Genomic DNA, 115343 nt, shown 5'->3' on the forward strand with positions numbered 1-115343 from the left:
GAAAAAGTTTTCTTTTCCTTTTATTGTAGACACTCCTTTCAATTCTTCCCTCCAAATCAGTCCCTGAAATGTATCTAAATAACTGTAGTTCAGAGTTAATAGACATATATTCTGCAGTGAGGTTGAGTGCCACAAGTTCCAAATCAGACATTTTTGGAAGCCTAATTTGCTTACTTGTAGTAATATATTTACAGGTGTTTGTCAATTCTTTTAAAATAATTTTGTAGTTTTGAATAAGATTGTTCATGTATTTAATGACTTGGTAATCAATTAAATATACGATTTTTTAATCAAATGGACAATCTTTTTTTTTTTTAAATTCCTAAATGCACAACAGGTTTTGTTTAATTAGTCCTATCCTTTTCTTCAAAATTTATTTTTGGGGATTTGGATTTAACTTTTTCATTACCAAAATTGTAAGTTAGACTAAATGTGAAATTCCTGTAATCATTATATTGGGTGAAGTTTCTTCTCAAATTGGAATAATCGGCATGTCCATTATTTTTAAGCGTTCTGAAGGCATCACTTAATACAGCACTTATTTGTAATTGCTTGTTAAATAATGATGCTTTTATACCTGGAGAAAATTCTAACATATCTTTTAAATAAACGTTAGCGTAAATAAACGGAAGCCTATGCCAGAAATTAAGCATTATAAATACAGTTTTAGACTGGTTAAGCGCAATGCTATTATCAAATGAATAATAAAAAGAATTTGCAGAGGACTTTTCAAGTTCAAGTGATGTTGGGCTGGTTTTAGTTTTATAGGCGCTCAAATTTGTTGAGAACTCCCAAATTTTAAAAAAAGTGTCGTAATAAGACAATTTTATGCCAGTATTATTTACGTTCAAACTATTTTCCATTATTGAACTGTATACTCCCTCAGACAATCTAGAAATCTGAGTGTAGTCATTTTTAGTATAGTCGTTGTAAACAGATAATGTTAGTTTATTTCTATACGTGTAACCAAGTTCTACATTATCATTGAAAGAAGGTTGTAAGGTGCTGTTACCACTAGAGTATATATAGGGATTGGTATACCATCTGAACGGATTAAGTGAAGAAAAATCTGGTCGGTTAATTCTCTTGGAATATTTTACAGATAGTGAATGGTTTTTATTTGGATTGTATAATAAATAAAAGGTTGGAAAAAATTAGATTAGCTTACTTCATGAAAAAATTGCCAATGCTAGAGATAAATATCTTTCTGATAAGTTGGATGAAGACGATTATAAAGAGATAAAAACACTCACAAAAACACAAATCGAGCAGTTGGAATTGGAGCTTCATAATATTGTTTCAGAAAGTAAAGAACTTGACATCAAGACAAAAATAGAAAACGCGCTCGATTCCATGGAACACATTTCAAACCTTTACCAGCAGGGCGATCTGCTAACAAAAAGAACGATAGGGTGTTTGATATTTCCCAAAAAAGTCGAATTTGATGGAAAAAGTTTTCAAACACCTAAAATGAATATTGTCGCTCAATGTATCTATCAGTATAACAGTGGATTAGAAAATAAAAAAAACCGACATAAGAGAGTAAAAACTTCAAATGTCGGTCTTGTGACCTCGACAGGATTCAAACCTGTAACCTTCTGAGCCGTAATCAGATGCGCTATTCAGTTGCGCCACGAGGCCTCGTTTAAAGGTTTGCAAATATAGACAAATTTTGCTTTCTTTGGAAGATGAAACGTATTTTTTTTCTGTTTTTTATCTTTCTTTTAATTTTTTCCTGTAAAAAAGAAACTTCTCAAATAAGCACTGGTACAGTAACCATCTCACAACGTGTGAATTATTTGGACAATGGGGATGTAGTCGTACTCAACTCGGGGAAATTTAAAAATTCCATACCAAAAAGCAAATTACCGTTTAAAACCGTCATGCTGCTTAATTCAAGCCTGATCGGCTACTTTTCCGAACTTAATTTGGAGGACAAAATTACAGGTGTTTCCAGTCCTGAATACATTTTTTCGGAAAAAATCCATCAGATAATCAATCACGGAAAAATTCTGAATATAGGAAATGAACAGAAATATGATATAGAAAAAATACTGGCCAATAAACCAGATGTTATTTTCACCAACTATGTTCCCAATTTTGCCAACACTTACGATATATTAAAAAAGAACGGGATAGAACTTATTTTTCTGGATGAGTTCCTGGAACAGGATCCGTTGGAAAAATCGAAGTACCTCTTACTGTTTGGTAAATTATTGGGGGCTGAAGAACAGGCTGAAAAAAAATACACTTTGATCCGCGAAAATTATAACAAAATTCAGAACTTAGCATCGCAATCTGCAAATCGTCCGGGCGTGTTGTGCAACGAGATGTACGGCAGCCAGTGGTTCTTGCCGGGAGGCAAGTCCTTCGTGGCCCGCCTGATCAAAGATGCTGGTGCAAGGTATATTATGGCAGATAACGTGGCATCAGTGGCGGTGCCAATGAGTTTTGAAGAAGTTTTTGTTAAAGCAGCCCAGATCAGTTATTGGATCAATATCAGCCCGCACAAGGATAGGAAAGAGCTCTTAACACTCAATCCTAATTATGCTAAGATGGCAGTTTTCAAAACAGGTAAGCTCTTTATGATTAATAATCGCGAAAAAGACCGTGCCAATGATTATTTTGAGTCGGGCGTGGTAAGATGTGACCTGGTGCTAAGAGATTATTTCAAGATCTTCCATCCGGAAAACAAAACATTTGCAGGTCAACCTTTGGTATATATGAAAGAACTTAAATAATGCAGAATCAGGACTATAAAATTGATTTTTTTTCAGGGTTACTTCTCTTTATCGGATTGTTGATTGGCCAATCTTTGGCGTATGCGCTCGGGTTGGGTTTGTCATCGCTGCTTCAGCGGGATATTCAGGATACAGGATGGTTCACCTTGTTGGCTTATACCATTACGATGTTATTGCCGGTTATCTTCTTCGATCTGTTAATTGTAAGATCAAGCGGCAAAAAACTCCGCTTCGATTTATCAACAAAGCCCTTGCGCGTTTACCTGCTGATATTTCCCATGATGTTCGGTATGATGCTGATCGCAGATTATGCCACACAGCTGATTCCTACAACGGGTGGTTGGCTGGGCGAACTTTACAAGATCTACAGCGCACAATTTGCGAAACTTTTGCAGGAGCCGGTGTCTTTGATACTGATGACGGTTATTATCGCCCCGGTTTTAGAAGAGATCCTGTTTCGCGGGATTATTATGCGAGGCATGCTGAATAATAAGGTAAAGCCGGTGGTGGCAATCATTATTTCGGCAGTTATTTTTGGCTTGGCGCACTTCAACCCATGGCAGTTTGTTGGGGCCATGCTGTTGGGTTTGGTATTAGGTTTGGTGTACTACAAAACCAAATCACTGCTCATGTCTATTATGTTGCATGCCTTCAACAACCTGATATCCGCAGTGATGATGTTATATACAGATTCTGAGACTTTTTCTGGTCTGTTCCATATAAAAAGCGAAATATTACTGGTCGTGGGAATTGTTGTTTTCATGATCCCGTTTTATTTTTTCGCTTTGCAGAAGAATATTATTTACAAAGATTAAAGAAGGATTAAAAATGATGGCAACTTTTCCGCCCTCCGTTCCCGCTATTTTTGCCAGGGCTTTCCCTTCGCAAAAAATGAGCTCCACTCAGGTCGGGTTGCGCTTCGCAGAGTTCGGGATTTACCATCAATTCAAATTTTGTCAATAAACCTTATAATAGCCAAACTTAAGCACATTAATAATCATTTATCAATAATAATACATGGAGATTTTAGTAGCCACACATAACCTGCACAAAAAAGAAGAAATCCAGCAAATTTTGGGATCAGATTACGTCGTGACCAGTCTGTCTGACTATAACCTGAATGAGGAAATCGTAGAGGACGGCAACACCTTTCAGGAAAATGCATTAATCAAAGCAAAATACTGCTTCGAGAAAACAGGAAAACCAAGTGTTGGCGATGATAGCGGATTGGTTGTGGAAGCGCTCAACGGCAGGCCGGGGATTTATTCTGCAAGATACGCAGGCAACCATAACTTCAAAAAGAATATTGAGAAAGTACTGGCGGAGATGAAGGATGAACCCAACAGGCGTGCTTACTTTATCACGATGCTGTGCTTCAAAGACCAGGATGGTGAACATTATTTTGAAGGACGCGTTTATGGTAATATAACTCAGGAAGTTTTTGGTGAGGAAGGATTTGGTTATGACCCGATTTTCATACCGGATGACTACAATATGACTTTCGCCGAAATGTTACCAGAAGAGAAAAATAAAATCAGCCACCGCAGCGAAGCCCTGAAAAAATTCCTCGATTATCTCAGTATAAGAGGGGGTGTGCTGTAACTTTTGTAATGTTTTCGTATCTTTACATGGTAATTTTCAATAGAATTTAGAAAATTGAGTACATATCTTACAATACTGGGGTTTAATTCCGCAATTCCCACGATCAATTCTTCGCCTACAGCCCAGTTTCTGGAGATGGAAGAACGGCACTTTCTCATCGATTGTGGCGAAGGTACACAGGTGCAGATGCGCAAAGCCAAAGTCCGCTTCTCAAAAATCAATCATATTTTTATTTCCCACCTTCATGGTGATCACTGTTTTGGCCTGCCTGGTTTGGTGGCCTCTTTTAGGTTATTGGGTCGGAAAACACCTTTGCATATCTATGGTCCCAAGGGGATAAAAAAGATGATGGATACGATTTTTGAAATCACAGAAACTTATAAAGGTTTTGATGTCGTATATCATGAGCTGGATAAAAAAGTATCAGAAAAAATATATGAAGACAAGCGGGTAGAGGTCTTCACTATTCCGCTGAACCACCGGATCTACTGCAATGGCTATCTGTTCCGTGAGAAACCGAAAGAGCGCCACCTCAATATGAAGGAGATTGCCCGGTACAAAGAAATTGAAATCTGCGATTTTCAAAACCTGCGCTCGGGCAAAGATTTTATTTGTGAAGATGAAACTATAATAGAAAACGCTATCCTTACGACAGATCCCAAGCCGTCGGTTTCTTATGCTTTTTGCAGTGACACCAAGTATAAAGAAGATATCATACCAATTATCAGGAATGTGGATGTGCTCTACCACGAGTCGACTTTTCTTAATAATCTAAAGGAGATGGCTGATTACACCGGGCACTCTACAGCCCTAGAGGCTGCCACCATTGCGAAAAAAGCTAACGTAGGCAAGTTGATTCTCGGGCATTTTTCCAACCGCTACAGCGACCTGAGCGTCATGACAGACGAAGCACGGCAGGTCTTTCCCAATACTTTTTTACCCAAAGCCCTGGAAACGGTTAAAATTGGATAAATTTGATTGACTGTTTTCATACAAAACATTTTTATGATTATCGATATTATATGGCTCTCAATGGGGAATCATTCTGTTTGAAGCTATGTTATATCTAAGATTAATGTACTTTTTATTAAAACTTAAAATATCATTTTCGTAAAAATTACTATAAAAATTTTATATTTGTCAAAAATGAAATCGTCATGCAAGAAACTTTTATAGATACCGAAATATTATCATTCCAGGAGTTCCGACACGAGATTATAGAAAGCTACAGACTGGCAAGGATTTCCCGTGAGATGAGTTATTTGGGAAGGCGCGAAGTCCTTACAGGCAAAGCAAAGTTCGGTATTTTTGGTGATGGTAAAGAGTTGCCGCAGCTTACAATGGCGAAGGTTTTTAAAGATGGTGATTTCCGTTCCGGCTACTACAGGGATCAGACTTTTGCTTTGGCAGTTGGTGCATTAACGATAGAAAGTTTTTTTGCACAACTGTATGCAGATACCAGTGTAGAAAGAGAACCAGCATCTGCCGGAAGACAGATGAATGGGCATTACGCCACAAGGAGCCTTAATCCAGATGGGAGTTGGAAAGATCTTACAGCACAGAAAAATATTTCTGCAGATATATCGCCGACTGCCGGCCAGATGCCAAGACTATTGGGATTGGCACAGGCTTCTAATGTTTATAAATCCGTTAAGTTCCCAGGGTCTGAGAAGTTTTCTAAAGATGGTAATGAGATTGCATTCGGTACTATTGGAGATGCTTCTACGGCAGAAGGCCACTTTTGGGAGACACTCAATGCTGCGTGCGCACTACAGGTTCCCATGATTATCTCGATATGGGATGACGGCTATGGTATCTCGGTACCTACCCAAAACCAAAGAGCCAAAACTGATATTGCTGAGATGTTATCCGGTTTTCAGAGAAAAGAAGGGGAAGCTCAGGGCTGTGAGGTAATGCAGGTGAAAGCCTGGGATTATCCCGCACTGATGGATGTGTATGCTACAGCAGAGATGCTTGCGAGAGAACAAAGAGTTCCGGTGGTAATCCACGTTATTGAAGTGACACAACCTCAGGGTCATTCTACATCAGGTTCTCATGAGCGTTATAAAGATGAGAACAGATTGAGATTTGAGTCTGATTTTGACTGTCTTGATAAATTCAAAGAATGGATTGTCGGTTATTCTTTCAAATTTGATGAAGATTCCGAATTACAGACGATTGCGACCAAAGAAGAGCTGGATGAGATAGATGCGGATGCTAAAGTGAAAGTAAAAGAAGGGCAGAAAAAAGCATGGGTCAGATATCAGAAAGCTATAGCGGAAACTAAAAATATATTGGTGCCTTTAGTACAAGCGGTTGCCCAGAGCAATCCTGATGTGACGGCTCACCTGGATAAATTTGGCAGCTTAATCTCAGTCAGTAAAAAAGATATATTCCATCTTGTCAGAAAAACCTTATTAACCGTGAGGGGCGTACAGTCTGAGGCTGTTGCACTGTTGAAGCAGGCCTTCGAAGAAGTGGCAGCAAACGAGACCGAAAACTATTCTTCCCATTTATATTCAGAGTCGCAATGGCGTGCTACCAATGTTCCGGTCATAAAACCTGTTTATTCGGAAAATTCAGCCATCGTTGATGGCAGGGTAGTGATCAGAAACAACTTTGATAAAATATTTTCAAAATATCCGGATGCACTTATATTTGGTGAGGACAGTGGTAATATTGGTGATGTTAATCAGGGGCTTGAAGGGCTTCAGGAAAAGTATGGTGCTGTAAGGATTGCTGATACCGGTATCCGCGAAGCTACGATTCTTGGCCAGGGCATTGGTCTCGCCATGCGTGGGCTCAGGCCAATTGCAGAGATCCAGTATCTTGATTACATTCTCTACTGCCTTCAGGGGATGAGTGATGATCTTGCTACAGTGCAATACAGGACCAAAGGTGGGCAAAAAGCTCCCGTAATTATCCGTACAAGAGGGCACAGGCTAGAGGGCGTTTGGCATTCAGGTTCGCCAATGGCCGGGATTCTTAACCTTGCAAAAGGGATTAATATTCTGGTTCCAAGAAACCTTACTATAGCCGCAGGATTTTATAATACTATGTTGCAAAGTGATGAACCTGCCCTTATAGTAGAATGCCTCAACGGTTACCGTCTCAAAGAAAAACAACCGGACAATATTGGTGAGTTTACAGTGCCTGTTGGGAAAGTAGAGATCACATCCCCGGGAACGGATGTTACACTGGTCACTTACGGTTCCACATGGCGGATTGTTACCGAAGCCGCAGAGCAACTCGCAAAAGTGGGTATTTCTGCAGAAGTCATTGATATACAATCCCTGATACCTTTTGATCTCAGTCATGATATTGTAACCAGCATCAAGAAGACCAACCGTCTGGTAATTATAGATGAAGATGTGGAAGGCGGTACGTCAGCCTTTATCCTGCAACAGGTGCTTGAAAAACAAAAAGCATTCAGGTTCCTGGATTCTGAGCCGTTAACCATCTCAGCAGAAAACCACAGGCCTGCCTATGCCACAGATGGTGACTACTTCAGCAAGCCTTCGGTAGATGATGTAGTAGAAAAAGTTTATAAATTATTTAATGAAATTAATCTGGAGAAATATCCTTCGATTTATTAGATTAGATTAGAACTGAAATAAACCAAACAGACCTTTTGAGGATTCGATCTTCAAAAGGTTATTTTTTTGAAGATCTTCTACAAAGACATCTTCATTATCATAACGGATAAACATATTCTCAAACGTAGATTTCCGGTAGGCATAGCCTTCCATAAAATCCTTATTATCATTCCATTGCTGAAGATCCGTTTCCCTCATCCATTTAATAAAACGAGAATGAGAATCTGAACGGAAAATCCTATTCCTTTTTAACAGTTTGTATCTCATAGTTTTAAGTGTTTATAAACAAATTTAGCAAATTGGTTTGATTTGTATTATAAATTAAATATTAATTCTTACAATTTGTTATATTTTCCTTAATAAATAGAGAAGATGGTTTTGTTTTTTCGCTTACAGAGCGGCTTTTTGTAATGATTAAGAATCTTCGTTTATTAATGAATAGGATTTTCCGCTGCTGTTTTGTAATTTTGGACTGTTTTATTTTTACCTTTATTGATCCATTGCAATTGATGAAAAAATCAATAATATTCATATTACCTGATCTAGAGGCTGGTGGTGCTGAGCGTATTGTCACCACGCTGGCCAACAATCTGCCCAGAGAGCGGTATATACCTTCTATCTTACTTTTGAGGAAAGAGGGTGCTTATCTTGATCTGTTACAGCCTGACGTTGAGATTATTGATATTGCAACGGAAAGGATACGACATTCTCTAAAACCAATCCTGCTGGAAATCAAGCGGCGGAAGCCTGACATTGTATTCACAGGTTTTGGAGAGGTTAATGCTTATTTGGCACTTTTTACAAAACTTTTTCCCTATACCAAGTTTGTTGCCAGGGAAACGAATGTAGTCTCAAAACACGTTACCAGAAGAGAAATAAGGTTTTTTTACAAATTTTATAACGCTTACGACAGAATCATTGCCCAAAGTAATGATATGCAGCAGGATCTTATAAAAAATTTTGGTGTTAAGAAAAAGAAAATCATTAAGATCAATAATCCTGTTGATGTCAGTTTTATTGAAGAAAAACTTAAAGAATCTGTCAGGCCCGCGGCGTTCTCTGTTCAGTATAAAAATGTCGTTGCTATTGGCAATTTGTCAGCCAGAAAAGGTTTTGACAACCTTCTGAAGGTTTTTACCAGGCTAAAGGATCAAAACATTCTGCTGCATATTTTGGGCGACGGCAAAGACAAAGAAATCCTGATCAGGATGAAGGAAATGCTGGGGCTGGATCATGTAATATTTCATGGTAAAAAAAGTAATCCTTACCAGTATCTAAAGTATGCGGATCTGTTCATTCTCTCTTCCCGCTATGAAGGTTTTCCCAATGTCCTTCTGGAGGCTGGGACCTGTGGCGTCTATTCTGTTGCCAATGATTGCCCGGGCGGTATTGATGAGATTATCAAAGATCAGGTGAATGGTGAGATTGCCCCTATAGAAAATTATGATGCTTTTGCCGACAGCATCTTGAGGGCATTAAATAATAATAAAAACAATAACAAGGAACTTATCAAAGAAACAATTAATTCCAGGTTTTCTAAGGAGATTATACTTCAGCAGTATGATCATCTGCTTTGGAATTTGTAAATATCAGAATCACAAATAATGAAAGAAATCTTTAGCGAGAATGGGCAGGGCATTATCTATATGTGGTCTATACCGGTGCATACGGTTGTCATATTGGGAGAAATGCTTTACAGCCATTTTAATAAGGAAAAATTATATGAGACCAGGGACGTCTTGTCAAATATCTATCTTGCGATCCTTAATTATGGTCTAGATTTACTGATGAAAGGCGTTTCTATGGCAGTGATGTTTTTCTTTTACCATCACAGGATTTTTACGTGGGAATTTAACATCTGGTATTTTGTAGCCGTTTTTATATTACAGGATTTTGTGTATTATGTACTGCACTACGTAGATCATCATTCCAGGGCGTTTTGGGCGGTACATATCACGCATCACAGTTCAGACCATTTTAATATCACCACCGGTTTCAGGAGTCCTGTTTTACAACCGTTATACAGATATCTTTACTTTTCGCCATTAGCATTTTTAGGATTTAATCCGTGGCATATTATGGTGGCTTATTCCGTTTTGCAGGTTTATGGGACTTGGGTGCATACACAAACGGTAAAAAGTATGGGCTTTTTGGAATGGTTTATGGTAACACCTTCACACCACAGGGTTCATCATGCCTGCAACATACGCTATCTGGACAGAAATATGGGCATGGCGCTTATCATTTGGGACAGGATTTTTGGTACCTTTGAGAAAGAAGTTCCCGATGTGCCTATTAAATATGGTATTTATCCTAAGATGGAAGATAAAGGGCCTGTGAATCTGGTTTTTTATGAATGGAAAAAGATTGCCAAAGACCTGAGGCAACCCGGCCTTAGCATACGGGACAGGATAATGTATCTGTTTTATGCGCCAGGTTGGCGGCACGACGGCTCCGGCAAAACCGTAAAAGATTATCAGAAAGAGGAATTACAAAGAAGACTGAACAAACAAAATAAATGATGAATATGAAGTCGCCACGATTTAGAAACGCTAATAAAGATGAAGATCTGGCGATAATTTATTACTATTAAAAACAATAAAAATTGATATATGAAAAAAACTTTTTTAAATTTAATAACTGCGTTAGGATTAACTGGTGGCAAAAGATTGGGCAGGAGCGCTTTTTTGGCTGTGTCAGCCATTACGCTAATGTCTTGTAATTCTTCTGTGAAGCCGGGAGATTCCAGGCTTAATGCAAATGTGCCTTACAAAGTAGCGAAAAATTACTTTGTGAAGAATACAGTAGCTGCAGCCTACGGCAATACCAAGATAGAATCTCAGGCTGATTTCGACAAAGTTTTTGGAGCAGCAGCAAGCATGGGTCGAAACGGTAAACCTACACCGATTGATTTTTCTAAAGAGTTTGTAGTGGCTCAGGTTGAGGACACTTCATCCCAGCTTGTAGACCTTAAGCCTATATCTGTTAAGAAAAATGCCAATATCTTAGAGGTTACATACAAGAAATCAGTTGGTGAAAACAGGACTTTTACTTCCAGATCGGCTCTAGTACTAATTATTGATAAAAAGTATGATGGAGACGTTAATTTTGTAGAAGCGCAATAATCAACATCAGTACTGATAAAAAAAAATCCTGTAGTATATTACTTTAGGAATTTTTCTTTTGCCAGCTCAAACACCCTTTTATCAACAGGTAATGGGAAAGGATTTTCGCCTTCCAGAGAAAACCATTCTGTCTTTTCTATACAAGGGTCCAGGATCAGGAGGTCTTCTTCGTTCAGGATTTCGGCAAGGAAATAGATGGTTAAGAGTTGCTCGTTATCCCGGAAACGCGAGACCAGAAAATCGTCCTGGGTGTAAAAATGCTCCTTCACTTCGATTTCCAGATTCAGCTCTTCCTGAAATTCTCTTTTAAGGCATTCTATAACGCTTTCTCCAAATTCTAATCCGCCGCCAGGCAGTTTTACCAGAAAATCCCCGGCATATTCCTCATGCAGAGCCAGTAATTTTTTATCTCTGATACAAAGTGCATACACGCGGACATTAATTTTGTCAATCATATAATTTGTGATTTGTGAAGGCCTAAATTAGTAAAATTATTTTTTCCAGGCATTAATCATTTCCCGCTTTCCGGGAGGGCCTGCCTTTTTCTCTACTTCGAAACCGAGTTCGGTTAAGATTCTGCGAACACTGCCTTTGGATGAATAAGTAGTTAGTAAACCTCCGGGTTTTATTGTGGAAGCTACAATTTCTATAAGTTCTTTTTCCCAAAGATCCGGCTGCACACGTGCGCCAAAACAGTCAAAATAGACAAGATCAATAGGTGGCAGATCTATATCTTTTATATTAAAAAAGTCATTCTGGATTTTATTAAGGAAAAAACCCGGCGCCACTTCAATAGGTTTTTCCCATTGAGTCTTGTGAATTTCCAGTGCCAAATCTTTTAATTTTTGGTCATCAAACAGATCCGAATAAGATAATTCTGCCGCTTCTTCCAAAGAAACCGGATATTTTTCTATACCAAAATAATTCACGGTATGATTTTTATCATTTCGCAAATATTCATCAAATGTTACTAAAACGTTAAGACCTGTACCAAAACCTAACTCAAGAATATTGATATCGCAATCATATTTTAATTCGAATCCATTTTTGATAAATACATGTTCTGCCTCTTGCAAAGCACCGTGCCTGGAGTGGTAAGTTTCCTCAAGATCCTGTATTAATAGGGTTTTGCTGCCATCTCTCGTGGTGATTAATTCTCTTTTCAAATTTAATTTTTGACAAAATTAATCTAAATTTTTATTCTTAGAAAATTATTATATATTTGTAATACCTCAATAAAAATTTAAAAGATGATAATTCAAAAATCTTCAAACCCAAGAATTTCTTCATTTGATCCCACAAGTTTCTCATTCGGGAACACTTTTATAGATCATATGATAATTTGTGAATACAATAACGGAAAATGGGGGGATCTACAGTTGGTTCCTTATGGCCCGATAGGTTTTACCCCTGCGATGATGGGGGTTAACTATGGTCAGGCGTGTTTCGAGGGGATGAAGGCCTACAAGGATAAAGATGGCAAAGTCTTCCTTTTTCGTCCGGAAAAGAACGCTGAACGTATTAACAAATCCGCAAAAAGATTGGCAATTCCTGAGATTCCGAAAGAAATTTTTATGGAAGGATTGAAAACCCTGGTTGATATAGACAGAGACTGGATCCCTCACGGTGAAGGAATGTCTCTATACATTAGGCCATTGTTGTTCGCAACCGAAGAAGCGCTGAAGGCTAGAGTGTCTGAAAAATATCTGTTTGCTATTGTGGCTACACCGGCAAAAAGTTATTATGCAGCACCGGTTTCTGTTAAGATTTCTGATCATTATTCGAGATCGGCTAACGGTGGCGTTGGTTTCGCTAAGGCAGCAGGTAACTACGCTGCATCTTTCTATCCCACACAGCTGGCGATAGAAGAAGGTTATGACCAGATTATCTGGACAGATGACAGCACCCATGAGTATTTTGAAGAAAGTGGCACTATGAATGTCTTCGTGAGAATTAATGACACCATTTACACGCCCAAGACTTCTGAGAAAATCCTGGATGGCGTTACCAGAGACAGTTTTCTACAGTTAGCAAAAAGAAGGAACCTGGAAGTGGTTGTAGGCGACGTCAAAGTTTCAGACGTTATAGCAGCACAGAGAAACGAGACACTCAAAGAAGTGTGGGGCGTAGGAACCGCTGTGGTTACTAGTATTTTTGAAGCCTTGGGTTACAATGATGAGCATTTGCTTTTGCCAAAATTATCCGAAGAGGAGAGTTTTGCGGCCATGCTTAAAAAAGATTTGACAGATATCCAGACCAATCAGGCTGAAGATCCTTTTGGGTGGAGAGTCCTTGTTGAAGAACAGGTTTATGACCTTTAAGAATTAAATATTATATAATGATCGACAAAGCCGGAAATTTTTTCCGGTTTTTGTTTTGATGCCAATTAAGTCTGATAAAATCCTTATTTTCGCAAAAGATTTTCTGATGAAAATATCAGCTAATTATTGAATCATGAAATATATATTAATCTCCATATTATTAGTCTCTGCAGCCTCATGCTCTAAGCAAACTCCGGTCTATCCGCAGAAAGATCAGTTTTTGTCTGAAGATGAGATGACCATTTCCAAAAACAGGTCAAAAGAACTTAACAATCTGGAGAGGGCACAAATTGAAGACTGGATCAAATCTCAGAACACAAAATATTACCCTATGGGCATGAACTATTGGGTGAATATAGAAAATCTCGAAAATCACCACCGCAAAAATAATGGTGAGAAAGTCTCTTACCAGTATTTCATTTATGATTTTGACAGGGTAAAACTATACGACACACCCGTTGAGAATATCAATGTAGAATTAGGGCATTTCAACGAGATGGACGCGGTGGAAGACGCTGTAAGGTATTTGGATAAAGGTCAGGAAGCGGAGTTGCTGATACCTTCTGTTTTAGCTTACGGAACTTATGGCGACAATAAAAAAATATCCAATGACATGCCACTGATTATCAAACTGAAAGCACTATAAAGGAGTTAACTATATATATGAAAAAAATCATTGCACTATCGGTAACATTATTAACATTATTAAATTGTAAAACATTGGAAATAGACAAAGAAACTTACAAAAGCCTGCCAGACGGGCTTTACGGAAATTTGACAACCAGCAAAGGTGATATCCTTGTAAAATTTGAAGACCAAAAATCACCGGTTACTGTGGCTAACTTTGTTGGGCTTGCCGAAGGTAAAATAGAAAACAAAGCAAAGAAAAAAGGTGAACCATTCTATGACGGGACTATCTTTCACCGTGTTATCAAAGATTTTATGATTCAGGGCGGTGATCCAAAAGGTACAGGAATGGGCGATCCGGGTTATAAATTTGATGACGAGAAAAATGATCTTCAGCATACAGGGAAAGGAATTTTATCTATGGCTAATTCTGGGCCGAATACCAATGGGTCTCAATTCTTTATCACAGAGGTAGCAACACCGTGGTTAGACGGCCGTCATACTATTTTTGGTAAAGTTGTAAAAGGCGAAGCGGTAATTGATTCTATTGCTAATGTAGAAAAAGGTCCTCAGGATAAACCAAAGACGGATATTGTCCTTAATAAAGTAGCGATCTTTGGCAAAGGCGACCAATATAAACATTATGATGCTGCCAAAATCTTTAACGAAGGTAAATCAAAAATCCAGGATAATAATAAAGTGTATCTGGCCAAAGCTGAAGAGGAAAAGCAAAGGAAATTAAAAGAATTTGCAGAAAATCAGGAGAAATTGGTTAATGATCTAAAAGCCGGCATGCAGTCTACACCATCAGGGCTTTTTTATAAAATTACAAAAACAACGGCCGGAGCCGCTCCTGTAGCAGGAGATCAGGTATCTGTTCATTATGCAGGTAAACTGGTAAGCGGCGAGGAATTCGACAGTTCTTTTAAAAGAAATGAACCTATCGATATCCCAATTGGAGTAGGACAGGTGATCAAAGGCTGGGACGAAGGCATCCTGTTATTGAAGGAAGGCGAAACTGCTACTTTTCTGATCCCACCAAGTTTAGGCTACGGAGAAAGAGGTGCAGGTGGCGTAATTCCGCCTAATGCATGGTTGATTTTTGATGTAGAGCTTGTTAAGATTAATAAATAATTTTGACACGATAAAAAAAAGGAGCGAAATATATTTCGCTCCTTTTTTATGTGTGGATGTTATGAAATTACTCAACAACAAATTTGGTGTTAAGATCTCCTGTTTTTAGGATATAGATACCTTTAGGTAAATTATTCAGCTTGATAGAATTTCCGTTTTGAAAAGGATTTTCAATAGTCTGTACATTTTGCCCAACCAGGTTATAGATCATTGCTTTTGGGAATTTTTTCAGGTTATCGCCCGTCACATAGATCACATTACCTTTCACGGGATTTGGCGCAATTTTAAGATTTTTTGAAAATGATGCATCATCTACGGCCATCACACTTCCCCATATTTTAGCAATAAATTCAGGATGATCTACAAAAGCATTTCTGTTACCCTGATAAGCCGCAAGAGCATTATTCCTGTCGATCTCTTTCTGGGATACCGGGTCCTGCTGATGCCATTTAAGAAGCATTGATCTGAATGGTTCTGCAAAAACCTTGTCAGTAGAACCGTCATACATTGCATAATTAAAACTGGTGATCTGTGACTGATATCGTGTCGCAAAGTAAAAGTAAATCCTGGCAATGTCACCTTTGAACTCATCAATTGGTTCAAAAACAGTCCCGGAATAGCCATTCATTTTGCTGTTTCCAAGTTTAGATCCGTTTTTTGAGGTTTCGCTAGCGTTGCCCACTTCCCCATATGGAAAATTACCACGTAAACCATTAACTTTACCATCAGTAGGGAGAAGGTGGTGATAATCGCTTCTCATTGGGTATTTTTCATTAAATGTTGATTGTGGGATGGTGTGCTCCCTATTGTAGCATTTTCCTTCTGCACCAACATTACCACACTGTCCGCCCGGGATATTATAATTATAGGGATCTGGTCCTGCTGGGTTTTCGGAATAAATATCTAGCAAGGTATTATCTTTTTCATAATATTTATCACGGTCTGCAGAAGAAAATACTGTCCAGTTATACCCCATATCCTTATGTCCCCGAGCTACAATCTCGCTCAGTTTATTTTTAAGTGCTGTACCTGTCAAATTATCGGTACCATCGTAATAACCGGTTGGTATCTGGGCATTTGTAATCCCAAATAAACCAACACAAATAGTAAAAATATATCTTTTCATTATAAAAATTAAGGACCGCTAAATTATAAATATTTTTACAAATAATAGTTTTTTATAAACGATAATGTATTATTAATGCCGAAAATTAAAATTAAATCAATAATTTTTTAAAATTATTAATTGCCTTAATCAGTAAAATTCATAATCCTACTTTTTTTGGATAGTAATGAATTAACAATGCGCTCTGCCGCTGTATCACAAAAATCCAGGCCGGAATAATCAGGGTTTAATCCACCAATAAATGGTACTGCCATGATGTAAAGACTATCGATGATTGCACCATAATTGTTAAGAGATTGGAAATAATCGTTAATTTCCAGACCATGAACCCGGAGCGAATACTGGTCTTGGAATGAGCGGAAAATAGGATCATCGGTATCTTCTTTTAAGAGTTCTTCGGCATTTTGATTATCTTTGAAATTGAGATAAGCAGTACTGACAAGTTGATCCTCCTTGAGTCCATCAAAATTAAGATCTGCCAAATCCATCGGTTGCTGCCCAATCGCGTCCACAAACATTGGATAATATTTCTCTATGGGTTTTTTATCCGGTGACTGATAATGATAAATGCCACCACCGTCTGTTCCCGGCTCAACATGGCTTTCTTTATCTACCTGTATAAGATCTATAATTCCGGCGTCATAAAGCGCCATGAGTTCTTTATAAGAACCTTGCGGTAACGATGCAATAATAATCGATATCAGGGGTAACAGCGTTTTTCGCAGGCGCAGCATGTCCTCTGCAGAAAAATGCTTAGCAGGATAATTCATCGCATAGCTAAATGCGGCTAACGCTTCTTTCCAGCTTATCGGTTTATGCCTGTCTATTGATTTTTCAGCTTCTTTGTACTCCGCTTCGAAGAGGTCAAAGCTATCCAGTTCTTTTCGGATGCTCAGCATCTTTTCAACAAATGCTTCTATACTAAGGTCTTTTATTTGGTTATAAAAAGCGGGATCTTTCTTTTTCAGAGGCTTTTTAAAATTAATTTCAAAAACATAATCTAAGTCAACAAAACCACCGTGCTGGCGCTTGTACTCGTAGATTTCGGGCAAAGACATTATCCAGTCGTTACTGTACGCTTCACCTTCTGAATGAAAACGCAGCGCAGGCAAAAAACCACCAGTAGAGAAAAGATCGATTCTGAATTTTTCCGATTCAGGATTCAGCTGGTATTTCAAATGATCTTTATCCACATATTCAAAATGACCGTTGAGCCGCGCCAGGGTTTTCACGGCATCTATTGCGGTGAGCGATGTCCCGCGGATCGCAACGGAAAAATTATTTGGCCCAACAAATTTGGATGGCGGATAGGGTGAATCGTACCAGTTTTTAACGGTGCCTTCATTTTTTTTTGGCCAGGTATGGCCTGTGCAGAGAATGATGGTTGAGGCCAAAAATACATTATCATTTTCGGATATAATATGATATAACATCGGTTCTTTTGCTCGTACAATATCTTTTACGGGACAGTTTTTTTTGCAAATCATTTCAACGCCTTTTTCCCTCAACTGATGGATGTACCAGTCAAACTGAAATTCCAGATAATCGCCCAAAAGAAGTCTTGGTATCACCTGATATGGATTGACTGAACCGTCTGATACAAAATCCGGATAATCGCTGGTTGGATGATCTCTTATATAGGTTTCAAAATCAATGGTGAAATTGGGTAATTCGTTGGCGGAAACGTTGGCCACGTGTTCCTTCCCAGAACCGTATTTGCTGTAAGGCATCCCTGTACCGAAGCGGTTACTCTTCTCGAAGACATATATTTTATCCGGTAAAAACGCATGGTCCAGCATGTTTTTAAGTAAAAGAAGTGCTGCCGGACCGCCACCAATCATCGCAATACTGCAGTTATTGTTTTCTCGCATAAAATTGTCAGTTAAACTAGATTAAGAATGTTAATAATTTCAAGTCATTCAAAACACAAACCAAAGCGCACGAATAATGCGGGGAAGGAAAAAAATCATAGCCTTACGTTTTATAAAATAAGGTTAAACCTAAGATTTGAAATAGCCTGCGTGTAAAAAATAATTATCTTTGAGGCCTTAAAATTAATTCACTAAATTGCTATTAGCAACTTTGCAGGCCAATATCCATGAAGATCACGCGATGGCATATAGCCTTTGGAAAAAATAAAAATCTACACATGAAAAAGTTAATCTATATATTATCCATCATTTTTTCTATTACTGCCACGGCACAAAGTGCTAAAGAAATCATTGATAAAAATATAGAAAACTCCGGCGGCCTTACCAATTGGAAACTTCTGAATACTGTACAGATACAGGGCCGAGTAACCCTTGGTGTAAATGACCAGTATCCTATAAAAATCTACCAGCAGCGCCCCAATCTTACAAAAACGGCCATTATAATAGGTGGTAAAGAAACCCCTGTAGAAGGTTACGATGGTAAAAACGGTTATGCCATGAATTATGCGCAGAACAAACTGCAACAGTATAACGATTACGTTCCTGAGAATTTTGATAACGACTTTATAGACTGGGATAATAAAGGTTTTGAAGCTAAGTTTCTTGGTAAAGAAAAAATTGGTGAACAGTATTTTTTTAAGATTGAACTGACGAAGAATGTCAACAAAACGGTTTACTATTTTGATGTCAAAAATTATATGCTTTACCGGGAAATCAAGAAAGATGAAATCCTGACTTATTCTGATTACAGAAGAGTAGGGAATCTGCTGATGGCTTACCGTATAGAATCCTCTTCGCCAAAGAAAGACAGCGATTATGTCATGATGATTAACAAAATCGAAATTAATAAGGAGTTGCCAAAGAACACGTTTAAATTCTAATTTCACTTTTTATGGAAGTTGAAGAAATCCGCCAGTATTGTCTGTCCAAAAAAGCTGTTACCGAAGGTTTGCCTTTTGATTCCGAAACCCTGGTGTTCAAAGTTGGTGGCAAAATGTTCCTGCTGATACCGCTGGAGCACCAGCCTGCAACTTTTTCTGCAAAAGCAGACCCGGAGTGGAGCGAGACCCTACGCGAAGAATTTCCTCAGATTACCGGTGCTTACCACATGAATAAAACCCATTGGAACGCAGTTGTTTGTGATGGTCTCAAAAAAGATTTGATCTTGAAACTGATAGATCATTCTTATGATTTGGTGTTTAAATCATTAACCAAAAAGTTACAGGCAGAGATTTCCAAGTAGGTTTTTTCAGGCATTATCTTTTAACATACCGTTTACTTTACTTCCTTTTGGAATCCGTCTTAGCCTGATAACATTGGCGATATTTATTTTCTCATTTTGAGATAATACTATAATTTGTATATTTAGCATTCAAAAAAAGTATTAGTAAATAAAATGTTATGCTCAAAAAAATAATGGTTTTGTCAATGCTGGGTTGTATGGCACAATTTGGTTTTGCACAAAAAAAATTACCAGTTTATCTGGATGATTCCAAACCCGTAGAACAACGTATAGATGATGCTCTGGCAAAGATGACTTTGGAGGAAAAAATAAATTTAATCCATGCGCAGTCTAAGTTCAGTTCACATGGTGTCCCAAGGCTTGGCATCCCTGAACTTTGGACAGCAGACGGCCCGCACGGCGTACGTTCTGAAGTGCTATGGGACGAGTGGGATCAGGCCGGATGGACCAATGACTCAATTATTGCTTATCCTGCTTTGACGGCGCTTTCTGCGACATGGAACAGGAATATGTCATCTGTCTATGGGAAATCTCTTGGAGAAGAAGCACGATACCGTAAAAAAGATGTTATACTGGGACCCGGTGTTAACATTTACCGTACACCGTTGAACGGCCGTAATTTTGAGTACATGGGCGAAGACCCTTTCCTGACTTCTCAGATGGTTGTCCCTTATATCAAAGGTGTTCAGTCCAATGGTGTTGCAACGAGCGTGAAGCATTTTGCCCTGAACAATCAAGAAACATTCCGCCATACAAGCAACGTAATTTTGGATGACCGGGCATTGTATGAGATTTATCTGCCGCCCTTCAAAGCAGCAGTTCAGGAAGGCGATTCCTGGACGATTATGGGAGCTTATGATCTTTATAAAGGTCAGCATGCCAGCCACAATCAATATTTATTAAATGACATCCTGAAAGGCGAATGGGGATATAAAGGTGTGGTGATCTCGGATTGGGGCGCTGTTTTGGATACCGATCAGGCCATTCATAATGGTTTGGATTTAGAATTTGGATCATGGACCAATGGACTGTCAAAAGGTACCAGTAATGCTTATGATAATTATTATCTGGCAAAACCATACCTTGATTTGATTAAGTCTGGGAAGGTTGGGACCAAAGAACTGGATGACAAAGTAAGGCGGGTTTTGGGGCTGGCTTATAAGACATCCATGAATAGGAATAAACCATTTGGTTCTATTGCTTCAGAAGATCATATGGCAGCCGCTAAACAGATCGCAACAGAAGGCATCGTTCTTCTTCAGAACCAAAAATCAACCCTGCCAATCAATCTTTTAAAAACTAAAAAGATTGCTGTGATAGGAGAGAACGCGATTAAAATGATGACCGTAGGTGGCGGAAGTTCTTCCCTGAAAGTGAAATACGAGACTTTACCTCTGGATGGCATCAAACAACGTTTTGGGAAGCAGGCAGATGTGGTCTATGCAAGAGGGTATGTGGGCGACGTTGGCGGGGATTACAACGGGGTGAAATCCGGGCAGGATCTCAAAGAAACGCGTTCTTCCGCCGAACTGATTGCTGAAGCAGTAAAATTGGCTAAAGAATCTGATTTTGTAGTGTTTGTAGGTGGCCTTAATAAAAGTGATCATCAGGACGCAGAAGGCATGGATAGGGAAAGCTATGGTTTGCCCTACAATCAGGATGCGGTCATCTCTGCACTGGCTAAGGCCAATAAAAATCTTGCCGTTGTTTTGGTTTCCGGTAATGCCGTAGCTATGCCGTGGATCAAAGAAGTGCCGTCGGTTGTTCAATCGTGGTATCTGGGGTCAGAATCAGGGCATGCCATTGCGGCAATTTTGGCTGGCGATGCCAATCCTTCCGGCAAATTGCCTTTTACTTTTCCTGTGAAATTAGAAGATAATTCGGCGCACGCTTTAGGCGAGTATCCGGGGAATAAACAAGAACTGGCCGCCGGAAAAGGTAAAGATTTAAGAGATCCTATTAATATTACTTATAATGAAGGGATTTTTGTAGGCTACCGTTGGCATGATACACAACATATCAAACCTTTATTCAGTTTCGGACATGGATTGAGTTACACAAATTTTCAATATGGAAGTGAAAGCCGATAAATCTGAAATGACTGCCGATGATACAATTACTTTTACAGTCAATGTAAAAAACACAGGTAAAGTGGATGGTGCAGAAGTGGTGCAGCTGTATGTCAGCGACCTTAAATCCTCGTTACCAAGGCCACTGAAAGAACTGAAAGGCTTTGATAAAGTCTTCTTAAAAGCCGGGGAATCCAAAGATGTAACTATTACTATTGATCAATCTGCATTAAGTTTCTTTGATCCGGTGAAACACGATTGGGTTGCAGAACCGGGAGAATTCGAAGTGTTGGTAGGTAGTTCATCTTCTGATATTAGGACAACAGCAAAATTTACTTTAAGATAACTTACAGTTTTAATAAAAAGAAAGGATGGTAATACAATTGCCATCCTTTTTTTTATTTTAAAATTTAAATTCGTCCGTCAGCTTTTTATCTTCGTCTAGCCGGGCTTTCAGTTTTTCCAATCCTTCAAATTGGATCTCGTCATGCAGAAAATCCCTGAATTTTACAGTAATCTCTTTCCCGTAGATGTCCTGATCAAAATCAAGAATATAAACTTCGGTGTGGAGTGACTGGTTTTTATCGTCAATAGTTGGGTTGGTCCCGATACTCAACATCCCTTTGTAAAATTGTTGATCAACAAAAACCTCTACAATATAAGCCCCGTTTTTAGGAAGCAGTTTGTTAACAGGTACCTCGATATTTGCGGTAGGATAACCAATTGTTCTGCCCAATTTTTTACCATGGATCACTTTACCCGTCAGTGGATAATGGTAACCCAGCATTTGGTTAGCTTCTTTAATTTTCCCTTCGGAGAGTGCCTGTCTTATTTTAGTGGAGCTGATATTGAGCTGATTGCTTTTTACAGCCTCCAGCTGGTCAACTCTGAATCCTAAATCACCGGAAAGTGCCTTCAGCAGATTAAAATCACCGCTTTTGTTCTTTCCAAATGTATGATCATAACCAATAATAATATGTTTAACATTCAGTTTTTCCACCAGTATTTTTTCACAAAAATCAGCACCTGAAAGATTTCGGAATTCTTCATCAAAGGTTTTAAGGAAAATGTTCTGTATGCCGCTTTTGTCGAGTAACTCCAGTTTTTCTTCCAGCGTATTCAGCATTTTGACATCATCATCGGGATTCAGAAATTTTCTGGGATGCGGCCAAAAACTGAGGATGGCAGACTCCAGATGTTCTTTTTCTGCAATCTCATTAAGTTGCCTAATGATGGATAAATGCCCGAGATGAACCCCGTCAAACATACCCAAAGATAATGCTAATGGGTTGTGGGAACTGTAATCTGTAAAGTCTCTGATGATTTTCAAACTCTCAATTTTAGGGCAAATATATTTGAATTTTGCCGGAGGTAAAAATACACTTAAAATTAGTGTTGCAAATTGTTAAACAAATATGATAAAAATCTTTTTTTCTTACAATGCTGATTTGCGAAGTTTTATTATCTTTGCGCACAAGTAAAAATTTAGTAATGGCAAACCTAATTAAAGGAAAAATTTCACAAATTATTGGACCGGTGATCGACGTGGTTTTTAATGAAGTTGAAGAATTACCAAAAATATATGACGCTCTAATAATCACTAAGCATAACGGCGAAAAAGTGGTTTTGGAAGTTGAGCAACACATTGGCGAAGATACAGTAAGATGTATTGCAATGGATGCTACAGATGGTCTTCAGAGAGGGCAGGATGTTCAGGTAACTGGGAGACAGATCACAATGCCCGTAGGTGAGGAAGTTAATGGCCGTCTTTTCAACGTGGTTGGAGATGCAATTGACGGAATCCAGAATTTGTCAAAAGAAAACGGTTTGCCAATCCACAGAGAAGCACCAAAATTTGACCAGCTTTCCACTTCGGCAGAAGTACTTTTTACGGGGATCAAAGTTATCGACCTTGTAGAGCCTTATGCCAAAGGTGGTAAAATTGGATTGTTCGGTGGTGCCGGTGTAGGAAAAACAGTATTGATCCAGGAGTTGATCAACAATATCGCAAAAGGCCACGGTGGTCTTTCTGTATTCGCAGGAGTAGGAGAAAGAACCAGAGAAGGGAATGACCTTTTGAGAGAGATGTTGGAATCCGGGATTATCAAATATGGTGATGAGTTTATGCACTCTATGGAAAACGGCGGATGGGATATTTCCAAAGTTGACTTAGAAGTAATGAAGGATTCAAAAGCTGCTTTCGTATTCGGACAGATGAATGAGCCGCCAGGAGCAAGAGCAAGAGTTGCATTGTCTGGTTTGACATTGGCTGAATATTATAGAGATGGCGGTGAATCAGGACAAGGTAGAGATGTATTGTTCTTTGTAGATAACATCTTCCGTTTTACACAGGCTGGTTCTGAGGTATCTGCACTATTGGGTCGTATGCCTTCTGCGGTGGGTTACCAACCAACATTAGCATCAGAAATGGGTGCGATGCAGGAGCGGATTACGTCGACCAAAAATGGATCTATTACATCAGTGCAGGCAGTATACGTACCTGCGGATGACTTAACTGACCCGGCTCCGGCAACTACATTTGCCCACTTGGATGCAACAACTGTATTAGACAGGAAAATTGCTTCATTAGGTATTTACCCGGCAGTAGATCCATTGGCTTCTACATCCAGAATCCTGGCTCCGGAAATCATTGGTGAAGAACATTATAACTGTGCACAGAGAGTCAAAGAGATTCTACAGAGATACAAGGCATTGCAGGATATCATCGCAATCCTTGGTATGGAAGAATTGTCCGAAGAAGATAAACTGGTTGTTTACAGAGCCAGAAAAGTACAGAGATTCTTGTCTCAGCCTTTCCACGTTGCAGAACAGTTTACAGGTATCCCTGGATCTTTGGTCGATATCAAAGATACCATCAAAGGATTTAATATGATCATTGATGGAGAATTGGATCAATATCCTGAAGCTGCATTCAACCTAAAAGGAACTATCGAAGAAGCGATTGAAGCAGGACAAAAAATGTTAGCTGAAAACGCGTAATTGTTAGACACAAGATATCAGATTATAGACATAAGGCTTTAATGTCTGAAATCTGAAGTCTGAAATCTTTAAATCTAAAAGAATGAATATAAAAATTTTAACTCCGGAGAATGTTGTTTTTGAAGGGGAGGTAGAATCAGTTTTGCTTCCAGGTAAAAGCGGCGAATTCCAGATTTTCAAAAATCACGCGGCGATTGTTTCTGCTTTGGTTGGTGGAAAAGTGAAGATTTATACAGATAATGTAAAATCTCCATTTTCAAAATACTTTACTAAAGAGAATGAAGCTAAATCAGCTTTTTCCTATACAATCAAAAGCGGGGTTTTAGAATTTAATAATGATAAAGGCATTATTCTTTGCGAATAACCTCTTGAATATATAAAATAAAAGCGGATCAACAGCAGTTGCATCCGCTTTTTTGTGAATTATAAATAACCGTTTTAGCTCAAAATATACTTAATTTTAACCGCAAAGTCAAAAAACAGCATCTTATAACCAGCACACTATCTGTATGTAAGGATGTCAAAAGATGCAGAATTTAAAATTAATAATAAGAGTAGAGTATTTATCGGGAAAAGAGATTATCTTTAGGTTCTTTTATTTTAATAAAGACTGATTATGATGAACGATGTACAATCGAAAAGGACTTATACAGTTCCTTTAATTACGATTACGCTTTTATTCTTTATGTGGGGTTTCATCACCTGCATGAATGACATCCTTATTCCTTATCTTAAACAACTCTTCAGCCTGACATTCTTTCAGTCTATGCTGGTGCAGTTCTGTTTTTTTGGAGCTTATTTTATAGGTTCATTGATTTATTTTTTAATTTCGACCACTAAAGGCGACCCTATTGATAAAGTCGGTTATAAAAAAGGAATACTCTTCGGGATTTTCCTTGCCGCTTTTGGATGTATTTTATTTTATCCGGCTGCCAGTTTCGCTTCTTATCCACTGTTTTTAGGAGCCTTGTTTATCTTAGGTTTGGGCTTCACAGTATTGCAGATTACCGCTAATGCTTATGTTTCCTTGCTGGGGCCAGAAGATTCAGCCTCCAGCCGCCTCAATATGACGCAGGCTTTCAACGCTTTCGGAACAACTATTGCGCCGGTATTGGGCGGGCATTTGATCTTCGAATTGTTTTCAGCACCAGACGGATCGTTTAGCGCAACAGCTACCAAAATTCCGTATCTTATTTTTGCGGCCATCTTATTATTGGTTGCGGTAATGATTTCACGTGTCAAGTTGCCGGATTTCAAAGTTGAAGGTGAAGAATTGGTAAAAGGCTTTGGGGCATTACAGCACAACCATCTGAAATTTGGTGTATTGGCCATGTTCTGTTATGTTGGTGGGGAAGTGGCCGTCGGCAGTTTTATCATTAGCTTTTTGGAGCAACCTCAGGTTATGAACCTGTCCGAAGTCGTAAGCAAAAACTATCTCTCTTTATATTGGGGCGGCGCTATGATTGGCCGTTTCTTAGGTGCGATATCACTTAACCATTCCATAAGCCAGGGTAAAAAAGCAATCTATATGCTGGGTGCAGCAGCAGCAGTGTTCCTGGTTATTTTCAGTATTGTGGATTTATCATTTGCGCAGATCAGTTTCTTCCTTGTATTTATAGCACTCAATTTTGTGGCCTTTTATATAGGTAAATCTGCTCCTGCAAGAACATTATCCATATTTGCCGGCATCAATGTTTTACTATTAATTTCAGCCATGCTGAACCATGGAGAATTGGCAATGTACAGTATCTTGGGAATCGGGATATTTAACTCGATCATGTTTTCCAATATCTACACATTGGCGATCTCAGGATTAGGAAAATATACCAGCCAGGGTTCATCTTTGGTGGTTATGGCTATTTTGGGTGGTGCAATTGTTCCGATCATCCAGGGTTATCTGGCAGATCAGTTTGGCGTACAGCACTCGTTTGTTATTCCCGTATTCTGTTATATTGTGATTTTGATTTTTGGAGCCTATTGTACCAAATATCTTGGACACGTGAAGCAGGATGCTGATGCCAAATCCGGACATTAATTAATTTTAAAAAAAAAATAACGATGGGTGTAGCAGATCTATTACTAAAAAAGAAAAAGGCTTTGGCCGAGAAAAACCTTAATGATGGTAAAGCCTATATGGAAGCTAATGCCGAAAAAGAAGGTGTTACAACTTTACCAAGCGGCCTGCAATACGAGATTATTACAGAAGGCGATGGTGCAAAACCAAAAGCTAAAGATACGGTGAAGTGTCATTATCACGGTACAACGATAACAGGCGAGGTGTTTGACAGTTCTGTAAAAAGAGGCAAACCGGCATCATTTCCGCTTAACAGAGTTATCTCTGGCTGGACAGAGGCTTTGCAGCTGATGCCTGTAGGAAGCAAATGGAAATTGACTTTACCTCCAAATTTGGCTTACGGTGAAGAACAAATCAGTAAAGAAATTGGGCCCAACAGTACACTCATTTTTGAAGTGGAACTGTTAGGAATCCAATAAAATAAAAAATCCCGAACTAACTGTTCGGGATTTTTATGTTTACAGGCTTAGGATAATGCCGTTGTCCTTAAGCTGTTGTATGGGTCTGGAAAACCAGAAGATTTCAAAATCGTCAAAGTGAGTTTCAAAATCATCCTTCAGTTGTTGTAAGGTGATTTTTCTCTGATTTTGAATTGGGTTTTCATCTAAAATCCGGATCAGCCAATCTGCTTTTTCTTGGTCCAGTTCTATCTTTACGATGTTGGTTTTGAGATGAAAAGTAATCTGTTTGACTTGGCGAGACAATCCTTTTTTTGTTTTGGTCAGATCTTTTGTAATGACATTGCTGTCCATAAAAATAACCTTTGAGCTGCCTTTGAATCCGAAACTGTCTTCTTCTAAAAGGCAGTCATGAATATAATCCGGATGAACGGTTGTCCTTGGAATTTTGAAATCAAACCAGTCCTGCAAAGGGATTTCGAAATTGATCCCATGCATATAATTAAACAATGACTTCTTGAGACCAAAACTAAATTGGCTATGATCGATGCCGGTTTTATCCGTAAAATCTATATCATTGGTGGCAAAGGAAATATCCTGCTTAATAGGAGTGACCCCAAATTCTTCCGGATTAATCCCAACTGGCGCATGTGCTGTCATCGCAAACTGATGCCAGAAGCCACTTTGAAGAATCCCCATTTCAAATAACTGGCGGACCATTTCCAGAGAATCTACCGTTTCCTGAATGGTTTGGGTCGGGTAGCCGTACATCAGATAGGCATGCACCATAATCCCGGCTTCTGTAAAATTTCTTGTTACTTTGGCGACCTGATCCACAGAAACGCCCTTATCAATCAGCTTCAGCAAACGGTCGCTGGCAACTTCTAATCCGCCTGAGACCGCTATGCATCCGGAGAGTTTCAGAAGAAAACACAAATCGCGGGTAAAACTTTTCTCAAACCGAATATTGGTCCACCACGTTACCACCAGATTCCGCTTCAGGATTTCCAGTGCAACTTCTCTCATCAATGCAGGTGGTGCGGCTTCATCCACAAAATGAAATCCTGTCTCTCCGGTGTTGGCTATCAGTTCTTCCATTCTGTCCACCAATATTTTGGCTGACACAGGCTCATAAATTTTGATATAATCCAGTGATATATCACAGAAAGTGCATTTTCCCCAATAGCAACCGTGCGCCATCGTCAGCTTATTCCATCGGCCGTCGCTCCATAAACTGTGCATCGGGTTGGCAACTTCTATAACAGAAATATACTGGTTGAGATGCAAATCAGAGTAGTCTGGCGTCCCTATTTGAGACTGCTTGTAATCATGTCCGGTAGAATTATTTTTATAAACAACCTTGTTATTTTCTAATAAGAATGTCCTTTTATAAAGGCTTTCTCTTTGATTTTCATTGACGGAATCATGCTGAGATTGAGCAATATTTTTAAATAATAATTCGATCGGAAGCTCGCCATCATCCAAAGTGATGAAATCAAAAAATTCAAACACTCTTGTATCTTTTACCTCTCTCAATTCTGTATTGGGGAAACCACCGCCCATTGCCGTCCTGATGTGTGGATACTGTTCTTTGATAAATTGGGCGCAACGGAAAGCCGAATATAAATTACCAGGAAAAGGAACCGAAAAACAGACCATTTTTGGCTGAACAAGGTCAATATTATCTTTCAGAATTTTTAAAGTGAGAGTATCTATATAACTTTCGTCACCGGTTATTTTCTGATAAAGTTCATCAAAAGAATTGGCACTTTTTCCCAGCCTTTCAGCATAGCGGCTAAAGCCAAAATCCGAATCTATATTTTCAACGATATAATCGGAAAGATCCTCCAGATATAAAGTGGCCAGATGCTTCGCCTTGTCCTGTAAACCCATATTGCCAAATGCAAACTCCATATCATCCAGCTGATTGAACCGCGATGCTTCCGGTAGAAAATTCATAGTACAAATTTGCCTGGCCAGTGTGGGATTTTGATTCTGCAGAAAGAGAATCACCTGATCTATGGTCTTGATATAGTCTTCCCTCAACGCAAAAATCCGTTGGGAATTGTCGGAAATGATTTCAAAATCCGGACTGATACCGAAAATATTAATAAGCCCTTCTTTTGAAAAAAGCTGTAAAATAACTTCTATTCCCAGATCTGTCTGATAACTGGATATATCCTTGGTGTTGAGAAACCCCTTGATATAAGCCGTTGCAGGATATGGCGTATTGAGCTGGGTAAAAGGTGGCGTTATAAGGAGAAGATCTTTCAAAAATTATTTTTCGCAAAGATAATACTATTAAAACGTTATCTCAACAAAAGAAAAACTCCAGCATATTATAAAAAATAGGTTGGAGTTCTAGTAGCCTCACCAGGAATCGAACCTGGATCTAAAGTTTAGGAAACTTCTATTCTATCCGTTGAACTATGAGGCCTTAAATTTGGCTTGACAAAATTAGTTAATTTTCGTAAGTCTCAAAAGTTCCATCGGTATAAAAAAAGACAATTCTTCTAATTTCTTTTCGTTGTGCCTTTAAATTGTGACCATTATTTTCTAATCGCTGAGAATCGGATATTTTTTCTTGCGTTTGTCTTTGTACAGTTTTATCAAAATCTCGTGCATTGGAATTTGAAACCGGATCTTTGCCAAAGTTCTCATCGTCCAGCAAAGAAAAAAGATCAGGAAGTGATTTTTTCTCTTTTACTTTTGTTTCTTCATTATTCTTTTCAGTATCTGGTTTTTCAACATCTTTATTGTGGAGCATTTCACCTTTGCCGTTGATCAGCCAGTCCCATTCCAGATCAGGAAAATTGTTCTTGATCTTCATGATAAAGTCCAGAGAAGGCTTGTTTCTCCCGGAGATAATATGAGAGATGCTGGATCGCTGAACTCCAATTTCTTCAGCAAATTCTGCAGGGCTTAACTCTGTATATTCTATTACTTTTGTAATTCTGTCATTAAATTCCATTTCACAAATGTAAAAAATAAATTAGAATATTAAATTACAATTGTAACGCAGATTATTTACTTTTGTAAACCTATTTATATTACGTGTTTCTTATTGGGGATAACGATTCAACTTATTAAGAGACAGTGTTTTATAAGTTAATTTGTAAATAAGTATGCTTACAATTAGAATCTACAGCAGATAGTTGTGGAAAACAGAGTAATCGTAAATAGAGGGTAAAAATAATTCAATACTCCATGATCATAACTCGAATACGAACCATTAACATATACGAGCTCATTAATGCTAATATAAAGCGATATGAATATTAAACTATGATGATGGAACTATAAAACGCTGAAATTGGTACATCACTAAAATAATGTTGAACCGACACAGTACAAAAATCCGCATCGTATATAAGAATATGATGCGGATTTTTAAGTCAAATTTTACCCTGGCTTTTATAAAATAGAAGTTATTATAAGATAGTTGAACGTATAATTTGTTACAAAATGGTAGTTAAATTGAAACATGGATTAAATATGCTGCGGCTTTTTTGCAGGGAAGAGTAGGGAAGCACCAATGCTAATTACCAATATCGAGATGATCACAATCAATGAATGAGAGGTCCCGAAACCGATATCATCCAGATAATGATGGAAGATCATTTTTAGTCCGATAAAGGCTAATAATGCAGCCAGACCAACTTTGAGAAAACGAAATTTATTAACAATACCGGCCAGCAAAAAGAACATAGAACGTAGTCCGATGATTGCAAAAATATTGGAGAAAAACACGATGTAAGGATCCTTAGTGACAGAAAAAATCGCAGGAATACTGTCAACAGCAAAGATAAGATCTGTTAGTTCTATTATAATAAGGACTAGGAAAAGAGGTGTCATCTTCTTTACGCCATCTACAACGGTGAAAAAATGGTTGCCAACAAATTGGTTATGCACCTTAAAGTGCTTTTGTGCAAACTTAACGACGGGATGATGTTGGGGATCAATCTTCTCGTGTTTATTTCTTTCGATAAACATTTTGATACCGGTATACACCAGGAAGGCTCCGAAGATGTACATAATCCAGTCAAATTTCTGAATAAGGGCAGCACCAATAAATATAAAAATAAAACGCATGGCAATGGCTCCAAAAATCCCCCAGAATAAAACCCGATGGTAATTGCTTGGCGCAACACCAAAACCACTAAATATGAGAAGCATTACAAAAATGTTATCCACAGACAATGCATACTCCACAACATAGCCTGTTAAAAACTCCAACCCGAGATTCTTATCATATAACATAATGCTGTATTCCAAATTGCCCGGTACGATCTTGATTGGGTGATGATGTCTCTTGACAATCTCCTGCAAACGCTCCATACTGTCTATACCGTGTATTAGATGGCCATAGTAGGTGAGTAGTATATAAAACCCTAATGCCAGAAGAACCATGAAAACACTCATCAGTCCCGCTTGCTTTAGAGAGACCGAGGCTTTCTTTTTGGTAAAAATCCCAAGATCCAAAACCAGAATCGCCACAATAAAAATTAGAAATCCAATGAGGAATAGAAGTTCGTTGCTCATAACTGTTATTTATTGTCGCAAAAGTAGGGAATTAATTAGAATTTAGCCTTTTACACATTTGTAAAAACTAACAATTTAAAGCTAAAATATTGTTTAGTGAATTGATGAACAGTTCGTGAAATAAGGCTAATTACTCACTTAAAGTAAGATTAAAAATTAGCTTTATATAAAATATTTAAAATACTGGTTTTTAGTTATTTGTATTTTTAAAATAATAATTATTCAATTAACAAAATAATCAACAGACAAACTGTCATCTGAAGGTGTTTAATGTGTTTACAAATGTAATTTGTTTTCAAAAAATATTAATGTTAATTTTGTGAAAGTAAATGAATACAGATATGAGCCTTAATTTCCCTTATGTTAGAAATGTAAACTTCCCAGAACGCTATATTTCTCCGGAAAAACTATCAGAATACTTAGCGAGCAATTACAGCGATTATATAGAACTGATAGGAAGGTCAAGTCTAGGCAGGCCAATTTATATGTTAAGCCTTGGGAAAGGTCGATTAAAGGTGGCTGCATGGTCTCAGATGCACGGCAATGAATCTACGGCAACCCTGGCAATGCTGGATTTACTTGCTATTTTTGAAAATCATCCTGATATAAAAGAAAAGTTGTTTGATCTGATACAACTTGATTTTATCTTTATGTTGAATCCTGATGGTTCCGAAGTCTGGACCAGGCGCAATGCTTATGATATTGACATTAACAGGGATTTCTTACGGACTTCCAGCAAAGAGATGAAAATTCTAAAAAAGCAGATTCTGGAGAACAACTACGATTATCTATTAAATCTTCATGATCAGCGTACCATTTTTACAACCGATGGCGTGCATCCTGCAACGCTTTCTTTTTTGTCGCCATCAGAAAATAAAGACCGGGATATTACAGAAAACAGGAAAAAAAGCATGGCCGTGATTGCCTCTGTATTTTTGCAGATGAAGCAGACGTTGCCCAACCGAATTGCAAAATACACCGATGAGTTTTATCCAACATCCAGCGGTGACAATTTTATGAAAGCAGGAATTCCTACCATATTATTCGAAGGTGGGTTTTATGAGAATGATTTAGAAAGATCCAAAACCCGTGAGTTTTACACAGAAGCGATCTATTATTCTTTAAAAGCTATGTCTGTGCTGCAAGGCGGTACTTTAGGATATGAGACTTATTTTGATATTCCTCAAAACAGAGAATCGCATTTTGATATAATCTACAGAAATGTTAAACTTAACACCGAGTTTGATTGCATTTTGGATATTGCCGTACAGTACAGAGAAATTATGGATGATGATAACCGCCTGACATATGTACCTTATGTCATAGAAGTTGGCGACCTCAATCATAAAAAAGGCTGGCAAGAAATTGACTGTACAGATAAGAAATTTGTTTCTCTTAAAAAATTTCCCAAACTTGATGCTGTTGTCGATTTTACGATTGAAGACAAATAATATAATGTTAGATCTGCAAAATGATAAATCCAGATTGCAGATTTTAATCGCAGGATCTTTATTAATATTAGATATGCTTGAAATTTATAATTAATGATCCTGGAGAATTAAAATTTTATTTTCAGGCTCAATGCTTAAGAAAAATATCTTTTGTTATTATCCAATTTAACATAATATAAATTATAGGACATTTTGAAAATATTATATATCAGCGCCTTATAATGATTAAGGCATTGGTGCTTATCAGGATAATAAAGGTAACCTGACCTATCAGTCACACAAAGCCATTAATTATACCAAAGGTCTCAGGTTTGCACCCTCGGATTGTCAATCATTCAGATAAAAAACAACAGCAGCTAAAAAAGCTGCTGTTATCAAACCCTAAAAAATTTATAATTTATAAAATTATAGTCTGTATAGAATGTGCCGGTGCGGCAAGCTTAGATGATTTGCCCTCAATCCAGAGGTTATAATCTGTATCGGTATCACTCTCATTCATTACGACAACTACCAGTTCGCCATTTTCGTTCAAAAAACTGGTCGACAATAGATAATCTTTGTTGGTGGAACTGCCAACCCGTTGCGCATTTGGTTTTATATATTTTGAGATGTGCCCTATGTAATAATATTCATAGGTATAGTGTAATTCTCCGGTTTTCGTATCGGCAATAACGGGTGCAAAACAGTAGTTGCCAACATGGTTGGGCCCACCTTTCTCATCCAGCAAAATGTTCCAGTCTGTCCATCCGGCAGTACCTTTGTTAAAGTCATTGATCATATTTCGGCCGTACAGTTCTCCTAAACTTACATCGTAAATTTTTGAAAAATCAAATTGTTCTTTGCAACCCTCTGTAAAAATCAGGAATTTATCAGGAAAGGCACGGCGGGTTTCAGAAAGATTATCAAACAGCTGAGATTTGTTATTCCATGTTTCATACCAGTGGTAGCCGATTCCGTGGGCATATTTGGATGTTTCCGGATCCTGCAAAGTGGTGGTAGCTCTCTGGTACAGCAGGTCCCTGTTATGATCCCAAATGATGACCTGTTTGTCTTTGTAGCCATTTTGCCACAAAGTAGGCCCCAGATTATTTTTTAAGAATTTTGCTTCTTCTTCTGCTGTATAGATGCATGATTCCCATTTTTGAGTGGCCATGGCTTCATTTTGAATGGTGAGTCCCCAAACCGGAATTTTTTTCTTCTCATATTCCTGAATAAAACGGATATAATAATTGGCCCATATCTGGTAATATTTGTTCAGTAACCGGCCTCCCTGCAACATACTGTTGTTAGATTTCATCCATGCGGGAGGACTCCAGGGGCTGAAAAAAAATTTGAAATTTTTGGGATCGATCCTCTGTTGCGCCAACTTAATCAACGGAATTTTAAACCGTTCATCATGTTGGATGTCAAAAGATTTGAGTGATGTATCATTATCCTTGATATAAGTATAACTGTCGCTGGAAAAATCGCAGGAGTTCATATTGGTTCTGATCATAGTGTAGCCCAATCCGGTTTTGCCATAATAAGCTTCCAAAAGTTCTTCCTGCTTGTGTTTAGGCAACTTCGCAAAAACCTCTGCAGAAGCATCTGTAATGGCACCGCCAATCCCTATTAATTTTTGATATTTAAAATCCGGATCTACAAAAACGCAGACATCGGTCTCTTTTGGTTGTGGAAAATCCACGAATTTTGCATTAGGCTTCAGGGCAAATTTCTCGTTGTTCTTTTGAGAGGTGATAACCACCCGGCCCTCCTTCATGCCTTTTTTCCAGTAATTCTGGGCATTGGTATTAATAATCATTCCTGTTATTAAGCATGATAATATGATTCTTTTCATTATTGGTTATAGAATGATATTTGGTTATTTAATTAATTTATAAATTCTGACGTAATCAATGAGAAATTTTTGAGGATAAATACCGGAATCAACGCCTTCTTTCCCACACCAGTTTCCGCCAACAGCCTGATTGATGATCAAATAAAAGGGCTGGTCAAATGGCCACGACTCGTAGGTTTTTTCTGTATTGACATAAGTGAAATAATGATGGTTATCCACATACATCTCTATTTTATCAGGACTCCAGTCCGCTCTGTAAATATGAAATTTTTTGGTAGCATCCTTCACAATGATGGTATCGGTCTTTTGGGTTCCTATTATATGGTTGTACTTTTTGGTATGTACAGATCCGTGGATAAAACCCTCGTGATAGCCAACGTGTTCCATAATATCAATTTCGCCATCATCTGGCCATTTTTTTAAATTTTGGCTCAGCATCCATATTGCAGGCCATGTCCCTTTGCCTTTTGGTAATTTTGCACGTACCTCTATACTCCCATATTGGAAAGGAAAAGTATTTTTGGTAACCAATTTGGCAGAAGTATAATCCCGATTTTCCCATTTTTCTTTTCGGGCTTCTATAATAAGATGTCCGTCCTCTACCCTTGCATTATCTGTTCTGTTATTGGTATAAAACTGCAATTCATTGTTTCCAAAACCGTTACCGCCAACTTCGCAGGTCCATTTGGCAGGATCGGGTAAACCTGGTTGGTTAAATTCATCATGCCAAACCAGCTTTTTCCCATTATGATACGTTTTGCAGGACAGCATGGCTAAAGCTGCAATCAGCTGCAAAGTAGTTCTGATACTCATTAAATGTTATTATTAAAACGCAAATGTTGCCACCGACTGTGGTGAAATGGCAGTAGCTGCGCTTTTTCCATTATAACGGATATTAAAGTTTTCGGTTGCGGTTCCTTCGTTAAGGACAATCAAGGCCACCTTACCGGAAGGCGTCAGAAACGCAACAGAACTTAGGTTGCCGGGTTGTGTAGAGGCGATCCTTTGCGAGTTTTGAGGAACAAATTTGGATGCATGTGCTATAATATAATAAGCTACATTTCGGGTAAACATTTCACTTGTATTAATGGTAATAGCCCCTTTGCATTCGGTACAGCCACCATCAGTATGCGGCTGGTAAGCAGCATCATTGGCAACATTCCATTCCAGTGCGTTTTTACTCCAGTTCCTCATCGCTCCTATAATTACATTTTTGGTATGCCAAATAAGATCACCGGAAAAAGAAGATGTAGAGCCTGTCCACTGTTCGGTAAAGTAAAGGTTTTTGTTAGGATAAGCCAAGTGAACATTGCTTAGAACCGAAATATTACCTGCATAAAGATGAAAAGCTGAACCATCCACATATTTAGCGGCATCGGCATCTGCAAGGATATCCATGGGATAATCCGGCCTGTCACAATTGTGATCGTACAAAATAATTTTGGTACTGATATTAGCTGCCTGAAAAGCCGGGCCCAAATGATTTTTAATAAATTCGCCCTGCTGGGCTGACGTCATATACATACTGGGATTGTTACCGGGATGCAAAGGCTCATTCTGAGGCGTGATAGCATCAATAGTAATGCCCTGCGCTTTCATTGCCTGGATGTATTTTACAAAATACTGTGCATAGACACTGTAATATTGAGGCAATAGGCTACCGCCAACACTGCTTGCATTGTCCTTCATCCAAACTGGTGGCGACCATGGGGTGGCTATAATTTTTATGGATGGATTGATGGTTAGGATTTTTTTCAGCATATCTATCAGTGCCTGGTCTTTTGATAAAGAGAACTGAGATAATGTAGGATCTGTCTGTCCTGCAGGCATATCATCATAAGAGAACACGCTGGCATTAAGGTCTGAGGCGCCAATGCTTAGCCTGAGGTAACTCACTGCAATAGAATTGCCATTGGAAGAGAATAAATCCTGCAGTAATTCTTCTTTTTTGGTTGCGGAAAGCTGGCTTCAAACCAAAAATGGGACAAAATGTTCATTTCAATGCGTAATTAATTTATTTTCAATAAGTTAATTTTATCCATATCGAATGGTGGCGTATCTATATTAATACTTTGATATTATAAAAGATCGTATTAAATTTGATGATATTTTATACATGAAGTTACCCCTAGAACTAGAAGACCAAAATGTAAAAGAGGTTCTTTACAATATAAACGATATCAGTATAATAGGGGTCAGTCGACGAAATGGAAAATTTAGCACAGTAATGATACAGTTAATCAGTTGTCATTTTCTTAGAGATCTGCCCCCTACTATCCTAATCTTCTGATTCCATTCTGAAATTAAAATCTCAATAATTACATAACACATCTCACTGCTATTTTATCTCTACTAAAATATCTTTAGAAAAACTTAAGAGTACGCTAAGAAAATTCAAATACTACTTTTATAATCTTTGTTCAAAAGTATATTATGATTAGTTCAACACATTTACATGCTATGGTCATCCATTTTCCCATTGCATTACTTCTTATTGGTTTTTTTAGTGATTTAATTGGTATTATATTTAAGAAAATATTTTTTAATCATACAGCATTTTACTTATTAATTTTGGGTACATTTGGTACAATAATTTCTTATTTTTCGGGTGATTTTGCAGGTGAAGGTATGGAAAGTGGAACATTAGGCAAAGCAATTGAAATGCATGCAGATGCAGCGCTTTTAACAGTATGGCTTGCTATTACCACAGCTATTTTATATACTGTCGTTGATGTATTTAGATTTACTGACAAATGGCTAAAACTCATCCGTTTTCTAGTATTTGCCATTTTAATTGGATGTGTTTCTCGTACCGCTTATTTAGGAGGACAGCTAGTTTACAGTCACGGTGCAGGCGTAGAACTGGCATTACCTAATTTTAATGAAAATGAGAGCAATTCTAATCCAGAATAATTATTTAAAATTATGAGAATTTTACTAGTAGAAGATGAACCTTCAATCTCTGGCTTTTTAAAAGAAGGACTGGAAGAAGAAGGTTTTGCAGTAGATGTTGCTGATAACGGAAGAGTGGGTTTAGAATTAGCCCTAGATTTGGTAAATGAATATGATATTCTATTGCTGGACTGGATGCTTCCTGGTGTAAGTGGAATAGAAATTTGTAGGAATGTTAGAAAAGTAAACAAACGAGTGCCCATTATTTTTTTAACCGCCAAGGATACCGTAGATGATACTGTTTTTGGTTTAGAAACAGGGGCTAATGATTATTTAAAAAAGCCTTTTGCTTTTGAAGAATTACTTGCAAGAATAAGGGTATTGATGCGAAATAGTACAGGTGAACAATCCCAATTTACATTTCGAGATATTGCAATGGATATTGATGCACATCAAGTAACTAAAGACGGAAAAGAAGTTATACTCACCCAAAAAGAATTTGGGTTATTAGAATTATTGCTGCGTAACAAGGGAAAAGTATGTCGCCGTTCCAGGATTATGGAAAAAATATGGGACATTCATTTTGATAAAGACACTGCGGTTATCGATGTTTTCATCAATGGATTACGAAAAAAATTAGATACTGATGGTAAAGAATCTATCATTCAAACTATTAGAGGGGTTGGATATAGAATTAATGATAACGAATGAGGTTAAGTTTCAAAAAAAGAATAGCGACTTATAATTTGATCGCAATTGCCGTCTTGACCGCGATTGCTTTTGTCGTTATTTATGGTGTAGTTTATTATACTTCTTACAAGCATTTAGATGAGGATATTATTACAGAAAAAAACGAAGTTTTTGCTAATTTAGATTGGGACGATGACCAAATCATAATGAATAAAATGCCAGAATGGGAAGAAGCAGAACACAGTCAAATAGAAGTAAATCCTACATTTATACAAATAGTGGATTTGAAAGGGAACACTATTTTCAAATCTATCAATTTACAAGGCAGTCACTTTCTTTTTAACCCCAAAAATAAATCAACGGTCTTTTATAACGCAACGATTAATAATCAAAAAATAAGACAAGGTCAATTTCCTGTATTTAATAATAATCATAAAATAATAGGACAATTAACAATTGGCGTTTCACAGCAAGAATCTTACAATGTTTTACATAACTTATTGATAGTTTTAATTTTAACGTATTGTGCTATTCTATCCATTTTATATTTTATTATGTCTTTTGTGGCTTCCAAAGCTATTGCACCCATACATCAATTGATTGATTCAGCTTCACAAATTGATTATACCAATATTAATTCCCGATTACCATTACCTGAAAATCAAGATGAAATACACCAATTGGCAACTACCATAAATCAACTTTTGAACAGGTTAGAAAATAGTTTTTACCAGCAAAAACAATTTACATCAGATGCTTCTCACGAGATGCAAACCCCTTTGGCTGCAATAAAAGGAATTATAGAAGTACTTCTAAGAAAACCCCGAACTGCCGAACAATATGAAGTAAAAATGCAGGAAGTACTGCATCAAACCAATAGGTTATCACAATTACACAATCAATTGTTGCAACTTGCCCGTTTAGAATCCAGCGTTCTTATTGCGAATAAAGAACCTGTAATTCTGTATACAGCCATTGGAAAAAGTATCAAAAATAACGAATCACTCATCACAAAAAATAGCATACATATCCATAATAATCTTCAGCAAGAAGCTATCGTTTCTGCAGATATTCTTTTATTAGAAATGATTCTCGATAACCTCATTTCTAATGCCATAAAATACAACAAAACAGATGGGAATATTTACATTTCCTGGAATTCTTCTGATCAAATTTTATGCGTAGAAGATGATGGTATTGGAATAGAATCGGATAAATTACCCTTACTATTCAATAGGTTTTATAGAGTTGATGACTCCAGAAATTCTCAAATACCTGGAAACGGAATAGGTCTTTCCATTGTAAAAAGATTGTGTGAAGTACAAAACATCGCCCTTACCGTAAATAGCGTCAAAGATCAGGGCACCTCATTCTGTTTACAATTTATTTCCTAAAAAACTTTAGTTGATTTTAAGAATTCACTTAGAAAACTAAAAGATAGCCAGTGTTACCTTTGTGGTATAAATAATCTTAAAATCAATTAAATTATGAAAACGCAAACCATCACCCTTGCATTACTTCTTGTATTATTAAGTTTTACTTCTTGTAAAAAAAATGAAAAATCAACGTCAGAAGCATCTATTAAAAAAGTAGATACAACTAAGCAGTACCAAAACACAAAAACTACAACTTCTGAGAATGAAGGGAACGAAACTTACGAAAAAAAAGAAACTGGTGAAGTCAACGAAAGAAAAGAAAATAGTGAAGCAGGTGAAAAAAATGAAGCTAACGAAAAAAATGAGAACAAGTAAACTCATCATTGATAAAAAAATATGAAACCTATTATTTTCAAAACTCAAAAAGGCAGATCTATTATTATAAATAATAAATTTGCTATCCTAGCAAGTCTTGTTCTAGTTGCCTCTCTTTTTTTGAATTCTTGTAAAAAATCAAATGAGAATAATAACGAAATGAAACCTCCAACTGAAGCAGGTACTACAAATCAAGAATCTTCAGAGCAAAAAGCAATTTCTGTAGAACAGGCAAAGGTAAAAACAGTCGCCAATATGCAAGAAGCATTTAATGGTGAATCAAATGCAACCGCTCGATATGCTGCTTTTTCTAAAAAAGCGGAAGAAGAAGGATTTAAAGAAATTGCATTGCTATTCAAAGCAGCATCTTTGGCTGAAAAAATACACGCTAACAATCACAAAGCGGTATTGGAAGAGATGGGAGTTGTAGTAAAAACACCAACTATTGACGTAAAAGTACAATCTACCAAAGAAAACTTAGAATTTGCGATAAAAGGAGAAGCTTATGAAGCTGCGACGATGTACCCCACATTTCTTAAAGAAGCAAATGCAGCAGGAAATCAATTGGCTTTAATGAGCTTGAATTATGCTTATAAAACCGAGAAAAAACATAAAGAACTTTATGTACTTGCATTGGCTGCACTAAACGGCAATAAAACAAACACTTTGGCTTCTACTTATTTTGTTTGCCCTACTTGTGGTAATACGTATGAAACAACAGCACCAAAACGCTGCGGAATTTCTATGACAAGTGGCGAGAAATTTATTAAAATCAATTCACTTTAAAACGTAGAAATAATGGATCAAACACATATACATTTGCTCATTACTCATCTGCCTATATTTGGTTCGCTTTTGGGAACTTTAGTTTTAGGATATGGTATTTGGAAAAAAAGCAACACAACGAAAACGGCAGCACATTATATCTTTATTATTTCTGCTTTAGGGGCTGTCATTGCCTACATTACAGGAGAAGGTGCAGAAGAAACGGTAGAAAATATACAGGGTGTTTCAGAAAATATAATAGAACAGCACGCAGATTTTGCAGCGTATGCACTTACAGCATTAATTTCTGTAGCAGTTGCTTCGCTCATTACAATATATTTTGAATTTATTAAAAATTCGTTAGCAAAATCATTAACAATGGTAACGCTTTTTTTAGCAATAATCAGTTTTGCTTTAGTGGCTCGAACTGGCTATCTTGGAGGTCAGATAAGACATACCGAAACTTCATCAAGTACAAATGTTCAAAATGGTAATGAAAAAAACAATGAACAAGGTGAAAAACAAGATGATGACGATGATGACTAAAAAACACATTATTTATTGCAAGAATCAATATAAATAGTTGAACTATTCACATAGAATAGTTCTTTTTTCTACTTATTAATTACCTCACATCTTCATTATTGTAGCTATATTTACTACTACAATAATCTTTAAAAAAGCATAAACTATGATAACAATCGACAATTATTTAGATAATCATTACATCCACCGAAGCAATTGGCTGCGAGCAGCAGTTTTGGGAGCAAATGACGGAATTATTTCTATTTCCAGCCTTGCCATAGGAGTTGCAGCAGCAAGTTCTACAAGAGAGCCAATAATTTTAGCTACCGTTGCTGGTTTGGTTGCAGGAGCTTTGTCTATGGCAGCAGGAGAATACGTTTCGGTAAGTTCACAAACCGACACCGAAAAAGCCGATATTGAAAGAGAAATTATAGAGCTAAAAGAAATGCCCGAAGAAGAATTGCAAATATTGGCTCAAATTTATGAAAAGCGAGGTCTTAAAAAAGAAACCGCATTGCAAGTAGCAATAGAACTTACAGAAAAAGATGCATTAGCAGCACACATTAGAGATGAATTGGGGATTAATGAAATCAGTCAAGCAAATCCCATTCAAGCAGCATTAGCATCGGGTGCAGCTTTTACGGTGGGCGGTGTTTTGCCACTTTTAGTCATACTTTTTGCTCCGGTAAAAGGAATGGAATATTGGCTGTATGGCTCTACTATAATTTTCCTTATTATTTTAGGGACAATGGCAGCAAAAACAGGTGGTTCTAATATTCCAAAAGCTATTTTAAGAATTACCATTTGGGGAACTATTGCAATGGTTTTATCAGCTTTAGTGGGTTATATTTTTGGTGTTAAAGTATAAAAAATTAATAGTCAAGTTTAATTAACAAGATTAAAGAATGATAAAAACTGAAAAGCAAGGTTTATTGCAATTACTGAAAATTTCATCTCCGTTTATTGTAATCACTACAATTTATACAATATTGGTACTTGGACTTGAAGAATATTTTGGCGATCATATTTACAAAATATCAGGACAAATCGGTTCTGTATTTGGACTTGCGGTTGCATTTTTCTTGGGTTTTAGAATGAATTCTGCATATGACAGATGGTGGGAAGCAAGAAAAATATTTGGTGAGCTTACAAACAATACAAGAAGTTTTGTAACAAAATTATACGCTTATTATGGTAATAAAGAGAATTTTAATGAAGCAAGGGAATCAGATCTAAAAGCAGGGGCTCAAAGATTAATAGAGCTAAGCATTTTATACATTCGCCAGTTTAAAAATGAAATGCATAGCAATTTTAAACCAAAATTTAATGATGAAGAAGTACAACTGTTGAAAGATTTTAAAGTAAATAGCAGCAATAAAATTTCAAATGAATTTTTATTAGCACTTACAAAAACCATTGAAACAGATTTTGCATCAAAAGCTAATTTTGAAAAAAATGACTTAATGCAGCATATTAATCGTTTCTACGATATTCAAGGTAAAGCAGAAAGAATAAAAAACACTCCTTTTTTAATGATTTACAGTTCTTTTACAAAAATTATTGTGAGTTTCTATGTCATTTTACTTCCATTATTCATTGGCGATATCGATTTGGGTGGAGAAGAAAGCCGTTTTGAGTTATTAGCAATTCCAATTATGGTAATCATTAGTTCTTCTTTTTTAACCATCAATAAATTGGCAAATTTATTCGGAGAGCCATTTTCTGAAAATAAAACATCTGTGACAATTGATGAAATATGTAAGACGATTGAACAAAATTGTATCGAAGTAAAAAATAAACTTTTATAAATTGTTTCAATAAAATTTACTTTAGATTAAAAACGGATAGCTATATTAAAAGTCAGTCTATTTAAATTTAAAATATTAATAGATGTTATCCTTAACGTACAAAATTTTACTTTTCGTCGACTGACCCCAAAGGCTGGGTAGATAGAAAAGGTAAAGAATATTTTGATGAGTAGGTGATAAAGTCTGAGGTTTAAAACCTTAGGCTTTTTTAATTATCTGAAATACAGAGAGTTTTGAACCTTAGCAAATAGACTTAATTGTTGTTTATATACTTCTTGACTTTCTGTACTGTATTTTTGGAGCAATCAGTTAATTTTGCAATTTCAACAATAGTTGGTGGATTTTTTCTTTTTAAATAATTAATAACAGTAGGATATTTAGCTAAAAATTCCTCTGTTGATTCAGTCGTATCCTTCAATCTTCCCTTATAAGTTCCATTGGCTTTTGCAATTTGAATTCCTTCTCTTTGCCTTTCTAATATGGAATTCCTCTCCATTTCGCTGATATTCGCTAAAACACTTATTATCAATTTAAATGTAGGATTCTCTTTCCCTTCAACCAAACTCTCCAAACCTAAATTGTCTACTTTTAAACAAATATTACTTTTGTGTAGTTTTTCAATTGTTTGTAATACATCAAGTGTATTTCTTCCTAATCTATCTATACTGGAAACACTAATATAGTGGATTTCATTTTTTCCAATTTCATTTAGAAGTTCCTTTGCAGAAAACCTCTGACTAAATGGAATTGAGCCACTGATTTTATCGATGTAAATTTTTTCATCCGGATATTGTTTTTCTAGCTGTCTTTCAATTTTTTGATTTAAGGTAGATACCCTAATATATCTTGCTTTCATTTTAATATTTATCGTAAATAAATATAAATAAAATTTACCAATTTTAGGATGGGTATTTTTGGGATGAAATTATTTCAGTTAATTTGCATGAATCCACCTCGATTTTTATCCCAATATTAAGCTATAGTCTAATTTTGGGATTTACAAATTTATGATATATTTATATTTACAAAATATTTCTGATGCCAAGAATAAATCTTTTAAAAGAAAAAGATATTGAGCTTTTCGATAATCCTGTTGAATTAACAGTTGAAGAGAGAAAAGTATTATTTACGTTAGAGTTTGATAATGATCTTGAACCTAATTTAAGAAAAGGAATTACTATTATTGGTTATATTCTTCAAAAAGGCTACTTCTTAGCTCAAAAAAAATTTTTTGTCCCCAATCAATTTAGAGAGGATGATATAAATTATGTATCTAATTTATGTGGATTGGAATACAAGGTAAACATTGGAGAGTACAAAAGATCCTTATATACACAACACAGAATTTTTATTTTAAATAAATTTGGATATCGGGCTTTTGCCGATTGTATTGATTTATTTGAAAAAGAAGCTTTGGAGCTAGTTAAAACTCCGCAAAGACCAAAAGAAATTTTTTATTCTTTAATTTCATTTTTGGAAGAGAAAAAAATAGAACACCCTAAATACTATTTTTTTGCTCAGACCATATCGAAATCCTTAAATGTATTTGAACAAAATTTAGTGAGTCTGGTCGATAAAAACCTTAGTATAGTTCAAAAAGATTTATTGGATGAAATGATGAAACTACCTTCAGGTAATAATGAAGTGACTTCCAAAAATCCGTATTTAATTACTAAATTAAAGAGGATTATTCAAACGATAACTCCAAGAAAAATTAAAGAAAGCATAGATGATTTTAGTATTATTAAAGATATGCATTTTCATCTTTCTAATATTACTAAATTGAATGAAATTTCAGGCATATTAAATTATTATGCTGTTTGGGTAGTAAAGGCAGAACATATACAGTTTGACAGCATTCGAGATATTGAAAGAAAAAGACTTTATATAGTATCATTCATTATTTATCAGTATCGCATCCGTCAGGATGCGTTCGTTGACATCTTTCTTCAAGTTGTTCAAAAATATTATAATAATGCTAATAAATCTATTGCAAATGATTTTCTAAAGAAAGATTTAAAACCCAATAAACAGAAACAACTGGCAAAAATTAGGGACATTATTTTTTCTTCAAAAAAACAATTAGAAAAGGTAAAACGAATAATTTTTACAAATCAATATGCAGATTATCAAAAACTTAGATTAATAAAAGATATTTTCACTTCTGAAAACCACTCTTTACATGATGACATCATTGAGGAAATTGATAAGCTTGAAAACTTAGGAACCACTGCGCTAAAAGAAGAACTTTTCTTCAAAGAGCTAAATAATGGATATAGAAGAATACATAACAGAGTTGCTGGAATTCTGTTAATGCTTGAATTTAATGACGAAATGTCTGATTTTCAAATGATATCTGCTATAAAAAACTACCAAGCTAAAAATGGAAAAATAACACATACTGCTCCTCGTGAGTTTATTGCTAAAAACGATCAGAAATGGTTATATAATGATAAAGGTGAATTTAATCCACAGATGTATAAAATCTTTTTGTTTAGAGAAGTATCTAATCATATAAAAGGCGGTACACTTAACCTTAAATTTTCTGATAAATACAAGTCAATCGATGATTATTTAATTTCTTACAGTCGTTGGAATTCGGACAAGAAAGAATTGATGGAAAGAGCCAATATTAATCATATGTATGAAATGGAGGATACTTTGTTGCTTTTAAAAGAAAGCATGATGCAGCATTATATAAAAACAAACGAAAATATTTTCACCAATGAATACTTAAAATTTAATAAAGATAATAGACCAAGAGTAACCACCCCAAAAATTGACGAAACTACAAATCATTTTGTTCATGAAATTATTGGAGAAAATATATACATCCCACTTACAAAAATATTATCTGACATTGATTATTCTGCAAAATTTACATCTTCTTTTTTACATTACAGCCGAAAATCAAGTAAAGATTCTCCTGCTGAAAATATTATTTATGCAGCAATTATAGCTTTAGGTTGTAATATAGGGGTAAGAAAAATGGGTAAAATATCTACAGGTATTGGAGCTGACAAATTAGAATATGTGGTCAGATGGTTTTTTAGTAAGGATAATATTGATGAAGCCAATCAAATGATTCTGGAAATTACAGATAAACTCTCACTACCCCAAATATACCTTCAAAAGAAAGATTCATTACACACTTCAAGTGATGGGCAAAAATTTAATGTAACAGTTCCTGCAATTAATGCAACTCATTCCTTTAAATATTTTGGAACCGGAAAAGGAATTTCTGCTTATAGTTTTATTGACGAAAAGAGTAAGCTTTTTTACAATAGTGTAATTAGCGCTTCAGAAAGAGAAGCCGGCTATATCCTTGATGGGCTTCTTCACAACAAGGATATAGAGAGTGATATGCATTCCACGGACACGCATGGGTATAGTGAAATTATATTTGGAGTTTGTAATTCTTTGGGAATTTTATTTGCCCCAAGAATTAAAAATTATAATGACCAGCTTTTATATACCTTCAAGGATATTCCAAGAAATAACTACGAAAGTAAAGGCTATAAGATTCTTCCTTCAAAAAGTATGTATATCGATGAGAGCATCATTAAGAATCAATGGGAAAATATATTGAGATTATTATGCTCTATTAAATTAGGGGAAGCAAAAGCTTCTACTATATTGAAACGATTAAGTTCATATTCAAAACAACATCCTTTATATAAGGCAATGAAAGAAATTGGTAGAATTCATAAAACAATTTTTTTATTAAGGTATTATGACGAACCCCCTCTAAGACAAAACATTGAAAAACAACTGAATAAAATTGAATTATCCCACCTTTTTGCTAAAGCTGTTTTTTTTGGAAACAATCAGGAATTTAAATATGAAACTAAAGAAGAACAAGAAATTGTAGTAGCATGTAGACATTTAATCCAAAATGCAATTATATTATGGAACTATCTTTTTATCTCAGACAAACTTTCCGAAATTAAAGAAGAAGAGGAAGTAATGAAAAATATTGAATTAATGAAAAATAGTTCTATAATGACTTGGCAACATGTTAATATGCATGGAGAGTATGATTTTATAATAGATGTAGAGAAGCCACCATTCGATATGGATAAAATTAACTCATTGAAAATAAATTAATTACGCATTGAAATGAACATTTTGTCCCATTTTTGGTTTGAAGCCAACATTAGCCTATGATCGAAAACAATAAAATCAGGCAAAATCTAAAGGAACTGATTGATACCAAGGATTTTGTAGAACATATATCGGTGGATTGCGTGATTTTTGGTTTTCACCGGGATACGCTCAAGGTGCTCCTGCTCAAATACCACGACCTGGATCTGTGGTCCGTTCCCGGCGGATTTGTTTTTAATAATGAAAATCTTAATGACGCTGCGGCCAGGACGCTCTACGAGAGAACGCACCTTTCAGATGTTTTTTTGGAGCAGTTCTATACCTTTGGTGATATCCACAGGACCGAAAATAATACGCACCAAAAATTATTGGAAAACCGAAAAATAGATGTAGATCACAGCCATTGGATCTATCAGCGTTTTATCTCTGTCGGCTATTGTGCTTTGATTGATTATACCCTTACCTACACTTTCCCTGATTCTTTTAACGAGGTTTGCCAGTGGTTTAATGTGAACGAACTGCCTAATATGGCTTTTGACCATCAGGAGATGATAGAAAAAGGGCTATTGTACCTAAGAAAAAATATTGATTATCAGGTAATGGGCAGTAATCTTTTGCCGGAAAAATTCACAATGAAAGAGTTGCAGAATCTGTATGAATCGATCCTGGGTGAGCCGTTGAGAAGGAATAATTTTCAGCGCAAGATATTGAGCCTTAATATCCTGGAACGCCTGGAAAAACATTATAGCGGATCTGCAAACAAAGCGCCTTATCTCTACCGTTTTCTGGATTCACCCAAGATCTCCGTCAACGATTTTCTAAAATAAAAAAGCAACCCAAAAAAGGTTGCTTCTGTTTTATCTTGTATTTTTACCGTCTACCACAATGCGGTCTGGCCTGTTTGCCAATTCCCAGGCAGTTGCAAAAACCAGCTGGGCTCTTTTCTGCAATAGTGGATAATCTATTTTGTCGGGATCATCTGTCGATTTATGATAATCCTCATGAATACCATCGAAGAAAAATGCAACCGGAATGTTATGCTTTGCAAAGTTATAATGGTCGGATCTGTAATATAATCTCTGAGGATCTTTGGGATCATCATATTTATAATTCAGTTCCAACTTTACGGTTTTATCATTCGCTGCTTCATTGATTTTTTTAAGATCCGAGCTCAGCATTTCCGAACCAATAACATAGACGTATTGTTTGCCCCGGTTTTCCGGGTCATCGCGCCCAATCATATCAATATTAAGGTCAGCCACTGTATTGGCTAACGGGAAAACAGGATTTTCTGAATAGTATTCTGACCCAAACAACCCATGTTCCTCACCGGTTACGTGCAGGAAAAGGATTGAACGTTTTGGCCCGTAACCTTTCTTCTTAGCTTCCTGAAAGGCTTCTGCAATTTCCATCACCGCCACAGTACCGCTGCCATCATCATCAGCGCCATTGTACACGACGCCATTTTTGGTTCCGACATGGTCATAATGAGCAGAAACCACAATAATCTCCTCTAGTTTTTCAGTTCCGGGGATAAAGGCTAAAATATTTTCTGAGTCAGGCAGTGTTTCGCCATACTTTTTCATTGAAGCCGACGGGACTTTCTGGTAATAGGATCCCAAAGCTGGCGGAAAACCGATACCATTTTTCTTATATTGCTCAATCATATACACACCGGCCTTTTTTTGCCCCGCGCTTCCGGTATCTCTACCTTCCATATCATCTGCTGCAATAATGTAGAGGTTTTCTTTCAGTTCTGCGGAGGTAATACTGTTGTAAGCGTCTTTGAAGCCTTTGCCATCGTAGCTGAAGTTTTTGGTCGTGGCGCAGTTTTGCAGTAATGCCAATCCCAGCACAAGACCGTAGATTTTTATATTTTTCATAGGAGTAAGTTTTACTTTTTTGTTGTTAAGGTCATGAAAAGAATTGAGATATATTTTCAGGATAGAACAGTCTGCTTTTTATCTTATCCTCTTCTCTATTTTCTTTCATCGACTTATTACAGTTATTTAGTATTAAGTCGGAATAAGTAGCTGATTGTTACTTTGATTGTTCAAACTTTTTAATAGCCGATTCTGTTTTGACGAACAGAACAATGACGATTATAATCATTATACCAAAGCCCATCATATTGATATGTGCTTCATCCAAATTGAGTAAAAGCCCAATAATCCCGGTTAGCAAAAGAACTAATCCACCAATAATCAACAATTGGGCTGACAGCCGTTGAGCGAAATGCCAGTTATCAATATTTTTCATAGACCTTAATGTCCGGTATCCGTATAATGCATTGATTTTCTTAGGTGGGAAAATCCGCATAAGCAGTCCTGCCAGGATCAATATAAGGCCGGTCAGGTTAGGGATAAGCATTAATTTTTCTATCATAAGTCTATATTCTCTCTCCAAAAGTTAACAATGTTCCGTTAGGATCTAATAAGGAAAACTCTTTCATTCCCCACGGTTTTGTTTCTAAACTCCCATTAGGATGAATGGCAATGTTTTTATTCTGTACTTGTTCAAAGAATGTTTCGATATCATTCGAAATTTTAAAATAAAGCATAAAATCAGATTGGCTGGGATCTAATGCCTTGAATTCAAAAAAATGAAGTTCAGAATTATTGTAGACTGCTATCAGATAATTATTATAATCCGCCACAAAATCAAATCCCAGTTTTTGGTAATATGCTATTGTTTCAGCTTTACTAATAAACGGTATTTTCGCGATTATTTGTGAGATCATTATTCGATTTTTAAGCTAATTCATCATTCCATTCCTTGATAGTCACTTTTGCTATCAAACCTTCCTTCACAAACGGATCGCCATTCACGAAAGCTTCTGCAGAATCTTTGTCAACAAAAATCGCCATTGCACCTTCACCAGGATTAGCGAAGGCTCCTGTTCCCAAAACTTTCCCGGATTTTAGAAAATCGGCTTCAAACGCTTCGTGACGCGGAAAGACAGCCATAAACTCGTCCATTGTTTTGTTTGCGTTATGCTCGTAAAAAACTACTGCTTTCATAATTTTTGTCTATAACATTATTAATCGATTATCATTGATCAATTATCACTTATAAATCTAATGCGCTTCCAACCAATTATCGCCTACTCCAACTTCTACTAACAGAGGAACATTGGTAGGAAATGCAGATTCCATTTCTTTTTTGATGAGTGCTGTTGCTGTTTCCACTTCATCAATTGGCGTTTCAAACAATAATTCATCGTGAACCTGCAAAAGCATTTTGGTTTGCAGTTGTTGTGTTTCCAGTTCCTGATCAATTTTTATCATCGCCAGTTTGATAATATCGGCGGCACTTCCCTGTATTGGTGCATTGACGGCATTCCGTTCTGCGTGGCCTTTCACCACAAAATTAGTCGAATTAATATCTTTAAGATGGCGTTTTCTTCCCAGGATGGTTTCAACATAACCCAGTTTTCTGGCTTTTTCTATTTGCTCGGTCATATATTCTTTGAGACGAGGATAGGTTTCAAAATAAGCATCAATCATTTTCTTGGCTTCGGATCTGGAAAGGCCTGTCTGTTCGGCTAGAGCAAAAGCACCCTGTCCGTAAATGATTCCAAAATTGACCGTTTTGGCCTGGCTCCTTTGCGTTTTTGTCACCTCGTCTAATGCAATATCAAATAACTTTGCAGCTGTTGAAGCGTGGATATCTTCCCCATCCTGAAATGCTTTGATCATATTTTGCTCACCGGAGATCTCTGCAATTAATCTTAATTCGATTTGAGAATAATCGGCTGAGATGATTTTTTTGCCTTCACCTGAAACAAAAGCGCCACGGATCTGTTGCCCTCTCAACGTTCTGATTGGGATATTCTGCAGATTCGGGTTTTGGCTTGCCAAACGGCCTGTCGCGGCAACAGTCTGGGCAAAAGTCGTATGAACGCGCTCATCTTTTTTCTCGATCTGGGTGGGCAACGCATCTACATAAGTCGATTTAAGCTTTTGTAAGGTTCTGTATTCCAGTATGGAAGCAATGATATCGTGTTTGGACGACAGTTTTTGTAAAACATCTTCAGACGTGGCGTATTGCCCGGTTTTGGTTTTCTTGGCTTTGGGATCCAGCTGCATTTTCTCAAAAAGGATTTCTCCCAACTGCTTGGGCGAATTCATATTGAATTCTTCGCCGGAGAGTTCAAAGATTTTGGATTCTAAAACTTTCAGGTCATTTTCCAGATCCTTACTTTCTTGAGCCAGCCAGTTGCTGTCGAGTTTTACACCGGTTAATTCTATTTTTGCAAGAACTTTCATCAGCGGCATTTCTACATTATAGAAGAGTTCTTCCAGATTTTCTTTGGCTAATTGAGGTGCAAACAGTTCATAAAGCTGAAACGTAATATCTGCATCTTCTGCTGCATAATCAGTCTGTGTTATGATGTCAACTTCTCTCAAAGTTAATTGATTTTTACCTTTTTTCCCGATGAGAGATTCTATGGAAACTGGTTTGTAATCCAGATACATCTCAGAGAGATAATCCATCCCGTGCCGTCCGTCGGGATTCAGAAGATAATGCGCAATCATTGTGTCAAACAACTTTCCTGTTACTTCAAGGTTATAATTCTGGAGAACCTTATAATCGTATTTCAGGTTATGGGCTATTTTTAGCACATTTTGGTCTTCAAAAAACGGACGGAAAATCTCAACTGTTTCTTGCGCTTCTTCCCTATTTTCAGAAATTGGGATATAATATGCCAGGCCTTTTTTATAGGAAAAACTCATCCCAATTAATTCTGCTTCGAGCTCGTTAAGCGACGTGGTTTCGGTATCAAAACAAACCGCTTGTTGTTTAAGAAGATTGTCAACCAAAACCTTTTGGGCTTTTGGGCTTTCTATATATTGATAAAGATGATCGTTCTCGGTGATTGTAGACTTGGTGGTAGTGGCCTGATCCAGCTGTTCAAAAGTAGCAAAAAGATCCATCGTTCCGTTTTTGTGTACGACTACTTTTTCTTCTACTATTTCTATGGTGGCTTTGCCGGTTTCATCGCCGTCCATCAACTCATCCGTATATTCTCTGTTCGCAAAAGCACGGTAGAGATTTTCGTATAACCTTCGGAATTCCAGCTCATCAAAAACTTCTTTTACTTTCTCAAAATCAGGAACTTCGAGGTCATATTGTTCCTCAATAAATTCAATCGGTGCATCACATAATATGGTAGCTAACTTTTTGGATAACAATCCTCTTTCTGCACTGGCTTCAACTTTTTCTTTAAGCTTGCCTTTCAGCTTATCGGTATTGGCTAGAAGATTCTCCATAGAACCAAATTCCTGAATAAATTTCTTCGCAGTTTTTTCACCAACACCTTCCAGCCCGGGAATGTTATCCACCGCATCGCCCATCATCCCAAGATAATCGATGATTTGTTTGGGGTCATTAATTTCATATTTGGCCTTGACTTCTTCAACACCCAATATCTCGATGTCGCCGCCTTTCAGTCCCGGTTTATAAATTTTGATTTTATCAGTAACCAGCTGCGCAAAATCTTTATCCGGCGTTACCATAAAAACATTATAGCCCTGTTTCTCGGCTTTGCAGGCAATGGTTCCTATCACATCATCTGCTTCATAGCCTTCCACACCAAGAATGGGAATGTGCATCGCTTCCAGAATGCTGTTGATATAAGGTTTTGCAAGCAGGATCGGTTCAGGCGTTTCCAGGCGGTTGGCTTTATATTCAGCATAATCTTCGTGACGGACGTTCGTTCTGCCTACATCAAAAACGACTGCCAAATGTGTCGGCCGGTCTCTTTTAATCAATTCAATCAAAGAGTTGGTGAAACCAAAAATAGCAGAGGTATTAAGGCCTTTGGTCGAGATTCTGGGGTTTTTTATGAAAGCAAAATACCCACGGAATATCATGGCGTAGGCATCAATCAGGTATAATCGTTTGTCTTTAGAAGTCATAAAAACAAAAGTAACGATTTGTGCTTGATTATAAAGTGTAATTGATTCAAAAAAAATAATTTTATTAATGTTAAAAAATCTTAATTTTATATAATTACTAAACGATTTTGGTTGTATTTTTGCAACATCAATACGATGAAAAAAAACTATCCATTTTCTATATTACTCCTGTGTATCATAATGTCCTGCGCCAACTACGGTGACAGCCTGCTTTACTATAAAAAAGATGCAAAAATCAATGGTGTAAAAACGGTCCTGTTTTTTGATCCGGAAGTTTTCCCGGATATTGATGAGATCAAAGATCCTACCTATTCCGCTTTCTCTAATGCTGCGTCTGACAAGATGAGATCGATCAGCATAAAATACCTTCAGGTGAATAAAGCGATTCCTTTTGAAGAGATAGACACTAAGATTGTGCAGGAAATCTGTAAAAACAATAACGCTGATGTAGCCATTATCCCGAAAGTGAAATACTTTAAAGTGGGTTTTGGTAAATATGTTTTTTCTAATCAGGTGGTTGTAAGCCTGAAACTCTATGATTCTGAAGGCAATTATATTATGGAGACTTCTTACGATACGTACAAAGGCAACGCAAGGCTGCTGGGAAGTGCAGAAAACTCTGTGATTATAGGCACCAAAGGTGCGATCCGCAAAATGGAGAAAGAACTTCGGAACCGGCAGGTTATTCTAAGAAAGGCATCTTAATTTACATTCCATTAATGTGTTTTTTGTTTAGTTTTTATACTTTTGCATTGCAAAAAATTTAGGTAATCGAGAATCAAGAGATCACAATAAATCCTGCTGATATGGCAGAAACGCTGAGCAAATTGCCGGCGGAAGTCCGTATTCTGCAGTTTTTGAAACTTCCAAAGTCTGAGAAGGCGGAAGTTTTTGCCCATCTTGATCCTGATTTTCAGGAAGATACAATTAGAAGTATCGCCAGCCATGAGGTTTCTGACATCCTGAATGAGATGTCTCCCGATGATCGTACCCAATTGTTTGAGGATTTTCCGGATGAATTAATTAAATACTCGATTAATCTCCTGAATCCGCAGGAACGCCGGGTTGCCCTCAAATTATTAGGATACGAAGCGGATTCTATAGCCCGTCTTATGACACCTTATTATGTGCAGATCCGTAAGGAATGGACTGTAAAACGATGCCTGCAACAGATCAAAAAAGTAGGAAAAAAAGCGGAAACACTCAACTTTCTTTATGTAGTAGACGAGAGAAACCGCCTGATAGACGATATCACCGTAGGTTCGCTCCTGTTGGCAGATGAAGAGCAGCTGATCTCTGAACTTTGTGACAATCATTTTGTGGCGATTACCACTACAACCAGCAAAGAAGATGCTGTGCCTTATTTTGAGAAATATGACCGAAGTGCGTTGCCCATCGTCACAGAAAATGGCGTTCTGGTAGGTATTGTAACCATTGATGATATCCTTGACCAAATCGAACAACAGAATACAGAAGATATCCAGAAATTCGGGGGATTGGAAGCATTAGATGTCCCCTATACACAAACCTCACTGATAGAAATGGTCAAAAAAAGAGGAATGTGGCTTATTATTTTATTTTTTTCAGAAATGCTGACCGCTTCTGCCATGGGATATTTTGAAGATGAAATCCAAAAAGCTGTTGTCTTAGCACTCTTCGTCCCACTGATTATCTCAAGCGGAGGAAATTCCGGATCGCAGGCAGCAACATTAATAATACGTGCAATGGCCCTGCAGGAGATTGGACTGAAGGACTGGTGGTATGTTATGAAAAAAGAGATTTTTACCGGCTTATTCTTGGGTAGTATTCTTGGTATTATAGGATTTTTAAGAATTATGGTCTGGCACGAAGCAGGTTTTTTCAACTATGGAGAATATTGGCCTTTCGTCGGACTAAGTGTTGGTGTTTCTCTCATAGCAATTGTTCTTTGGGGAACACTTTCCGGATCAATGGTTCCTTTTATATTAAAAAGATTGAAACTCGATCCGGCGACCTCTTCTGCACCTTTTGTAGCAACTTTGGTGGATGTTACCGGTCTTATTATCTATTTCTCCGTGGCAGGATTGTTCCTTACCGGGAAGTTGCTATAACGTTATATTGTCTTAGCTATTATAGATCAGGGAATTCAATCTTAAAACCAATTCCGCGAACAGAATCAAATTTGATTCTCTTATCTTTCTGGAAATATTTGCGCAATCTGCTCATAAAAACATCCAGGCTCCTTCCAAGGAAATAATCGTTTTCGCCCCAAAGTGTTTCCAAAATCTCTTTTCGATTGATAATTTTATGGTTATTTTTAGAAAGCAAGAGCAACAGTTCCGATTCTTTCTCGGTTAACTGAACCGTTTCGTTCTGAAATATCAGCTGAAATTGTGATGGAATAAAGGAATAATTACCCAATTTAATCACTGCTTTTATAGAATCCTGTTGTCTCTTGAGAATATTTTTGATCCTTAAGATCAGTTCTTCGGGTTCACAGGGTTTGGTGATATAATCGTCTGCGCCCAATTTCAGTCCCAGGATCCGGTCAATACTTTGTCCTTTTGCCGTCAGGAACAAAAACGGGATATCAGATGTTTTCCTGATTTCCTTAGACAATTCAAAACCGTCAATTACTGGAAGCATCACATCAAGAATGGCTAATTGATGTTGGTCAACCGATGTTTTATTTTTCAAAATTTCTTCGGGATTCGGGATCCAACTGACTTCAAAATCCGAAAATTCTAGGTATTGTTTCAAAACCAGCCCCAAATCCGGGTCATCTTCTACTAATAAAACTTTAGGCTTCATTGGGAATCGTGATTTTAAATGAAACACCTTTCTTTTTTGGATTCACATCAATATCGCCTTTGTATTGATCAACAATTTTCTTAACCAGAAAAAGTCCTACACCAAGACCGTTGATGTGAAGATTTTCGTCTCTCGTAATGCGGTAATATTTATCAAAAATGTGTTGTGTTTCTCCTTTCGGGATTCCGATTCCGTCGTCAGAAACTTCAATTTCAATGAATTTATTGACTTTAATAAAAACCTCAATTTCCTTTGCGCCGTATTTTGTAGAATTATCGATTAAGTTATCCATAATTTGCTTGAAATCATTTTCAAACAACGACTTATTCTCAGAAAAATTAATTTTAACTTTGAAATCGATTTTATCAAAATATTTTTTAGCCTCAATAAAATAATCCTCCATCTTTTTTTTATCAATCAAAACATCATCAGAATCGGAAGTGTGAATTGATGAAACAATATTCTCCAGACGTTTGATTTGTCGTTCCAATAGAGCTTTAGTCTGATAATCAGAAGATTGAGCAACTGAGAATTTCAGGGTTGTAATGGGCGTATTCAGTTCGTGAGCGATGGAATCGATAGTGGTGTGAAGTTGTGAGATTTTCTTTTCCTGACGGTTTAGGTTTTTGAGGCTGTTTCGAAACAAGAAAACGATCAAGACAATAATCAGCAAACTAATGATAATTAACGGAATAATTTTCTTAAAAATTAAAAACTGAATGTTCAATAATTGATAAGTTGCTTTTGATTTTACCAGGTAAAAATGTTTTTCGTCCTGCTGGATGTCTCTCATCCGAATACAAATGGAACAAATGGGAAATGAAAGCCGGATTGCGTTCGGAAACGACTTTTATCAAAACCAATTCTGACAATCCTGCTGTGGAAAACCAAACCACGAGAACCGGACTCTTCCCTACTTTTTACCTGATGTATAATATGAAAGAAGACCAGCAATTGGGGATTTCTTATGGCAAAAGGATCGACCGACCGAATTATGATTTCTTGAATCCTTCCAAATCTTATTATAATCTGTATTCGTACTTTCAGGGTGATGCGAATCTGAGATCAACCATTATCCATAATCTGAGCCTGACTTATACGGTGAAAGACTGGAACTTTGAAGCTTATTACAGCTACATCAAAGACCCTTCTATGGAAATCTCTGTCCAGAACCCGCAGACTTTTGAAACGGTTTACAATTATACCAATATAGATCACGGGCAAAACCTGGGCGCTAATCTTTCTAAAAGCTTTTCGATAAAGCCATTCTGGAAACTGAATCTTTTTGCGATGGGAGAATATCAGGAAAATTATTTTATGGGAACAGCCAGGATCCTTTATAAAAATGATGTCTTTTTTTACAATGCGAATATTTCTACACAAATTACGTTGGACAAAGCAAAAACCTGGGATCTGAATGTCTCTTATGTTTATAATTCTAAGACTATTCAGGGTTCGTTTGACATCAGTTCATCCCAGAATACGAATATTATCATTAATAAGAAAATGTTTGACAAACGTCTGGAAGCCGGTTTGGTTTTTAATGATATTTTCAGGACTAACAAAAATACCATCTCAACAAGATATGCAGACCAAAACCAGTACTTCAAAGATTACCGCGATACGCAGTATTTTATGATTAACCTCAAATATAATTTTGGGAACCAGAAGGTGAAGGAGGCTAAAGCCGGCCGCAAAACAGATGAACAAAACAGGCTGTAAATTTTTTCCGTATTGAATAGCCTGAATATATATCATTAATTCCTTTAAAGAATTTAAAAACAAAAAAACCTTCTGAAAAAGAAGGTTTTTTAAGTATAAAAAATATCTGGGATTCTATTTAGAATAGTTATCTGCGTAGTCTTTTTGGGACGCAAGGATTACTTTTTTAGCGTGGTCCGCGCCGTAAACCAAATCAATTTTAACTTTTGCAGGTTCTGTTGGAAGGTTTTTATAGCTTAAGAAATAATGCAAAAGCCGGTTCACTTCTGCCTGTGGCAATTCGGAGATATCTCTGATATGGCCATAAACCTGGTCTTCTACCAATACCGCAATAATCTTGTCATCTGCCTCACCTTTGTCAATCATTTGGAAACCACCAATTGGGATGGCCTGGCAAATAATGTTACCAGAAGTAATGTTGTGAGAGCTTAACACACAGATATCCAAAGGGTCATGATCGCCTTCTGCAACATCTTTTGCTCCGGTAGCCACCGCAAGGTTCTTAACTTCTTCCTCACAATAAGTCTTTGGTACAAAACCGTACAAAGCGGGGATAATGTTGGAAAATTTTTGTGGGCGGTCAACTTTTAGGTAACCAGTTTCTTTGTCAACTTCGTATTTTATGGTGTCTGTAGGTACAATTTCTACAAAAACGTTAACCACTTCCGGCGCATTTTCTCCCGCAGAGATCCCATGCCAAGGATGGGCTTTACAATTAGGAATCATGTTTATTTATATTATTTTGTTAAGTTCTTTTCTAAGGTTTTCTATCGTGTCGGCAATATAATCTTCGGAATTGAGGTAACCCATCAGGAAGATCGTTTTAAAATCATCCAGCCCCGGATTGTCATTCAGTTCCTCATAGGTTTTGCGAAGCAACTGGATGATATTGTTCTTAGAAGTCACAATATCCTGCCACGATGATCGTGAGATGTATAATTGCTGCGAAGAATTATAATCAAATTCTTCATTAATGTTTTTTTCCGTCAGGAAAACAAATTCGTGAGGCTGAAGGTTTTTATCAAACTTCGTCACAAGATTGGCCGGTTTTAGGCGTTCCAGAAAAAGCGTCATCCTTTCCAAAGCCTGCAGTTTGATCTCGCTGTTCGATTGGGTTGCCAAAAAGTTGATCTCCTGTTTTTTGAGACGGATAAAGCTGTTGACAAACTGTTTTGCAAAAACCAAAAATGGTAATGCAATGATAACGGCCACAGCGTAAGGTAAATAATCTGAATCAAACATATCTGAAATCGGATTGCAAAATTAAGAAAAATTTGCTCAATTTTAATTGATAATATTCATTTTAAAAAGTTTTGCAAAGACACCAGTTACAGCATCGCCTCGTCTTTGAAACTGTAATATCTGTTTTGGGCAATAATGAGATGATCCAGCAGTTCTATCTCCAGCAACTTCCCGGCGTCTTTGATTTTTTGAGTAATAGCGATATCCTCGCGGCTGGGGTTCAGGCTGCCAGCCGGATGATTGTGTGCCACTATAATCCTGGTAGAGAAATGTTCCAAAGCTGTTTTGAAAACCACCCTTACATCGGCAACAGACCCTGCAATTCCGCCCCGGAAGAGGCAGGTTTTATAAAGTATTTTGTTCTGATGATTAAGAAAAATAACCCAAAACTCTTCCGTGGAAAGCTCGGAAAGATGTGGCTGCAAAATCTCAAACCCATCCCGGCTGCTGCTAATCTGTTGCCGCTCCAGCACCTCCTGTTGCGATTTTCGGTTGCCAATTTCCAGAGCCGTTGCTATGGAAATAGCTTTGGCCTCACCCACTCCCTTGAATTTCATTAGATCTTTGATCGATAACTGACTTAGTCTGTGCCAGTTATTATCGACCGAATTCAGGATTCTTCTGGCCAGTTCCACAGCCGATTCTTCCCTGTTCCCACTAGCCATAATAATAGCCAGCAACTCCGAATCCGAAACGGCAGCTTTTCCCTTTAACAGGAATTTTTCTCGTGGGCGGTCATCTTCCGCAAGGGATTTGAGATTCAAAATAGAAGTTTTTTGAGTTTAAACTAAAAGTCTATTATCTATAATTACTAATCAACTATCATTTATTATTAATGATCTGTCCGTCTTTCATCATCAGCTTCCTGTCTGTACTTTCTGCCAAAACCATATTGTGGGTAACAATCACAAAAGTCTGCTTGTACTTATCTCTGAGGTCAAAAAACAGCTGGTGAAGCGCATCGGCATTTTTAGAATCCAGGTTTCCGGTAGGTTCATCGGCATAGATAATTTTTGGCGAATTAATCAAAGCCCTGGCAACAGCAACTCTCTGCGATTCGCCACCGGAGAGTTCCGACGGTTTATGATGCAGCCTGTGCGCGATGTTGAGATCTTCAAAAAGTGAATGGGCTTTGTCTATCACTTCCTTCTCTGCAATACCTGCAATTTTTGTAGGCAAGAGCACATTTTCTAATGCGGTAAACTCGGGTAAAAGCTGATGGTTCTGAAACACAAAACCAATGTTTCTGTTTCTGAATTTTGAGAGGTCTTTATCCTTCATTCCCAGAAAACTCTGTCCGTCAAGCGTAATTTCGGTTTGGTATTTCTCGATGTCAGACGGCCGGTCCAGCGTCCCCAAGATCTGCAGCAGCGTGGATTTTCCAGCTCCGGATTCTCCGACAATAGAGATAACTTCGGCAGGTTTTATATGGATGTCAACACCTTTCAGGACTTCCAGTGTGCCATAGAATTTGTGTATGTTTTTTGCTCGGATCATTTTATATCGCTTTTGGCTATTAGCTAATTGCTATTGGTACTTTTATTCATTAATTTATAAATACTATTAACCACAAAAGTCACAATAGTCTTTGTGTTTTCAAAGTATTTTGTCATTCCGTAGGAATCTCGAACAAGCTAAGAAGCGAGTTAACATTCCGCCAGGATGACCAATATTATGTTTTTTATTCAAACTTTTGTAGTTAGTTCTACATTACAAGTTTTGCTTTCACTTCGTTTTCAAAGTTTTTAAACTTTGATCTAATATCTGACACCTAAATTCAGGCATCTGCTTAAATCTTCGTCAATTTAGCGAATTTTAGGATAAGGTTTTTCTCCCCTTCGTTGGAAAAAACAACTTTGGCCTTGATGTTTTGAGGATCGGTGCCATCCAAAAATGTGACTTCCCCAATCCCGAAACGGTCGTGTCTCACACGGTCTCCAACTTCTATATCCTCCGAGGATGATCCGCTTGGATTAATGATTTTTGCTGTTGCTACAGGTTTCAGCTGTTTTTTGGGTGCTGGGACACCAATGTTTCTTTCCAGTGTTTTTTTCTCTTCTTTCTTCTTGAAAAACCTTGGTTCCGATGGTGTTTCGTCAAAAATATTAGAACTGATCCCGGAATGGTTTACAAACCGTGCTTCCATCATCGGATTGATAAACTCGATATATTTGGAATCGACTTCACTCAGAAACCTGGATGGCTCCGAGTCTGTGATTTTCCCCCACTGGAAACGCGACACCGCATAGGTGAAATAGGCTTGTTTCTCAGCGCGTGTCAACGCCACATAAAACAGCCGGCGTTCTTCTTCCAGTTCTTCCCTGGTAGATGAACTCATAAAACTCGGGAAAAGGTTTTCCTCCAGCCCAACGAGGTATACCACAGGGAACTCCAGCCCTTTGGACAAGTGGATCGTCATCAGCGACACTTTATCGGTGTCATCGTCTTTCTTATCCTGAGTATCGGATGAGAGGGCAATATTTTCCAGAAAATTAGAAAGGCTCGGGTCGCCGCCTTCAACCTGTCTCTGTTCTTCGATAAAACCCTGCATTGAGTTGAGTAATTCCTGTATGTTTTCTACTCTGGAGATGCCTTCCGGCGTTTGGTCATCTTTCAGGAACTTAATCAATCCGCTGCGTTTGGCCACTTCCATCGCTACATCATAGACGTTTTCGGTTTTCAGCATCACCTGAAAAGCTTTGATCATGGCCCAAAAATCACCGAGTTTGGTAATAATCCCGTTATTGAGGCCCAGTTGTGGCGCATAAAACCCAAGATTGTCCAAAACCTGTGTTAAGCCAAGGCCGTGAGAATCTGCAAAGACAATCAGCTTATTCTGTGTGGTCTCGCCAATTCCCCTTGCCGGGTAATTGATAATCCTGGACAAGGCTTCGGAGTCATTCTCATTAACCAAAATCCTCAGGTAAGCCAAGAGGTCTTTAACTTCTTTCCTTTGGTAAAAGGACAATCCGCCATAAACCCTGTAAGGGATATTCTTTTTCCGAAGCGCGTCTTCAAAAGCCCTTGTTTGCGAATTGGTCCTGTAAAGAATTGCAAAATCAGAAAAATGCCGCTGCTGCGTATTATGTAATTCAAAAATGTTGGCTGAAACAAAATTGGCCTCATCAGCATCGGAAAGGCTTCGGTAAACCTTGATTTTTTCGCCAACTTCATTCTCGCTGAATACGTTTTTCTTAAACTGCTGCAGGTTTTTGGAAATCACAACATTGGCGGCATCTACAATATTTTGAGTTGACCGGTAGTTCTGCTCCAGCGAAACCGTTACGGCATCCGGATAGTCTTTTTTAAAATTAAGGATGTTATAAATATTGGCTCCACGGAACGAATAAATAGACTGTGCATCGTCACCTACCACGCATATATTTTCAAATTTTGATGCTAAGGCTTTCACAATCAGATATTGGGAATGGTTGGTATCCTGGTACTCATCTACCAGGATATACCTGAACCTGTCCTGGTATTTTGCAAGGACTTCTGGGAAACGAGTCAGTAATTCGTTGGTTTTCAGCAAAAGGTCATCAAAATCCATGGCGCCGTTACGGAAACAGGTATCTACATACTTTCGGTAGATCTCTCCTATCCGTTTCATATTGGCTCTTTCGTCATTCTCCATCAGCTCCGGGTTGTTAAAATAAGCGTTGACGGTGATCAGGTTATTTTTATACTGCGAAATCCTGGCAAGAACTTTTTTAGGCTTGTAAACCTCGGAATCTATACTGAGATCTTTAATCACTTTTTTAAGGACATTCAGCGCGTCCTGGGCATCATAAATCGTAAAATTGGACGGGAAACCAAGGTAATGCGCTTCGCTTCTCAGGATTCTGGCAAAAATGGAGTGAAAGGTTCCCATCCACAGCGATCGGGCATCACTGTTCCCCACCACTTTGGCGATACGCTCTTTCATTTCTTTCGCCGCCTTGTTGGTAAATGTCAGCGCCAGGATATTAAACGGATCTACACCATTGGTAATGAGATGGGCAATCCGCATCGTCAGAACCCTTGTTTTGCCCGAGCCTGCGCCTGCCAAAACCATTAGCGGTCCCTGTAATGTTGTAACTGCCTCATATTGCGCTTCATTCAATCCCTTCAGATAATCCATTATAGTCTCAAATTTTCAGATAACAAAAATAGGGAATTTTGAGCAATTTTTTATTCTACGCGCCTTAATAACATTTGTCCAAAAAAGCCGGTAGCAATCTTTAAAACCATAATGAAGGATTATCAAATATGTAATAATTTCAATAACATTGAATCCTGTGATTGACGAAGGAACAGCAGTATTATCATAATTGGATCGGAACAAAAACAGCGATATACCCCATTAATTCAAGATTTTTGGTTTTCCCTAAAAAATTAAGCCTATCTTTAAGAATAGTTCATTCATGGCAAAGCCATAGTAAAGCCATACCAAAGCCATGGATAGTTCATGAATGAAAATCAGCAATAACATTATCATATTGTTAATAATTATTGATTTAAATAAATATTCTGCAAATGATAAATGATTACCACCATGTTATTTTTTTCGAATAGTTTCCAAAAACCCAATGGCTTGTCTGATATTAACTTAATCTTTATCCCGTATATTTGAAAATCCGGTAATCATTAGGTATTTTTGTGCCGGTGAACATCTAATTATTATTCCAAACCCTAACATACAAACATTTGAAAAGGAACCATCTCAAAAAGGAAATAAGCACATTTTTTATTCTCAAACCTTCACCCAGAACCTGGCATATCCCCTTTCTTGCAGGGCTTTCGGTAGGGATTCCTTTGCTGTTCGGTTACCTCTTTGCTGATGTGCGCTCAGCTTTAACGGCCAGCCTTGCAGGATTAGTCATTCTTTACATCCCAAATTCTAAGGATATTTTTGAGATAATGATGAAAATGTTTGTCTGCTCTTTTGGGATGATTATTTCTTACATTTTTGGGCTTGTCTTCAGTTTTAATATGTGGTTGGCGCCGGTAGCATTTGGGATTTTCTCAGGCATTGCTTACTATATTGTCAAATATTTTAACCTGAAACCACCAGGCAGTTTTTTCTTTATCATGATGGCGTCCATGGCGATTGGCTTGCCCCACCATTGGGAAACGATCCCGCAGCGTGTGGGGATTTTTACCATAGGAACGCTGAATGCCTGTTTCATATGCATGATCTATGGACTTTTAAAATCAAAAAAAGAGGCTAAAAGTAATATAACCACGGTACAAATTAACCCTTATGTTAACCTTGTAGAATCTTTCATTGTTGGGATTTGTATGCTGGCTTCCGTGATGGTTGGTCATATCCTCAAACTCGAATACCCATATTGGATCCCGATCTCTGCCCTTGCGGTTCTACAGGGCGTGAGCCGCTATCATATCTGGAAGCGTGGTTTGCACAGGATTTTGGGTACCATCATTGGTTTGGGCATTGCGTGGTTTATCTTTTCTTATGTCAAGGATATTCTTTGGATTTGTGTTGCCATTATCTGCCTTCAGGTTATTGTAGAACTGCTGATTACCAGGCATTATGCCCTGGCTGTCGTTTTTCTCACACCTATGGGGATCCTGTTGGCCGAGACCGGAAGCTCTACTTCACTTAATCCTGATTACCTGTTAAAAATGAGATTGTTAGAAATTTTAATAGGCAGCCTGATTGGTTGTGTAGGCGGTTGGTTTTTATACAATGAGAAAATCAGGTTTAACTCTATTAAAAACCTGCGAAAGTCGAAAGTTGTTCTGAGGAAAAGTTTCCAGAAGTAAGTAATCCGTTTTATGTACCTTACCTATGGTTTTTACAACTATCAATCAGTTGCTGTAATTGATGGGCGACAGTCTCTTTTGAGTAATCTGTAAAGTTGAATGCCTGCTTCCTAAGTTCTGAAATTTGATGTTGAAGGTCAGGCTTTTCTTTTATGATAAAATTAAGGCCTGATGTGTATGTTGACGGGAAAATAGCCGGCTTCCCATACCTGATGGCATCGCCAATGTTACCGCTAATTTTCGTTTCTCCATAAATTTCCCTGACAGAGAAAAACTCAGTCTCCTGTCGGATGGGGCAATACAAAACATCTGCTTTTTTCATTTCCAGATCAAATTCCAGTTGCGGGATTTTCTCTGTAAAATATTTGAAACTGATAAAATCAGGAAGCCTCTGTTCCACATTTTTGAGTTGTTCCAACACCCTGCCGGATGCTTTTCCCAAAAAAACAAATTCGTAATTGATGCCGATAGCCTCAAACTTTTCCAATTTTATAAAAAGCGAATTGTAATCTCGCCTGCTTTGTGAAACTGCACCAGGAATTACAATTCTGATTGCTTCTTGTAATAAGTTTTGAGAATTAAATTGATTGAAATAAATTGGTAAAAATTTGAGATTATTATCTTTTGACATCAGTTCATCAATTCCTAAAAGATAATTGGCTTTCTGATAGACTTTGGGAGCTTCCAACAATCCTTCTTTCAGCAGTAATTTTAACCTGTACTTAAAATCTTTTTTAAATATATTCTTAATCAAATCCCATTTTGAGGCTTTTGTAAAATTAAGATTATGGACAATAAGCGCCGTATTGTACTTCTCCGCAAGAGCCTTATAAACAATGAAATGGCGATGCACAGTTCCAACAATAATCAGATCATAGGTTTTTTTTTCAAGGACGTCCAAAAGGTTAGAGTAGTCAGTGATGTAAATATTTTCCTCCCTGATATTCAGTAGTTTGAATATCTTCTGAGAAAAGTAAAAATCCACCAGCAATGTCTTAGAATCTTTGGTTAATTCGTAAAATTGGGCAGCGATCTCAGCATGGGTATCAAGCTCTATATAGGCGATTTTATTCATAATCCGAAGTTTTTCCAAAATTCTTTCCACCGCAGGTTCCTTATGAATTTGATTTCTTGCGGGCTTAGTTGCCGTTTACTTTTTTGTTTAAGGAAAGAATTGATTGTTACAAAAAACTCCTTAACGGATTGATTTTTAAAAGAAGACTTTGCGGAAGAGATCATCGCCAAAGGTAAGCTGAGCCCAATATTGTAAAAATACTGTCCCAATTTTTCAGCTTTCTGAGATTTGTATTTGTAAGCTGTCGGGCGCAAATGCTTTACCCAGAGATCCTTGATGGTAAGCACTTCCCAATGGTGCATTTTGGCGAGAAGAATATCCAGGTTGTCCCATCCAAGAACAGGCCGCAGACCATCCATCGATACAAAACATTCTTTTCGGTAAGCTTTCACAGGGCCACGCACGTGGTCTTTGGAAGACAGGTTTTCAAAAACCCAGTCTCTGTTTTGATTACTGAAGTCTGCCCAGTTTTCACTTTGTTTCCTAAGGTTTTTGATTTCCGGGTTTTGTTTATAATTTCTGATATAGACCAAACCGGAGACAATCCCAGCTTTTGGGTTTCTCTCAAAAATATAATTGATTTTTTCCAGGTAATTTTTAGGAAATACAATATCTGCATCAAATTTACAGATGACATCATACTGCTCCCAATCTACAGACTGCAGTCCGTGGTTAAATGTCCTCACCACTTTAGCACCCGGCTGGTGCGCAGAAGTCTCTAATGTCTGAAGCTGAAAATTAGAGGTTTGAGTAAGGAAATCCTGCACGATTTCTCCGGTCTTATCAGTGGAGCCGTCATTGACAACTACACATAAAAAATCCTGGAAACTCTGTTTTTTAAGAGAATCCAGACAGAGAAAAATATTTTGTTCCTCGTTATGGGCGGGGATGATAATCAGGAATTTCAATAGGCTAGATTAATATTTTATTGTGAGGATTCAGCATGTTTTTCGGATCCAGAATTTCATCCAGTTTTTCCTGGGACAACAACTGATGTTCTATCACCAGATCGTAGACACTTTTGCCGGTTTCCAAAGCTTCCTTAGCAATTTTTGTGGAATTTTTGTAACCAATATATGGGTTAAGCGCCGTTACAATACCAATGCTGTTTTTTACCATATTAAGGCATACTTCTTTGTTCGCAGTAATGCCAACAACACATTTCTCCCGAAGTGTATCCAGGGCATTACAAAGAAAATGATTGTTCTCCATAATGGCATGGCAAAGAACAGGCTCCATCACATTCAGCTGTAGTTGGCCGGCTTCGGCAGCAAAAGTCACGGTCAAATCGTTCCCAATCACTTTATAACAAACCTGGTTGACCACTTCCGGAATCACCGGATTTACTTTTCCTGGCATGATGGATGATCCGGGCTGCATTGGCGGAAGATTGATCTCATACAAACCAGCGCGTGGGCCCGATGAGAGCAGTCTCAGGTCATTGCATATCTTGGACAGTTTGACAGCCATCCGTTTCATGGCAGATGAGTAGATGACATAAGCTCCGGTATCGGGAGTTGCTTCTACGAGATCCGGGGCAGAAACAATTGGGATTCCCGTTATCTGCGCCAGGTTTTCTGCACATCTTTTGGCGTAACCTGTTGGTGCATTAATGCCTGTTCCAATAGCGGTGGCACCCATGTTAAGCTCCACAAAAAGTTTGGCATTGTTATTCAGTTTTTCGATGTCTTCTTCCAGCGTCGCTGCAAAGGCTTCAAACTCCTGCCCCATCGTCATTGGCACCGCATCCTGAAGTTGTGTGCGCCCCATCTTGATGACATCCTGAAACTCAAACCCTTTTCGGCGGAAGGCTTCAACAATCTGCTGTAGCTTTTCTACCAAGATCTTATTCATATTATAAAGTGCAATTTTTATCGCACTGGGATAAGCATCGTTGGTACTTTGGGACAGATTGATATGATCATTGGGTGAACAGTACTGATATTCGCCTTTCTGATGGCCAAGGAGTTCCAAAGTGATATTGGCAATCACCTCGTTGGTATTCATATTAACCGAAGTTCCGGCCCCTCCCTGAATCATATCAATGGGAAATTCATAATTGTATTTTCCTGATATAACCGCGTCACAGGCCTTATCAATGTGTTGGTATAGATTTTCGTCTAGCAGTCCCAGTTCATAATTGGTTTTCGCTGCTCCTTTTTTTACGTAGCCAAGGGCTTTTACAAATTCGGGATACGAAAACAATTTCTGACCCGAAATGTTGAAGTTATTAATGGCTCGCTGTGTCTGTACTCCGTAATAAGCTCCAATGGGTACCTGTAACTCACCCAGCAAATCGCTTTCTAATCTATACTGTTCCATGATTGATTTTTGAAAACGGAAAGTTACAGAATATTTGAAATATTTTTTCTATTTTTAATGAATATATAACTCGGGATGTTCAAGGGATTATGGATTAAAGATATTATAATTACAGTCGGGGCATTTATTTATTACTGCCTCAATGGTTTTTATCAGCCTCACTCAAGCTTGGCTGATGTAAAAATTTGAACGAAGAAATTGGGTTCCGGGCTGTTATTCCTCTTATTGATATTAGTTCTTATCCTCTGGAAAATCATTTTGCACTATCAATTTTAAAATTTTGATGACTTACCTTTGCAAACTATTATGGATGTTATGAATGTAAAAAGCGAACAACCGAAGAATCTTTTTTTATCTTTAATTTCTTACATATCTTTCACATTTATAGGTTATTTCATCATTGGGCTGTCATTGTCTGTATTACCTATTTTTATCAGTAAAACCCTTGGCTTCAGTATGCTTGTGGCGGGCATTGTCATCAGTTTGCAGTATTTGACGACATTTTTGATGCGTGCCTATTCAGGGAAAATTGTCGATCAAAAAGGACCAAAACCAGCTGTCATTGGGAGTATGCTGAGTTTTACATTAACCGGTGTTATTTTGATGGCAGCTTACTATTTCAGGTTTTCACCTGCGGTAAGTCTTGTATTTTTGATTATTACAAGATTGCTCACGGGCTGCGCAGAGGGCATGGTTGGCGCCAGCCCTATCAACTGGGCCATTTTAGTATTGGGCGAGCAGAATACCGCCAAAATTATTTCTTATAACGGTGTTGCTTCGTATGGTGCTTTGGCTTTAGGTGCTTTTTCCGGTGTTATCATGGTGCAGGATTTAACATTTTACGGCCTAGGTATTTTGATCATATGTGCAGGGCTGGCAGGTTACCTTATGGCCAGAAACAAACAAAACAAAATCGGAGTGCAATCTGCAGAAAAACAACGTTCGTTTTGGTCTGTCCTGGCTGAAGTTGCACCTTTCGGGTTTTGCCTGGCTTTTGGTGGTTTAGGCTTCGCAACCATTTCCACGTTTATAACTTTGTATTACGATTATTATCATTGGAAAGACGGCGCACTTTGCCTTTCGGTTTTTGGGATTCTTTTTGTGTTTTCGAGGATTGTTTTCAGTAATGCTATCAATACATTTGGAGGAATAAAAGTTGCGATTGCCAGTTTGGCGGTAGAAACGGTAGGATTAACGATTATAAGTCTGTCTCATCAATCATTTATGGCATTGATTGGTGCCGGGATTACCGGATTGGGGTTTTCATTGATTTTTCCGGCTTTGGGTGTCATGGCCATCAAAACTGTTCCGCCTTCCAATCAGGGTTCAGCATTGGCTGGTTATGGCTTGTTTATCGATATCTCTTTAGGCATTACCGGGCCGTTGATTGGTAGTGTAGCCGATAATTTTGGACTGCCATACATTTTTCCCTTCAGTGTAGGGATTGTACTAATCGGGCTGGCCTTAGCCTATTATTTAAAAATCAAAGATTCTGCTGTCCAGCTATAGAATTAATGTCATTAAAATTATTTTGATTGATCAAGCTATGATTTTATTCTTTTTTGAATCCTCTCGTTGATTTTACAGATTAAGTTGTTTTTTTCTTTTTAATTCATGAAATTCATGGAATCTGCGAGAATTGTATTTTTAAGTAAAAAGTATAACATATGATGTGCTGACCCTGAAACTTTAATTTCTATACTTCATAATTATAAAAAACCGAAGGCTTTCAGGATTCGATAAAAATCACGATTTTTGCAGTCTCAAATTTTATTATGTCTCTAGAACAGGAAATCAGCAAAAGAAAAACCTTCGGAATCATCTCTCACCCCGATGCCGGTAAAACGACATTAACGGAAAAACTCCTTCTTTTTGGGGGTGCGATTCAGGAAGCCGGTGCGGTAAAATCAAACAAAATCAAAAAAGGTGCAACCTCCGACTTTATGGAGATAGAGCGCCAGAGAGGGATTTCTGTAGCGACTTCTGTTTTGGCTTTTGAATACAGAGATCACAAAATCAATATCCTGGATACGCCTGGTCACAAGGATTTTGCAGAAGATACTTACCGTACACTGACTGCGGTAGACTCTGTGATTGTGGTGATAGATGTGGCAAAAGGTGTGGAGGAACAGACCGAAAAACTGGTTCAGGTCTGCAGAATGAGGAACATACCGATGATTGTTTTCATCAATAAGCTAGACCGTGAAGGTAAAGATGCGTTTGACCTTTTGGATGAAGTAGAACAGAAACTGGGATTAACTGTTTGCCCGCTTTCTCTGCCCATAGGTATGGGAAGCGACTTTCAGGGGATTTATAACATTTGGGAAAATAATATTCAGTTATTCCTGGAAGAGAAAAAACAAAAAGTAGGAGAATCGGTAAAATTTGATGATATCAGCGATGCTTCTATTGATGAAGCTATTGGTGAAAAAGCTGCACAGACACTCCGGGATGAATTAGAACTCATACAGACTGTTTATCCCGAATTTAACCGGGAAGATTATATGAATGGTGAACAGCAACCGGTTTTCTTCGGCTCCGCTTTGAATAATTTTGGTGTCCGTGAGTTATTGAACGCTTTTATCGATATTGCGCCAATGCCACAGCCAAAAGAAAGTGAAACGCGACTTGTGAAACCGGAAGAAACTCAATTCACGGGATTTGTGTTTAAAATCCACGCCAATATGGACCCTAAACACCGGGACCGACTGGCGTTTGTAAAAATCGTTTCCGGAACCTTCAAAAGAAATGAAAATTACCTGCTTGTAAGAGAAGGTAAAAAGATGAAATTCTCCTCTCCTAACGCTTTCTTCGCTGATAAAAAAGAAGTGGTGGATGAGAGTTTCCCCGGCGATATTGTTGGCCTCCATGACACGGGAAGTTTCCGGATTGGTGATACTTTGACAGCCGGCGAAAAGCTGAGTTTCAAAGGAATCCCAAGTTTCTCACCGGAGCATTTCCGTTATATCAATAATAATGATCCGCTGAAAGCGAAACAATTGGCAAAAGGTGTAGATCAATTGATGGATGAAGGTGTAGCGCAGCTGTTTACTCTGGAAATGAACGGCCGAAAAATCATCGGAACCGTTGGTGCTCTTCAGTACGAAGTAATCCAATACCGACTGGAACACGAATACGGTGCAAAATGTACTTATGAGCCTATCAGTATTCACAAAGCGTGCTGGATTGAGGCGGATGAAAAATCAGACGAATTCAAAGAATTTGCACGATTGAAACAACGTTTCCTCGCAAGAGATAAATATGACCAGCTGGTTTTTCTGGCTGATTCCTCTTTCACCATTCATATGACACAGGAGAAATTCCCGAATGTGAAACTGCATTTTATCAGTGAGTTTCAGCATGAATAATCAATATTAAGGATTGATCCTACAACAATTAACCTAACTTTGTAAAAAAACAGCATTGGACGTAAGAGCAAAAAAACATCTTGGACAACATTTTCTCACAGATCAAAATATAGCCGGCAAAATCGTAGATTCGCTTTCGTTCGAGGGCTATCATAAAGTGCTGGAAGTAGGTCCCGGAATGGGCGTTCTTACAAAATTCCTGCTGCAAAAAGAAGCAGAGATTTATGTTGCAGAGATCGATCAGGAATCTATTGTTTACCTGAAAGAGCATTACCCTAAGCTGGAAGCGCAGCATTTTGTAGGTGATTTTCTTAAAATCAATATCCCGGAAGTTTTTGGAGAAGAACTGGCTGTTATCGGGAATTTCCCATATAATATTTCTTCACAGATCCTGTTCAAAATTATTGATAATTTCCAGTATATACCGGAGATGAGCGGTATGTTCCAGAAGGAAGTTGCCGAGAGAACGGCTGCAAAACCCAGGACCAAAGATTATGGGATTTTATCTGTTCTTGTGCAGGCTTATTATGATGTAGAATATCTCTTCACCGTCCACGAAAATGTCTTCAATCCACCACCAAAAGTAAAATCCGGGGTTATCCGGATGACCCGGAACCTGAAACCCGGACTGACCGGTAACGAAATCCTCTTCAAACAAATAGTAAAAGCCGGATTTGGGCAGCGCCGTAAAAAAATGAGCAATTCGCTGAAAGTTTTGGGAATCCCGGAAGCTATAAAGTCTCACGCCTTCCTTGATATCCGTGCAGAAGAATTGTCTGTAGCTGATTTTATCTCTTTTGCGAATGAGTGGAAAAGTAGTTTGTAAGATTCTGTCTTCTCCCTGATTAAGCAGATTTCTCTGAATACAGTTAAAATAAAAAACTGAAACAACTGTTCGACGTAGTCAATAAGCTCCTAAAAATTAATTCTAAAATCCCTACTTTTGTGCTATGGAAAAAGTGGTATTGGTAAATTCTCAGGACGAAGTTTTGGGGCAAATGGAAAAAATGCAGGCACACGAAAACGGACTTTTGCACCGTGCTTTTTCTGTTTTTTTATTCAACAAACAAGGCGAAATGCTTTTGCAGAAACGGGCTGGCGAAAAATACCACTCGCCCAACCAATGGACGAATGCCTGCTGCTCGCATCCAAGATTGGGAGAATCTTATCCTGATGCCGCAAAAAGGCGGATTAAAGAAGAATTGGGAATTGATTGCGATCTTACAGAGAAATTCCATTTCATATATAAAGCGGATGTGGGTGACGGCCTTTGGGAGCATGAGCTGGATTATGTTTTCACCGGTGATTTTGATGGTGATTTTAACCTAAATCCGGATGAAGTTTCGGAAATACGCTATATCTCACTTGCTGACCTGCAAAAGGAAATTGCAGAAAATCCTGATCATTTTACAGAATGGTTCAAAATTATCCTGGACGAATATCTCAGCCAGTTGAAATAATCAAAAAACCTTAGGAAATTTAGTAATTTCTGTTCAGAAAATTTTACCTACCTTTATTTATCATTTTTTTGTTTATGAAGGCATTAGTAATTGGTGCAACAGGCGCTACCGGAACAGATCTTGTCAATCAGCTGTGTGCTGATCCTGACTTTGACCAGGTGGATATTTTTGTAAGGAGAAGATCTGATTTTCATCACGAAAAAGTAAAGTCTCATATCGTAGACTTTGACCATCCCAATGAATGGAAGCATCTGGTAAAAGGCGATGTGGCTTATTCCTGTTTGGGAACTACGCTGAAATCGGCAGGCAGTAAAGAGAATCAGAAAGTAATTGATTTTGATTATCAGCTGGAGTTTGCAAAATCGGCTCGGGAAAATGATGTAGAGGACTTTATTCTCGTATCTGCTTATGGTGCTAATCCCAATTCCAAGATATTCTACTCCCGGATAAAAGGAGAACTGGAAGAGGCAGTTAGAAATCTTAATTTCAGCAAAACTACCATTTTCCAACCCGGTATGCTCGAAAGAAAAAACAGTGACCGCAACTCTGAAGTCATCAGCCTTAAAATTATCAAATTCCTAAACCAATTAGGCCTTTTTAAAAGTCAACAACCCTTGCCTACAGCGGTTTTGGCCAAAGCAATGATTAAGGCATCCAAAATAAAATCCAGTGGTTTTTCGGAAATTAAGCTCCATAGTATTTTCAGCTTCGCAGAGAAAAAGTTATAACGGCTAATTCGTCTTATTTTTCGCAGTCGCATTGTTTACGTCGGTGACGCTTCATCTCGTTATCCCAAAACGGATAAATTTTCAGCGCCAAATAAACCGAGGCCGCGTGCAAACGATCTTGCTTCAAGAATACAGGCAGGATATTTTCGCTGCCAAAAATTAGTGGCCCAAACCGAACGTAGGCTCCAAATTGTAGACTTTTATAATCTACCAATGAAGATGAGAGCCCATAAGCGAAAGCGTTTTTCTGCATACTGTAATTAGCATTGATGATGTTGCTTCTTTTTATGCTGTTCTCAAAAACTGGCACTCGCTGGATCCAATTGAAGTTAACAAAATGGTTGGCCTTTATTCTCTGGCTGTAATTAAAATTGATTGCTGTAGGCAAACCGACTTTTAGACCCGTTCCAACAAATGATGCATCGGCATTGCCGTAAGCCTGCTGGCTTAAAATCCGTAGATATTGCTCCGGGTTCTCAAATTCTGTATTTTCTAAATCAGGGTTATTTTGCAGCAAAACAGGTTTTCCTTGAAAATGGTGGTTGCGTGCGGTGGCAAAATTGACAAACCCCAGATCTGTAATATTGAGTGCCAGTTTATAATTGTATTCATCCTCATTTTTATCCTTATCAAGCATTGCAATGCCAAGGTCCAGACCTGCACCACTGCCATTTGGTTTTAGTTCATACTGTTTTTTATCAAAATTGTAGTTAGTGATATAGGACGAGGCGATGTTATATCCCGAGGCGATGATATCTTTATTGATATATCGAGGATCGGCGGGTTCAGCTGCCGTTAGTTCTATAGTTTCAAGACTATTGATTTTGGCCGCATCAAGACCTATTTCATATTTTATATTGGCGCCAATAATCCAGTGATTTTCGGCATCCGGGAAAATTTCGGTGGCCACATTAAGACCGATTTCTGCCCAGTTCATCGCAGTAGTTTTAGAAGGACTCATCTCAAAAGTGACAGGCTGAGAAACTCCCATATTATTGAACCGCAGATAATTGTCCAATCCCAAAAGTGAACCTTGTGCCCTTATTCTGCTAAATAATCCAAAAACATATTTTTTATTCCCAAGATTGGCAGTCATAGAAAATGAAGGGCCAAGAATATCTGAGTTCAGGCTAAGGTTTGCCGAGTTTTTATTATAAAAATCCATCACATTGGCCTGAGTGTCAGCAGTTATATTGTCATGATAACTAGCCATCTGTATATCTGCAGATGACAAGCCCAAAAAGCTCTGTTTTGAAATATAAGCGTAATCATTTTGAAAAAAAAGATCTGCCGACGCAAGATTGATATCCCAGGGATTTGGATTGAGATAGGTTTGTGTTGGCAACAACACAGCAGCATTAATCCCGGAAAAACGGTCATTGGCAAAGGTTAGATTGTTTTGCGCAAAGACCACAAAACTTACATTGATACTACATAAAATCAGGAACCTTTTCAAACCCATCCACTATATCTACTAAACAAAAAAATAGAGCTAATTATTATTAAGTAAAACAAAAAGGGTGAAATATAAAATACTTCACCCTTTTCTATTTATTAGTTCCAAGGATTACAAATCCCTGGATCTTAGGTATTTTTGCCATTCCCAAGTCGTTTTGAGAGCTTCTTCCAGAGGTGTTTCAGATTTCCAGTTGAGTTCCCTTTCAGCTTTATCTGCATTGGCGTATGCAATGGTAATATCACCTTCACGTCTCGGGCATATCTGATAAGGTACGTTGACATCATTGGCTACCTCAAAGGCTTTTACTACTTCCAGCACAGATGAACCTGTTCCTGTCCCCAGATTATAAATATCCAATGCGGTTTCGTTTTCAGTATTAATCAGTTTCTGCAGCGCGGCAACATGCGCTTTAGCCAGATCTACCACATAAATATAATCACGGATGGCTGTGCCGTCTTCTGTAGGATAATCGTCGCCCCAGATGCTTAGCTTTTCTCTGATTCCTGCAGCTGTCTGCGTCACATATGGTACCAGATTATTGGGAATCCCGGATGGTAGCTCGCCCAAAAGTGCCGTTGGATGTGCACCAATTGGATTAAAATATCTTAAAAGGCATACTTTCTTATGATATGCTTTGGAGAAATCCTTCAGGATATCTTCACCCATCTGCTTGGTTTTTCCATAGGATGATTCTGCTTCCTTCAGTGGTGTATTTTCATCAATTGGCATTTCGTCTGCCTGTCCATAAACGGTACAGGAAGAACTGAAAATAAAATTAGAAATATTTCTTTTCTTAAATTCCTGCAAAACATTGATTAATGAGAAAAGATTATTCTCATAATAATCCAAAGGTTTTACCATGCTCTCTCCTACTGCTTTGTACGCCGCAAAATTAATACAGCCTTCGACATGATGCGCATCGAAAACCTGCTCCAATAGTTCTTTTCTTTTAAGATCAAATGGATAGAAAATCGGTCTTTTTCCGGTGATTTCCTCAATATTATCCAGGATAAATTTTTCTGAATTGGACAGGTCATCAACAATAACTACCTCAAAGTTATTATTAAGTAATTCTACAACTGTGTGTGACCCGATGTAGCCGAGACCGCCTGTAACAAGTATGGACATCTATTTATACTAATTTTATTATTATTTCTCAAAAAACTCAAGGACAGAATCAGTAATATATTTCAACTGTTCTTCATCCAGTTCAGTATGCATTGGGAGTGAGATAACCTGATCCAACAATTGGTCTGTATTCACAAAATCTTTTGGGTCGCTCTCCTGATAATAAGCTTTTTGTTTTCTTAACGCCACCGGATAATAGATCATTGCCGGGATTTCTTTCTCAGCAAGATACTTTTGAAGTTCGTTCCTTTGGCCGTTCAATATCCTTAATGTGTACTGATGAAAAACGTGCGTCGAATATTCTGCCCGTTCCGGCGTGCGAATATCGCTGTTACCGGAAAATGCTTCATCATAAAAATCAGCTGCTTTTCTTCGGGCCTCGTTGTACGCATCAAGATTCGGTAATTTTTTCCTTAGAATGGCGGCCTGAATACTGTCTAACCTGGAGTTAACGCCAACTTCATCATGGTAATAGCGCTCATACATCCCGTGGTTTACAATCCCACGGATCCTGTGTGCCAGTCCGTCATCATTAGTGAAAATAGCGCCGCCATCGCCATAACAGCCCAAATTTTTGGAAGGAAAAAATGATGTTGTCCCGATGGTACCCATTGTCCCCGATTTTTTCACCAAACCATCGGAAAAGTTAAACTCTGCACCGATGGCCTGCGCGTTATCTTCTATAACAAAAAGATTGTGCTCTTTGGCGATTTTCAGGATTTCTTCCATATTGGCGCACTGCCCAAAGATATGAACCGGAATAATGGCTTTGGTTTTTGGCGTTATAGCTTTTCTGATAGCGTCTGTATCGATGGTGAAAGTATCATAGTCCACATCTACCAGGACCGATTTTAGTTTAAGAAGATGTATCACTTCTACCGTAGCGGCAAAGGTGAAATCTGCCGTAATCACTTCGTCGCCTTCTTTAAGATCAAGGGCCATCAGGGCAATCTGTAATGCATCTGTACCGTTGGCACAAGGGATGACATGTTTTACGTCCAAATAATTCTCAAGGTCGGACTGGAAGGATTTAACTTCCGGACCGTTTATAAAAGCTGCAGAATCCATTACATTAAGGACTGCATTATCCACTTCATTTTTAATTTTATAATACTGGCTTTGTAGATCAACCATCTGGATCTTTTTCATAAGTAGATTTTTATTGTTTTTCAAAGGTCATATGTTATCGCTGTATTTTCATCGGTTTTGGGGTTTACAAACCATGGCAATTTAATATGCAAATATTTATATTTTGAACTTTAGTTCTGGTGATTTTCCAGTTAGGCTAAAGCAAATAGTTTATTTTGTAAATTTACATTTAATTATTTTGTTTGAAAAATCTAAAATCGGAAACGTGAGAAAAATTTTTACAATATTAGCAGTTAAACTGTCATTTTTAGCTGCTGCCCAGACAGAACTTGTTTTTGTTTATTTTAAAGACAAACCCAACAAGTCTGTTTTCTATAATAACCCGTTATCAGAACTCAGCCAAAAGTCTCTGGATCGCAGGAACAGGCTTGGTATAGCACTTACAGATCAGGATGCACCAATAGAAAGTACTTATATCCAAAATGTCAAAAACCTTGGCTTTACAGTAAAAGATTATTCCAAATGGTTAAATGGTGTGGCGGTAAATGCGACTGCCAGTCAGATTAACCAATTATCACAGCTGGCTTATGTAGATCATGTAGAGAGTTTTGTGAGAAATCCCGACGGCGGAAAACGGAGCAAAAAAATTGATAAATTTAAAACACTGAGTGGGAATCCAATAACCAAGGATGTGATGACCGATTTTAATTATGGGAATAGTTTATCCCAGATTAACCAGATTAATCTCAGGGCTTTGCATGTTGCAGGCTATACAGGAACCGGCATGTCTATAGCCGTAATAGATACCGGTTTCCCTTCCGTAAATACAGGCAGTGCTTTTAAAAGAATGCGTGATAACGGGCATATTAAGGCTACTTATAATTTTGTATCCAAAACTTCTAATGTTTATAGCAATTCACTGGATTCGCATGGCGCCATGTGCTTAGGGATTATTGGTGGTTATATTGATGGTACCTTTGTGGGTTCGGCGCCGGATGCTGATTTTTATCTTTATGCGTCAGAAGACGCTGCAAACGAGATCCCGGAAGAACAACTCTATTGGATAGAGGCTGCAGAAGAAGCCGACAGGCAAGGCGTAGATGTGATTTCTACCTCTTTAGGTTACTCGGAATTTGATGACAGCAGATACGATTACACTTATGATGATATGGATGGTACCACTACATTTATATCTCGCGGCGCGCAGGTGGCTTCAGAAAAAGGAATCTTTGTTCTGGTGGCTGCCGGGAACGAAGGCCAGGACTCATGGCATTACATCTCTGCTCCTGCAGATAATGCGAAAGTTTTTTCGATAGGAGCTGTAACATCCTCCGGCAACTCTTCGGGTTTTTCGTCCTACGGTCCCAATTCTGCCGGTGTTATAAAACCTGATGCCAGCGCAAGAGGAACCAATACATATTATGTTTATAATAATTCTTCGAATTATGGTAACGGAACTTCTTTTGCGACACCGCTTGCCGCAGGTGGCGTTGCCTGTCTCTTACAAAGTTTTGTGCCCTCTGAATCCAGAGAATATATCAAAAACAGATTAAAAGAGAATGCATCATTATATCCTAATCAAACTCCCCAAATGGGTTATGGTATTCTTAATTTTTATAAAACTTATCAGACTTACCTCCGCCTTAATGAAGTGGCTCAATCCAAAATCAGGATATATCCAAATCCCGCAAAGGATTTTATAATAATTAGTTCTGATGAAAAGCTACAGTCAGCAGCTATCTACGATAATCTGGGCAGATTAATCAAAATGGAAAATTCTGATAAACTGGACATTTCTGGATTAGCGAAAGGCAGCTACCTTATTCAGATTAAGACTAAAAGCGGAGAAACTATCCAAAAATTAATCAAAGAATAAAGTATTTTAATTAAAAAAGGATGACCAAGTAAGTCATCCTTTTCTGTTTTTATGATTTTTTAGGCGCCCAGTTGCTGAAGAATTCTTTAACCTTCTCCAGGCTGTAGCCGCTGCCATCCTCCAGGACAGAACTGTCTTGTGTATGGATCTGTTTGCCGTCACTATCCAAAACTATAAAAACCGGATAACCAAATTTATCGCCCGGGTTACCATATTTCGCAAATATCTTTTCGTTTTTATTTTCCTGAGACCAATTAAGGTGATAATAAACGAAATTCTTATCTGCAAGACTTTTTAACTCGGGAGTTTGCTGTACGTAATTATTGAACCGTAGGCACCAGATACACCAGTTGCCACCGGCCTGGATCATTACATTTTTACCTTCCTTTTTTGCCAGTTTTACCGCATTGGCAATATCTGCTTCAGCATCTGCTTCCGGATGATAAGGCTTGGGTAATTTTGCTTTTTCTTCTGCTGCTGCCTTTTTCTTGGCTTCAACCTGTTCTTTAGTAAGTGTTGTAGATGTATTTTGAGCATAATTAAGAGAAAAAACTAATATCCCTCCTAATACCAAAATCCGATTAACCGATTTTCTCATATTATATTTTCTTATTCTAATTAACACCAAAGTTAAACAAATATCCCGCCATTTTTCAGTATATTTGCCAATAACTATCAACCATTGAATCAATTTTTATTCAGCATACTACTTTTAGTTTCCAGGCTTCCGCTCAGGATATTGTATTTTTTCTCAGACATCATGTTTTTCCTTAATTATTATATTATTGGATACAGAAAAAATGTAGTACTGGAAAATCTTAAAAATGCATTTCCAGAAAAATCCGACGACGAAATCAGATCTATTTCAAAGAAGTTTTTTTCTAATTTTTTTGACTATCTCGCAGAGATGCTCAAGGCTTTTACGATTTCCGAAACCGAGTCACGGGTGAGAATGCAGCACCTGAATCAAAATCTTTTTCACGAGGCAAAAGCTGAAGGCAAAAACATTATCATCCTGTCCGGCCATGTATTTAACTGGGAATGGTACAACGCGCTTGCAACGGTGATTCCCCAGAAGGACTGCCATCCGGTGTACCGAAAAATGAACAGTAATTTTTGGGAAGAAAAAATCAAATTAATCCGTAACCGCTTCAATAACAAATCGTTGGAAGCCAACGATGTGATTAAGCATATTTTCCGGACACCCAACAATGGCGATTCTGCCTACATGTTTGTAGCAGACCAAACACCGCATGTTTCCCATGTCAATTACGGTCTGCGCTTTCTTAACCAGCGCACACCGGCCTTTGTTGGTTATGACAAGTTGTCTACAAGGATGGATCTGGCCTTTATCTTTTGTGAAATGAAGAAAGTGAAGCGCGGATTTTATCAGGTTAATTACTATCGGATTTATCCTGATGGCGAGAAATTTGTTGAACATGAAGTTGTAAAAAAATTCCATAAACTTCTGGAAAATACCATTAGGAAAAGGCCGGACAACTGGCTTTGGTCTCACCGCCGGTGGAAATATAAAGATGCTATCAAAAAATACGATGAATAGATGACAGTTGCCATTGCTATACTTAACTGGAACGGAAAACACTGGCTGAAGCAATTTTTGCCTTCGGTGATCAAGTATTCACAAGGTGCCGAAATTTATGTCATTGATAATGCCTCTACAGACGATTCTGTCAGTTTTTTAAAGACTGATTTCCCTGATGTTAAAGTTGTGCAGAATACTTCAAATTCGGGATTTGCAAAAGGTTATAATAAAGGGTTGAGATCTGTAAAAGCAGACATCTACTGTTTGCTCAATTCTGATGTAGAAGTTACCGAAAACTGGCTAACACCGGTTCTTGCTCTGTTCTCCCGAGACAACAATATTGCAGCCATACAGCCAAAAATACTGGATTATAATCAAAAAAATAAATTTGAATTTGCCGGTGCGGGCGGCGGATTAATTGATAATCTTGGCTACCCGTACTGCAGAGGCCGTATTTTTGATGATATCGAGTTTGATAACGGCCAGTATGACGATGAAACCGAGATATTTTGGGCATCAGGCTGTGCGTTGTTTATCCGTTCAGAAGATTTTTGGGAGATGGAAGGTTTTGATGAGAGATTCTTTGCCCATCAGGAAGAGATTGACCTCTGCTGGCGACTCAAAAATTCGGGTAAGAAAATCTATTACACTGGAAAATCCAAAGTTTACCATGTTGGTGGAGGCACTCTTAATAAGCAGAATCCTCAGAAAACCTATCTCAACTTCCGAAATAATCTCACGATGATGCTGAAGAACCTACCCTCTTCAAGGGCGTTTTTTATTCTGTTTTTCAGGCTGTCGTTGGACGGCATTGCCAGTTTTTACTTAGCCTACAAAAATGGGTTTGAGCATCTTTGGGCAGTTCTGAAATCGCATGTTGGTTTTTACTGGCAGCTGCCAAAATCGATTATGCTGAGGCAGAAACATCAGATTGATCCTTATTATCAAACAAAATGGCTGATTTTCAAACATTTTTTAGGAGATAAAAGTAAATAATGATGGATTTTATTGCTTTAGATTTTGAAACGGCCACCCATGAGAAAAACTCGGCCTGCGAACTGGGAATTTGCATTGTGGAAAATGGTAAAATCAAGGAAACCAAATCCTGGCTTATAAAACCGCCATCATTCCCCTATTTTAACCGTCATAATGTTGCCGTTCATGGGATTAATCCGGAAGATGTGCAGCACGCTCCTACTTTTGATGAAGTTTGGTACGAGGTAGAAAAACTGATATATGGCAATCTGCTAATCGCACATAATGCAGCCTTTGACGCCGGCGTTTTGCGTGGATGCTTGGATTATTATGGATTTTTCAAGCCCAATATCAACTATCTGTGCAGCATCGGCATTGCCAAAAAAGCATGGAAGGATCTCAAAAGTTATGGTTTGCGAAGCCTTGCAGATCATCACCAGATTAGTTTTAACCATCATCGGGCTGATGCCGATGCAGAAGTTTGCGCCAGGATTTCCCTCCTTAGCTTTGAAAGACTGATGATTACACGCAATGATGAGATCAACGATGTTTTCAGTAAAAGGATCAAGATTCTGTAAGACCAATCATTAGTTACTCAAAACTTCCGATACCAGATTAAATTTTGGGATTTCTGCTATAAAATGCGCTCCGTCTGAAGTCTCGAACTGGTAAGAGCCTTCCATATTGCCAACGCCCGATTTCAGGATAACATTGGAAAAATAACTGAATGATTCACCACTTTCCAGAACCGGTGTCAACCCAATCACGCCAGCGCCTTCCACTTCTGTAAAGCCAAACCCAAGATCATAGATCATCCATCGCCTTGTCATCAACTTGACTGCTTTACTTCCCAGATTTTCAATTTCTATATTATACCGGAACACAAAACGGTTTTCGGAAGGATAACTGTTATAATTATCATATTCGGTTGTTACACTTACTTTGATTTGTGATGTAATTTTTGATACCATTCCGATTAGATTTTGATGTGAAAATACAAATATCCCGCCGAATTTTGGATTTTAAAATGATGATTAAGTTAAATCGTACACCTATCTGATAATAGATTTTATGCAATCGGTTAATTTTCTTAATTTTGTGTATCTAATAAAGTAAAAAGTAATAAATGAATTCCTACAAAAATCCATTGGAAGAACGCTATTCCAGTGAAGAAATGCTGTTTAATTTTTCGCCGGATAATAAGTTCCGCAACTGGAGAAAGCTTTGGATTGCCCTTGCCGAAATAGAAAAAGACCTTGGACTTGACATCACAGACGAGCAAATCGCTGAATTGAAAGCCAATGCAGAAAACATTGATTATGATGCGGCTGCAGCTTACGAGAAAAAATTTCGTCACGATGTGATGGCTCACGTTCATACTTATGGTGATGTAGCACCTTCTGCAAAAGGAATCATTCACTTGGGAGCTACCTCGGCATTTGTAGGAGATAATACAGATTTAATTCAAATCCGTGACGGACTTTTGATCTTGAAGAAAAAGTTGGTAAACGTGATGAAAAATCTTTCGGATTTTGCGATTCAGTATAAGGATTTACCGACTTTAGGATTCACGCACTTTCAACCAGCTCAGTTGACAACTGTTGGGAAAAGAGCAACGCTTTGGTTGCAAAGTTTAGTTCTTGACATCGAAGAGCTTGATTTCTTCTTGGAAACATTAAGATTTAGAGGTGTAAAAGGAACTACAGGAACTGCCGCAAGCTTCTTGGAACTTTTCAATGGAGATTATTCTAAAGTTAAACATTTAGATAAAGAATTGTCAAAAAGATTCGGTTTCGAAAAGGTTTTCGGAGTTTCCGGACAGACTTACGACAGAAAAATTGACGCAAAAGTGGTGGCTTTATTAGGAAATATCGCTCAATCTGCACATAAATTCACAAACGACTTACGTTTACTTCAAAACCTCAAGGAAATTGAAGAACCATTCGAGAAAAACCAAATCGGTTCATCCGCAATGGCTTACAAGCGTAATCCAATGAGAAGCGAAAGAATCGGAGCACTGGCAAAATATGTAATGTCTTTGACTACAAGTTCTGCTATGGTCGCTTCTACACAATGGTTTGAAAGAACTTTGGACGATTCTGCAAATAAAAGGTTGACCATTCCGCAAGCATTTTTAGCGGTTGATGCAATCTTATTGATTTGGAACAACATTATGAACGGAATCGTGGTCTATCCGAACAGAATCAACAAGCATATTATGGAAGAACTTCCTTTCATGGCGACAGAATACATCATTATGGAGGAAGTGAAAGCCGGTGGCGACCGTCAGGAAATCCACGAAGTGATCAGAGTTCATTCTATGGAAGCGTCTAAAAAAGTGAAAGAAGAAGGTAAAGAAAACGACCTTATCGAAAGAATTTTAAATGATGATTCATTGAAATTAGATAAATCAAAATTAAAAGAAGTTCTTGATCCTAAAAACTTCATCGGTTTTGCACCGATTCAGACGGAGGAATTCATTGCCAATGAAGTTCAGCCGATTATTGATGCAAACAGCGAATTGATTGGTTTGGAATCTGACCTGAAAGTATAAATTAATATGCAGTCTTTTGGGCTGCATATTTTGAGATAGCAGTCCTACGGACTGTCCTTTCTCTTTCAGATTGGCTTTCTAACAGATAATATGATTCCTAACGGAATCAGCCTTACTAAATAATATAAAAGAAACATTCCATAGGAATGTTATCTGTGTAGTAGTAGTAGTAGTAGTAGTAGTAGTAGTAGTAGTTGCAAGCAGATAAATAAGCAAAATTTGAAGTCCGTAGGACTGTAATCTGTGTAGAAGAAAGGATTAGTTTCCATAGAAAACCTAACGAAGTATTCAATAAAGTCTATGTTATCTTTGTAAGAATTATGAAAAATAAAACCCTATGCCTAATACATATACACAGATTTATATTCAAGTCGTTTTTGCTACAAAAGGACGTGATATTAAAATTAAATCGGAAGTAAGAGATGAAATTGAAAAATACATTTGTGGAATATTTAGCAATAAGAAACAAAAAGTATTGGCTATTTATGCAAATCCTGACCATTTGCATATATTTTTCAGTTATAAAAATTTGCAGATAACAATTCCGGAATTGATAAAAACTGTAAAAATTGAGTCTACAAATTTTATAAATGATAAAAAGCTGTGTTTGGGGAAATTTTCTTGGCAGAAAGGTTATGGTGCATTTTCTTATGCTAAAAGTCAAAAGGATAAAGTTGTGAATTATGTTCTGAATCAGGAAAAACACCATTCAAAGAAAAGCTTTAGAGAAGAATATCTGGAAATGCTGAATGCTTTTGAAATTGAATTTAAAAATGAATATTTGTTTGAATTTTATGATGATGTAAAATAATTTTGTGATAAAATAATTATTTATTATGGTTGATGAAAGATAGCAGTCCTACGGACTGCTCCCTTCTGGATTGATTTTTCTACAACTATTACTATTACTACACAGATACGATTCCTACGGAATCTGCCCTTTGAAAAAATGAGAAAGAAACATTCCGTAGGAATGTTATCTGTGTAGCAAGAAGATGAATAAGCAAAATTCGCAGTCCATAGGACTGCAATCTGTGTAGAAAAATTGTTAAATAAAAATATGGAAAAAAATAAAATTAAAGAAAGAGAAAACGAACTGCTTGATTTAGTCAGGATATTTTGTAGTCAAAAGCTTGATAAAGAATACCTTTTTCTATGTGAAAAACTCGTCAAAAAGATGGGCAGAAAAAGAGATATTCCCTTTAAAAGCGGTAAATTAGAAATATGGGCTGCGGCGATAATACACGCTATCGGCAGTATAAATTTCCTGTTTGATAAATCTTTTCAGCCCTATCTAAAGTCTGATGAAATCAACGAATTTTTTCAAACAAAAAGTTCTACCGTTTCTACAAAATCTCGTCAAATAAGAAATATGTTTGATTTGTGGTATTTCAGTCCCGAATTTTCGACAAAAAAAATGAGCAATGATAATCCATTTAATGATATGGTTATGATTGATGGAATGATTGCTCCTGTATCTGAATTACCTGAGGAATTGCAGATTCTGCTAAAAAATGAAAGAGCAAATGGCAGAGATTTGGAATTTACCACAGATTCGGAATAAAAAAATTAAAAATAAATCTAATAAAATCTGACATCTAATGTCTAATAACAAAAGAATTTTCGTAGAAAAAAGAGGAATTTTCGATGTAGAAAGTCCAAAAATTTTTGATGAAGTAAAAGCGGTTGTTTCGTCCATCCAAAGTGTAAAAGTGTATAACATTTACGATATTTTCGGATTAAATAACGGTGAATTCGAAAAAGTAGTCAAAAGTACTTTCGTAGACCCCGTTACTGATATTTTGCACGAAGAAAACCCTGCAAAAGGAATCTATTTCGCAATGGAATTCTTGCCGGGACAATACGACCAGCGTGCGGATTCTGCTCAGCAATGTATCGCATTACTAACCGGAAATGAAAAATCCAAAGTAAGAAGCGGAAATTTAATAGAAATAAATGGCATTAATGATGCCGATTTGGCAAAAATCAAAGACCTTCTCATCAATAAAGTAGAATCTCAGGAAAAAGATTTAAGTATCTTAGATATTCCTGCGGAAGAAACGCCGTCAAAGGTTATTGTTCACGAAGGTTTTAACGATTTTGATGATGTTCAGCTTGCTGACTTCTATAATTCTCACGGTTTTGCATTAGGTTTGGACGATTTGAAATTCATTCAGGAATATTTTAAATCCGAACAGAGAGATCCAACGGAAACGGAATTGAAAGTTTTAGATACTTACTGGAGCGACCACTGTCGTCACACCACATTTGAAACAGAATTATCAAATATTGAGTTCGAAGGACAGTTTAAACATACATTGGAAACCATTTTCAATGATTATATCGAAAAAAGAAAATTCTTAGGACGCGAATTGAAACCGATCTCTTTAATGGATTTGGCAACGGTTTGCGGAAGATATTTCCATAAAACAGGTGAGTTGGAAAACCTTGTTGTATCTGATGAAATCAACGCCTGTACCATCCAAATCGAAGCTGAATACGATGGTAAGAAAGAACCTTGGTATTTATTATTTAAAAATGAAACACACAATCACCCGACAGAAATCGAACCTTTTGGCGGTGCTTCAACCTGTTTAGGAGGAGCCATCAGAGATCCTTTATCCGGGCGTTCTTTTGTTTTCCAGGCAATGAGATTGACGGGTGCAGCAGATGTTTTGGAACCGGTCGATAAAACGTTACCGGGAAAATTACCTCAAAAAACAATCACAAAACAGGCGGCAAACGGATATTCTTCTTATGGTAACCAAATTGGTTTGGCAACCACGATGGTATCTGAAATCTATGACGAAGGCTACAAAGCGAAAAGAATGGAGGTTGGTTTCGTTGCCGGAGCAGTTCCTGTGGATTGGGTAAGACGTGAAAAGCCTGAAGCTGGTGATTCAATCATTATTTTAGGTGGTGCGACTGGTCGCGATGGCGTTGGTGGAGCAAGCGGAAGTTCAAAAGAACAGGACGAAACTTCAATTCACACGATGAGCTCTGAAGTTCAGAAAGGAAATGCGGTTGAAGAACGTAAAATCCAGAGATTATTCAGAAATCCTGAAGTGACGAGATTGATTAAAAAATCGAACGACTTTGGAGCTGGAGGTGTTTCTGTAGCGATCGGTGAAATCGCTGATTCTTTAGAAGTAAACTTGGATGTTTTACCTTTAAAATATGAAGGTTTAAACGGAACTGAGCTTGCTATTTCAGAATCTCAGGAAAGAATGGCGGTTGTGGTTGAACCTAAAGATAAAGAACAGTTTATCAAATTCTGTGAGGCTGAAAATATTGTCGCTGTGGAAGTTGCAAAAGTAACGGATTCCGGAAGAATGCAGATGTTCTGGAAAGGTGATAAAATTGTAGATCTTTCAAGAGAATTCTTAGATACGAACGGTTGTTCAAAAAGTCAGGAAGTTAGAATCACGAACCTTAATGAAGTAAAAGAAGAAACGCCATCATTCAATGAAGAGAATTTCTTAAAGATTTTAAGCGATAAAAATGTTGCTTCTCAAAAAGGTTTGTTGGAAATGTTCGATTCTTCTGTGGGCGGAACTACGGTTGCGATGCCTTTAGGCGGAAAATATCAGCAGACTTTGATGGAAGGAAGCGTTCAGACATTGCCGATTCTCGGAGCGAAAAATATCGAAACGGTTTCTTTGGCAAGTTGGGGATTTGATGCTGAAATATCTAAGCAAAACTCATTGTTAGGAGCATCTTACGCAGTTGTTGAAAGTGTGGCGAAAATCGTTGCAATGGGTGGCGATTATAAAAATATCAGATTCAGTTTCCAGGAATATTTTGAGAAATTAGGTCAGAATCCTGAAAAATGGGGAAAACCTTTGGCTTCACTTTTGGGAGCTTATGATGCCCAAATCAATTTCGGTTTGGCTGCCATCGGAGGAAAAGATTCAATGAGTGGAACGTATCAGGATCTGAATGTTCCGCCAACATTGATTTCTTTTGCTTGTGCCAACGGAGAAAAGAAAAACATTATCTCTCCTGAATTTAAAAACGAAGGAAATAAAGTTTATTTCTTCAATCATATTGCTCAGGAAAACGGACTTCCGAATTATGATGCTTTAAAAGATGTTTATGAATTCATTTTCGAAAACATTAAAGCAGGAAAAATCGTTTCTGTGAAAACAGTTAAAGAAGGTGGAGTTGCAGTTGCTTTAGCAAAGATGAGCTTCGGAAACAGATTAGGTGCTGAAATTACAGTTGATGAAACTGCTTTATTAGCGAAAAATATCGGAAGCTTAATCATTGAATCTAAAGAAGAATTAAGCACTGTAAATCTTCAATTCATTGGAGAAGTTAAAGATTCAAATGTTATTAAAATTAATGATGTTGAATTCGCAATTGGAAAATTGTTAGCAGCCAACACAAACACGTTTGAAAATCTTTTCCCAACAGTTGAAAAAGAAAAATTGACGGTTGCTATTGATGAGAAATTAAACTCAATCAACCTACGAAATATCATTATCAAGAAACACGGGATTGCTCAGCCAAAAGTATTCGCACCGGTTTTCCCGGGAACAAACTGTGAGTATGATACGTTGAATGCTTTCGCAAAAGAAGGAGCTGTAATCAGCAGTTTACCTTTAATCAACATCAATCACCAATTATTAGATGAAAGTATTGATGCTTGGGTTGAGGAAATCAAAACTTCTCAGATTCTGGCTTTCTCAGGAGGTTTCTCTGCAGGTGACGAGCCGGATGGTTCTGCAAAATTCATTGTTAACGTTTTGAAAAACGAGAAAATGAAAAATGCCGTTCACGAATTACTCGACAGAGACGGTATGATTATCGGGATCTGCAACGGTTTCCAGGCGTTGGTGAAGTCTGGATTGTTGCCTTACGGAAGAATTAAAGATTTGGATGAGAACTCTCCTACTTTGGCTCACAACGCTATCAGACGACATATTTCCCAAATGGTCAACGTGAAAGTTGTAAATGATGAATCACCTTGGTTAAAAGGAATGAAAGACCAGGTTTTCACAATCCCGATTTCTCACGGTGAAGGTCGTTTTATGGCTTCGGAAGCAGAAATTCAAAAACTGTATGAGAACGGACAGATTGCGACTCAATATTTGGATTTAGATGGAAACATCGCGCACGGAATGCCGTTCAACCCCAATAATTCATTGTTCGGAATAGAAGGAATCACAAGTCCTGACGGAAAAATCTTCGGCAGGATGGGACATCCGGAACGCTTCGCAGAAGGCTTGATGAAAAATATCCCAACTGCGAATTATCACAATATCTTTAAGAATGGAGTGGAGTATTTCAAATAACAACAAAAAAATGACTGTCATCAATGGCGGTCATTTTTCAGATTTAGAAGGATTTTACAACGAAGTTTCTGAACTTTTTATGAATGATGAAGATTGGAAAGTCGGGACTTTGGATGGTTTCGATGATATTTTGTATGGAGTAGAATCAGATATTACCTGGAAAGATTCTCAGAAATCAAAAAAAGATTTAGGTTTTGAATTGACCAAAGAATTTTATGAAAACAAGATCCGAATCGGGAAACCTTTCAATGTCGATTTGATTAAACAAAAACTGGGTGATTTGATGGATGGAAAAGGAGAAACCTTATTCGAAATTCTAGTTGAAATTATAGAATCGCATCAAAACATTAAACTAATTTTGGACTGATTTAAAACAAGACAATGAACAAGATGATCTATGGATTATTCTTCGGAGACAGCATTACTTACGGAGAATATGACGGCGTTTTTGGCGGCTGGGTGGATATCCTAAAACGATATGCTTTGCAGAAATATAATGAAGGAAATACTAATGAATTGATTCTCTTCAACCTTGGAATTGGCGGAGAAACTACAGAAGGTTTGGTTAATAGAATTCCACACGAGATGAAAGCCAGAAATTCTGCTGATGGAAACATCATTTTCATCGGTTACGGAGCTAATGATTTGGCAAAAAAAGATGGAAATCAATTGGTAAATCCTGAACAATTCAAAACTAATATTGAAATTGCTGTTCAAAACGCTAAACAATATTCCAAAGACATCTATCTGGTAAGCATTCTTCCTCTTTCAGAAAACATCGATTCGAAAGTTTCTCCAACAGGAAAAGTGAGAACCAATGAAGATGTTTTAATTTATAATCAAATCCTTAAAACTATTGCAACTGAAAATTCATTAAATTATATTGATTTTCATTCTGTTTTTTTGCAGGATAAAGAGATTTTACTTTCCAAAGATGGTGTTCATCCCAACGAAAAAGGTTACGGAATGATGGCTGAAATTGCAATTCCAATTATTGAGAAATATCTTTAATTCTAATTTATAAACTGACATAATCCTCTTTGAAATTTCAGAGAGGATTTTTTTGTGAATTACTTTTAGCATAATCTTTGAATTATTACAAAAAATTCAATTTTATGAGTGCGGTTAATGTAAAAACAGTTTTATTGAAAATATTAAAGTGGCTAGGAATCAGCATTGCTTCTATTCTATTCCTAATGTTCATCATTCCTATACTTTTTCCAGGAACCATTTCTCAGCAGGTTAAGATTTTTGCGAACAAGCATCTTGCCGGCGAGTTGGATTATAAAAAAACACATCTTACTTTTTTTCGCCACTTCCCTTCCCTTACGGTATCTGTAGACGATTTTATATTGAAAGGTTCCAGGCCTTTTCAGCAGGATACACTTTTGGCAGCCAGAGAAGTTGCCGTCGGAATCAATCTCAAAAATCTGATTTTTAACCGCGAGGTCAAAATTGATGAGATCTATGTCAATGATGCTACGGCTAATGTTTTTGTTAATTCTAAAGGTGAAGCTAACTACAATGTTTATATTTCAAAACCTTCGGAAAAACCAAAAGATTCAACCGGAACTGGTGCTTCGATCAAATTGGACCTAATCAAACTCAAAAACTGGAATGTCAAATATAACGACCACGCTGCTAATGTTTTAGTTAATGCAAAAGGTTTGAACTATACAGGAAAAGGCGGACTGAGCGAAGATATTTTCGATTTGGAAACCGATTTGGACATCGACAAACTCGATTTTGCACTCAACAGGATTTGGTATGCACAGCAAAAAACGCTGCACGCCGATCTGATTACAAGGATCAACACCAATGCATTGACATTTGTCTTGAGAAAAAACGAATTACGAATCAATAAACTTCCTTTGAAATTCACCGGTTTTGTGAGTATTCTTAGAGACGGCTACAACATTAATATTAATGCAGCTTCTGAAAAAACCACGATTCGGGATATGATTTCGGTTTTGCCGCCGCAATATTTAGAATGGGCAAAAGACACAAAGATCGAAGGAAACAGTGATCTTTTTTTTAGCCTGAAGGGGCGGTTCAGTGAGCCAAAAAATTTAAAACCAGATCTGACAGCAAGCTTAAAGGTCAACAATGGTTTTGTTTCTAACAGCAATGCACCGGTTCCGATGAACAATCTGAATATGGATCTGAATGTCGGACTGCCTTCGCTGGATCCAGAAAAACTCCTGCTCGATTTGAGGACTTTGAGTTTTGATTTGGGGAAAAACAACAATTTCAGAGCTGTTGTAAAAACGCAGGGATTGAGCCAAATGAACATCAATGCCAACATAAAAGGTGCTGTAGATCTGGCAACTTTGGACGCCGCTCTTGGCTTAAAAGATATTGAACTGAGAGGTCTTATGAATACTGATATCGTGTCGAATGGGATTTTCAGCATGGATAAAAAATTATTCCCAAAAACCAAAGGTTTTTTCAATCTTAAAAATGGCTGGCTGAAAACCAAATATTATCCAAACCCGATTCAGAACATCAATATTTTGGCGAATATCCATAATACAGACGGTACTTTCAAAAGTCTTGGCGTAAAGCTCGACCCGTTTAAATTTGATTTTGAAGGCAATCCTGTTTACGTCAATGCAGATTTGCAGGATTTTGAGGATTTGTTGTATAAATTCAGGGCAAAGGGGACGCTGAATGTCGGTAGAATATATAAAGTTTTCAGGAAAGAAGGATTTGATGTCAACGGTCTGATAATGGCGGATTTATCCTTAAACGGCCGTCAAAGCTACGCGACAACCGGACAATACAGCAAACTCGACAACAGAGGAACTCTCATTTTAAAAAACATCAAAGCCACAACCAAATATCTACCAAAATCGTTCTTTATCAAGGAAGGAAATTTCGAATTTGAGAATGAAAAAATGTGGTTCAGAAAATTCTATGCAACCTACGGAAAATCAGATTTTGCTTTGAATGGCTATCTCTTGAACACCATCAATTATTTCATCGAAAGAAAAGGGACGCTTCACGGAAAATTCCATCTCAAATCCAATTATATTTGGTTGATGAATTTATGGCGCTGAAAGAAGGCGATAACAAAGACAAATCGCTTGCTGTGGAATATGCCAAAGAAGAACATCCGAAAAGCAGTGGCGTTGTTATTGTTCCAAAAAATCTGGATGTCGCGTTGGAAGCTAATGCCAAAAAAGTAGAATTCAAAGGCCTTGGACTCAATAATCTCCTGGGATTAGCTTCGGTTAATAAAGGCGAGGTTTATCTGAAAAATGCCACATTTGACATCATCGGCAGCAGGATGAAAATTGATGCGCGATATCAGGACGAATCACCTATTACAGCCAATTATGACATTGCGATGAAAGTTGCAGATTTTGATGTTCAGAGAGCTTATAAAGAGATCGATATGGTTCGTGAAATGGCCACTGCCGCGAAAGATGTGAAAGGAATTGTCTCTTTGGATTACAAACTGAAAGGCGATTTTGACAGCAATATGAAACCCATTTATCCATCATTGGAAGGTGGCGGAAATGTTAATCTGAGAGACGTCGAAGTCAAAAACCTAAAAATGCTTTCGACGATTGGCGATAATATTGGCGCCAACGCTTTTGATAATCCGGATATGAAAGGCGTGGATATCAAGACGAGCATCAACAATAATCTGATTCACGTGGAGCCATTTACTTTCAAAGTTTCTGTTTTGAGACCTACAATTAGCGGCACGACAAGTTTCAACGGCCTGCTTGACTTCCGTGTAAGGGTCGGATTACCGCCGGCTGGCTGGATTGGATTCCCTATTGTTGTTACCGGAACCCACGAAAAACCAAAAATCAAAATCTTCAGCAAAACCGGGCAAGGTATTGTAGAAGCTTTGTACAACACCAAATCTAACAAAGTGATCCGCGAAGAGAAACGGGCTGAGAAAAAATCCCGTGTACAGCAGAGAAAGGATAAAGAAGCGCAGGAAAGAAAAGCCGAAAAAGCCGAGAAGCAGATTGATAAAGATTTGAAGAAGAAATAACATAACCACATCATTTTTTTAAAGATAAAATTCTGATTTGGCAACTAATTTTGGATTAGTTTTTTTCGGAAGTAAACGAGGCTAAAGTTTTGTCAACAATATTTTTGTCAGTTCGATAAAAGTTTTATTTTTAAACAAATTAAGAAAATGGCCTACTACCCGTTGAACAGCATCCCTGATTATTATTCTATTGATGCCCTCTTGACCGCAGAGCACAAGCTTATCCGCGATTCTGTGAGAAGCTGGGTGGAGAGTTTTGTAATGCCAAAAATAGACGAAGCGGCGCAAAACCATACAGATATCCCGGGACTGATGAAAGAATTGGGAAATATCGGCGCACTCGGCCCATATATTCCGGAAGAATATGGCGGTCCTGGATTGGATCAGATCTCTTACGGATTAATTATGCAGGAGCTGGAAAGAGGCGATTCTGCGGTTCGTTCCGCGGCTTCAGTACAATCTTCTCTCGTGATGTTTCCTATTTTTGAATATGGGTCTGAAGATCAAAAAAGAAAATACCTTCCCAAATTAGCGTCCGGTGATATGATAGGCTGTTTTGGCCTGACAGAGCCTAACCACGGTTCTGATCCTTCTTCTATGGAATCAAAATTTACAGAAAAAGACGATCATTATCTTTTGAATGGTGCCAAAATGTGGATTACCAACGCTCCCATCGCAGACATTGCCGTAGTTTGGGCAAAAGGCGAAGACGGGAAAGTAAGAGGACTGATCCTGGAACGCGGAATGGAAGGTTTCACAACACCAACAACGCACAACAAATGGAGTCTTCGAGCTTCAAAAACCGGAGAATTGGTTTTCAATAATGTGAAAGTTCCAAAAGAAAATCTATTACCAAATGTTGAAGGATTGAAAGGCCCGTTATCTTGTCTTAACTCTGCAAGATATGGGATTTCTTGGGGCGTAATTGGTGCGGCGATGGATTGCTATTGTACGGCTGTTCAATATACCAAAGAGAGAAAACAATTTGGGAAACCGATTGCTTCTTTCCAGCTTCAGCAGAAAAAATTAGCAGAATTTTTGACTGAAATTACCAAAGCGCAGTTGCTTTGCCTGCAATTGGGAAATCTGAAAAATGCACATAAGGCTTCGCCAGCACAAATCTCTATGGCAAAAAGAAATAATGTGAAAATGGCGATCGAAATTGCCCGGGAATCGCGCCAGATGCTTGGCGGAATGGGCATAATGGGAGAATTCCCGATGATGCGCCACGCTGCCAATCTGGAGTCTGTCATTACTTACGAAGGGACACATGACATCCATTTGCTGATTACAGGAATGGATATCACAGGCATCAATGCCTTTGGCTAAGACCAAATCAATCTTATATATTTTTAACCAAGCCTGCGGGATTTTTTCGCAGGTTTTTTCGTTCAGATATAAACTAAACCACAAAAGTCACAAAGGATTTATAACGGTCAGAAGATATTTTAATATCCCAAATATCCTTTATTAAAAGGATTTCTGACTATTTTTTTATTCCCGCAGATTATTCCGATTACGCTGATGCTAAATTTAAAATCTGTAAAATCAGCCTTATCAGCGAGAATATTATATTTTCAGGTATGATATTAAGTTATGACATTTATAGATTTATTTCTATTCCTTGTTGACTTTGTTGTTTATTGGACATCCTTACTTTACCAGCTCACTTTCTCTTTCTCTTCAAAAGGAATATCAGGATTGAGGATTTCATCAATCAGATTTCTGATCGAGTCTTCCACTTCAGAATCTTCTATATCAATAAAATACAATTTTTGAGGGCCATTATTGACTTCGGCAAAAGACCAGATTGCAGGTTCTATATATTCCGGATTGATGTTTAAAACATTTTTGATACAATATTTATAAATCGAAAGTTGCAAAGCCTGCTTATAATCATCACGGAAAAACAATTCTGGCAGTTTCTCATCCTTATTTTTTCCAAGATTAATGGTCAAATGTTTGGGTCTGGCCGTTTTGTAATCGATCACTCTGATAATGCCATCTAATCGGTCGATCCTGTCAATAAAACCATAAAAACTTATTTTGTCAGTCGTAGGGACATTTTTATCAAGATAAAAATCACAATTAATTTCTTTTTCAAGGTCAATAATTTCCAGAGCAGAACCATTCTTTACCAATTGCAAATCATATTCAACAATTTGGCGCACTACCCTTTTCGCAATTTCCTTATGGATAAAATTCATCCCTTTATCATAAAATTCCGGCTGATGTTTTAGCTTTTCAATCGCAAAATCGATTGCTTGATCTGTTTGTTGAAGTAAGTTTTCTAAATCATTAATTGATAGTATTTTACCTTTGACTGGCTCGTGCAAAAATTGAAGCGCGTAATGTACCAGGTTTCCATAATTCCTTTGTGATAATTCTTCTTCGATCTCGTTGGTTTCCCTGGTTTTGAGAATATGATTGAGGTAGAAATCAATCGGATTATAAAGATAAGTCACAAGATGCGAAGGGGAAACCCGCTTTTTCCACTCAGAAAGAAGCCTCATTACTTCGTCATTTTTTTCGATTTTCATTAGTGCCTGAGCAATCGGTTCAGACGTATTTTCGATAATGATATTGTCAATTTTATGTGGGCTTTCCATTTCCAGTTGTGTGATAAACCGGCTTTTCTCACCTGTATTAACACCAGAACTCAGCGCATTGTAAAGCAAATGCACATTTTCTGAATCCTGAATCAACCTGTAAAAATGGTAGGCATAGATACTGTCATTTTCCAGAAATGTATTAAGCCCAAAATTCTTTCGGACATCAAAAGGAATATAGGTATTCTGCGTATTTCCTAAAGGTAATTTACCTTCATTTACAGACAACAAAATGACATTTTTGAAGTTCAGAAGCCGGGTTTCCAACAGTCCCATAATCTGAAAGCCGGCCAATGGCTCCCCTACAAAATCTATCGTTTCTGAATTAACGAGTTGGTTAATCAAAACTTCCAATGTCTCAATTTTAACATCAAAGTTATAGGGTTGCAATTGGTTTTTGATGATCTTAAAAACATTCTCAAATAATGCAATATTCTCATACTGGATATCATCCAGCTCCTTAAATTTGAGTTCGTAACAGAATTTAATCAACAAATCTAAAAAAGCCTGATAATTTTCCGGTTTTTGCAACAGATGGAAATAGCTTAGGTTTCCCAATAATTCTGTCAACAGGGTTCTTGAGATATAAACGATGTTCCTCTCCTCTATTGCTGCGATAAAATCCCTGATGATAACAGAATCTTTTTCATCATTAGGAAGCTCTTCCAAAATAGGTAAAATATCGGCGTAATAGTAGCTGGACGATTTTTTCTCCTGCTGTTTCTGCAGATAAAAAAGCTTTTTGACAGCATTGCTGAACGACAGGTTTTTGAGAGGGAAACCCATTGTGATGTTTACGCTCTGGATAACGCCTAAACTATCTAAAACTGCTGGCAAAAGGTTCTCATCCAGTAAAACCAAAGCTGTTTCTGAGAGTTCTTCTATTGGGATTTTTTTTAGGATCTGAGGCAAAAATTTGGCCTGGACTATATTGCCGGAAACTTCATAAGTCTTGATGTTTTTAGGTTGACTGAACTGATTTTCAATCCATTTGAACTCACGGCTGTCATTATATTCCTTCCATTTGATCGTTTCCCGGAGGAATTTTCCGGACTCCTGCCTTTCGTCATCAATGTAATATTGATCTGCCTGGAAATAAGTTACTGCCTTGTCCCATCGCAAAAGCTGTCTTACCAACTTTTCCTCGACTCTGGATAAAGCATTGAATCCACAAAATACGAACTGGCGATCGGTCTGCTCGGCAAATTTTTCCAGCTTGGAAAATGCTTCCTGATACAACATACCGGATGTGGCGAGGTTTTCTTTCTCCAGTTCTGATTTCAGCAATGGCAAAAACTCATTCATCTTCCGCCAAAAGTTCAGGTTTCTTTTCCTTGGGTTGTCCCCTTCTCCAAGGTCGTCGCCCCAATTTTTGATACGTTCCTCATCCAGCATCCACAGCAGGATTTTTTGGTCGTCATCAGAGAACTTCATCATATCATCCCAATCCTTCTGCAAGGTAGGAAACCACTTCAGAAAGCCTGAAAAATCTTCGGCAGAATCTATTTTCTGATAAATCCTGAATGCAAACAGCCAAAGCGCAATACCTTTGATTTCTATATTGGCTGACAGCTCGTAGATCAGTTCATCAATGGTGATAAAATTAGGTAATAATCCTTCGTACTGTTTTTCTTTCAGGATTCTTTTGATAAAAACCATTGGTCTTTTCCCGGGTAAAACGATGTCCAGACCAGAGATATCATGGTGATTTTCTAATAATTCTGAAATAATTTTCTGAAGAAACTGCATAAAAAAGCCTTTAAAAACTTAAAGGCTCAATTTAACTATTTTTTAGGATAAAATTATTCTACCGTAATTTTTTTCTCAAGAAAAGTATTGACACCCGAAGCATCTTTTCCTGCAAAAAACTTAAAGGTATAGGTTCCTTTCTTCAATGGTGCAAAGTTGATGCGGCTGCCATCCACATAAGTACCGTCGCCACAGACGCCGTTGGTTTTATAGGCATAGTTGGCCACAGTTCTTACAGAATCATTGGTATATTGATAATCCTGGCTGTAGATCCCTTCACAACCTTTGGTAAAGGTAGAGAACGTTTTAATTTCCTGACTGCTCCCCAGCAACATGGTATTTTTTGGGATCTGTACGCTATCTATTTTTGTTGCAAAAACATTCGTAATCTCCTCATAATCATCATGATCATTGCAGGAGATAGCTACTGATGACAGTAGGCCTACGGCTAATAAGAGGGCTGCTTTTTTCATATTGATTTTTAATTATTAAAGTTACCTTTTGACAAATACACTACTTTTTTGGTATCAAAAAACTCGCCATCAAAATAATTCCTGAGATTGAAAATTTCGCATTTGAGGCCTGCCAGTTCTTCAGCCAAGTCACCGCCTTTTAAGTATAAGACACCATTGTGCTTCGGGTTAAATTGTTCTTTTTCGAATTTTCCCCGCAACCATGTTAAGAAAACAGGCATCTGTGTAACGGCCCTGCTGACTACAAAATGAAATTTTTCTTTCAGCTGTTCTGCTCTCATGTGATGAGCCGTTACATTCTGCAGACCAAGGCTTTCTGCAACACCTTTTACAACGGTAATTTTTTTTCCGATACTGTCAACCAGTGTAAACCTGGTATTGGGAAACAAAATAGCCAGCGGAATCCCGGGGAATCCGCCACCGGTACCGATATCCAAAACTTTTGTCCCGTCTGCAAATGCCATTACTTTTGCAATGCCAAGAGAATGGAGAATATGCTTCTCATAAAGGCTCTCTGTGTCTTTTCTGGAGATAACGTTGATTTTCTCATTCCATTCTTTATATAAAGTCTCCAGTGCTGCAAACTGTTTTTGCTGCGTTTCTGTTATATCAGGAAAATATTTTAAAATTAGATCTAATGCCATTTGGCGTATTACAAAGGTTATTTAATTTATCTTAATAAAAATGATTTGTTTTGGCGACAACATCATTAGAATTGATCCAGGAAATTTTTAATTCTTGTCATAGCTTCTGTTAATTCCTCTTCAGAAGCTGCGTAGGAAAAGCGGATGCACTCAGGGCTACCAAAACTTACACCACCTACACATCCTACATGGGCATTTTCCAACAAAAACATAGCAAAATCATCAGCGTCTTTAATCTCTGTACCATTAAGGGTTTTACCCAAATAATAAGAAATGTCAGGGAAGATGTAAAAGGCGCTTTTCGGAAGATTACATTTGAAGCCCTTAATCTCTTTCATCAGTCCATATACCAGATCCCGCCTCTTGTGAAATTCGCTAATCATGTACTGCAGTTCCTGTGGATCCATCTTCAGAGCGGTTATAGAAGCTCTCTGCGCCACGGTATTGGCACCACTTGTCATCTGGCCCTGCACCTTGTCGCAGGCTTTGGCTAACCAATCCGGACATGCCGAGTAACCAATTCGCCATCCTGTCATGGCAAAGGCTTTACTCATGCCGTTGATAACCGCAGTCTGTTCATAGACTTGCGGAAAACTTGCGATGGAAACATGCTCACCATCATAATTGATAAATTCGTATATCTCGTCTGATATAATAGTAATATCAGGATATTTTGCAATAACATTGGCAATGGCTTCCAGCTCCTCACCTGTATAGAAACTACCGGACGGATTGCACGGTGAGCTGTAAAGCAGGGCTTTGGTTTTTGGAGTAATGGCCTGCTCCAGCTGTGCAGCAGTGATCTTAAAATCAGTATCGATAGAGGTTTCTATAAAAACGGAAGTTCCACCTACCAGCTTGACCATCTCATCATAACTTACCCAATATGGTGCGGGCAGTATCACTTCATCACCATCATTAACGATGGCTGCCAAAACATTGATAATAGACTGCTTGGCACCGTTGGAAACACAGATCTGTGTCGGTTTATAATCCAGATTGTTATCTCTCTTCAGCTTGTCTGCAACGGCCTGTCTAAGTTCTAAAAAGCCCGGAACCGGAGAATAATGGCTGTAATTTTCATTAATCGCATCAAAAGCGGCCTGCTTTATTTTTTGTGGTACATCAAAATCAGGCTCCCCCAGTGTAAGGCTGATGACATCTACGCCGGATGCTTTCATCTCACGAACTTTGTTGCTCATGACAAAGGTTTGGGAATAACTTAGTCGGTTCAGTCGGTCAGAAATTTTGCTCATGCTTTAGATAATTGGATTTAGTGAGCAAATATAATTGTTTAAATTAAAATAAAAGTCTTCCCATGCCTTATACTCACTAAAAATCTTTGAAAATTTTATTTTTCTGATAAAAAATTTTGTCACCGAATAAGTCGTAGGCTTATCGTAGTTGAAAAGTGTATGTTTCTTTCAAATCAATATTAATAATATGTTTTTTTCTTCCGAAACGCAGCGTAATTTTATTATTTTTAATAAATTTGATACAAATTTTTATAAAATCATATATAATAATAATGAATAAAAGAAAACTACCTCTTTTAATTGCGGCTTTCTCATTACTCACGGTTAATTCTGTTATGGGCCAGAATTACAAAAGTATAGTAGAGGATTATCTGAAGTCGTCTACTGCCGGGAAGCATATTTCTAATAAAGAATTTATCATCGCCTCGGAAGATCCTTCACAATCGCTGAATGCGACAGTGGTGAAAATACAGCAGACTTATAACGGTATTCCTGTATATGGTAATTCTTCCACTTTGCTGATCAGAGAAAATGATGTCCTTAATTTCGTTGGGGATTTTAGTTCCAGTAAAACGACATCTTCAAATAGTTCTCAGGCTGCATCAGGTGAAACTATTTTGATGAAGGTCATCCAAAATCTTAACCTGAAAAATGGCCAAGCTTATAAAGCAGCACTTACAAGCGGAGATATCAAAGCCCCTTCTTTGGTATATTATGATAATGGGACTGCGCTAAAATTATCTTATGAGCTGGAATTCTATGAGCAACAATCAAGCAATCTTTGGCATATTATTGCTGATGCCAAATCCGGGACAATCTATGAGCAAAACAATCTTACACTTTCCTGTAATTTTGCTGACAATGCTTATGGAAGTGAGCATACCCATACTGATGGGGCGCAGGACAATCATTTGGTAATGTATCCTCAGAATAAGGTTCAAACTAAACAATCATCATTATTAGCCAATAATGCATCTTACAGAGTTTTTCCATTTCCGGTAGAGGCGCCTACTTTTGGCGACAGAGCATTATTAACAAACCCTTGGGATAATACAGCATCATCCCTTGGCTGGCAGAATGATAACACTAATGAATATAATATCACCAGAGGGAACAATGTATATGTTTACACTGATGAGTCCAGTACTAATACCATAGGTTCATCAGCAGATGGAGGCAGTTCTCATATTTTTGACTTTCCTTTTAATATAGACAATGGTCTGGACAGTTACAAAGATGCAGCAATGACTAATCTTTTTTATGTAAACAACCACGTGCATGATGTATTGTATAAGTTTGGGTTTACAGAGACATCAAAAAACTTTCAGGCCTATAATTTTGGTAAAGGAGGAAGCCAAAATGATTATGTTCAGGCAGAAGCCCGAGACGGCGCAGGTTTAGCTGATTTATCTCTGGGCATCTACAATAATGCCAATTTTTCAACCCCTTCAGACGGAACCACACCAAGAATGCAGATGTACGTTTGGATGGGATCTGCACCGTACTTTACTTTTAATGGGCCTTCATCAGTTGCCGGAACTACAATCCCGAGCGTTGGGCTGGGATATTTTGGTGTACCATTATGGAAAAAGCCAATAACTGCCGATGTGGCTGTTTCGCCAGTTGCAGATGCGTGTACTGCACTGCCTGCCGGTTCACTTAGTGGTAAAATAGGCATTGCCAAAAGAGGCACCTGTAACTTTACCGTAAAGGTAAAAAACATGGAGGCAGCCGGTGCGGTCGGGGCTATCATTTACAATACACCAGATGCCGCAAGCAACCCTGGAGAAGCCATCAGCAATATGTCAGGAGATGGAACAACTACAGTAGCCATCCCATCCGTGTTTCTTCCCCAATCTAAGGGAGAAGCTATAACCAGTTTAATTACCGGGGGACAGGCGGTTAATGTAACTCTTAGTAACAAAGCAAAAGATGGCAGTTTAGACAATGGCATTATAAGCCATGAATATGGTCATGGATTATCCAACAGGCTTACAGGCACCAATGTAGGCTGCTTGAGTTCTACTAATGATAAAGAGCAAATGGGTGAAGGCTGGTCTGATTTCCTTGCGCTGATGCTGACAATGAAGCCTGGTGACAATGCGTCTGTTGCAAGGGGTATAGGCACTTACGCCAGCAACCAATCTACAACTGGCGGTGGTATAAGACCTGCCAAATATTCCCCAGATTTTTCAGTCAACAACTATACTTATGGTAAAACCAATGGAATGGAATATACCAATTCTTCAGGTGATTTAGTTCCGGATGTACACTCCGTAGGTTTTGTATGGGCAAGTATCCTTTGGGATCTTAACTGGAAGTATGTAGAGAAGTATGGGTACAATAATGATATTACCGCTGATGCTAACTCAGGACCTGCAAGGGTTTTCCAGGCAGTGGTAGACGGTTTAAAATTACAGGGCTGTTACCCAACATTTGTTAGCGGCAGAGATGCCATAATAGCTGCTGACCAAGCATCTACAGGCGGACAGAACAAATGTATGATATGGAACACCTTTGCGAAAAGAGGTGTAGGTGTGAGTGCAAGCGCCGGCTCCAAAACTAATATCAATGATCAGATAGAAGATTTTACTGTTCCTGCAGAGTGTGCCCTGGCCACTAATGAAGTGACTGCAGCAAAAGCATTCAGTATCTATCCTAACCCAGCGAAAAACGAATTCTTTTTAAATTTTAATAATTCGATTATTGGTAAGGTTAATGTTGAGATTTATGATGCTGCCGGTAAATTAGTTTCTACACAGCAAGTAGATCCTTCCGCTAAAGAAGGGATTAATACCCAAAAATTGGTAAATGGTGTTTATATTGTAAAAGCATCAGGTATCGGTGTTAACTACAGTTCAAAGATTGTAATCAGCAAGTAATCATTAAGTTTTATAATTAGAGAAAAGCCGCAGTTATTTGCGGCTTTTCTGTTTTATTGATATTTTTAAAGTTGCATTTCCGGGACATCGCCGTCAATAAGGAGATGGGCTTCGGTCGCTTTGATGATATCATCTACGGTTACGCCGGGTGCTCTTTCTATAAGCCTGAGGCCTGCAGGCGTTACCTCCATCACGGCCAGTTCGGTCACAATCTTTTTAACACAGTTAACCCCTGTTAAAGGCAGCGTACACTGTTTAAGAATCTTGGATTCGCCTGCTTTGTTAACGTGCATCATAGCCACAATAATGTTCTCAGCAGAGGCTACCAGGTCCATGGCGCCACCCATCCCTTTAACCATCTTTCCGGGGATTTTCCAGTTGGCGATATCACCATTTTCAGAAACCTCCATAGCACCTAAAATGGTCAGGTCAACCTTTTGGCTTCTGATCATCCCAAAACTAAAGGCCGAATCAAAAAATGATCCGCCAGGCAGAATGGTGATGGTCTGCTTCCCTGCGTTAATCAGATCTGCATCCTCTTCGCCTTCGTAAGGAAAAGGCCCCATGCCCAGCACACCATTCTCACTCTGGAACTCTACCGAAATATCATCGGGGACGTAGTTCGCTACCAACGTGGGGATACCTATACCCAAATTAACATACATTCTGTCTTTAACCTCCCTGGAGATGCGTTTTGCAATTTGTTCTTTAGTCAGCATGGTTCAATGGTTTTCTGGTGGTACGTTGTTCTATTCTTTTCTCATAATCCGTGCCCTGGAAAATACGCTGCACCATGATCCCGGGGATATGAATCTGGTTGGGATCCAGCTGCCCCGGTTCTACCAGTTCCTCCACTTCTGCAATCGTTATTTTGCCGGCACCGGCCATTGGATAATTAAAGTTACGTGCGGAGGATTTAAAAACCAAATTACCGGCATAATCCCCCTTCCAGGCTTTAACAATAGAAAAATCAGCGTTATAGGCATATTCCAAGATATGAGGTTTCCCGTTGAAGTCTTTAATCTCTTTGCCTTCGGCCACTTCGGTACCGTAGCCTGCGGGTGTATAAAATGCGGGGATACCAGCCTGCGCAGCCCTGCATTTCTCCGCCAGTGTCCCTTGTGGTGTCAGCTCCACCTCCAACTCACCGGACAGCATTTGACGTTCAAACTCAGCATTTTCCCCAACATAAGATGAGATCATTTTTTTGATCTGTTTCTTATGCAGCAGCAGGCCCAGCCCAAAGTCATCCACACCGGCATTGTTGGAGATGCAGGTGAGCTGCCCTATGTTTTTGTTAACCAATTCTGCAATGCAGTTTTCCGGAATGCCACAGAGCCCAAAACCACCAAACATCACCGTCATACCTGTTTCTATATCTTTTACAGCCTCTGCTGCATTTTTGACCCGTTTATCTATCATACGCTTATCTTTTTTGTCGGTTTATAAATATAAAAAAATCCAGAGGATAAGATGAAAGAAAAATAAATAAAAGATAACGATGATGGTACCGCCGATCAAATACGGATTTGAGCCGCACTATCAATCCTTTAAAAAAGGGATTGCGCCCGGCAGGCGGTCAAAAAAAGCCATACACCAAAAAAATGTATGATTTTCCTAACAATTTAAAACTATTTTTTATCGGTTACTGATTGTGACGCTGACAGGCATCACATAAGAAGACGCTAACATATGGCGGTTCATGTTACCGACATCCACTTTGTAAATAAGACGGGACAGTACGTTTTCAATTTCTTTGCTAACGTTTTCACAATCACCGGTTGCATGAATATTTGTTATTTTACCATTCTCAGTAAGGCTGAACCGAACATTTGAATTAACGGTACCTTCTTTATAGTCCTGAGCCGTGAAATCAAAATTATCCTTCAACAGCTTTCTCAACTCTCCAAAACCATCAGCAGAACTGAGGACAACTTCCTGGATTTTATTCTCACGACTTTGCGCACGCAGCATGCTGATAATGCCACCGGACATCAGCAAAAAAAATGACAAGAGCATTACCTTTGTATTTTTCATATCCATAAATTTTAAGGTGAACTTATTCTGAACACCAAAGTTACTTAAAATTAAAATACAATTAATATTAAATTAATATACAAGTCTGAATTTTCATCAGAGTTTGCAAAAAAGCCATTGTCTTTTGCAGACAATGGCTATATGTATTAATTGTATCTATAAAGTTTACAGCTCTTTCTTAAGAAATTTGGCTGTCAAGCTTTTCCGGGATTTAATAATCTCTTCCGGCGTGCCCTCTGCGATGATCTGCCCGCCATGTTTTCCCCCTTCCGGGCCAACGTCGATAATATGATCTGCCAGCTTGATAACATCCATATTATGTTCGATAATGATGAATGAATTACCCAACTCTACCAGCTGCTCTATAGCTTCCATCAGGATTTTGACATCTTCAAAATGAAGCCCTGTTGTCGGCTCATCCAAAATATACAAGGTATTACCGGTTTGCCGTTTGGACAGTTCTGTTGCCAGTTTTACACGCTGCGCTTCTCCACCACTCAGGGTTGTTGACTGCTGCCCAATGGTGATGTAGCCTAAGCCCACATCCTGAAGCGTTTTGACCTTATTGTAGATTTTAGGAATCGGCTGAAAGAAGTCTACCGCTTCGTTAATCGTCATTTCCAGCACGTCGGAGATGGATTTCCCCTTGTAGCGGACTTCCAGCGTTTCGCGGTTAAACCGTTTGCCGTGGCAGGTTTCGCAGTGCACATAGACATCCGGCAGGAAGTTCATTTCAATCACTTTGAGGCCGCCACCCTGGCAGGTTTCACAGCGCCCGCCTTTGACATTGAAGGAAAAGCGGCCTGCTTTATAACCGCGGATTTTACTCTCCGGCAATTCTGCGAAGAGGTTCCGGATATCGGTAAACATGCCTGTATAGGTTGCCGGGTTGGAGCGCGGTGTCCTCCCAATCGGAGACTGGTCAACGTCAACAATCTTGTCTATATTATCAATCCCCTCTATACTTTTATAAGGCAGCGGCTCCTGGACCGCGCGGTAGAAGTGGCGGTTGAGTATGGGGTACAATGTACCGTTAATCAGTGATGATTTGCCGCTACCGGAGATACCGGTGACCACCACCAGTTTGCCCAGTGGGATCTCCAGCGTTACATTTTTCAGGTTGTTTCCGGTTGCACCTTTCAGGATAATGGATTTACCATTTCCTGCCCTGCGCTCCGCCGGCACTTCTATTTTCCTTTTACCAGTGATATAATCTGCGGTAATGGTATTGGCTTTGGCGATATCTTTGGGATCACCCTGCCACAGGACCTCGCCTCCGTATTTGCCTGCTCTGGGGCCAATGTCCAGCACATGGTCGGCCTCCAGGATCATATCCTTATCGTGTTCTACCACCAATACCGAGTTACCAATATCCCGCAGTTCTTTGAGAGATCTGATAAGCCGCTCGTTATCGCGCTGGTGTAGCCCAATGGACGGCTCATCCAGAATGTATAAGACATTGACCAGCTGGGAACCGATCTGAGTCGCCAGCCGGATCCGTTGCGACTCCCCACCCGACAGGGTTTTAGAGCTTCTGCTAAGACTCAGGTAATCCAAGCCGACATCCAGCAGGAACTGCAGCCTGGTTTCTATCTCTTTCAGTATTTCGTTGGCGATTAACTTCTTTTTATCACTGAATTTATCCCTGATTTCTGCCAGCCATTCTTTGAAATCCAGAAGTGAAAGCCCGTTAACTTCCGCAATATTTTTGCCGTCGATTTTAAAACTAAGGCTTTCCTGACGGAGGCGCGCTCCTTTGCAGGCCGGGCACAGCTCTTCTGCGGTGAAATTACGCTCCACTAATACGGCATCGTAATTCTCGCGCTCTTCCACCATATCTTCAAGGACTTTGACCAGGCCATCAAAGTTGATCTTGATCTTTTTGGAAATACCGGCATGTTTCAGTTCCTTGGTGATATCCCTGGTGTAACCATTGTAGATATATTCGCGTGCCTCCTGTGGGATATCTTTGAAAGGCGTAGTCAGGCTCAGGTCGAACAGTTCCAGTATCGCTTTGATCTGCGAGAGGATCCATTTGTTGGATTTGATCTGCTCCAACGGCAGAAGCGCTCCCTGATTGATGGAGAGTTTATCATTCTCCACAAAATAATCCGTATTTACTTTTTTGACGGTCCCCAGTCCTTTGCAGGTTTCGCAATGGCCTTTTGGGGAGTTAAAAGAGAATGTATTAGGTTCCGGCAGCGCCAGTGAATCCCCCGTGGCATCATCCATCAGGTTTTTGCTGAAGAACTGAGCATCCTCCTGCCCCATTTCCTGAATCGCAATAATACCCTCTCCCATTTCCAGGGCCGTTTTCAGCGATTTGGGCATCCTGGCTGTGGAGGCATTTTCCCCAATGATCCATCGGTCTATTACCACTTCGATATCGTGGGTTTTATAGCGGTCCAGTTTCAGATCATATTCGATATCCTGCATTGTTCCGTCGATGCGAGCCTGGGCATAACCCTTCTTGGACAGCTGTACAAAAAGCTCGTGGTAATGCCCTTTCCTGGACCTTACTACCGGAGCCAGAAGGTATACTTTTTTACCGGCATAGTTTTCTTTGATGGTGTCCAGGATCTGCTCTTCTGTGTAGCTCACCAGTTTCTGGCCGGATGACAATGAATAAGCATCAGAAACCCGTGCGAATAATAATCTGAGGAAATCGTACAGCTCGGTGATGGTCCCCACGGTAGACCGCGGATTTTTGTTGGTGGTTTTCTGCTCAATGGCGATAACCGGAGACAGCCCTTCGATTTTGTCCACATCAGGTCGCTCCATCCCGCCCAGAAACTGCCTGGCGTATGCCGAAAAGGTTTCTATGTAGCGGCGCTGGCCCTCCGCGAAAATGGTATCGAAAGCCAGCGATGATTTGCCGCTGCCGGACAGGCCGGTAATAACGACCAGTTCATTTCTCGGGATTTTGACGGATATATTTTTCAGATTGTGCTCCCTGGCACCATAAACTTCTATAAAGTCCTGATTATCTTTCATATACAGATATTCATTTATTTTAAATTCCCATAAAACCGCCCTGTTTCAATGCTTGATATGTTCAAAAATGGTGGCGGCCGTATGGTATTTTCACCCTTTTGGGCAAAGGACAAAAATACGGAAATTAATTGAGTAAAAGGGGATAAATGATGTTGGGTGTTGGATGATGGATGATGGATGATGGATGATGGATGATGGGTGATGGGTGATGGAGGATGGGTGATGGGTGATGGAGGATTTTTTTAACGCAAAGAGCGCAAAGATTTTTTTTATGTTGATGATGTTAATGAGCGCAAGGGCACTTCGTTCAGCTAAGGGCTGCTGTGTTTTTTTGTTGCTGGAACGCGATTGCTGCGTTGCGGTGCCTCCATTTTTAGCATGAAAGCACTATTTGTTATTTTGTAAGGGGCAAGTGAACCAGGGTTCCGTCTGACTTTCCGATACATTGTCCTCCGCCCTGCTAAGGAAAATATTCGGAGTGACGGCGTGAATATGAGCGATAAGTGATGGATGATGGATGATTTTTTTAGCGCAAAGAGCGCAAAGATCTTTTTTATATTGATGATGTTAATGAGCGCAAGGGCACTTCGTTCAGCTAAGGACTGCTGTGTTTTTTTGGTTGCTGGAACGCGATTGTTGCGTTGCGGTGCCTCCATTTTTAGCATGAAAGCACTGTTCTTTATTTTGTAAGGTGCATGTGAACCAGGGTTCTGTCTTACTTTTTGATACATTTTACTCCGCTATGCTGCGGAAAACACTCAAGTGATAGTTTTGGAAGTTGGGTATTTTTTGATTTGGCGACTTTGGATACATTCATTATATTATTCTTAATTTAAGCATGATAAAATTAATAATATGATAATTAAAAAGAAGAATCCCATCCATGAACTATCCATGGCTTTGGTATGGCTTTACTATGGCTTTGCTATGAATAGGATATCCTTAAATAATGAGCCTGATTTTTTAAAACATCCTAATATCCCCTATTGACGGTCATTGAGCTTATCCCTACTTTTGCATTTATTCCGCAAAAAGCATGCTTTCCCCGCATTTAGCTGTGACACGGCTCTCAGATTTTTACGAATATGATAAAATCATCGGAAGAGTGTTATGCAGATAACACCTCTTTAAACTTTAATAATATTTAACAATCCATTCTGGAGTATAAAAGCCTTGCTAAAGCTATATTTGCACATTGAAATCCATAAAAAAAAATGAAAATTATTTTATCCAAATTTGCTGTAGCCCTTGCTGTATTATCGTCCTTCTACTGCTTTGCATGGGGACTTACCGGACACCGTGTGGTGGCAGAGATTGCTCAGCACCATCTGAGCTCTAGAGCAGAGCGCAAAATTAAAAAACTGTTGGGCAACGAAAAGCTGGCTTATTACGCTAACTGGCCTGACTTTATCAAATCCGACACCACCGGTGTATACAAAGAAACGTCAGCGTGGCATTATGTGAACGTGAACCCTCAGAAGAATTTTCAGCAGTTTAAAGATTCTTTAACGGCTCAAACAGGGCCAAACCTTTATACCCAGATCAAAGCCCTTTCTGATCAGATCAAGGACAAAAAAGTTCCTGATGCCCAGAAGAGGACGGCACTAATCTTTCTAATCCATCTTGTAGGCGACCTGCATCAGCCAATGCATGTGGGCCGTGCGGGCGATTTGGGTGGCAACAAAATTAATGTCACTTATTTTGGCCAGAACAGCAACCTGCATTCGGTTTGGGATTCAAAACTGATTGACAGCCAACAGTACAGCTATACCGAATTTGCTGATGTGCTGGATAGGAAAACTAAAGCAGAAGATGAACAAATCCAGAGCGGTTCATTGGAAGAATGGCTCTATGACAGCCACAAAATTGCCAATTCGGTTTATTTTCATACGCCTGCCAATTCTAAGCTAAGCTATGATTACAACTACCGTTTTGAACCGACTGTTGAAAGACAGCTGCTTTATGGAGGATTGCGATTAGCTAAAGTCCTGAATGATATTTTTGGCTAGTCTACAGATGACAAAAAAACAGATAAAAGCTTAAAAGCAAACTGTTTAGTCTAAAAATATATTATAATTTTTCAGAGGTTATAAGATATTTCCATATTAACAAACATCCTTTAGTGTCAAGATTTTTTCAATCCCTGAAAATATCATAAAACCACAATATTTAGCATCTTATCATCAGCCCTTTCAGAGTTTTGAACTCTGAAAGGGTTTTATTTTAAACATCTATTTTTCCTGAGAAACAGTTTGACTATCCCTCAATCAAAGACAAAAAGACCTTCTTTTAAAATTTTAGTTTTTAATTTTTAAATCCCGAGCAGCGCCAATGATGAGAATGCGTAAAATCCGTAATTTTCAAAATCAGTCCGGCCAAACCTCTGAATTTGTTTGTCACTTCCTTAACTGGGATCATATAAAATTTATGGATAGTTTTCGAAAATCAAAAGCCTGGTCATTATAATCATAAAAGATTACATTTTTTTCTCCAACAAACTGTTAAATCAGCCACGGGTATTTGTGGTAGATACCATCCAGTAGCATGGCCAGGATGCCTACAAAGATCCACAGCCTCAAGAGATTCAGTGATTTGAATTTATCGTTCTTCTGGTTGCGGTACAGCATGAAGACTGTCCCGCCGATGGCAGCGGTCGTCAGCAGGAAGTACCAGGCCATGATATTCCTAAAGCCAATGCCGATGCTGAGAATGACCGAAACACCCCATGTGATGATGAGCAATATCAGCAAAACCGAACGTGTATTAGAGAACCCAAAATGGTTGGCGATGGTACCATATCCAAACATTTTATCGGCATTCCTGGTGAGTGTATCCTTGATTACATCAATGATGAACAGCATCAGGAACAGGAAAACCGCCAGGAACAGGATCTTAAGAGAAAAAGTCTGGTAATAGATCAGCATCCCAAAAAAAGGATACAGCGTCAGCGCCACAAAAGTCATATTGTTAACCACCATGATCCTGCTGAGCTTGTGGCTGTAGAACCACATCAGAAACTGGTAAACCAGGAAGAATATAAAAACGCGGTGCGAAACAAAAAAAGCCAGCCCTAATGATATGGTGTTCAGCAGGACATAAGCTGTGAGAAAGTATTTTTCCTTTAAGAAGTTCTGCAGGCGCGAGCGGAAGGGTTTGATCAGCTGATCCTTCTCCTTGTCATAGAACCGGTTGATAATGCCGCCTGCCAGGATGCTGAGAACCGAGCAGATAATGATAAAATGGACTTTGTAATCGAAGACAAAATTGCGGAAGCTCTCTTCGCGGTTGAAGAGGAAAAAAGTAGAAACGTAGAGCGCAAACGTCAGCAGGACCGCCACAAAAAACCGGGCTCCCAATAAAAAACCCATCAACTGAGAAATCCGGTAAAGGGCATTACGTGAAGCCGGTTTTTTTTCGTTGGCCATTTACTGTGTTTTATAAAAACCCTTTCGGAGTTTGAAACTCAGAAAGGGTCCTGATTTATTTGGATTCATCCTCTTAAAAGCGGTAAATCACTTCCTTATGGAAACCGTCCAGCATTTTCTCTGCCTTCTCATAATCCTTGGCAAAACCAAGGATATAGCCACCGCCGCCACTGCCGCACAATTTGAGGTAGTAGGCATTGGAATCGAGGCCGTTTTTCCATGCATTGAAGAGATTCTCCGGGATCATTGGCCTAAAATGTTCATAAGCCCACACCGAGAGTTTTTTCAGATTACGGAAGAAAGGGTTCATATCTTTTTTAAGAAAAGCATCGATACAGGCATTGTTGTAACGGATAAATTCCTCTTTCAGGGTCTTGCGGAAACCTTCGTTTTTCAGTTTTTCAAAGAAAATCTGGATCATAGGCCCGGTCTCCCCTGTCATTCCCGAATCGATCAGAAAGATGGCACCTTTCCCCAGTTCCTCTTTCGGTATCGCCACTTTGTCCACGCTCTCACGGCTCTCGATGAGAATCGGCAGGTTCATAAAGCAGATCAGCGGATCGATGCCCGAACTTTTGCCATGAAAATAACTTTCGAGCTGGCCAAATATCACTTTCAGGTCTTTCAGCTCCTCTTTGGAGATCGTATCCGGATTTTTTTTGATCACCGAATATCTTTCAAATACCGCAGCAACCAAGGCTCCGGAACTGCCCACGCCATAACCCTGCGGAATATTGGAGTCAAAAAACATCCCGTTGGCGATATCGCTTTTGAACGCTTCCACATCCAGCTGAAACTCCTGTGGTAAACTGAGACTGCCCAGGTACACTGCATAACTGTGCAGGGACCGGTTGGATTTTATTTCAAAATCATTATCCAAATCAGAGAATTTGAGGGTGCCTTTATAAAAACTGTAGGGCAATGTAAGGCCCTGAGAGTCTTCGATGATACCATATTCGCCGAACAGCAGAATTTTAGCGTAAAATAGAGGGTTATTCATACCTTGTATTGATGATGCAAAATTACGAAATATTTTCTATTGCTATGTTGCAATTTCCGAGCCTAAATGCCACTACTGTCCACCGGCCTCTTATTCATTGGATTTAGTTTTCACAAAGCGGATAAAAACCAAGCCCAAAGCAAAGAAAATACTCATGGAGAGCGCTGCAAAACGCATGTTATTGTAATGCTCTATCAGGGTAGCAAAGATAAATGTCCCCAGGATAATGGCAATCTTCTCCAGCACGTCATAAAAGCTGAAATAGGTGGTGTTATCCATAGAATCCTGTGGCAGCAATTTGGAGTAAGTGGACCTCGACATTGCCTGGAGGCCACCCATTACCAGGCCTATCACTGCAGCTACCCCATAAAACTGGTACTCTACGTTCGGATTTTCCTTATTAAGGAAATAGGCCGCCAGGCAAGCGCCGATCCATAAAGCCACTGCAATGCTGATAACATTTTTGTTACCTATTTTGCGCGACAGCCAGGAGAAAAATAAAGCCCCCACAATCGCTTCAATCTGGATCAGCAACAGGGTCATAATCAGCTTGTCCTGTGCCATATTGATCTCGCTTTTGCCAAACAGTGTGGCCATAAGGAAGATGGTCTGCATCCCCACACTGTAGAAAAAGAAACTCGTTAAAAAATATTTGAGATTCCGGTTCCCAAAAAGATGGTTGCCCACCTTATACAATTCGCGGAAACTCTCTCTTGCGATATCGATGTAAAAATAGATATTAGACTTAAGCACGCACATAAAACCACCCTCCTGCTCATGGCTTTTAAAGATATTCTTATAATTAAGCAGTACCAGATCTTTTGGCAGCTGGTCTTTGACCTGGCCAAACTGCGGCAGGTGCCTGAATGTATACTGTGAGAAACCAAACCACCAGGCCCCTGTCAGCAGAAAGCTGACTCTCGTGTAGATGGCCGCCTGCTTGGGAGTCTCGGCACAAACCTGAATCAGTACCAGGCAGATCACTACCAAAATTACCGAACCTATGTAGCCGTAAACATAACCTTTTGCAGAAAGGGCATCCTGTTTATCTGTAGTGGCAATATCGGGCAGAAAGGAATTGTAAAATACCAGACTTCCCCAGAAGCCCACACTTGCCGTAACGCTGAAGAGCAATCCCAGCCATACCGTGCCCATCCCTGTAAACATCGCCAGCCCCATGCAGGAGGTCGCGCCCAGGTAGCAGAAAAACTGCAGGAAGGATTTTTTGTTCCCTATTGTATCGGCAAGCGACGACAATATCGGTGAGAGCAATACGACAATAAAGAAGGATAAAGTGAGGGAATAACCATACACCGCATCCGGCTGGTAGGCCTTACCGAAAACATGAATCAGATTGCGGACCGGCACCTTGATCCACTGCCCCGTTTCTTTGATATACTCATCCTTCTCATAGGCAGTGGTAAGAATCGAGTAATAGATGGGGAAAATCGTGGAGGTAATCACCAGTGAATAAACCGAATTGGCCCAGTCATAAAATGCCCAGGCGCGCATAATCTTGGGATTATTCTTGATTGATTTTACCGGTTTTGTATGTTTGTCTGACATTAGATCAAAATTATTTGGACAAAAATAAAAAAACCATCCATAAAATAATCATTAATGATTTTAATTAATCAAGATATTTTTATCGGCAATGATCCGTGCAGCATAACCATCCTCCACTCCCGCTGTATTGTACCATGCGAGTGACGGTAACCGCTGTTTTATAAAACGGGCAGTTTTAGGGCCGGGCAAGAGATGGATCTGTAAAAAAACTTCCGGCGCCCTCAGAAGCTAAGCCTCTTCAGAAACGCCGGAAGGATTTGAGTTTAACAGTGGCAAGGCACTTAAAAACAATTTTGATACTCAGTTAATTGTGGTATTATATTTTTTAAATCTTCCAGTAGCTATTACAGATTGAGCGGACTGTTGATTTATCTTCTGCTACATTCGTACAATCAGCGATATCTTTTCGTTTTCGACACCAAAAAATAATGAAAATGCGTTCGCCCAGCTGATTTAACATTTTTCTGGCCTACTGCAGGTTCTCTATGACCACTGCCGTGGCACCGCCGCCGCCGTTGCAGATAGCCGCCGCCCCGTATTTACCATTATTCTGTTTCAGCACGTTAATCAATGTTACCAGGATCCTGGACCCCGAGCTCCCCAGCGGGTGCCCCAGGGATACGGCGCCTCCGTTGACGTTCACCTTAGCAGGATCCAGACCCAAAATTTTGCTATTGGCAAGCCCTACAACCGAAAAAGCCTCATTCAATTCAAAAAAGTCAATCTCGTCTTTGGAAAGGCCGGCTTTTTTAAGGGCCAGCGGCAAGGCTTTGGAAGGCGCTGTAGTAAACCGCTCCGGCTCTACTGCGGCATCCGCGTAGGAAACAATCCTGGCCAGAGGTTTGATGCCCAATCCGGCTGCTTTTTCTGCCGACATCAGGATGAGTGCCGAAGCACCATCGTTTAAAGTAGAGGCATTGGCAGCGGTTACCGTCCCATTTTCTTTTTGAAAAACTGTTGGCAAAGCCGGAATTTTATCAAATTTAACGGCTTTATATTCCTCGTCCTCAGAAAAAAGGACTGGCTCCC

Annotated in this window: 99 protein-coding genes, 2 tRNA genes and 4 pseudogenes (1 of these 105 running past the window's edge); 54 read left to right on the top strand and 51 right to left on the bottom strand. The window is 38.4% G+C overall.

Annotated elements, in window-relative coordinates; translation table 11 throughout:
• Together B0B05_RS16795 and B0B05_RS16520 are read right to left on the bottom strand one after the other, a co-directional pair.
• Positions 1–247 (bottom strand): annotated as a pseudogene (locus tag B0B05_RS16795) (IS982 family transposase); the annotation flags it as partial.
• A gap of 97 nt (positions 248–344) precedes the next feature.
• Positions 345–1142 (bottom strand): annotated as a pseudogene (locus B0B05_RS16520) (outer membrane beta-barrel family protein); the annotation flags it as partial.
• A gap of 73 nt (positions 1143–1215) precedes the next feature.
• Between B0B05_RS16520 and B0B05_RS03125 the strand changes: the two are divergent.
• Positions 1216–1602, top strand: coding sequence for a hypothetical protein (locus B0B05_RS03125; protein ID WP_076782033.1), 387 nt, complete (start codon positions 1216–1218; stop codon positions 1600–1602).
• Here the strand turns inward: B0B05_RS03125 and B0B05_RS03130 are convergent.
• Positions 1568–1641, bottom strand: a tRNA-Arg gene (locus B0B05_RS03130). The genes B0B05_RS03125 and B0B05_RS03130 overlap by 35 nt on opposite strands.
• A gap of 149 nt (positions 1642–1790) precedes the next feature.
• Between B0B05_RS03130 and B0B05_RS03135 the strand changes: the two genes are divergently transcribed.
• The 5 genes from B0B05_RS03135 to B0B05_RS03155 all read left to right on the top strand — a co-directional run bounded on the left by B0B05_RS03135 (position 1791) and on the right by B0B05_RS03155 (position 7939).
• Positions 1791–2741: an ABC transporter substrate-binding protein gene (locus tag B0B05_RS03135; protein WP_317044115.1), complete on the top strand. Its 951-nt coding sequence runs from the start codon at positions 1791–1793 to the stop codon at positions 2739–2741.
• Positions 2741–3556 carry a CPBP family intramembrane glutamic endopeptidase gene (locus B0B05_RS03140; protein ID WP_076782035.1) on the top strand — a complete coding sequence of 272 codons (816 nt, stop codon included), beginning with the start codon at positions 2741–2743 and terminating at the stop codon, positions 3554–3556. Before B0B05_RS03135 ends, B0B05_RS03140 begins: the two co-directional genes overlap by 1 nt.
• Before the next feature lie 202 nt (positions 3557–3758).
• Entirely contained in the window at positions 3759–4343 is a 585-nt protein-coding gene (gene rdgB / locus B0B05_RS03145) for an RdgB/HAM1 family non-canonical purine NTP pyrophosphatase (RefSeq protein ID WP_076782036.1), read from the top strand.
• Positions 4344–4397: 54 nt separating this feature from the next.
• Positions 4398–5315, top strand: a complete 918-nt coding sequence (locus B0B05_RS03150; RefSeq protein WP_076782037.1) for a ribonuclease Z — start codon at positions 4398–4400, stop codon at positions 5313–5315.
• A 185-nt stretch (positions 5316–5500) separates the two neighbouring features.
• The gene (locus tag B0B05_RS03155; RefSeq protein WP_076782038.1) at positions 5501–7939 is read left to right on the top strand and encodes an alpha-ketoacid dehydrogenase subunit alpha/beta; all 2439 of its coding nucleotides are present in this window, start codon (positions 5501–5503) and stop codon (positions 7937–7939) included.
• 6 nt (positions 7940–7945) lie between these two features.
• On the opposite strand, the gene B0B05_RS03160 is transcribed toward B0B05_RS03155, so the two are convergent.
• On the bottom strand, positions 7946–8206 hold the full coding sequence (locus B0B05_RS03160) for a hypothetical protein (protein WP_076782039.1): 261 nt from the start codon (positions 8204–8206) through the stop codon (positions 7946–7948).
• Positions 8207–8445: 239 nt separating this feature from the next.
• Here B0B05_RS03160 and B0B05_RS03165 point away from each other — a divergent pair, with 239 nt between their 5' ends.
• From B0B05_RS03165 to B0B05_RS03175, 3 genes are all read left to right on the top strand, one after another.
• Positions 8446–9525 carry a glycosyltransferase gene (locus B0B05_RS03165; RefSeq protein ID WP_076782137.1) on the top strand — a complete coding sequence of 360 codons (1080 nt, stop codon included), beginning with the start codon at positions 8446–8448 and terminating at the stop codon, positions 9523–9525.
• Between the two features lie 18 nt (positions 9526–9543).
• Positions 9544–10461 (top strand): sterol desaturase family protein, encoded by a 918-nt coding sequence (locus tag B0B05_RS03170; RefSeq protein ID WP_076782040.1) that lies wholly within the window; start codon positions 9544–9546, stop codon positions 10459–10461.
• Between the two features lie 90 nt (positions 10462–10551).
• Positions 10552–11064: a hypothetical protein gene (locus B0B05_RS03175; protein WP_084173866.1), complete on the top strand. Its 513-nt coding sequence runs from the start codon at positions 10552–10554 to the stop codon at positions 11062–11064.
• A 38-nt stretch (positions 11065–11102) separates the two neighbouring features.
• On the opposite strand, the gene B0B05_RS03180 is transcribed toward B0B05_RS03175, so the two are convergent.
• A complete protein-coding gene (locus tag B0B05_RS03180; protein WP_076782041.1) occupies positions 11103–11519 on the bottom strand; it encodes an NUDIX domain-containing protein in 417 nt (138 codons plus the stop codon).
• A gap of 36 nt (positions 11520–11555) precedes the next feature.
• Positions 11556–12230 carry a tRNA (5-methylaminomethyl-2-thiouridine)(34)-methyltransferase MnmC2 gene (gene mnmD / locus B0B05_RS03185; protein ID WP_076782042.1) on the bottom strand — a complete coding sequence of 225 codons (675 nt, stop codon included), beginning with the start codon at positions 12228–12230 and terminating at the stop codon, positions 11556–11558.
• An 84-nt stretch (positions 12231–12314) separates the two neighbouring features.
• Between mnmD and B0B05_RS03190 the strand changes: the two genes are divergently transcribed.
• The 3 genes from B0B05_RS03190 (at position 12315) to B0B05_RS03200 (ending at position 15146) form a co-directional block, all read left to right on the top strand.
• Positions 12315–13385, top strand: a complete 1071-nt coding sequence (locus tag B0B05_RS03190; RefSeq protein ID WP_076782043.1) for a branched-chain amino acid aminotransferase — start codon at positions 12315–12317, stop codon at positions 13383–13385.
• Between the two features lie 133 nt (positions 13386–13518).
• Positions 13519–14031 (top strand): FKBP-type peptidyl-prolyl cis-trans isomerase, encoded by a 513-nt coding sequence (locus B0B05_RS03195; RefSeq protein WP_076782044.1) that lies wholly within the window; start codon positions 13519–13521, stop codon positions 14029–14031.
• 17 nt (positions 14032–14048) lie between these two features.
• A complete protein-coding gene (locus B0B05_RS03200; protein WP_076782045.1) occupies positions 14049–15146 on the top strand; it encodes a peptidylprolyl isomerase in 1098 nt (365 codons plus the stop codon).
• A 67-nt stretch (positions 15147–15213) separates the two neighbouring features.
• Here the strand turns inward: B0B05_RS03200 and B0B05_RS03205 are convergent, their stop codons facing one another.
• Positions 15214–16272 carry an endonuclease gene (locus tag B0B05_RS03205; protein ID WP_076782046.1) on the bottom strand — a complete coding sequence of 353 codons (1059 nt, stop codon included), beginning with the start codon at positions 16270–16272 and terminating at the stop codon, positions 15214–15216.
• Between the two features lie 125 nt (positions 16273–16397).
• Positions 16398–18143, bottom strand: a complete 1746-nt coding sequence (locus B0B05_RS03210; protein ID WP_076782047.1) for an FAD/NAD(P)-binding protein — start codon at positions 18141–18143, stop codon at positions 16398–16400.
• Positions 18144–18421: 278 nt separating this feature from the next.
• Here B0B05_RS03210 and B0B05_RS03215 point away from each other — a divergent pair, with 278 nt between their 5' ends.
• From B0B05_RS03215 to B0B05_RS03225, 3 genes and pseudogenes are all read left to right on the top strand, one after another.
• Entirely contained in the window at positions 18422–19084 is a 663-nt protein-coding gene (locus tag B0B05_RS03215) for a LolA-like protein (protein WP_076782139.1), read from the top strand.
• Between the two features lie 11 nt (positions 19085–19095).
• Entirely contained in the window at positions 19096–19446 is a 351-nt protein-coding gene (locus tag B0B05_RS03220; protein ID WP_076782048.1) for an MmcQ/YjbR family DNA-binding protein, read from the top strand.
• 158 nt (positions 19447–19604) lie between these two features.
• Positions 19605–21861, top strand: a pseudogene (locus tag B0B05_RS03225) (glycoside hydrolase family 3 C-terminal domain-containing protein).
• Between the two features lie 57 nt (positions 21862–21918).
• On the opposite strand, the gene B0B05_RS03230 reads toward B0B05_RS03225, so the two are convergent.
• Positions 21919–22845 (bottom strand): bifunctional riboflavin kinase/FAD synthetase, encoded by a 927-nt coding sequence (locus B0B05_RS03230; RefSeq protein WP_076782049.1) that lies wholly within the window; start codon positions 22843–22845, stop codon positions 21919–21921.
• 161 nt (positions 22846–23006) lie between these two features.
• Between B0B05_RS03230 and atpD the strand changes: the two genes are divergently transcribed.
• The 4 genes from atpD (at position 23007) to B0B05_RS03250 (ending at position 27008) form a co-directional block, all read left to right on the top strand.
• A complete protein-coding gene (gene atpD, locus B0B05_RS03235) occupies positions 23007–24515 on the top strand; it encodes a F0F1 ATP synthase subunit beta (protein WP_076782050.1) in 1509 nt (502 codons plus the stop codon).
• An 82-nt stretch (positions 24516–24597) separates the two neighbouring features.
• Positions 24598–24879 (top strand): FoF1 ATP synthase subunit delta/epsilon, encoded by a 282-nt coding sequence (locus B0B05_RS03240; protein ID WP_076782051.1) that lies wholly within the window; start codon positions 24598–24600, stop codon positions 24877–24879.
• 252 nt (positions 24880–25131) lie between these two features.
• The gene (locus B0B05_RS03245; protein ID WP_143745932.1) at positions 25132–26550 is read left to right on the top strand and encodes a sugar MFS transporter; all 1419 of its coding nucleotides are present in this window, start codon (positions 25132–25134) and stop codon (positions 26548–26550) included.
• Between the two features lie 23 nt (positions 26551–26573).
• A complete protein-coding gene (locus B0B05_RS03250; protein ID WP_076782053.1) occupies positions 26574–27008 on the top strand; it encodes a BamJ family beta-barrel-assembly machinery protein in 435 nt (144 codons plus the stop codon).
• A 39-nt stretch (positions 27009–27047) separates the two neighbouring features.
• Here the strand turns inward: B0B05_RS03250 and B0B05_RS03255 are convergent, their stop codons facing one another.
• The 4 genes from B0B05_RS03255 to B0B05_RS03270 form a co-directional block, all read right to left on the bottom strand.
• Positions 27048–29261, bottom strand: coding sequence for a B12-binding domain-containing radical SAM protein (locus B0B05_RS03255; RefSeq protein ID WP_076782054.1), 2214 nt, complete (start codon positions 29259–29261; stop codon positions 27048–27050).
• Between the two features lie 91 nt (positions 29262–29352).
• Positions 29353–29424: transfer RNA gene (locus tag B0B05_RS03260), tRNA-Arg, on the bottom strand.
• Between the two features lie 24 nt (positions 29425–29448).
• Positions 29449–29958: a helix-turn-helix domain-containing protein gene (locus B0B05_RS03265; protein WP_076782055.1), complete on the bottom strand. Its 510-nt coding sequence runs from the start codon at positions 29956–29958 to the stop codon at positions 29449–29451.
• Positions 29959–30476: 518 nt separating this feature from the next.
• Complete coding sequence (locus B0B05_RS03270) at positions 30477–31529, bottom strand: TerC/Alx family metal homeostasis membrane protein (protein WP_076782056.1); 1053 nt, start codon at positions 31527–31529, stop codon at positions 30477–30479.
• Between the two features lie 341 nt (positions 31530–31870).
• Here B0B05_RS03270 and B0B05_RS03275 point away from each other — a divergent pair, with 341 nt between their 5' ends.
• The gene (locus B0B05_RS03275; protein WP_076782140.1) at positions 31871–32980 is read left to right on the top strand and encodes a M14 family zinc carboxypeptidase; all 1110 of its coding nucleotides are present in this window, start codon (positions 31871–31873) and stop codon (positions 32978–32980) included.
• Between the two features lie 397 nt (positions 32981–33377).
• Here the strand turns inward: B0B05_RS03275 and B0B05_RS03280 are convergent, their stop codons facing one another.
• The 4 genes and pseudogenes from B0B05_RS03280 to B0B05_RS03290 all read right to left on the bottom strand — a co-directional run.
• Positions 33378–34817: a glycoside hydrolase family 30 protein gene (locus B0B05_RS03280; RefSeq protein WP_076782057.1), complete on the bottom strand. Its 1440-nt coding sequence runs from the start codon at positions 34815–34817 to the stop codon at positions 33378–33380.
• A 24-nt stretch (positions 34818–34841) separates the two neighbouring features.
• Positions 34842–35630: a glycoside hydrolase family 16 protein gene (locus tag B0B05_RS03285; protein ID WP_076782058.1), complete on the bottom strand. Its 789-nt coding sequence runs from the start codon at positions 35628–35630 to the stop codon at positions 34842–34844.
• A 12-nt stretch (positions 35631–35642) separates the two neighbouring features.
• Positions 35643–35864 carry a glycoside hydrolase family 30 beta sandwich domain-containing protein gene (locus B0B05_RS17085; protein ID WP_317044116.1) on the bottom strand — a complete coding sequence of 74 codons (222 nt, stop codon included), beginning with the start codon at positions 35862–35864 and terminating at the stop codon, positions 35643–35645.
• Positions 35850–36767, bottom strand: a pseudogene (locus B0B05_RS03290) (glycoside hydrolase family 30 protein); the annotation flags it as partial. The pseudogene B0B05_RS03290 and the gene B0B05_RS17085, both read right to left, overlap by 15 nt.
• Positions 36768–37250: 483 nt before the next feature.
• Between B0B05_RS03290 and B0B05_RS03295 the strand changes: the two are divergent.
• The 8 genes from B0B05_RS03295 to B0B05_RS03330 all read left to right on the top strand — a co-directional run bounded on the left by B0B05_RS03295 (position 37251) and on the right by B0B05_RS03330 (position 43248).
• A complete protein-coding gene (locus tag B0B05_RS03295; RefSeq protein ID WP_076782060.1) occupies positions 37251–37730 on the top strand; it encodes a DUF2231 domain-containing protein in 480 nt (159 codons plus the stop codon).
• A 12-nt stretch (positions 37731–37742) separates the two neighbouring features.
• The gene (locus tag B0B05_RS03300; RefSeq protein ID WP_076782061.1) at positions 37743–38420 is read left to right on the top strand and encodes a response regulator transcription factor; all 678 of its coding nucleotides are present in this window, start codon (positions 37743–37745) and stop codon (positions 38418–38420) included.
• A complete protein-coding gene (locus B0B05_RS03305) occupies positions 38417–39793 on the top strand; it encodes a sensor histidine kinase (protein WP_076782062.1) in 1377 nt (458 codons plus the stop codon). Before B0B05_RS03300 ends, B0B05_RS03305 begins: the two co-directional genes overlap by 4 nt.
• Positions 39794–39886: 93 nt before the next feature.
• On the top strand, positions 39887–40150 hold the full coding sequence (locus B0B05_RS03310; RefSeq protein WP_076782063.1) for a hypothetical protein: 264 nt from the start codon (positions 39887–39889) through the stop codon (positions 40148–40150).
• Between the two features lie 21 nt (positions 40151–40171).
• Positions 40172–40936, top strand: a complete 765-nt coding sequence (locus B0B05_RS03315) for a rubrerythrin family protein (protein WP_084173867.1) — start codon at positions 40172–40174, stop codon at positions 40934–40936.
• A 12-nt stretch (positions 40937–40948) separates the two neighbouring features.
• Positions 40949–41461, top strand: coding sequence for a DUF2231 domain-containing protein (locus tag B0B05_RS03320; protein ID WP_076782064.1), 513 nt, complete (start codon positions 40949–40951; stop codon positions 41459–41461).
• Positions 41462–41606: 145 nt separating this feature from the next.
• Positions 41607–42308 carry a VIT1/CCC1 transporter family protein gene (locus B0B05_RS03325; RefSeq protein ID WP_076782065.1) on the top strand — a complete coding sequence of 234 codons (702 nt, stop codon included), beginning with the start codon at positions 41607–41609 and terminating at the stop codon, positions 42306–42308.
• A gap of 37 nt (positions 42309–42345) precedes the next feature.
• Positions 42346–43248 (top strand): bestrophin family protein, encoded by a 903-nt coding sequence (locus tag B0B05_RS03330; protein ID WP_076782066.1) that lies wholly within the window; start codon positions 42346–42348, stop codon positions 43246–43248.
• A 253-nt stretch (positions 43249–43501) separates the two neighbouring features.
• On the opposite strand, the gene B0B05_RS03335 is transcribed toward B0B05_RS03330, so the two are convergent.
• Positions 43502–44104 carry a recombinase family protein gene (locus B0B05_RS03335; protein WP_076782067.1) on the bottom strand — a complete coding sequence of 201 codons (603 nt, stop codon included), beginning with the start codon at positions 44102–44104 and terminating at the stop codon, positions 43502–43504.
• Positions 44105–44286: 182 nt separating this feature from the next.
• On the opposite strand from B0B05_RS03335, the gene B0B05_RS03340 reads away from it, so the two are divergent.
• Positions 44287–47355, top strand: coding sequence for a Tn3 family transposase (locus B0B05_RS03340; RefSeq protein WP_076782068.1), 3069 nt, complete (start codon positions 44287–44289; stop codon positions 47353–47355).
• A 56-nt stretch (positions 47356–47411) separates the two neighbouring features.
• Positions 47412–48179, top strand: a complete 768-nt coding sequence (locus tag B0B05_RS03345; protein ID WP_076782069.1) for an NUDIX hydrolase — start codon at positions 47412–47414, stop codon at positions 48177–48179.
• A gap of 30 nt (positions 48180–48209) precedes the next feature.
• Here the strand turns inward: B0B05_RS03345 and B0B05_RS03350 are convergent, their stop codons facing one another.
• The 5 genes from B0B05_RS03350 to polA all read right to left on the bottom strand — a co-directional run bounded on the left by B0B05_RS03350 (position 48210) and on the right by polA (position 53273).
• Positions 48210–49235, bottom strand: coding sequence for a M28 family peptidase (locus B0B05_RS03350; RefSeq protein ID WP_076782070.1), 1026 nt, complete (start codon positions 49233–49235; stop codon positions 48210–48212).
• A gap of 157 nt (positions 49236–49392) precedes the next feature.
• Complete coding sequence (locus B0B05_RS03355) at positions 49393–49737, bottom strand: SdpI family protein (protein ID WP_076782071.1); 345 nt, start codon at positions 49735–49737, stop codon at positions 49393–49395.
• A gap of 4 nt (positions 49738–49741) precedes the next feature.
• Positions 49742–50092 (bottom strand): bleomycin resistance protein, encoded by a 351-nt coding sequence (locus B0B05_RS03360; protein WP_076782072.1) that lies wholly within the window; start codon positions 50090–50092, stop codon positions 49742–49744.
• Positions 50093–50102: 10 nt separating this feature from the next.
• Complete coding sequence (locus B0B05_RS03365) at positions 50103–50372, bottom strand: YciI family protein (protein ID WP_076782073.1); 270 nt, start codon at positions 50370–50372, stop codon at positions 50103–50105.
• A 57-nt stretch (positions 50373–50429) separates the two neighbouring features.
• Complete coding sequence (gene polA / locus B0B05_RS03370; protein WP_076782074.1) at positions 50430–53273, bottom strand: DNA polymerase I; 2844 nt, start codon at positions 53271–53273, stop codon at positions 50430–50432.
• A 135-nt stretch (positions 53274–53408) separates the two neighbouring features.
• Here polA and B0B05_RS03375 point away from each other — a divergent pair, with 135 nt between their 5' ends.
• On the top strand, positions 53409–53978 hold the full coding sequence (locus B0B05_RS03375) for a pyruvate decarboxylase (protein ID WP_076782075.1): 570 nt from the start codon (positions 53409–53411) through the stop codon (positions 53976–53978).
• 65 nt (positions 53979–54043) lie between these two features.
• Positions 54044–55363, top strand: a complete 1320-nt coding sequence (mgtE, locus tag B0B05_RS03380) for a magnesium transporter (protein ID WP_262488139.1) — start codon at positions 54044–54046, stop codon at positions 55361–55363.
• A 19-nt stretch (positions 55364–55382) separates the two neighbouring features.
• On the opposite strand, the gene B0B05_RS03385 is transcribed toward mgtE, so the two are convergent.
• Both B0B05_RS03385 and B0B05_RS03390 read right to left on the bottom strand, forming a co-directional pair.
• Positions 55383–56063 carry a response regulator transcription factor gene (locus tag B0B05_RS03385; protein WP_076782077.1) on the bottom strand — a complete coding sequence of 227 codons (681 nt, stop codon included), beginning with the start codon at positions 56061–56063 and terminating at the stop codon, positions 55383–55385.
• On the bottom strand, positions 56053–56856 hold the full coding sequence (locus tag B0B05_RS03390) for a sensor histidine kinase (RefSeq protein WP_076782078.1): 804 nt from the start codon (positions 56854–56856) through the stop codon (positions 56053–56055). The genes B0B05_RS03385 and B0B05_RS03390 overlap by 11 nt, the downstream gene beginning before the upstream one ends.
• A 26-nt stretch (positions 56857–56882) precedes the next feature.
• Between B0B05_RS03390 and B0B05_RS03395 the strand changes: the two genes are divergently transcribed.
• Positions 56883–57785: an outer membrane beta-barrel family protein gene (locus tag B0B05_RS03395; RefSeq protein WP_084173868.1), complete on the top strand. Its 903-nt coding sequence runs from the start codon at positions 56883–56885 to the stop codon at positions 57783–57785.
• Positions 57786–57899: 114 nt separating this feature from the next.
• Here the strand turns inward: B0B05_RS03395 and B0B05_RS03400 are convergent, their stop codons facing one another.
• The 5 genes from B0B05_RS03400 to B0B05_RS03420 all read right to left on the bottom strand — a co-directional run bounded on the left by B0B05_RS03400 (position 57900) and on the right by B0B05_RS03420 (position 63147).
• On the bottom strand, positions 57900–58511 hold the full coding sequence (locus B0B05_RS03400; RefSeq protein ID WP_076782080.1) for an inorganic pyrophosphatase: 612 nt from the start codon (positions 58509–58511) through the stop codon (positions 57900–57902).
• A 6-nt stretch (positions 58512–58517) separates the two neighbouring features.
• On the bottom strand, positions 58518–59027 hold the full coding sequence (locus tag B0B05_RS03405; RefSeq protein WP_076782081.1) for a DUF7935 family protein: 510 nt from the start codon (positions 59025–59027) through the stop codon (positions 58518–58520).
• Between the two features lie 86 nt (positions 59028–59113).
• Positions 59114–59791 (bottom strand): RadC family protein, encoded by a 678-nt coding sequence (gene radC / locus B0B05_RS03410; protein WP_076782082.1) that lies wholly within the window; start codon positions 59789–59791, stop codon positions 59114–59116.
• Between the two features lie 58 nt (positions 59792–59849).
• Positions 59850–60524 (bottom strand): ABC transporter ATP-binding protein, encoded by a 675-nt coding sequence (locus B0B05_RS03415; protein WP_076782083.1) that lies wholly within the window; start codon positions 60522–60524, stop codon positions 59850–59852.
• A 292-nt stretch (positions 60525–60816) separates the two neighbouring features.
• Positions 60817–63147 carry an ATP-dependent helicase gene (locus B0B05_RS03420; RefSeq protein ID WP_076782084.1) on the bottom strand — a complete coding sequence of 777 codons (2331 nt, stop codon included), beginning with the start codon at positions 63145–63147 and terminating at the stop codon, positions 60817–60819.
• 566 nt (positions 63148–63713) lie between these two features.
• Here B0B05_RS03420 and B0B05_RS03425 point away from each other — a divergent pair.
• Positions 63714–64793 carry an FUSC family protein gene (locus tag B0B05_RS03425; RefSeq protein ID WP_076782085.1) on the top strand — a complete coding sequence of 360 codons (1080 nt, stop codon included), beginning with the start codon at positions 63714–63716 and terminating at the stop codon, positions 64791–64793.
• A gap of 19 nt (positions 64794–64812) precedes the next feature.
• Here B0B05_RS03425 and B0B05_RS03430 read toward each other — a convergent pair whose 3' ends face one another.
• From B0B05_RS03430 to aspA, 3 genes are read right to left on the bottom strand one after another with little or no spacing between them, the layout of a single operon-like run.
• Positions 64813–65868: a hypothetical protein gene (locus B0B05_RS03430; protein WP_076782086.1), complete on the bottom strand. Its 1056-nt coding sequence runs from the start codon at positions 65866–65868 to the stop codon at positions 64813–64815.
• On the bottom strand, positions 65865–66776 hold the full coding sequence (locus B0B05_RS03435; RefSeq protein ID WP_076782087.1) for a glycosyltransferase family 2 protein: 912 nt from the start codon (positions 66774–66776) through the stop codon (positions 65865–65867). Before B0B05_RS03435 ends, B0B05_RS03430 begins: the two co-directional genes overlap by 4 nt.
• Positions 66777–66780: 4 nt before the next feature.
• Positions 66781–68190, bottom strand: a complete 1410-nt coding sequence (aspA, locus tag B0B05_RS03440; RefSeq protein WP_076782088.1) for an aspartate ammonia-lyase — start codon at positions 68188–68190, stop codon at positions 66781–66783.
• A gap of 315 nt (positions 68191–68505) precedes the next feature.
• Here aspA and B0B05_RS03445 point away from each other — a divergent pair, with 315 nt between their 5' ends.
• The 5 genes from B0B05_RS03445 (at position 68506) to B0B05_RS03465 (ending at position 73746) form a co-directional block, all read left to right on the top strand.
• Positions 68506–69699 carry an MFS transporter gene (locus B0B05_RS03445; RefSeq protein WP_221406962.1) on the top strand — a complete coding sequence of 398 codons (1194 nt, stop codon included), beginning with the start codon at positions 68506–68508 and terminating at the stop codon, positions 69697–69699.
• Between the two features lie 266 nt (positions 69700–69965).
• Complete coding sequence (locus tag B0B05_RS03450; protein ID WP_076782090.1) at positions 69966–71558, top strand: peptide chain release factor 3; 1593 nt, start codon at positions 69966–69968, stop codon at positions 71556–71558.
• A gap of 55 nt (positions 71559–71613) precedes the next feature.
• A complete protein-coding gene (gene rsmA / locus B0B05_RS03455) occupies positions 71614–72384 on the top strand; it encodes a 16S rRNA (adenine(1518)-N(6)/adenine(1519)-N(6))-dimethyltransferase RsmA (RefSeq protein ID WP_076782091.1) in 771 nt (256 codons plus the stop codon).
• A gap of 124 nt (positions 72385–72508) precedes the next feature.
• Positions 72509–73018 carry an isopentenyl-diphosphate Delta-isomerase gene (gene idi, locus B0B05_RS03460; protein WP_076782092.1) on the top strand — a complete coding sequence of 170 codons (510 nt, stop codon included), beginning with the start codon at positions 72509–72511 and terminating at the stop codon, positions 73016–73018.
• A gap of 74 nt (positions 73019–73092) precedes the next feature.
• Positions 73093–73746, top strand: a complete 654-nt coding sequence (locus tag B0B05_RS03465; RefSeq protein WP_076782093.1) for an NAD(P)H-binding protein — start codon at positions 73093–73095, stop codon at positions 73744–73746.
• 13 nt (positions 73747–73759) lie between these two features.
• On the opposite strand, the gene B0B05_RS03470 is transcribed toward B0B05_RS03465, so the two are convergent.
• The 3 genes from B0B05_RS03470 to B0B05_RS03480 form a co-directional block, all read right to left on the bottom strand.
• Positions 73760–75208, bottom strand: a complete 1449-nt coding sequence (locus B0B05_RS03470) for a hypothetical protein (RefSeq protein WP_076782094.1) — start codon at positions 75206–75208, stop codon at positions 73760–73762.
• A 105-nt stretch (positions 75209–75313) separates the two neighbouring features.
• Entirely contained in the window at positions 75314–76333 is a 1020-nt protein-coding gene (galE, locus tag B0B05_RS03475; protein WP_076782095.1) for a UDP-glucose 4-epimerase GalE, read from the bottom strand.
• Between the two features lie 21 nt (positions 76334–76354).
• Positions 76355–77482, bottom strand: a complete 1128-nt coding sequence (locus tag B0B05_RS03480) for a DegT/DnrJ/EryC1/StrS family aminotransferase (RefSeq protein WP_076782096.1) — start codon at positions 77480–77482, stop codon at positions 76355–76357.
• Between the two features lie 205 nt (positions 77483–77687).
• Here B0B05_RS03480 and B0B05_RS03485 point away from each other — a divergent pair, with 205 nt between their 5' ends.
• Positions 77688–79298, top strand: coding sequence for a S8/S53 family peptidase (locus tag B0B05_RS03485; RefSeq protein WP_173786326.1), 1611 nt, complete (start codon positions 77688–77690; stop codon positions 79296–79298).
• A gap of 49 nt (positions 79299–79347) precedes the next feature.
• Here the strand turns inward: B0B05_RS03485 and B0B05_RS03490 are convergent, their stop codons facing one another.
• Positions 79348–79896: a thioredoxin family protein gene (locus B0B05_RS03490; RefSeq protein ID WP_076782097.1), complete on the bottom strand. Its 549-nt coding sequence runs from the start codon at positions 79894–79896 to the stop codon at positions 79348–79350.
• An 84-nt stretch (positions 79897–79980) separates the two neighbouring features.
• Between B0B05_RS03490 and B0B05_RS03495 the strand changes: the two genes are divergently transcribed.
• The 3 genes from B0B05_RS03495 to B0B05_RS03505 are packed head-to-tail and all read left to right on the top strand — an operon-like array spanning position 79981 to position 82394.
• A complete protein-coding gene (locus B0B05_RS03495; RefSeq protein ID WP_076782098.1) occupies positions 79981–80859 on the top strand; it encodes a lysophospholipid acyltransferase family protein in 879 nt (292 codons plus the stop codon).
• Positions 80860–81837: a glycosyltransferase family 2 protein gene (locus tag B0B05_RS03500; RefSeq protein WP_076782099.1), complete on the top strand. Its 978-nt coding sequence runs from the start codon at positions 80860–80862 to the stop codon at positions 81835–81837.
• Positions 81837–82394: a 3'-5' exonuclease gene (locus B0B05_RS03505; protein WP_245799187.1), complete on the top strand. Its 558-nt coding sequence runs from the start codon at positions 81837–81839 to the stop codon at positions 82392–82394. The genes B0B05_RS03500 and B0B05_RS03505 overlap by 1 nt, the downstream gene beginning before the upstream one ends.
• Positions 82395–82403: 9 nt before the next feature.
• Here the strand turns inward: B0B05_RS03505 and apaG are convergent, their stop codons facing one another.
• On the bottom strand, positions 82404–82787 hold the full coding sequence (apaG, locus tag B0B05_RS03510) for a Co2+/Mg2+ efflux protein ApaG (protein WP_076782100.1): 384 nt from the start codon (positions 82785–82787) through the stop codon (positions 82404–82406).
• Between the two features lie 155 nt (positions 82788–82942).
• On the opposite strand from apaG, the gene purB reads away from it, so the two are divergent.
• The 9 genes from purB (at position 82943) to B0B05_RS03555 (ending at position 95008) form a co-directional block, all read left to right on the top strand.
• Positions 82943–84370 (top strand): adenylosuccinate lyase, encoded by a 1428-nt coding sequence (purB, locus tag B0B05_RS03515; RefSeq protein ID WP_076782101.1) that lies wholly within the window; start codon positions 82943–82945, stop codon positions 84368–84370.
• 337 nt (positions 84371–84707) lie between these two features.
• On the top strand, positions 84708–85181 hold the full coding sequence (locus B0B05_RS03520; RefSeq protein ID WP_076782102.1) for a transposase: 474 nt from the start codon (positions 84708–84710) through the stop codon (positions 85179–85181).
• Positions 85182–85430: 249 nt separating this feature from the next.
• On the top strand, positions 85431–85934 hold the full coding sequence (locus B0B05_RS03525) for a DUF6398 domain-containing protein (RefSeq protein ID WP_076782103.1): 504 nt from the start codon (positions 85431–85433) through the stop codon (positions 85932–85934).
• 37 nt (positions 85935–85971) lie between these two features.
• On the top strand, positions 85972–89667 hold the full coding sequence (locus B0B05_RS03530) for a phosphoribosylformylglycinamidine synthase (RefSeq protein ID WP_076782104.1): 3696 nt from the start codon (positions 85972–85974) through the stop codon (positions 89665–89667).
• A 10-nt stretch (positions 89668–89677) separates the two neighbouring features.
• A complete protein-coding gene (locus B0B05_RS03535; RefSeq protein WP_245799189.1) occupies positions 89678–90034 on the top strand; it encodes a ribonuclease inhibitor in 357 nt (118 codons plus the stop codon).
• A gap of 14 nt (positions 90035–90048) precedes the next feature.
• Positions 90049–90678 (top strand): SGNH/GDSL hydrolase family protein, encoded by a 630-nt coding sequence (locus tag B0B05_RS03540; RefSeq protein WP_084173869.1) that lies wholly within the window; start codon positions 90049–90051, stop codon positions 90676–90678.
• A gap of 134 nt (positions 90679–90812) precedes the next feature.
• Positions 90813–92726 carry an AsmA family protein gene (locus B0B05_RS16900; RefSeq protein ID WP_245799191.1) on the top strand — a complete coding sequence of 638 codons (1914 nt, stop codon included), beginning with the start codon at positions 90813–90815 and terminating at the stop codon, positions 92724–92726.
• Positions 92702–93679 carry an AsmA-like C-terminal region-containing protein gene (locus B0B05_RS16905; protein ID WP_245799192.1) on the top strand — a complete coding sequence of 326 codons (978 nt, stop codon included), beginning with the start codon at positions 92702–92704 and terminating at the stop codon, positions 93677–93679. The genes B0B05_RS16900 and B0B05_RS16905 overlap by 25 nt, the downstream gene beginning before the upstream one ends.
• A gap of 147 nt (positions 93680–93826) precedes the next feature.
• Positions 93827–95008: an acyl-CoA dehydrogenase family protein gene (locus tag B0B05_RS03555; protein ID WP_076782108.1), complete on the top strand. Its 1182-nt coding sequence runs from the start codon at positions 93827–93829 to the stop codon at positions 95006–95008.
• A 329-nt stretch (positions 95009–95337) separates the two neighbouring features.
• Here the strand turns inward: B0B05_RS03555 and B0B05_RS03560 are convergent, their stop codons facing one another.
• From B0B05_RS03560 to B0B05_RS03575, 4 genes are all read right to left on the bottom strand, one after another.
• On the bottom strand, positions 95338–98037 hold the full coding sequence (locus B0B05_RS03560; protein ID WP_076782109.1) for a PD-(D/E)XK nuclease family protein: 2700 nt from the start codon (positions 98035–98037) through the stop codon (positions 95338–95340).
• Between the two features lie 53 nt (positions 98038–98090).
• Entirely contained in the window at positions 98091–98510 is a 420-nt protein-coding gene (locus tag B0B05_RS03565) for a hypothetical protein (RefSeq protein ID WP_076782110.1), read from the bottom strand.
• An 8-nt stretch (positions 98511–98518) separates the two neighbouring features.
• Positions 98519–99154 (bottom strand): 16S rRNA (guanine(527)-N(7))-methyltransferase RsmG, encoded by a 636-nt coding sequence (rsmG, locus tag B0B05_RS03570; RefSeq protein WP_076782111.1) that lies wholly within the window; start codon positions 99152–99154, stop codon positions 98519–98521.
• A 65-nt stretch (positions 99155–99219) separates the two neighbouring features.
• Positions 99220–100410 (bottom strand): pyridoxal phosphate-dependent aminotransferase, encoded by a 1191-nt coding sequence (locus B0B05_RS03575; protein WP_076782112.1) that lies wholly within the window; start codon positions 100408–100410, stop codon positions 99220–99222.
• A 272-nt stretch (positions 100411–100682) separates the two neighbouring features.
• On the opposite strand from B0B05_RS03575, the gene B0B05_RS03580 reads away from it, so the two are divergent.
• On the top strand, positions 100683–103292 hold the full coding sequence (locus B0B05_RS03580) for a T9SS-dependent M36 family metallopeptidase (protein ID WP_076782113.1): 2610 nt from the start codon (positions 100683–100685) through the stop codon (positions 103290–103292).
• Positions 103293–103357: 65 nt separating this feature from the next.
• Here the strand turns inward: B0B05_RS03580 and B0B05_RS03585 are convergent, their stop codons facing one another.
• The 5 genes from B0B05_RS03585 to B0B05_RS16525 all read right to left on the bottom strand — a co-directional run bounded on the left by B0B05_RS03585 (position 103358) and on the right by B0B05_RS16525 (position 109054).
• Complete coding sequence (locus B0B05_RS03585; RefSeq protein WP_076782114.1) at positions 103358–104011, bottom strand: CoA transferase subunit B; 654 nt, start codon at positions 104009–104011, stop codon at positions 103358–103360.
• The gene (locus tag B0B05_RS03590; protein WP_076782115.1) at positions 104001–104714 is read right to left on the bottom strand and encodes a CoA transferase subunit A; all 714 of its coding nucleotides are present in this window, start codon (positions 104712–104714) and stop codon (positions 104001–104003) included. The genes B0B05_RS03585 and B0B05_RS03590 overlap by 11 nt, the downstream gene beginning before the upstream one ends.
• 216 nt (positions 104715–104930) lie before the next feature.
• Positions 104931–105329: a hypothetical protein gene (locus B0B05_RS03595; protein WP_076782145.1), complete on the bottom strand. Its 399-nt coding sequence runs from the start codon at positions 105327–105329 to the stop codon at positions 104931–104933.
• Between the two features lie 165 nt (positions 105330–105494).
• A complete protein-coding gene (uvrA, locus tag B0B05_RS03600) occupies positions 105495–108323 on the bottom strand; it encodes an excinuclease ABC subunit UvrA (RefSeq protein ID WP_076782116.1) in 2829 nt (942 codons plus the stop codon).
• A 311-nt stretch (positions 108324–108634) separates the two neighbouring features.
• Positions 108635–109054 (bottom strand): hypothetical protein, encoded by a 420-nt coding sequence (locus B0B05_RS16525; protein WP_076782117.1) that lies wholly within the window; start codon positions 109052–109054, stop codon positions 108635–108637.
• 483 nt (positions 109055–109537) lie between these two features.
• Here B0B05_RS16525 and B0B05_RS03610 point away from each other — a divergent pair, with 483 nt between their 5' ends.
• Entirely contained in the window at positions 109538–110332 is a 795-nt protein-coding gene (locus B0B05_RS03610) for a S1/P1 nuclease (RefSeq protein ID WP_076782118.1), read from the top strand.
• Positions 110333–110824: 492 nt separating this feature from the next.
• Here B0B05_RS03610 and B0B05_RS03615 read toward each other — a convergent pair whose 3' ends face one another.
• The 4 genes from B0B05_RS03615 to B0B05_RS03630 form a co-directional block, all read right to left on the bottom strand.
• The gene (locus B0B05_RS03615; RefSeq protein ID WP_076782119.1) at positions 110825–111748 is read right to left on the bottom strand and encodes a UbiA family prenyltransferase; all 924 of its coding nucleotides are present in this window, start codon (positions 111746–111748) and stop codon (positions 110825–110827) included.
• A 73-nt stretch (positions 111749–111821) separates the two neighbouring features.
• Entirely contained in the window at positions 111822–112748 is a 927-nt protein-coding gene (locus B0B05_RS03620) for a mevalonate kinase family protein (protein WP_076782120.1), read from the bottom strand.
• Between the two features lie 90 nt (positions 112749–112838).
• Positions 112839–114314, bottom strand: a complete 1476-nt coding sequence (locus B0B05_RS03625; RefSeq protein WP_076782121.1) for an MFS transporter — start codon at positions 114312–114314, stop codon at positions 112839–112841.
• A gap of 469 nt (positions 114315–114783) precedes the next feature.
• Positions 114784–115343: the final stretch of a thiolase family protein gene (locus B0B05_RS03630; protein ID WP_076782122.1), read on the bottom strand. Its footprint extends 625 nt past the window's final position; only the last 560 of its 1185 coding nucleotides appear in the window; the start codon falls outside the window, past its right edge; its stop codon occupies positions 114784–114786.

This window comes from Epilithonimonas bovis DSM 19482, from assembly GCF_900108115.1.
GTDB lineage: Bacteria > Bacteroidota > Bacteroidia > Flavobacteriales > Weeksellaceae > Epilithonimonas > Epilithonimonas bovis.

Bases quoted from the DNA above. Each gene is read 5' to 3' on its own strand.
- B0B05_RS03140 (WP_076782035.1), top strand. From the start codon at position 2,741: ATGCAGAATCAGGACTATAAAATTGATTTTTTTTCAGGGTTACTTCTC.
- rdgB (WP_076782036.1), top strand. From the start codon at position 3,759: ATGGAGATTTTAGTAGCCACACATAACCTGCACAAAAAAGAAGAAATC.
- B0B05_RS03155 (WP_076782038.1), top strand. From the start codon at position 5,501: ATGCAAGAAACTTTTATAGATACCGAAATATTATCATTCCAGGAGTTC.
- B0B05_RS03160 (WP_076782039.1), bottom strand. From the start codon at position 8,206: ATGAGATACAAACTGTTAAAAAGGAATAGGATTTTCCGTTCAGATTCT.
- B0B05_RS03170 (WP_076782040.1), top strand. From the start codon at position 9,544: ATGAAAGAAATCTTTAGCGAGAATGGGCAGGGCATTATCTATATGTGG.
- B0B05_RS03175 (WP_084173866.1), top strand. From the start codon at position 10,552: ATGAAAAAAACTTTTTTAAATTTAATAACTGCGTTAGGATTAACTGGT.
- B0B05_RS03180 (WP_076782041.1), bottom strand. From the start codon at position 11,519: ATGATTGACAAAATTAATGTCCGCGTGTATGCACTTTGTATCAGAGAT.
- B0B05_RS03190 (WP_076782043.1), top strand. From the start codon at position 12,315: ATGATAATTCAAAAATCTTCAAACCCAAGAATTTCTTCATTTGATCCC.
- B0B05_RS03195 (WP_076782044.1), top strand. From the start codon at position 13,519: ATGAAATATATATTAATCTCCATATTATTAGTCTCTGCAGCCTCATGC.
- B0B05_RS03200 (WP_076782045.1), top strand. From the start codon at position 14,049: ATGAAAAAAATCATTGCACTATCGGTAACATTATTAACATTATTAAAT.
- B0B05_RS03205 (WP_076782046.1), bottom strand. From the start codon at position 16,272: ATGAAAAGATATATTTTTACTATTTGTGTTGGTTTATTTGGGATTACA.
- B0B05_RS03210 (WP_076782047.1), bottom strand. From the start codon at position 18,143: ATGCGAGAAAACAATAACTGCAGTATTGCGATGATTGGTGGCGGTCCG.
- B0B05_RS03215 (WP_076782139.1), top strand. From the start codon at position 18,422: ATGAAAAAGTTAATCTATATATTATCCATCATTTTTTCTATTACTGCC.
- B0B05_RS03220 (WP_076782048.1), top strand. From the start codon at position 19,096: ATGGAAGTTGAAGAAATCCGCCAGTATTGTCTGTCCAAAAAAGCTGTT.
- atpD (WP_076782050.1), top strand. From the start codon at position 23,007: ATGGCAAACCTAATTAAAGGAAAAATTTCACAAATTATTGGACCGGTG.
- B0B05_RS03240 (WP_076782051.1), top strand. From the start codon at position 24,598: ATGAATATAAAAATTTTAACTCCGGAGAATGTTGTTTTTGAAGGGGAG.
- B0B05_RS03245 (WP_143745932.1), top strand. From the start codon at position 25,132: ATGATGAACGATGTACAATCGAAAAGGACTTATACAGTTCCTTTAATT.
- B0B05_RS03250 (WP_076782053.1), top strand. From the start codon at position 26,574: ATGGGTGTAGCAGATCTATTACTAAAAAAGAAAAAGGCTTTGGCCGAG.
- B0B05_RS03265 (WP_076782055.1), bottom strand. From the start codon at position 29,958: ATGGAATTTAATGACAGAATTACAAAAGTAATAGAATATACAGAGTTA.
- B0B05_RS03270 (WP_076782056.1), bottom strand. From the start codon at position 31,529: ATGAGCAACGAACTTCTATTCCTCATTGGATTTCTAATTTTTATTGTG.
- B0B05_RS03275 (WP_076782140.1), top strand. From the start codon at position 31,871: ATGAGCCTTAATTTCCCTTATGTTAGAAATGTAAACTTCCCAGAACGC.
- B0B05_RS03280 (WP_076782057.1), bottom strand. From the start codon at position 34,817: ATGAAAAGAATCATATTATCATGCTTAATAACAGGAATGATTATTAAT.
- B0B05_RS03285 (WP_076782058.1), bottom strand. From the start codon at position 35,630: ATGAGTATCAGAACTACTTTGCAGCTGATTGCAGCTTTAGCCATGCTG.
- B0B05_RS03295 (WP_076782060.1), top strand. From the start codon at position 37,251: ATGATTAGTTCAACACATTTACATGCTATGGTCATCCATTTTCCCATT.
- B0B05_RS03300 (WP_076782061.1), top strand. From the start codon at position 37,743: ATGAGAATTTTACTAGTAGAAGATGAACCTTCAATCTCTGGCTTTTTA.
- B0B05_RS03305 (WP_076782062.1), top strand. From the start codon at position 38,417: ATGAGGTTAAGTTTCAAAAAAAGAATAGCGACTTATAATTTGATCGCA.
- B0B05_RS03310 (WP_076782063.1), top strand. From the start codon at position 39,887: ATGAAAACGCAAACCATCACCCTTGCATTACTTCTTGTATTATTAAGT.
- B0B05_RS03315 (WP_084173867.1), top strand. From the start codon at position 40,172: ATGAAACCTATTATTTTCAAAACTCAAAAAGGCAGATCTATTATTATA.
- B0B05_RS03320 (WP_076782064.1), top strand. From the start codon at position 40,949: ATGGATCAAACACATATACATTTGCTCATTACTCATCTGCCTATATTT.
- B0B05_RS03325 (WP_076782065.1), top strand. From the start codon at position 41,607: ATGATAACAATCGACAATTATTTAGATAATCATTACATCCACCGAAGC.
- B0B05_RS03330 (WP_076782066.1), top strand. From the start codon at position 42,346: ATGATAAAAACTGAAAAGCAAGGTTTATTGCAATTACTGAAAATTTCA.
- B0B05_RS03335 (WP_076782067.1), bottom strand. From the start codon at position 44,104: ATGAAAGCAAGATATATTAGGGTATCTACCTTAAATCAAAAAATTGAA.
- B0B05_RS03340 (WP_076782068.1), top strand. From the start codon at position 44,287: ATGCCAAGAATAAATCTTTTAAAAGAAAAAGATATTGAGCTTTTCGAT.
- B0B05_RS03345 (WP_076782069.1), top strand. From the start codon at position 47,412: ATGATCGAAAACAATAAAATCAGGCAAAATCTAAAGGAACTGATTGAT.
- B0B05_RS03350 (WP_076782070.1), bottom strand. From the start codon at position 49,235: ATGAAAAATATAAAAATCTACGGTCTTGTGCTGGGATTGGCATTACTG.
- B0B05_RS03355 (WP_076782071.1), bottom strand. From the start codon at position 49,737: ATGATAGAAAAATTAATGCTTATCCCTAACCTGACCGGCCTTATATTG.
- B0B05_RS03360 (WP_076782072.1), bottom strand. From the start codon at position 50,092: ATGATCTCACAAATAATCGCGAAAATACCGTTTATTAGTAAAGCTGAA.
- B0B05_RS03365 (WP_076782073.1), bottom strand. From the start codon at position 50,372: ATGAAAGCAGTAGTTTTTTACGAGCATAACGCAAACAAAACAATGGAC.
- polA (WP_076782074.1), bottom strand. From the start codon at position 53,273: ATGACTTCTAAAGACAAACGATTATACCTGATTGATGCCTACGCCATG.
- B0B05_RS03375 (WP_076782075.1), top strand. From the start codon at position 53,409: ATGAAAAAAAACTATCCATTTTCTATATTACTCCTGTGTATCATAATG.
- B0B05_RS03385 (WP_076782077.1), bottom strand. From the start codon at position 56,063: ATGAAGCCTAAAGTTTTATTAGTAGAAGATGACCCGGATTTGGGGCTG.
- B0B05_RS03390 (WP_076782078.1), bottom strand. From the start codon at position 56,856: ATGAGAGACATCCAGCAGGACGAAAAACATTTTTACCTGGTAAAATCA.
- B0B05_RS03395 (WP_084173868.1), top strand. From the start codon at position 56,883: ATGAAAGCCGGATTGCGTTCGGAAACGACTTTTATCAAAACCAATTCT.
- B0B05_RS03400 (WP_076782080.1), bottom strand. From the start codon at position 58,511: ATGATTCCTAATTGTAAAGCCCATCCTTGGCATGGGATCTCTGCGGGA.
- B0B05_RS03405 (WP_076782081.1), bottom strand. From the start codon at position 59,027: ATGTTTGATTCAGATTATTTACCTTACGCTGTGGCCGTTATCATTGCA.
- B0B05_RS03415 (WP_076782083.1), bottom strand. From the start codon at position 60,524: ATGATCCGAGCAAAAAACATACACAAATTCTATGGCACACTGGAAGTC.
- B0B05_RS03420 (WP_076782084.1), bottom strand. From the start codon at position 63,147: ATGGATTATCTGAAGGGATTGAATGAAGCGCAATATGAGGCAGTTACA.
- B0B05_RS03430 (WP_076782086.1), bottom strand. From the start codon at position 65,868: ATGAATAAAATCGCCTATATAGAGCTTGATACCCATGCTGAGATCGCT.
- aspA (WP_076782088.1), bottom strand. From the start codon at position 68,190: ATGGAACAGTATAGATTAGAAAGCGATTTGCTGGGTGAGTTACAGGTA.
- B0B05_RS03445 (WP_221406962.1), top strand. From the start codon at position 68,506: ATGAATGTAAAAAGCGAACAACCGAAGAATCTTTTTTTATCTTTAATT.
- B0B05_RS03450 (WP_076782090.1), top strand. From the start codon at position 69,966: ATGTCTCTAGAACAGGAAATCAGCAAAAGAAAAACCTTCGGAATCATC.
- idi (WP_076782092.1), top strand. From the start codon at position 72,509: ATGGAAAAAGTGGTATTGGTAAATTCTCAGGACGAAGTTTTGGGGCAA.
- B0B05_RS03465 (WP_076782093.1), top strand. From the start codon at position 73,093: ATGAAGGCATTAGTAATTGGTGCAACAGGCGCTACCGGAACAGATCTT.
- B0B05_RS03470 (WP_076782094.1), bottom strand. From the start codon at position 75,208: ATGGGTTTGAAAAGGTTCCTGATTTTATGTAGTATCAATGTAAGTTTT.
- galE (WP_076782095.1), bottom strand. From the start codon at position 76,333: ATGTCCATACTTGTTACAGGCGGTCTCGGCTACATCGGGTCACACACA.
- B0B05_RS03480 (WP_076782096.1), bottom strand. From the start codon at position 77,482: ATGAAAAAGATCCAGATGGTTGATCTACAAAGCCAGTATTATAAAATT.
- B0B05_RS03490 (WP_076782097.1), bottom strand. From the start codon at position 79,896: ATGAGAAAATCGGTTAATCGGATTTTGGTATTAGGAGGGATATTAGTT.
- B0B05_RS03500 (WP_076782099.1), top strand. From the start codon at position 80,860: ATGACAGTTGCCATTGCTATACTTAACTGGAACGGAAAACACTGGCTG.
- B0B05_RS03505 (WP_245799187.1), top strand. From the start codon at position 81,837: ATGATGGATTTTATTGCTTTAGATTTTGAAACGGCCACCCATGAGAAA.
- apaG (WP_076782100.1), bottom strand. From the start codon at position 82,787: ATGGTATCAAAAATTACATCACAAATCAAAGTAAGTGTAACAACCGAA.
- purB (WP_076782101.1), top strand. From the start codon at position 82,943: ATGAATTCCTACAAAAATCCATTGGAAGAACGCTATTCCAGTGAAGAA.
- B0B05_RS03520 (WP_076782102.1), top strand. From the start codon at position 84,708: ATGCCTAATACATATACACAGATTTATATTCAAGTCGTTTTTGCTACA.
- B0B05_RS03525 (WP_076782103.1), top strand. From the start codon at position 85,431: ATGGAAAAAAATAAAATTAAAGAAAGAGAAAACGAACTGCTTGATTTA.
- B0B05_RS03530 (WP_076782104.1), top strand. From the start codon at position 85,972: ATGTCTAATAACAAAAGAATTTTCGTAGAAAAAAGAGGAATTTTCGAT.
- B0B05_RS03535 (WP_245799189.1), top strand. From the start codon at position 89,678: ATGACTGTCATCAATGGCGGTCATTTTTCAGATTTAGAAGGATTTTAC.
- B0B05_RS03540 (WP_084173869.1), top strand. From the start codon at position 90,049: ATGAACAAGATGATCTATGGATTATTCTTCGGAGACAGCATTACTTAC.
- B0B05_RS03555 (WP_076782108.1), top strand. From the start codon at position 93,827: ATGGCCTACTACCCGTTGAACAGCATCCCTGATTATTATTCTATTGAT.
- B0B05_RS03560 (WP_076782109.1), bottom strand. From the start codon at position 98,037: ATGCAGTTTCTTCAGAAAATTATTTCAGAATTATTAGAAAATCACCAT.
- B0B05_RS03565 (WP_076782110.1), bottom strand. From the start codon at position 98,510: ATGAAAAAAGCAGCCCTCTTATTAGCCGTAGGCCTACTGTCATCAGTA.
- rsmG (WP_076782111.1), bottom strand. From the start codon at position 99,154: ATGGCATTAGATCTAATTTTAAAATATTTTCCTGATATAACAGAAACG.
- B0B05_RS03575 (WP_076782112.1), bottom strand. From the start codon at position 100,410: ATGAGCAAAATTTCTGACCGACTGAACCGACTAAGTTATTCCCAAACC.
- B0B05_RS03580 (WP_076782113.1), top strand. From the start codon at position 100,683: ATGAATAAAAGAAAACTACCTCTTTTAATTGCGGCTTTCTCATTACTC.
- B0B05_RS03585 (WP_076782114.1), bottom strand. From the start codon at position 104,011: ATGCTGACTAAAGAACAAATTGCAAAACGCATCTCCAGGGAGGTTAAA.
- B0B05_RS03590 (WP_076782115.1), bottom strand. From the start codon at position 104,714: ATGATAGATAAACGGGTCAAAAATGCAGCAGAGGCTGTAAAAGATATA.
- B0B05_RS03595 (WP_076782145.1), bottom strand. From the start codon at position 105,329: ATGAAAAATACAAAGGTAATGCTCTTGTCATTTTTTTTGCTGATGTCC.
- uvrA (WP_076782116.1), bottom strand. From the start codon at position 108,323: ATGAAAGATAATCAGGACTTTATAGAAGTTTATGGTGCCAGGGAGCAC.
- B0B05_RS16525 (WP_076782117.1), bottom strand. From the start codon at position 109,054: ATGTATCAAAAAGTAAGACAGAACCCTGGTTCACATGCACCTTACAAA.
- B0B05_RS03610 (WP_076782118.1), top strand. From the start codon at position 109,538: ATGAAAATTATTTTATCCAAATTTGCTGTAGCCCTTGCTGTATTATCG.
- B0B05_RS03615 (WP_076782119.1), bottom strand. From the start codon at position 111,748: ATGGCCAACGAAAAAAAACCGGCTTCACGTAATGCCCTTTACCGGATT.
- B0B05_RS03620 (WP_076782120.1), bottom strand. From the start codon at position 112,748: ATGAATAACCCTCTATTTTACGCTAAAATTCTGCTGTTCGGCGAATAT.
- B0B05_RS03625 (WP_076782121.1), bottom strand. From the start codon at position 114,314: ATGTCAGACAAACATACAAAACCGGTAAAATCAATCAAGAATAATCCC.